109 protein-coding genes and 3 pseudogenes (1 of these 112 only partly in view) are annotated in these 112,537 nt (G+C 73.8%); 58 read left to right on the plus strand and 54 right to left on the minus strand.

All coding sequences use genetic code 11. The annotated features are described in order from the left end of the window. Positions 1 to 27, minus strand: partial view of a hypothetical protein gene (locus tag FB457_RS06915; protein ID WP_145781312.1) — the 5' end (the start) only. It extends 1,383 nt beyond the left edge of the window; 27 of the gene's 1,410 nt are visible here — the first part of the coding sequence; its start codon is at positions 25 to 27; its stop codon lies off the left edge, out of view. A gap of 565 nt (positions 28 to 592) precedes the next feature. Between FB457_RS06915 and FB457_RS06920 the strand changes: the two genes are divergently transcribed. Then, positions 593 to 2,539: a serine/threonine-protein kinase gene (locus FB457_RS06920; RefSeq protein WP_486588942.1), complete on the plus strand. Its 1,947-nt coding sequence runs from the start codon at positions 593 to 595 to the stop codon at positions 2,537 to 2,539. Positions 2,540 to 2,637: 98 nt separating this feature from the next. Here the strand turns inward: FB457_RS06920 and FB457_RS35925 are convergent, their stop codons facing one another. Next, complete coding sequence (locus FB457_RS35925; RefSeq protein WP_486588954.1) at positions 2,638 to 2,736, minus strand: hypothetical protein; 99 nt, start codon at positions 2,734 to 2,736, stop codon at positions 2,638 to 2,640. Between FB457_RS35925 and FB457_RS06925 the strand changes: the two genes are divergently transcribed. Further along, a complete protein-coding gene (locus FB457_RS06925; protein WP_145781181.1) occupies positions 2,713 to 3,171 on the plus strand; it encodes a hypothetical protein in 459 nt (152 codons plus the stop codon). The genes FB457_RS35925 and FB457_RS06925 overlap by 24 nt on opposite strands. Positions 3,172 to 3,283: 112 nt before the next feature. On the opposite strand, the gene FB457_RS06930 is transcribed toward FB457_RS06925, so the two are convergent. Further along, a complete protein-coding gene (locus FB457_RS06930) occupies positions 3,284 to 4,270 on the minus strand; it encodes an NADP-dependent oxidoreductase (RefSeq protein ID WP_486588943.1) in 987 nt (328 codons plus the stop codon). A gap of 47 nt (positions 4,271 to 4,317) precedes the next feature. Here FB457_RS06930 and FB457_RS06935 point away from each other — a divergent pair, with 47 nt between their 5' ends. The 9 genes from FB457_RS06935 (at position 4,318) to FB457_RS06975 (ending at position 13,773) form a co-directional block, all read left to right on the plus strand. Next, positions 4,318 to 4,890: a TetR/AcrR family transcriptional regulator gene (locus tag FB457_RS06935; protein WP_047014387.1), complete on the plus strand. Its 573-nt coding sequence runs from the start codon at positions 4,318 to 4,320 to the stop codon at positions 4,888 to 4,890. Between the two features lie 139 nt (positions 4,891 to 5,029). Beyond that, positions 5,030 to 5,482, plus strand: coding sequence for an FAD-dependent oxidoreductase (locus FB457_RS06940; RefSeq protein WP_145781183.1), 453 nt, complete (start codon positions 5,030 to 5,032; stop codon positions 5,480 to 5,482). Between the two features lie 377 nt (positions 5,483 to 5,859). After that, a complete protein-coding gene (locus FB457_RS06945; RefSeq protein ID WP_145781185.1) occupies positions 5,860 to 8,076 on the plus strand; it encodes a sulfatase family protein in 2,217 nt (738 codons plus the stop codon). Positions 8,077 to 8,349: 273 nt separating this feature from the next. Next, complete coding sequence (locus FB457_RS06950) at positions 8,350 to 9,174, plus strand: HipA family kinase (protein WP_173534912.1); 825 nt, start codon at positions 8,350 to 8,352, stop codon at positions 9,172 to 9,174. Continuing rightward, positions 9,171 to 9,563 carry a DUF3037 domain-containing protein gene (locus tag FB457_RS06955; RefSeq protein WP_047014384.1) on the plus strand — a complete coding sequence of 131 codons (393 nt, stop codon included), beginning with the start codon at positions 9,171 to 9,173 and terminating at the stop codon, positions 9,561 to 9,563. The genes FB457_RS06950 and FB457_RS06955 overlap by 4 nt, the downstream gene beginning before the upstream one ends. A gap of 167 nt (positions 9,564 to 9,730) precedes the next feature. Then, positions 9,731 to 10,489 (plus strand): 3-oxoacyl-ACP reductase FabG, encoded by a 759-nt coding sequence (fabG, locus tag FB457_RS06960; protein ID WP_145781187.1) that lies wholly within the window; start codon positions 9,731 to 9,733, stop codon positions 10,487 to 10,489. A gap of 17 nt (positions 10,490 to 10,506) precedes the next feature. Then, positions 10,507 to 11,289 carry an SDR family oxidoreductase gene (locus FB457_RS06965; RefSeq protein WP_145781189.1) on the plus strand — a complete coding sequence of 261 codons (783 nt, stop codon included), beginning with the start codon at positions 10,507 to 10,509 and terminating at the stop codon, positions 11,287 to 11,289. Positions 11,290 to 11,417: 128 nt separating this feature from the next. Continuing rightward, a complete protein-coding gene (locus tag FB457_RS06970) occupies positions 11,418 to 12,998 on the plus strand; it encodes an ABC transporter substrate-binding protein (protein ID WP_047014381.1) in 1,581 nt (526 codons plus the stop codon). A gap of 94 nt (positions 12,999 to 13,092) precedes the next feature. Next, entirely contained in the window at positions 13,093 to 13,773 is a 681-nt protein-coding gene (locus FB457_RS06975) for a uracil-DNA glycosylase (protein ID WP_047014380.1), read from the plus strand. Positions 13,774 to 14,068: 295 nt separating this feature from the next. On the opposite strand, the gene FB457_RS35930 is transcribed toward FB457_RS06975, so the two are convergent. After that, positions 14,069 to 14,944: a hypothetical protein gene (locus FB457_RS35930; RefSeq protein WP_164492503.1), complete on the minus strand. Its 876-nt coding sequence runs from the start codon at positions 14,942 to 14,944 to the stop codon at positions 14,069 to 14,071. Here FB457_RS35930 and FB457_RS06985 point away from each other — a divergent pair. The 3 genes and pseudogenes from FB457_RS06985 to FB457_RS06995 all read left to right on the plus strand — a co-directional run bounded on the left by FB457_RS06985 (position 14,919) and on the right by FB457_RS06995 (position 18,356). Beyond that, a pseudogene (locus FB457_RS06985) lies at positions 14,919 to 16,134 on the plus strand (FAD-dependent monooxygenase). The gene FB457_RS35930 and the pseudogene FB457_RS06985 sit on opposite strands and share 26 nt — an antisense overlap. Before the next feature lie 79 nt (positions 16,135 to 16,213). After that, entirely contained in the window at positions 16,214 to 17,116 is a 903-nt protein-coding gene (locus FB457_RS06990; protein ID WP_145781315.1) for a Gfo/Idh/MocA family protein, read from the plus strand. A 106-nt stretch (positions 17,117 to 17,222) separates the two neighbouring features. Continuing rightward, complete coding sequence (locus FB457_RS06995; RefSeq protein WP_047014378.1) at positions 17,223 to 18,356, plus strand: CapA family protein; 1,134 nt, start codon at positions 17,223 to 17,225, stop codon at positions 18,354 to 18,356. A gap of 30 nt (positions 18,357 to 18,386) precedes the next feature. Here FB457_RS06995 and FB457_RS07000 read toward each other — a convergent pair whose 3' ends face one another. Further along, positions 18,387 to 19,256: an undecaprenyl-diphosphate phosphatase gene (locus tag FB457_RS07000; RefSeq protein WP_145781191.1), complete on the minus strand. Its 870-nt coding sequence runs from the start codon at positions 19,254 to 19,256 to the stop codon at positions 18,387 to 18,389. A gap of 48 nt (positions 19,257 to 19,304) precedes the next feature. Beyond that, positions 19,305 to 20,120: a TVP38/TMEM64 family protein gene (locus FB457_RS07005; RefSeq protein ID WP_047014376.1), complete on the minus strand. Its 816-nt coding sequence runs from the start codon at positions 20,118 to 20,120 to the stop codon at positions 19,305 to 19,307. 73 nt (positions 20,121 to 20,193) lie between these two features. Between FB457_RS07005 and FB457_RS07010 the strand changes: the two genes are divergently transcribed. From FB457_RS07010 to FB457_RS07020, 3 genes are all read left to right on the plus strand, one after another. Then, positions 20,194 to 20,964 (plus strand): DNA alkylation repair protein, encoded by a 771-nt coding sequence (locus FB457_RS07010; RefSeq protein ID WP_047019698.1) that lies wholly within the window; start codon positions 20,194 to 20,196, stop codon positions 20,962 to 20,964. Between the two features lie 273 nt (positions 20,965 to 21,237). Further along, entirely contained in the window at positions 21,238 to 22,407 is a 1,170-nt protein-coding gene (tuf, locus tag FB457_RS07015) for an elongation factor Tu (protein ID WP_145781193.1), read from the plus strand. Between the two features lie 99 nt (positions 22,408 to 22,506). Next, complete coding sequence (locus FB457_RS07020) at positions 22,507 to 23,370, plus strand: spermidine synthase (RefSeq protein WP_047019697.1); 864 nt, start codon at positions 22,507 to 22,509, stop codon at positions 23,368 to 23,370. Here the strand turns inward: FB457_RS07020 and FB457_RS07025 are convergent. Together FB457_RS07025 and FB457_RS07030 are read right to left on the minus strand one after the other, a co-directional pair. After that, on the minus strand, positions 23,301 to 24,743 hold the full coding sequence (locus tag FB457_RS07025; protein ID WP_145781195.1) for an MFS transporter: 1,443 nt from the start codon (positions 24,741 to 24,743) through the stop codon (positions 23,301 to 23,303). The two genes, FB457_RS07020 and FB457_RS07025, sit on opposite strands and share 70 nt — an antisense overlap. 51 nt (positions 24,744 to 24,794) lie before the next feature. After that, the gene (locus tag FB457_RS07030; RefSeq protein WP_047019696.1) at positions 24,795 to 25,742 is read right to left on the minus strand and encodes a DUF8017 domain-containing protein; all 948 of its coding nucleotides are present in this window, start codon (positions 25,740 to 25,742) and stop codon (positions 24,795 to 24,797) included. 63 nt (positions 25,743 to 25,805) lie between these two features. On the opposite strand from FB457_RS07030, the gene FB457_RS07035 reads away from it, so the two are divergent. Further along, complete coding sequence (locus tag FB457_RS07035; RefSeq protein ID WP_047014373.1) at positions 25,806 to 26,258, plus strand: DUF4442 domain-containing protein; 453 nt, start codon at positions 25,806 to 25,808, stop codon at positions 26,256 to 26,258. Positions 26,259 to 26,347: 89 nt separating this feature from the next. Here FB457_RS07035 and FB457_RS07040 read toward each other — a convergent pair whose 3' ends face one another. Then, positions 26,348 to 26,884 (minus strand): gamma carbonic anhydrase family protein, encoded by a 537-nt coding sequence (locus tag FB457_RS07040; protein WP_145781197.1) that lies wholly within the window; start codon positions 26,882 to 26,884, stop codon positions 26,348 to 26,350. Between the two features lie 143 nt (positions 26,885 to 27,027). Between FB457_RS07040 and FB457_RS07045 the strand changes: the two genes are divergently transcribed. Then, complete coding sequence (locus tag FB457_RS07045) at positions 27,028 to 27,708, plus strand: DapH/DapD/GlmU-related protein (RefSeq protein ID WP_145781199.1); 681 nt, start codon at positions 27,028 to 27,030, stop codon at positions 27,706 to 27,708. A 155-nt stretch (positions 27,709 to 27,863) separates the two neighbouring features. On the opposite strand, the gene FB457_RS07050 is transcribed toward FB457_RS07045, so the two are convergent. Beyond that, a complete protein-coding gene (locus tag FB457_RS07050) occupies positions 27,864 to 28,727 on the minus strand; it encodes an EamA family transporter (protein ID WP_186461936.1) in 864 nt (287 codons plus the stop codon). A gap of 106 nt (positions 28,728 to 28,833) precedes the next feature. Here FB457_RS07050 and FB457_RS07055 point away from each other — a divergent pair, with 106 nt between their 5' ends. Both FB457_RS07055 and FB457_RS07060 read left to right on the plus strand, forming a co-directional pair. Continuing rightward, the gene (locus tag FB457_RS07055; RefSeq protein WP_047014370.1) at positions 28,834 to 29,406 is read left to right on the plus strand and encodes a helix-turn-helix domain-containing protein; all 573 of its coding nucleotides are present in this window, start codon (positions 28,834 to 28,836) and stop codon (positions 29,404 to 29,406) included. Positions 29,407 to 29,426: 20 nt separating this feature from the next. Then, positions 29,427 to 29,981, plus strand: coding sequence for a YbaK/EbsC family protein (locus FB457_RS07060; protein ID WP_047014369.1), 555 nt, complete (start codon positions 29,427 to 29,429; stop codon positions 29,979 to 29,981). A 19-nt stretch (positions 29,982 to 30,000) separates the two neighbouring features. Here FB457_RS07060 and FB457_RS07065 read toward each other — a convergent pair whose 3' ends face one another. Further along, positions 30,001 to 30,408 (minus strand): CoA-binding protein, encoded by a 408-nt coding sequence (locus FB457_RS07065; RefSeq protein ID WP_047014368.1) that lies wholly within the window; start codon positions 30,406 to 30,408, stop codon positions 30,001 to 30,003. Between the two features lie 85 nt (positions 30,409 to 30,493). Between FB457_RS07065 and FB457_RS07070 the strand changes: the two genes are divergently transcribed. The 3 genes from FB457_RS07070 to FB457_RS07080 are packed head-to-tail and all read left to right on the plus strand — an operon-like array spanning position 30,494 to position 35,352. Continuing rightward, a complete protein-coding gene (locus tag FB457_RS07070; RefSeq protein ID WP_047014367.1) occupies positions 30,494 to 31,120 on the plus strand; it encodes a YigZ family protein in 627 nt (208 codons plus the stop codon). A 51-nt stretch (positions 31,121 to 31,171) separates the two neighbouring features. After that, the gene (locus FB457_RS07075) at positions 31,172 to 32,341 is read left to right on the plus strand and encodes an exonuclease SbcCD subunit D (RefSeq protein ID WP_047014366.1); all 1,170 of its coding nucleotides are present in this window, start codon (positions 31,172 to 31,174) and stop codon (positions 32,339 to 32,341) included. Further along, positions 32,338 to 35,352, plus strand: coding sequence for an AAA family ATPase (locus tag FB457_RS07080; RefSeq protein ID WP_145781203.1), 3,015 nt, complete (start codon positions 32,338 to 32,340; stop codon positions 35,350 to 35,352). The genes FB457_RS07075 and FB457_RS07080 overlap by 4 nt, the downstream gene beginning before the upstream one ends. 93 nt (positions 35,353 to 35,445) lie before the next feature. Here FB457_RS07080 and FB457_RS07085 read toward each other — a convergent pair whose 3' ends face one another. Next, a complete protein-coding gene (locus FB457_RS07085) occupies positions 35,446 to 37,131 on the minus strand; it encodes a DUF885 domain-containing protein (protein ID WP_047014364.1) in 1,686 nt (561 codons plus the stop codon). Positions 37,132 to 37,188: 57 nt separating this feature from the next. Then, complete coding sequence (locus FB457_RS07090; RefSeq protein ID WP_026277028.1) at positions 37,189 to 37,659, minus strand: Lrp/AsnC family transcriptional regulator; 471 nt, start codon at positions 37,657 to 37,659, stop codon at positions 37,189 to 37,191. Between the two features lie 59 nt (positions 37,660 to 37,718). Here FB457_RS07090 and FB457_RS07095 point away from each other — a divergent pair, with 59 nt between their 5' ends. Then, on the plus strand, positions 37,719 to 38,921 hold the full coding sequence (locus FB457_RS07095; protein ID WP_047014363.1) for a trans-sulfuration enzyme family protein: 1,203 nt from the start codon (positions 37,719 to 37,721) through the stop codon (positions 38,919 to 38,921). Here FB457_RS07095 and FB457_RS07100 read toward each other — a convergent pair. Together FB457_RS07100 and FB457_RS07105 are read right to left on the minus strand one after the other, a co-directional pair. After that, a complete protein-coding gene (locus FB457_RS07100; protein WP_052770194.1) occupies positions 38,887 to 39,552 on the minus strand; it encodes a GNAT family N-acetyltransferase in 666 nt (221 codons plus the stop codon). The two genes, FB457_RS07095 and FB457_RS07100, sit on opposite strands and share 35 nt — an antisense overlap. 89 nt (positions 39,553 to 39,641) lie before the next feature. Next, complete coding sequence (locus FB457_RS07105; protein ID WP_145781205.1) at positions 39,642 to 40,151, minus strand: DUF1990 domain-containing protein; 510 nt, start codon at positions 40,149 to 40,151, stop codon at positions 39,642 to 39,644. A 143-nt stretch (positions 40,152 to 40,294) separates the two neighbouring features. Between FB457_RS07105 and FB457_RS07110 the strand changes: the two genes are divergently transcribed. Together FB457_RS07110 and FB457_RS07115 are read left to right on the plus strand one after the other, a co-directional pair. Then, positions 40,295 to 40,954 (plus strand): hypothetical protein, encoded by a 660-nt coding sequence (locus FB457_RS07110; protein WP_186461937.1) that lies wholly within the window; start codon positions 40,295 to 40,297, stop codon positions 40,952 to 40,954. Further along, positions 40,951 to 41,772, plus strand: coding sequence for a TatD family hydrolase (locus FB457_RS07115; protein ID WP_216725699.1), 822 nt, complete (start codon positions 40,951 to 40,953; stop codon positions 41,770 to 41,772). Before FB457_RS07110 ends, FB457_RS07115 begins: the two co-directional genes overlap by 4 nt. 215 nt (positions 41,773 to 41,987) lie before the next feature. Here FB457_RS07115 and FB457_RS07120 read toward each other — a convergent pair whose 3' ends face one another. After that, the gene (locus FB457_RS07120) at positions 41,988 to 42,551 is read right to left on the minus strand and encodes a CGNR zinc finger domain-containing protein (protein ID WP_047014362.1); all 564 of its coding nucleotides are present in this window, start codon (positions 42,549 to 42,551) and stop codon (positions 41,988 to 41,990) included. 76 nt (positions 42,552 to 42,627) lie between these two features. Here FB457_RS07120 and FB457_RS07125 point away from each other — a divergent pair, with 76 nt between their 5' ends. Next, a complete protein-coding gene (locus tag FB457_RS07125; RefSeq protein ID WP_486588944.1) occupies positions 42,628 to 43,857 on the plus strand; it encodes an MFS transporter in 1,230 nt (409 codons plus the stop codon). A 1,342-nt stretch (positions 43,858 to 45,199) separates the two neighbouring features. On the opposite strand, the gene FB457_RS35935 is transcribed toward FB457_RS07125, so the two are convergent. Both FB457_RS35935 and FB457_RS07135 read right to left on the minus strand, forming a co-directional pair. Further along, positions 45,200 to 45,775, minus strand: a complete 576-nt coding sequence (locus FB457_RS35935; RefSeq protein WP_486588945.1) for a hypothetical protein — start codon at positions 45,773 to 45,775, stop codon at positions 45,200 to 45,202. A gap of 41 nt (positions 45,776 to 45,816) precedes the next feature. Further along, entirely contained in the window at positions 45,817 to 46,488 is a 672-nt protein-coding gene (locus FB457_RS07135) for an SDR family NAD(P)-dependent oxidoreductase (protein WP_047014359.1), read from the minus strand. Positions 46,489 to 46,637: 149 nt separating this feature from the next. On the opposite strand from FB457_RS07135, the gene FB457_RS07140 reads away from it, so the two are divergent. Continuing rightward, a complete protein-coding gene (locus FB457_RS07140) occupies positions 46,638 to 47,330 on the plus strand; it encodes a TetR/AcrR family transcriptional regulator (RefSeq protein ID WP_047014358.1) in 693 nt (230 codons plus the stop codon). 136 nt (positions 47,331 to 47,466) lie between these two features. Beyond that, positions 47,467 to 47,631, plus strand: a complete 165-nt coding sequence (locus FB457_RS07145; RefSeq protein WP_253911112.1) for a hypothetical protein — start codon at positions 47,467 to 47,469, stop codon at positions 47,629 to 47,631. A gap of 394 nt (positions 47,632 to 48,025) precedes the next feature. Here the strand turns inward: FB457_RS07145 and FB457_RS07150 are convergent. Further along, positions 48,026 to 48,278: pseudogene (locus FB457_RS07150) on the minus strand (helix-turn-helix domain-containing protein); the annotation flags it as partial. Positions 48,279 to 48,416: 138 nt separating this feature from the next. Further along, on the minus strand, positions 48,417 to 49,991 hold the full coding sequence (locus FB457_RS07155) for a PucR family transcriptional regulator ligand-binding domain-containing protein (RefSeq protein ID WP_186461938.1): 1,575 nt from the start codon (positions 49,989 to 49,991) through the stop codon (positions 48,417 to 48,419). Positions 49,992 to 50,113: 122 nt separating this feature from the next. Here FB457_RS07155 and FB457_RS07160 point away from each other — a divergent pair, with 122 nt between their 5' ends. From FB457_RS07160 to FB457_RS07180, 5 genes are all read left to right on the plus strand, one after another. Then, entirely contained in the window at positions 50,114 to 51,550 is a 1,437-nt protein-coding gene (locus FB457_RS07160; RefSeq protein ID WP_145781210.1) for a cytosine permease, read from the plus strand. Next, positions 51,547 to 52,935 carry an amidase family protein gene (locus tag FB457_RS07165; RefSeq protein ID WP_186461939.1) on the plus strand — a complete coding sequence of 463 codons (1,389 nt, stop codon included), beginning with the start codon at positions 51,547 to 51,549 and terminating at the stop codon, positions 52,933 to 52,935. The genes FB457_RS07160 and FB457_RS07165 overlap by 4 nt, the downstream gene beginning before the upstream one ends. Before the next feature lie 54 nt (positions 52,936 to 52,989). Beyond that, a complete protein-coding gene (locus FB457_RS07170) occupies positions 52,990 to 53,616 on the plus strand; it encodes a DUF1989 domain-containing protein (RefSeq protein ID WP_047014354.1) in 627 nt (208 codons plus the stop codon). Positions 53,617 to 53,684: 68 nt separating this feature from the next. Continuing rightward, positions 53,685 to 54,803 (plus strand): oxidoreductase, encoded by a 1,119-nt coding sequence (locus FB457_RS07175; RefSeq protein ID WP_047014353.1) that lies wholly within the window; start codon positions 53,685 to 53,687, stop codon positions 54,801 to 54,803. Between the two features lie 67 nt (positions 54,804 to 54,870). After that, entirely contained in the window at positions 54,871 to 55,734 is an 864-nt protein-coding gene (locus tag FB457_RS07180) for a polysaccharide deacetylase family protein (RefSeq protein WP_047014352.1), read from the plus strand. Between the two features lie 45 nt (positions 55,735 to 55,779). Here the strand turns inward: FB457_RS07180 and FB457_RS07185 are convergent, their stop codons facing one another. Together FB457_RS07185 and FB457_RS07190 are read right to left on the minus strand one after the other, a co-directional pair. Next, positions 55,780 to 55,938 (minus strand): hypothetical protein, encoded by a 159-nt coding sequence (locus FB457_RS07185; RefSeq protein WP_486588946.1) that lies wholly within the window; start codon positions 55,936 to 55,938, stop codon positions 55,780 to 55,782. A 163-nt stretch (positions 55,939 to 56,101) separates the two neighbouring features. Next, positions 56,102 to 57,631 carry an alkaline phosphatase D family protein gene (locus tag FB457_RS07190; RefSeq protein WP_145781317.1) on the minus strand — a complete coding sequence of 510 codons (1,530 nt, stop codon included), beginning with the start codon at positions 57,629 to 57,631 and terminating at the stop codon, positions 56,102 to 56,104. Positions 57,632 to 57,906: 275 nt separating this feature from the next. On the opposite strand from FB457_RS07190, the gene sigJ reads away from it, so the two are divergent. After that, positions 57,907 to 58,746 carry an RNA polymerase sigma factor SigJ gene (gene sigJ / locus FB457_RS07195; protein WP_253911568.1) on the plus strand — a complete coding sequence of 280 codons (840 nt, stop codon included), beginning with the start codon at positions 57,907 to 57,909 and terminating at the stop codon, positions 58,744 to 58,746. Between the two features lie 288 nt (positions 58,747 to 59,034). On the opposite strand, the gene FB457_RS07205 is transcribed toward sigJ, so the two are convergent. Continuing rightward, positions 59,035 to 59,781 carry an SDR family oxidoreductase gene (locus tag FB457_RS07205; RefSeq protein WP_047014348.1) on the minus strand — a complete coding sequence of 249 codons (747 nt, stop codon included), beginning with the start codon at positions 59,779 to 59,781 and terminating at the stop codon, positions 59,035 to 59,037. Positions 59,782 to 59,948: 167 nt separating this feature from the next. On the opposite strand from FB457_RS07205, the gene FB457_RS07210 reads away from it, so the two are divergent. Next, positions 59,949 to 60,686 (plus strand): GntR family transcriptional regulator, encoded by a 738-nt coding sequence (locus tag FB457_RS07210; protein ID WP_047014347.1) that lies wholly within the window; start codon positions 59,949 to 59,951, stop codon positions 60,684 to 60,686. 111 nt (positions 60,687 to 60,797) lie between these two features. Here the strand turns inward: FB457_RS07210 and FB457_RS07215 are convergent, their stop codons facing one another. Genes FB457_RS07215 through FB457_RS07225 form a run of 3 tightly spaced genes read right to left on the minus strand, consistent with a single transcriptional unit; the run spans position 60,798 to position 63,893 of the window. Next, positions 60,798 to 61,955 (minus strand): ROK family transcriptional regulator, encoded by a 1,158-nt coding sequence (locus FB457_RS07215; RefSeq protein WP_047014346.1) that lies wholly within the window; start codon positions 61,953 to 61,955, stop codon positions 60,798 to 60,800. A 44-nt stretch (positions 61,956 to 61,999) separates the two neighbouring features. Then, positions 62,000 to 62,659, minus strand: a complete 660-nt coding sequence (locus tag FB457_RS07220; RefSeq protein ID WP_047014345.1) for a response regulator transcription factor — start codon at positions 62,657 to 62,659, stop codon at positions 62,000 to 62,002. Positions 62,660 to 62,663: 4 nt separating this feature from the next. Beyond that, the gene (locus tag FB457_RS07225) at positions 62,664 to 63,893 is read right to left on the minus strand and encodes a sensor histidine kinase (RefSeq protein WP_253911111.1); all 1,230 of its coding nucleotides are present in this window, start codon (positions 63,891 to 63,893) and stop codon (positions 62,664 to 62,666) included. A 109-nt stretch (positions 63,894 to 64,002) separates the two neighbouring features. On the opposite strand from FB457_RS07225, the gene FB457_RS07230 reads away from it, so the two are divergent. Both FB457_RS07230 and FB457_RS07235 read left to right on the plus strand, forming a co-directional pair. Further along, a complete protein-coding gene (locus tag FB457_RS07230) occupies positions 64,003 to 64,749 on the plus strand; it encodes an ATP-binding cassette domain-containing protein (protein WP_145781216.1) in 747 nt (248 codons plus the stop codon). Positions 64,750 to 64,752: 3 nt separating this feature from the next. Next, the gene (locus tag FB457_RS07235) at positions 64,753 to 65,493 is read left to right on the plus strand and encodes an ABC transporter permease (RefSeq protein WP_047014343.1); all 741 of its coding nucleotides are present in this window, start codon (positions 64,753 to 64,755) and stop codon (positions 65,491 to 65,493) included. A gap of 35 nt (positions 65,494 to 65,528) precedes the next feature. On the opposite strand, the gene purB is transcribed toward FB457_RS07235, so the two are convergent. From purB to bioB, 11 genes are all read right to left on the minus strand, one after another. Beyond that, positions 65,529 to 66,968 (minus strand): adenylosuccinate lyase, encoded by a 1,440-nt coding sequence (purB, locus tag FB457_RS07240; protein ID WP_145781218.1) that lies wholly within the window; start codon positions 66,966 to 66,968, stop codon positions 65,529 to 65,531. A gap of 68 nt (positions 66,969 to 67,036) precedes the next feature. Beyond that, entirely contained in the window at positions 67,037 to 67,804 is a 768-nt protein-coding gene (locus FB457_RS07245; protein ID WP_145781220.1) for a GDSL-type esterase/lipase family protein, read from the minus strand. A 55-nt stretch (positions 67,805 to 67,859) separates the two neighbouring features. Continuing rightward, a complete protein-coding gene (locus FB457_RS07250) occupies positions 67,860 to 68,873 on the minus strand; it encodes a CNNM domain-containing protein (protein ID WP_145781222.1) in 1,014 nt (337 codons plus the stop codon). After that, the gene (locus tag FB457_RS07255) at positions 68,870 to 70,258 is read right to left on the minus strand and encodes a hemolysin family protein (protein WP_145781224.1); all 1,389 of its coding nucleotides are present in this window, start codon (positions 70,256 to 70,258) and stop codon (positions 68,870 to 68,872) included. The genes FB457_RS07250 and FB457_RS07255 overlap by 4 nt, the downstream gene beginning before the upstream one ends. Positions 70,259 to 70,315: 57 nt before the next feature. Continuing rightward, positions 70,316 to 70,744 (minus strand): GNAT family N-acetyltransferase, encoded by a 429-nt coding sequence (locus FB457_RS07260; RefSeq protein ID WP_186461940.1) that lies wholly within the window; start codon positions 70,742 to 70,744, stop codon positions 70,316 to 70,318. A gap of 182 nt (positions 70,745 to 70,926) precedes the next feature. Next, positions 70,927 to 73,527 carry an ABC transporter permease gene (locus FB457_RS07265; protein WP_145781227.1) on the minus strand — a complete coding sequence of 867 codons (2,601 nt, stop codon included), beginning with the start codon at positions 73,525 to 73,527 and terminating at the stop codon, positions 70,927 to 70,929. Positions 73,528 to 73,534: 7 nt separating this feature from the next. Beyond that, complete coding sequence (locus FB457_RS07270; RefSeq protein WP_047014337.1) at positions 73,535 to 74,317, minus strand: ABC transporter ATP-binding protein; 783 nt, start codon at positions 74,315 to 74,317, stop codon at positions 73,535 to 73,537. A 239-nt stretch (positions 74,318 to 74,556) separates the two neighbouring features. Beyond that, on the minus strand, positions 74,557 to 75,219 hold the full coding sequence (locus FB457_RS07275; RefSeq protein ID WP_047014336.1) for a class I SAM-dependent methyltransferase: 663 nt from the start codon (positions 75,217 to 75,219) through the stop codon (positions 74,557 to 74,559). 21 nt (positions 75,220 to 75,240) lie between these two features. Further along, a complete protein-coding gene (bioD, locus tag FB457_RS07280) occupies positions 75,241 to 75,987 on the minus strand; it encodes a dethiobiotin synthase (protein WP_047014335.1) in 747 nt (248 codons plus the stop codon). A gap of 20 nt (positions 75,988 to 76,007) precedes the next feature. Next, entirely contained in the window at positions 76,008 to 77,312 is a 1,305-nt protein-coding gene (locus FB457_RS07285; protein ID WP_047014334.1) for an adenosylmethionine--8-amino-7-oxononanoate transaminase, read from the minus strand. Next, positions 77,305 to 78,444, minus strand: a complete 1,140-nt coding sequence (gene bioB / locus FB457_RS07290) for a biotin synthase BioB (protein ID WP_145781229.1) — start codon at positions 78,442 to 78,444, stop codon at positions 77,305 to 77,307. Before bioB ends, FB457_RS07285 begins: the two co-directional genes overlap by 8 nt. Positions 78,445 to 78,589: 145 nt before the next feature. On the opposite strand from bioB, the gene FB457_RS07295 reads away from it, so the two are divergent. Then, positions 78,590 to 79,732: an 8-amino-7-oxononanoate synthase gene (locus FB457_RS07295; RefSeq protein WP_047014332.1), complete on the plus strand. Its 1,143-nt coding sequence runs from the start codon at positions 78,590 to 78,592 to the stop codon at positions 79,730 to 79,732. Here FB457_RS07295 and FB457_RS07300 read toward each other — a convergent pair. Together FB457_RS07300 and FB457_RS07305 are read right to left on the minus strand one after the other, a co-directional pair. Continuing rightward, positions 79,729 to 79,992, minus strand: a complete 264-nt coding sequence (locus FB457_RS07300; RefSeq protein ID WP_145781231.1) for a DUF397 domain-containing protein — start codon at positions 79,990 to 79,992, stop codon at positions 79,729 to 79,731. The genes FB457_RS07295 and FB457_RS07300 overlap by 4 nt on opposite strands. After that, positions 79,989 to 80,861: a Scr1 family TA system antitoxin-like transcriptional regulator gene (locus tag FB457_RS07305; protein WP_145781233.1), complete on the minus strand. Its 873-nt coding sequence runs from the start codon at positions 80,859 to 80,861 to the stop codon at positions 79,989 to 79,991. The genes FB457_RS07300 and FB457_RS07305 overlap by 4 nt, the downstream gene beginning before the upstream one ends. Positions 80,862 to 81,102: 241 nt before the next feature. Here FB457_RS07305 and FB457_RS07310 point away from each other — a divergent pair, with 241 nt between their 5' ends. Both FB457_RS07310 and FB457_RS07315 read left to right on the plus strand, forming a co-directional pair. Then, positions 81,103 to 81,531, plus strand: a complete 429-nt coding sequence (locus FB457_RS07310) for an ATP-binding protein (RefSeq protein ID WP_047014329.1) — start codon at positions 81,103 to 81,105, stop codon at positions 81,529 to 81,531. Positions 81,532 to 81,583: 52 nt separating this feature from the next. Next, positions 81,584 to 82,534, plus strand: coding sequence for a serine/threonine dehydratase (locus FB457_RS07315; protein WP_047014328.1), 951 nt, complete (start codon positions 81,584 to 81,586; stop codon positions 82,532 to 82,534). Between the two features lie 3 nt (positions 82,535 to 82,537). Here FB457_RS07315 and FB457_RS07320 read toward each other — a convergent pair whose 3' ends face one another. From FB457_RS07320 to FB457_RS07335, 4 genes are all read right to left on the minus strand, one after another. Next, complete coding sequence (locus FB457_RS07320) at positions 82,538 to 83,110, minus strand: DUF6328 family protein (protein ID WP_145781235.1); 573 nt, start codon at positions 83,108 to 83,110, stop codon at positions 82,538 to 82,540. Positions 83,111 to 83,139: 29 nt separating this feature from the next. Next, the gene (locus FB457_RS07325; RefSeq protein ID WP_078898108.1) at positions 83,140 to 83,841 is read right to left on the minus strand and encodes a GNAT family N-acetyltransferase; all 702 of its coding nucleotides are present in this window, start codon (positions 83,839 to 83,841) and stop codon (positions 83,140 to 83,142) included. A 77-nt stretch (positions 83,842 to 83,918) separates the two neighbouring features. After that, positions 83,919 to 84,242, minus strand: a complete 324-nt coding sequence (locus FB457_RS07330) for a hypothetical protein (protein WP_047014326.1) — start codon at positions 84,240 to 84,242, stop codon at positions 83,919 to 83,921. A gap of 6 nt (positions 84,243 to 84,248) precedes the next feature. After that, positions 84,249 to 84,884 carry an ATP-dependent Clp protease proteolytic subunit gene (locus FB457_RS07335; RefSeq protein WP_047014325.1) on the minus strand — a complete coding sequence of 212 codons (636 nt, stop codon included), beginning with the start codon at positions 84,882 to 84,884 and terminating at the stop codon, positions 84,249 to 84,251. Between the two features lie 82 nt (positions 84,885 to 84,966). On the opposite strand from FB457_RS07335, the gene FB457_RS07340 reads away from it, so the two are divergent. Further along, positions 84,967 to 85,275, plus strand: a complete 309-nt coding sequence (locus tag FB457_RS07340) for a type II toxin-antitoxin system Phd/YefM family antitoxin (protein ID WP_047014324.1) — start codon at positions 84,967 to 84,969, stop codon at positions 85,273 to 85,275. 52 nt (positions 85,276 to 85,327) lie between these two features. Here the strand turns inward: FB457_RS07340 and FB457_RS07345 are convergent, their stop codons facing one another. Then, positions 85,328 to 85,906: an MFS transporter gene (locus FB457_RS07345; protein ID WP_486588947.1), complete on the minus strand. Its 579-nt coding sequence runs from the start codon at positions 85,904 to 85,906 to the stop codon at positions 85,328 to 85,330. 24 nt (positions 85,907 to 85,930) lie between these two features. Between FB457_RS07345 and FB457_RS07350 the strand changes: the two genes are divergently transcribed. The 5 genes from FB457_RS07350 (at position 85,931) to FB457_RS07370 (ending at position 91,556) form a co-directional block, all read left to right on the plus strand. Further along, a complete protein-coding gene (locus FB457_RS07350) occupies positions 85,931 to 86,488 on the plus strand; it encodes an RNA polymerase sigma factor (protein WP_486588948.1) in 558 nt (185 codons plus the stop codon). 129 nt (positions 86,489 to 86,617) lie between these two features. After that, positions 86,618 to 87,136: a cupin domain-containing protein gene (locus tag FB457_RS07355; RefSeq protein ID WP_145781237.1), complete on the plus strand. Its 519-nt coding sequence runs from the start codon at positions 86,618 to 86,620 to the stop codon at positions 87,134 to 87,136. A 192-nt stretch (positions 87,137 to 87,328) separates the two neighbouring features. Next, complete coding sequence (locus FB457_RS07360; RefSeq protein WP_145781238.1) at positions 87,329 to 89,563, plus strand: MMPL family transporter; 2,235 nt, start codon at positions 87,329 to 87,331, stop codon at positions 89,561 to 89,563. A gap of 5 nt (positions 89,564 to 89,568) precedes the next feature. Then, positions 89,569 to 90,867: a histidine kinase gene (locus tag FB457_RS07365; RefSeq protein ID WP_145781240.1), complete on the plus strand. Its 1,299-nt coding sequence runs from the start codon at positions 89,569 to 89,571 to the stop codon at positions 90,865 to 90,867. Beyond that, positions 90,864 to 91,556, plus strand: a complete 693-nt coding sequence (locus FB457_RS07370) for a response regulator transcription factor (protein WP_047014320.1) — start codon at positions 90,864 to 90,866, stop codon at positions 91,554 to 91,556. Before FB457_RS07365 ends, FB457_RS07370 begins: the two co-directional genes overlap by 4 nt. A gap of 3 nt (positions 91,557 to 91,559) precedes the next feature. Here the strand turns inward: FB457_RS07370 and FB457_RS07375 are convergent, their stop codons facing one another. The 5 genes from FB457_RS07375 to FB457_RS07395 all read right to left on the minus strand — a co-directional run bounded on the left by FB457_RS07375 (position 91,560) and on the right by FB457_RS07395 (position 97,290). Further along, positions 91,560 to 92,756 carry an FAD-dependent monooxygenase gene (locus FB457_RS07375; RefSeq protein ID WP_145781242.1) on the minus strand — a complete coding sequence of 399 codons (1,197 nt, stop codon included), beginning with the start codon at positions 92,754 to 92,756 and terminating at the stop codon, positions 91,560 to 91,562. Next, positions 92,753 to 94,135 (minus strand): MFS transporter, encoded by a 1,383-nt coding sequence (locus FB457_RS07380; RefSeq protein ID WP_486588949.1) that lies wholly within the window; start codon positions 94,133 to 94,135, stop codon positions 92,753 to 92,755. Before FB457_RS07380 ends, FB457_RS07375 begins: the two co-directional genes overlap by 4 nt. A gap of 170 nt (positions 94,136 to 94,305) precedes the next feature. After that, positions 94,306 to 95,247 (minus strand): TIGR02452 family protein, encoded by a 942-nt coding sequence (locus tag FB457_RS07385; RefSeq protein WP_145781243.1) that lies wholly within the window; start codon positions 95,245 to 95,247, stop codon positions 94,306 to 94,308. Positions 95,248 to 95,269: 22 nt separating this feature from the next. Further along, complete coding sequence (locus FB457_RS07390) at positions 95,270 to 95,977, minus strand: lysophospholipid acyltransferase family protein (protein ID WP_047014318.1); 708 nt, start codon at positions 95,975 to 95,977, stop codon at positions 95,270 to 95,272. A gap of 86 nt (positions 95,978 to 96,063) precedes the next feature. Further along, positions 96,064 to 97,290: an acyl-CoA dehydrogenase family protein gene (locus FB457_RS07395; RefSeq protein WP_047014317.1), complete on the minus strand. Its 1,227-nt coding sequence runs from the start codon at positions 97,288 to 97,290 to the stop codon at positions 96,064 to 96,066. Between the two features lie 157 nt (positions 97,291 to 97,447). Between FB457_RS07395 and FB457_RS07400 the strand changes: the two genes are divergently transcribed. From FB457_RS07400 to FB457_RS35135, 5 genes are all read left to right on the plus strand, one after another. Then, entirely contained in the window at positions 97,448 to 98,122 is a 675-nt protein-coding gene (locus FB457_RS07400) for a TetR/AcrR family transcriptional regulator (protein WP_047014316.1), read from the plus strand. Positions 98,123 to 98,302: 180 nt separating this feature from the next. After that, on the plus strand, positions 98,303 to 99,541 hold the full coding sequence (locus FB457_RS07405; protein WP_047014315.1) for a MurT ligase domain-containing protein: 1,239 nt from the start codon (positions 98,303 to 98,305) through the stop codon (positions 99,539 to 99,541). A gap of 28 nt (positions 99,542 to 99,569) precedes the next feature. Then, positions 99,570 to 100,298 carry a type 1 glutamine amidotransferase gene (locus FB457_RS07410; protein WP_047014314.1) on the plus strand — a complete coding sequence of 243 codons (729 nt, stop codon included), beginning with the start codon at positions 99,570 to 99,572 and terminating at the stop codon, positions 100,296 to 100,298. Positions 100,299 to 100,406: 108 nt separating this feature from the next. Continuing rightward, positions 100,407 to 101,342, plus strand: a complete 936-nt coding sequence (locus FB457_RS07415; protein WP_047014313.1) for a cytochrome c oxidase assembly protein — start codon at positions 100,407 to 100,409, stop codon at positions 101,340 to 101,342. Between the two features lie 119 nt (positions 101,343 to 101,461). After that, positions 101,462 to 101,632 carry a hypothetical protein gene (locus FB457_RS35135; protein WP_047014312.1) on the plus strand — a complete coding sequence of 57 codons (171 nt, stop codon included), beginning with the start codon at positions 101,462 to 101,464 and terminating at the stop codon, positions 101,630 to 101,632. Between the two features lie 21 nt (positions 101,633 to 101,653). On the opposite strand, the gene FB457_RS07420 is transcribed toward FB457_RS35135, so the two are convergent. Next, complete coding sequence (locus FB457_RS07420; protein WP_047014311.1) at positions 101,654 to 101,836, minus strand: hypothetical protein; 183 nt, start codon at positions 101,834 to 101,836, stop codon at positions 101,654 to 101,656. 257 nt (positions 101,837 to 102,093) lie between these two features. Here FB457_RS07420 and FB457_RS07425 point away from each other — a divergent pair, with 257 nt between their 5' ends. Further along, the gene (locus FB457_RS07425; RefSeq protein ID WP_145781245.1) at positions 102,094 to 102,969 is read left to right on the plus strand and encodes a hypothetical protein; all 876 of its coding nucleotides are present in this window, start codon (positions 102,094 to 102,096) and stop codon (positions 102,967 to 102,969) included. 46 nt (positions 102,970 to 103,015) lie between these two features. Here the strand turns inward: FB457_RS07425 and FB457_RS07430 are convergent, their stop codons facing one another. Continuing rightward, positions 103,016 to 104,077, minus strand: coding sequence for a LacI family DNA-binding transcriptional regulator (locus FB457_RS07430; RefSeq protein WP_145781246.1), 1,062 nt, complete (start codon positions 104,075 to 104,077; stop codon positions 103,016 to 103,018). Between the two features lie 142 nt (positions 104,078 to 104,219). Here FB457_RS07430 and FB457_RS07435 point away from each other — a divergent pair, with 142 nt between their 5' ends. Continuing rightward, the gene (locus FB457_RS07435) at positions 104,220 to 107,432 is read left to right on the plus strand and encodes a glycosyl hydrolase 115 family protein (protein WP_145781248.1); all 3,213 of its coding nucleotides are present in this window, start codon (positions 104,220 to 104,222) and stop codon (positions 107,430 to 107,432) included. A gap of 1 nt (position 107,433) precedes the next feature. Here FB457_RS07435 and FB457_RS07440 read toward each other — a convergent pair whose 3' ends face one another. Further along, a complete protein-coding gene (locus tag FB457_RS07440) occupies positions 107,434 to 108,189 on the minus strand; it encodes a response regulator (protein ID WP_047019685.1) in 756 nt (251 codons plus the stop codon). Positions 108,190 to 108,548: 359 nt separating this feature from the next. Between FB457_RS07440 and FB457_RS07445 the strand changes: the two genes are divergently transcribed. Both FB457_RS07445 and FB457_RS07450 read left to right on the plus strand, forming a co-directional pair. Beyond that, the gene (locus tag FB457_RS07445) at positions 108,549 to 109,121 is read left to right on the plus strand and encodes a snapalysin family zinc-dependent metalloprotease (RefSeq protein WP_047014307.1); all 573 of its coding nucleotides are present in this window, start codon (positions 108,549 to 108,551) and stop codon (positions 109,119 to 109,121) included. A 111-nt stretch (positions 109,122 to 109,232) separates the two neighbouring features. Then, positions 109,233 to 109,529, plus strand: a pseudogene (locus FB457_RS07450) (alpha/beta hydrolase); the annotation flags it as partial. Between the two features lie 35 nt (positions 109,530 to 109,564). Here FB457_RS07450 and FB457_RS07455 read toward each other — a convergent pair. Next, complete coding sequence (locus tag FB457_RS07455) at positions 109,565 to 110,566, minus strand: glycoside hydrolase family 64 protein (RefSeq protein WP_145781249.1); 1,002 nt, start codon at positions 110,564 to 110,566, stop codon at positions 109,565 to 109,567. Positions 110,567 to 110,829: 263 nt separating this feature from the next. Between FB457_RS07455 and FB457_RS07460 the strand changes: the two genes are divergently transcribed. Then, positions 110,830 to 112,113, plus strand: coding sequence for a ricin-type beta-trefoil lectin domain protein (locus tag FB457_RS07460; RefSeq protein ID WP_486588950.1), 1,284 nt, complete (start codon positions 110,830 to 110,832; stop codon positions 112,111 to 112,113). Positions 112,114 to 112,251: 138 nt separating this feature from the next. Here the strand turns inward: FB457_RS07460 and FB457_RS07465 are convergent, their stop codons facing one another. Continuing rightward, positions 112,252 to 112,518, minus strand: coding sequence for a hypothetical protein (locus FB457_RS07465; protein WP_486588951.1), 267 nt, complete (start codon positions 112,516 to 112,518; stop codon positions 112,252 to 112,254). Between the last annotated feature and the right edge of the window lie 19 nt (positions 112,519 to 112,537).

The raw sequence follows: 112,537 nt of genomic DNA on the forward strand, positions 1-112,537 counted from the left end.
CTGTGCCAGCGTGAACGTCACCGCCACCGTCGCCGGAAGGAGCCTGCTGCTCAGCGCAGGTCCTCGGGGGACCAGAATTGCGCGGATAGCGCTCGGCGTCACGGCAGTCATCCAGGTATCCCCTACAGGATGCAGTGTCAGTGGCGGGTTGAGAGCTCACATATACCGACAAAATGGTGCAATCTGCTCAGGAGTGTAGCGCGGAGGTGACCGGGGTCCTGCTCGGCGACGGGCCGATCCCGCTGCTTTCGTTCCCCGCCGCTCCGGGAGCGGCGAACGCCGTCCTGGTCCCTCACCGCACGCCGGCGAGTTCAGCGGGTGCCGGTCCGGCCGACAGGGCGACGACGGTGACGCGGGTGCCGGCGGGCGTGGCCGGGCGATGACGAACCCGGCGGAACGCTCCTGAAACGCGGCACCGTGTGGCTGGCGAAGCTGCCATCCAGTCAGTCGTCCGCCCACTTCCGGCCAGACTGCGGCCACCGAGAAGGGCGGCTGTTGAAAGCGCTGGTAGCTCTGCGCACAGTCTTCCTTACGCAGTAGATTCGATCCGGCGTGTGGCGCTGGTCGGGGTCCACGGTCGAGCGAGGGGGAGATGTTGCGTTCCGGAGAGGAATTCGCCGACCGCTACGTCCTCAAGGAGGTCATCGGCGCGGGGCGCGGCGGCGATGTGTGGCTGGCACACGACACCGTGGTGGGCCAGGACGTGGCACTGAAGCCGGAGCGGACGGACGGCGAGGGCGAGACAGCGGTGCGTCGGCTGTTGGGCGAGCCGCGGGCCATGGCCAAGTTCCGCGATCATCCCCACGTCGTGACCCTGTACGACGTCGTCACCGTGGCGCCGGAGGGTGACGGGGGAGACGCGGAGACGTACTGGTTCGTCATGGAGTATGTGCCCGGCGGCGGCCTGGACCGGCACCCACGGGTCTCCCCCGAACAGGCGGCCCGTATCGGGTCCCAACTCGCCGACGCGCTGGTCGCCCTCCACGAGGAGGGCATCGTTCACTGCGACGTCAAGCCCGCGAACATCGGCCTCACGCGGCGCGGTGACGCGAAGTTGCTGGACTTCGGGGCGGCCTACCGGGTCGGCGGCAGCGAGACCATCACGTTCAACGGCCCCTTCAGCTACACACCGGACTACGCGGCTCCCGAACTGGCCCGAGGCAGTGTCCCGCGGCCGGTATCGGACGTGTTCTGCCTGGCGGCCACCCTCTACGCCCTGGTCACCGGTACGCCGCCGCGTGGCAGCGAGCCGGGGGAGAGGGAGCGCACCGGCCGCCCGGAGGACGCGGACACCTGGGAGAACACCCGGAGTCTGAGGCACTTACAGGCCGAGCAGGGCTTCGTCGAGTTGGACCCCGACGCCGTGGGGCCGCTGTACCCCGCGCTCGCCGCCATGCTCCGACGCAACCCTCGGCAGCGCCCCGATGCCACCGAGGCCAAGCAACTGCTGGAGGACGTCGCCGCGGCCGGCCCTCGAGCCTCGAAGGACACGGCTACCGCACTCGGGGACGCCGCCGACTTCGACACCCTCACCAAGCGCCGCCGCCGGCCACTGCTCGCAGCCGCCCTCGGTGTCGGTGCTGTGATGGCCCTGGCGCTCGTCTTCATCCTCGGCGGCGACGGCGAGGACGGAAAGCCCGCGTCCGAGGACGGCCAGAGCGGGCAACCGGGGGCGCGGGCCCTGATCGGCAGCCCGCACACGGCGGACGTGTGTGCCCTCGCCGACACCTCCGTTCTCGATCAGTTCGCCGGCGAGGACGTCCGCAAGGATGTGGACTACGGGAACTTCGACCGCTGCGACGTGCTGGTAGGCGTCGACGAGGAGACCCGGATCGACGTGTCGATCCGCCTCCTGCAGAGCTCGCCGCCCCAGGGGGCCGAACCCTTCCGCACGATCGGGAGGATCAACATCGTCGAAGACGAGGCGGAGAGCGATGAGTGCAGCCGGCTGCTCACCACCGGCGGCAGCACCGAGGAAACGGTGGTCCAGGTCCGCGTCAACATGGGCGAAGGCTCAGTGAACGGCGGCAACGCGGCCCTGTGTACGGTCGCAGAAAGAGCCGCTGCGAGCGCGGCCGAGATCCTCGACGCCGGTCCGATCCCCCGCCGTGCATCGGCCTACCCGCAAACCTCGCTCGTCTGGGGGAATGCGTGCACACTCCTCGACGCCACCGCGCTGTCCGTCGTTCCCGGCCTCAGGGCCGACGTGCCGGACGCCGCAATCGCGAACTGGGGCTGCGAGTGGTCCAGCACCGTCGACGAGCTCGACGCAGAGGTGAGCTTCTTCCGGGACCAGCCCAGCTCCGCTCAGGACGGCACGGTCCTCACACTCAGCGGATATCGCACGGTCGTCAAGACGAACGACGAAGGCGACACCTGCAGCGCGCTTGTCGAGCACCACAGGTACAAGGGCCAGGATGCCGTGACCGCCGCCGAGATGGTGCGCCTCGACGTCCACGGCGAGCGCCCCACCGAGGATCTCTGCGGGATGGCGAAGGACCTCGCGGCATCCGCCGCTGCCCGACTCCGCGCACTATGACGCGGTAGAGCACCCGATACAGCAGAGAGACACCGGGACGCCGAGCGTCCGGGCCAGAAGCGGTAGCAGTCTGCGGATGGATCACCAGTGCACCGGGCTCACCTGACGGTGATGATCACGCGCTGGTACGACGTCAGCGCCGGTGACCCGTCGTCAGTGACCTCTGCAATGGCGTGGATCGTCTGCGTTCGGGTGATTCCTGGTTAGCCTTCACCGACGGTGACCGGGATGGCCCACGCGGCCCTCAGGATCCGCTCTGGCCACTGGATGCCCTGTTCGGTGCCGGTGAGGACATCATTGAGGCCGGTACGGACACCTTCCGTGACGCCGCCACCACTCACTATCGGCTCACCGTCGATATCGCGGCGGCGGACGCGCTCCTGTCCACGGGGATCAGAGTGCCGGGAGGACCCTTCCGTCGCCTGCGCGAACTGCCAACGGAGGTGTGGCTGGACGACGCGGGCCTAGCGCGCCGGATCGCGATCCAGAACGCCGCCGGCAATCGTCAGAGCTGGAAGGTCACCAAGTTCTGGGACTTCGGCGTCGCGGGGGCGATCACCCCTCCCGATGCCGACCAGATCACGACCGCAGACCCCGCCGACTTTCAGCGGATCTTCATGGGAGACAGCTAGCACTCCAGTGTGACTTCGCCATCTTGTAGGGACCTTGGCCGGGAACGGTGCGGTCACCGTGTGATCATCGGGTTGTGTGGGCCCCTTTCGGCTGACCAGGCCGGCAAGGTGATCACAGGACGAGCATGAGTTTGCCGCCGGGGCGGCGGGATTGGCTGAGCTTGGCCGCTTCCTGGATCTGGTCGAGGGTGTAGGTGCGGGCGACCGGTACGACCAGGATGCCTTCGCCGGCGAGCCTGGCGAACTCCTTCATCTGGTCGTAGCGGATCTCGGTGGTGATCCGGACGCCCAGTTCGGCCGCGGCGGCGAAGTCAGAGACGGTGAGGACGCGGTCGGGATCCCCGGTCAGCTCGATCAAGGTCGGTAGCGAGCCGCCGGCCGGGCTGGGCTGGTCGGCGCGGTCGATCCGGCCCCCGGTCGGCGTGGTGTCCAGGGCGCGGTCCACGGGGCCCGGGGTGAGTGCGCCGACGCGTTCGGCCATGCCCTCGCCGTAGGCGGTCACCTGGGCGCCGATCTCTTCCAGGGCGGCGGCCCGAGTCGGCCCGGCTGTGGCGATCACCCGGATACCCCGGTGCAGCGCGAAGCGCACCGCCGCCTCACCCACGGTGGTCCCCGCGCCGTGGACGAGCAGCAGCTCATCCGGCTGGACGCCGAGATCGTCGAGCGCGCGCCACGCCGTCTCGGCCGCCATCGGCAGCGCGGCGGCCTGCTCGGCGGTTACGCCCTCGGGAATGCGTGCCCAGGCCGGCATGAGCGCGTACTCGGCGGCGCCGGCCGTCGGGCCGTCGAAGGTGGCCGGGCCGAACACGCGGTCGCCGATCTGGACGCCGGTGACGCCCTCGCCGAGCGCGTCGACGGTGCCCGCGACCTCGAGGCCGAGCCCGCGCGGCAGCGGCGGCAGATGGTCGGCGAGGAGACCGTCGACGACGTGCCAGTCGGCCGGTGTCAGGCCGCACGCCCGCACGGCGATCCGGATCTGGCCGGGTCCCGGCTCCGGCTGTGGGACGTCGCGGAGCACGATCACGTCCGGGGGACCGAACCGGTCGAACTGCAGAGCCTTCACAGCGATCTCCCAGTCGATGACAGCATCTGTTGTCATTGACTGTATCAGCTGATAGCAGCTCCTGTTGTCGTATTCTGGTGGGTATGCCGCGATGGGAATCCGACGCACAGGGCCGGCTCGAACGCGCGGCGCTGGAGCTGTTCGAGACGCAGGGGTTCGAACGCACCTCGGTCGCGCAGATCGCAGGCGCCGCCGGCCTGAAGGAGCGCTCCTTCTATCGCTACTTCCCCGACAAGCGGGAAGTCCTCTTCGCCGGCAACGAACTCGAGGCCCACCTCGTCGCCCAGGTCGAGGCGGCCGACCCGGGCCTCACCCCGATCGAGGCGCTGCTGACCGCACTGGGTACCGCCGAGGAGGTCTTCCGCTCACGCGAGTTCCTGCTGCGCCGGGGAAGAGTGATCGCCGCCAACCCGGCACTGGCCGAGCGCGATCTGGTCAAGCTCGCCGACATCGCCGACGCGCTGGCGCCGGCGCTCGAGCGCCGCGGTGTCGAGCCCGGTAAAGCACGCTTCATCATCGACGTGGTGCTGGCGATCCACCGGCGCGCCATGCCCCGCTGGCTGGCCGAGCCGGACACCACCCTCGCTCAGCTCATGGCCCAGGCCGCCGCCGAGCTGCGCGAAGTGGTCGCGCCGCCAGCTCCGACGAACCGCTGAGTCGGCTGCAAACAGCCTCGCGGATACGTGTAGAACCGGCTGTCCGGGAAAGGTCCTTACCTCAGTGCGGTTTCCTGGACCATCTGACGGGGTCCCTGAGAGATCGTCGCCGGTAGTGACTGCGTCGAGCCGTTGACGGGTGCCCGGCGACTACCCGGACCTGTTCCGGAATGAGTTGCACCGCCAACTCGACGCCCTGGGCGTCCGCGTCATCCTCGGCGACCGGCTGCGCGAGGAGCCCCCCTCGGAACCCGGCGAGGCGACGACATTCACCGCGGCACTGGAATCGGGCGAACGTCTCACGGCCGACATCTGGTTCCGCTGCTACGGGGGCCCGCCCGCCACCGACTACCTCGGCGACGATCTGCTCACCGCACGCCGGCCGGACGGCCGGCTCACCGTCACCTCCGACCTGCGGCTGCCGGGACAGCCCCGCGTGTTCGCCCTCGGCGACATCATCGCGACTCCCGAGGCGAAGCAGGCCAGCGTTCCGCCGGCGGGGCGACCTACGCGCCCGGCTGGGAAGACCACGTGGGTCCGGAGATCGCAGCCCACATCAGGAAACGTGCGCTGGACAAGGGATACGACCTGATACACGCGGACATCCTTGACGCCGAGACGACCACCGAGCTCAAAGGCGCCGACCTGATGGTGCACGACATGTGAGAAAGGCCCCGGGTCCCCGGATCCAGGACCAGAGCCGGCATCCGACGCCACCCGGGCCACGTGATCAGATGGCCGGCGCCTCGGACACCGAGCAGCTCCTGGCGGTGCTCCGTACGTGCGGTTCCGGCGGTCCCGTAGCTGACGGTTCGTCACGCGGTTAGCGCCAAACGCGCCGCCCGGGCGGGGGATTTCACGGGTACTTCACAAGCCGTGTATGGCCTGGCACCCCTGTGACCACGCACGATCACGGAGATGCCGCCCACATGCCCGTGGGCGGCGTGTGTTCTGTGAAGGAGCTGCGCCGTGTCCAGCCGTCGTCACTTCCTTGCCGGGTCCGCCGCGCTCGGCCTCGCCGCGCTGCCCCCCGGAAGCGCCCGCGCCGAAGGCCGGAGTCCGGCGGCGCAGGGCGGCGGCGGGCGGCCCAACGTCGTCGTGATCCTCGCCGATGACCTCGGGTACGGCGGTGTCGGCGCGTACGGGCAGCGGCTCGTCCGCACGCCCCGGCTCGACCGGCTGGCGGCCGAGGGGCTGCGGTTCACCCAGGCGTACTCGGCGGCGGCCGTGTGCGCCCCGTCGCGCTGCGCAGCGCTGACCGGGGTGCACGCGGGGCACGCGCGGGTACGGGAGAACCCGTTCGGCGGCCCGCAGGGCTCCCTCACCGCGGACGACACGACCTTCGCCGAGGTGCTGCAGGGCCGCGGCTACCGCACGGCGTGCATCGGCAAGTGGGGTTTCGGGCCCGAGGAGGCGGACCAGCCGAGCCACCCGAACGCCCGCGGGTTCACGGACTTCTACGGCTACATCACGCACGGACACGCACACCAGTACTACCCGCAGTACCTCTGGCACAACGGCGCGCAGGAGCAGATCCCCGAGAACGCCGACGGCGCGCGCGGCGCCTTCGTCATCGACCTCCTCCAGGAACGGGCCGTCTCCTTCCTCGACGCCCACGCCGGCGAGCCCTTCCTCCTCATGCTCAATCCCAACGTGCCCCACGCCCCCAGCGACATCCCCGACCAGGGCGAGTACGCCGACCGCCCGTGGAGTGAGGCGGACAAGGGCCACGCGGCCCAGATCACCAGGCTGGACGCGCTGGTGGGCGCGGTCGTGGACGCCCTGGTCCGGCTCGGCGTGCACCGCGACACCCTGCTGCTGTTCTCCAGCGACAACGGCCCGCACGAGGAGGGCGGTGTCGACCCCGACCTCTTCGACGAGAACGGGCCGCTGCGGGGCTACAAGCGCAACCTCTACGAGGGCGGCGTACGCGTCCCCCTGATCGCCTGGCGCCCGGGGACCGTACGGCCCGGCGTCAGCGAGCGGCCCACGCCGCTGACCGACCTGCTGCCGACCCTCGCCGAGGTGGCCGGGGCCCCGGCGCCGCGCGACCTCGACGGGCTCTCCGCCGCGTCCCTGCTGGCCGCACGCCCGGCGCCGGCCCCGGTCCACCACCACCTGTACTGGTACCGCAACGACCCGGGGTCCACGAAGCGCGCCAACGCGGTGGACGGCGGACGGATCCTCCGGCTCGCCGAGTCCGTGCGCCGCCGCGACTGGAAGGCGGTGCGGTTCGCGCCCGGCCGGGACCGGGAGGTGCCGGACGCCGCGTGGGACTTCGAGCTGTACGACCTGGCCGCGGACCCGGGGGAGACCAGGGACGTCGCCGCCGAGTGCCCGGGCGTGGTGGCCGAGCTCACCGGCCTGCTGCGGTCGTCCTGGGCCGGGGAGTACGAGCGCGAGCGCTTCGGGACCCGTATCGAGTCCCCCGAAATCGCCTATCCCGGTGAGCCCTTCACCGTCACCGCAACCCTCGCCAACGGCTCCGACCGCGCCTGGACCGACGCCGGGATCCGGCTGTACGCGCCCGCGGGATGGCGGCTGCGCCCCGCCGGGCCGGCCCGCGCCGCCGTGCTCCCGCCGGGGGCCGTCCTGCGGACGGCGGTCGAGGTCACCCCGGCCCGCGGCGACGCCGCCGCGGGCCCGCGTCTGCTGCGCGCCGAGGGCACGGCGGCGTACGGCCGTGCCGCCCTGCGCTACCCCGAGTCCCGGACGGTGGCCGTGCCACCGCCCGCGCCGCGGCGGGACAGCTTCCTCAGCGACCTGGAGTGGGTGTCCGCCAGCAACGGCTGGGGGCCGGTGGAGCGGGACCGCAGCAACGGCCGCCAGGCTGCGGGCGACGGCACCCCGATCGGCTTCGGCGGGGTGACCTACGCCAAAGGGCTGGGCGTGCACGCCCCCTCCGAGATCGTCTACCACCTCGGCGCCGTCGCGACCCGGATGACCGCGGTCGTCGGCATCGACGACTTCTCCGCGTCCCAGAGCGCGAACGGCGCGACGGCCGCGCAGGTGTGGGGTGACGACCGCCTGCTGTACGAGAGCGGCACGCTCACCCCGGCCACCGGGCCGCGGGAGGTGGACGTGGACGTCACCGGTGTCCGCCTGCTCCGGCTGGTCGTCCGGGACGCCAACGGCTCCACCTCGTACGACCACACCTCCTGGGCGGCCGCGCATGTCCGGGTCTGACGGTCCGACTCCCCCTCGTTCGCGGACGGGGCCGTCATGGACTGCTTCCATACGCCGACGACGAACCTGCTGAGGGAGGGGTGGCCGACGCCCCCGACCGGCATGCCGAAATGTTCTCGCCGGTGAAGGGGAGCTTCCCTGGGAAATGCCGGGCGCCGGCTTCGACGTCACCCTCAGTTACTATGCTCACCTCATGCCGGAGGCCGGAGGCAATCGGCGCATCACGACCGCCTCCCTCGATTGCAAGGTGGAAACGTTGGATGGCTTTGGATGATGCTGCGAGAAGTCACCGCGACCCGCTACGTCACGCCACTGCGTGAGGGTGGGTCGCTCCCCGGTGTCGTCGAAGCCGATGACCTCGGTACGTACGTCATGAAGTTCACCGGCGCGGGGCAGGGCCGCAAGGCGCTCGTCGCCGAGGTGGTCAGCGGGGAGCTGGCGCGGCGACTGGGGCTGCGGGTGCCGGATCTGGTCGGGATGCAGCTCGATCCGGTCATCGGGCGTTCCGAGCCGGACGAGGAGGTGCAAGCGCTGCTCAAGGCCAGCGGGGGGCTCAACCTCGGGATGGACTTCCTGCCCGGGTCGCTCGGTTTCGATCCGCTGGCTTTCCCGGTCGATGCCGCGGAAGCCGGCCGCGTGGTGTGGTTCGATGCGCTCGTCGGCAACGTCGACAGGTCGTGGCGCAACCCCAACATGCTCGTCTGGCACGGCGACCTGTGGCTCATCGACCACGGCGCCACCCTGATCTGGCACCACAACTGGCCCTCCGCCGCGGCCGCCGCCGACAAGCCGTACGACGCCTCCGACCACGCACTCGCCCCCTTCGGCCCGGACGTGGCCGCCGCGGCGGCGGAGCTGGCGCCACGGGTGACCGCCGGGCTGCTGACCGAGGTGGTGGCCGCGGTGCCGGACGAGTGGCTGGCGGACGAGCCGGGGTTCGGGTCGCCTGCGGAGGTGCGGGCCGCGTACGTCGAGACGCTGGCCGCCCGCGCGCCGCGGGTGCTGGAACGCGTCGTCGTGGGCGAGCGCAGCGCGGACGGTCCTTCGAAGGCGCCGGCGTGGCTGACGGGCAAGCCACCGCGGAAGGGGGCGCGATGAGCGGGCGCGAGGTCTTCGAGTACGCGCTGCTGCGTGTCGTCCCGCGGGTCGAACGCGGCGAGCAGATCAACGCCGGGGTGCTGGTGTACTGCCGGGCCCACTCCTATCTGTGCGCGCGCACCGACCTCGACGAGCGCCGGCTGCTGGCCCTCGACCCCGAGGTGGACCTCGCGGGCGTACGGGCCGCGCTGCGCGCGGTGGAGGAGGTGGGCTGCGGCGGTGAGCGGGCCGGGCAGGCGGCCGGGGACGACGCCGGGCGGCGGTTCCGCTGGCTCGTCGCGCCGCGCAGCACGGTGGTGCAGCCGGGGCCGGTGCACTCCGGGCTGACCGAGGATCCGGAGGCGGAGGTGGAGCGGCTGCTGGGCCTGCTGGTGCGCGTACCCGTCTGACCTGGCGTACGGGCCGGGGCACACCCGTGTACGGGGACCCCGCCGCGGCGCCCCGTTGACACGGCGGGGCCGGACTCCTAGCGTCACGTGAGCCGTACCTACTAAGCGGTTGCTCACCGCTCGTCGGACGGCACCCCGGCCCCAGCCAGCGCGAGGAGAACACCAGCATGTCCACCACCGGAAGGGTCGCGATCGTCACCGGCGCCGCGCGCGGCATCGGTGCTGCCACCGCCGTCCGCCTGGCCCACGAGGGGCGCGCCGTCGCCGTGCTCGACCTCGACGAGGGCGCCTGCGCGGAGACCGTCGGGAAGATCACCGAAGCCGGCGGCACCGCGCTCGCCGTCGGCTGCGACGTCTCCGACGCCGCCGCCGTCGAGGCCGGCGTCGCCCGCGCCGCCGCCGAACTCGGCCCGCCCGTCATCCTCGTCAACAACGCCGGCGTGACCCGCGACAACCTGCTCTTCAAGATGGCCGAGGAGGACTGGGACACGGTCATGAACGTGCATCTGCGCGGCGCGTTCCTGATGTCCAGGGCCTGCCAGAAGCACATGGTCGACGCCGGCTTCGGCCGCATCGTCAACCTCTCCAGCAGCTCCGCGCTCGGCAACCGCGGCCAGGTCAACTACTCCGCCGCCAAGGCCGGGCTGCAGGGCTTCACCAAGACCCTCGCCAAGGAGCTGGGCAAGTTCGGCGTCACCGCCAACGCCGTCGCACCCGGCTTCATCGCCACCGAGATGACCGCGCAGACCGCCGCCCGCGTCGGCATGGACTTCGCCGACTTCCAGGCCGCGGCCGCCGCCCAGATCCCCGTCCAGCGCGTCGGCCAGCCCGACGACATCGCCGGCGCCATCGCCTTCTTCACGGGCGAGGACGCCGGCTTCGTCTCCGGCCAGGTGCTGTACGTGGCCGGCGGGCCGCTCGACTGAGGCCGGGGGACGAGGACATGACGCAGCAGGAGAGAGCCGGCGTGCCGCAGGCCGCGGAGAGCGGGCGGGTGGCCCTGGTCACCGGCGCCAGCCGCGGCATCGGCTACGGCATCGCGGAGGCCCTGGTCGCCCGCGGCCACCGCGTGTGCGTGACCGGCAGGGGCGAGGAGGCGCTGCAGGAGGCCGTGGCGCGGCTCGGCGCCGGCCGGGCCATCGGCGTACCCGGCAAGGCCCACGACGAGGCGCACCAGGCCGAGGCGGTGGCGCGCACCATGGAGGCGTTCGGCCGGGTGGACTACCTGGTCAACAACGCCGGCACCAATCCCGTGTTCGGTCCCATCGCGGATGTCGACCTGAACGCGGTGCGCAAGGTCTACGAGACGAACGTGCTGTCCGCCCTGGGCTTCGCCCAGCAGACGTACAAGGCGTGGCAGCGCGAGCACGGCGGCGCGATCGTCAACGTCTCCTCCGTCGCCGGGCTCTCGGCGTCGCCGTTCGTCGGCGCGTACGGCATGAGCAAGGCCGCGATGATCAACATGACCCTGCAGCTCGCGCACGAGTTCGCGCCCACCGTCCGGGTCAACGCCATCGCGCCCGGCGTGGTGAAGACGAAGTTCGCGGTCGCGCTCTACGAGGGCCGCGAGGAGGAGGCCGCCGCGGGCTACCCGCTGGGCCGGCTCGGCGTGCCCGAGGACATCGGCGGCGCCGCCGCGTTCCTCCTCTCCGACGAGGCCGGCTGGATCACCGGGCAGACGCTCGCCATCGAGGGCGGTATCTTCCTCAACGCCGGCTGGAGCTGAACCAGTAGTCACACACGCCTCACGCGTTCCCCCGGGCCACAGCGTTGTTCTGGGGGATCCGTGATCCACCGGCCGTGGGGTAGGGTCTGCGCACTCCATCGAACAGGTGCAAGGAGGGGGACAAGCACGTGTTCTTCCGGTCGGGCCCGCGGCGGGTCGCCGCGGCGCTGATACCCGTCTCGATGCTGGCCGGCTGCGGCACGCTGTCGGCGTCGGGCGACGACGAGCGGCACATCGACGTCGGTACGACGAGCGCGCCCAGCACGCTCGACCCCGCGGCCGCCTGGGACGGCAGTTGGGAGCTGTACCGGAACGTCTACCAGACGCTCATGCACTACGCCGGCACCAGCACCGTACCGCAGCCCGACGCGGCCAAGAGCTGCGGCTTCACCGGCGCCGACAGCCGCACGTACCGCTGCAAGCTCCGCGAGGACCTCACCTTCTCCAACGGCAACCCGCTCGACGCCGCGGCCGTCAAGCACTCCTTCGACCGGGTGCTCGCCATCAACGCCGAGACCGGCCCCGCAGGGCTGCTGGACAGCCTGGAGAAGGTCGAGACCGAAGGCGACCGGACCGTCACCTTCCACCTCAAGCGCCCCGACGCCACGTTCCCGTTCATCCTCGCCGCGCCCGCCACCTCGCTCGTCGACCCCGAGGAGTACCCGGCGGACAAACTCGCGGAACCCGGGACCCTGGTCGGCTCCGGGCCGTACACGCTCGCGTCGTACAAGAAGGGGTCGGTCGCCGAGCTGGAGCGCAACTCCAGCTATACGGGCGACGCGGAGCTGCGCAACGACTCCGTCAGCATCCGCTACTTCGACGACTCCGACGCGATGACCGACGCCCTCAAGAAGGGCGACATCGACGTCACGTACCGCGGACTGCCGCCGGACCGGGTGCCGGAGCTGGAGAAGACGGCGGACGAGAAGGGCTCGATCGCGCTCAGCCGGGTGGTCATGCCGGAGATCCACTACCTGGTCTTCAACCCCGAGCACGAGTACGCCGACAGCCTCGCCGTGCGGCAGGCGGTCGCCCAGGTGATCGACCGCGACGCGCTCGTACGCAAGGTCTACGGCCGCACCGCCGAGCCGCTGTACTCGATGATCCCGCGCGGTATCACCGGTCACACCACCCCCTTCTTCGACCGGTACGGCGAGCCGGACCCCGAGGCCGCGGCGGACACGCTGGAGACGGCGGGCGTCACCGAGCCCGTGCCGCTGACCTTCTGGTACACCACCGACCGGTACGGCTCGGTGACGGCCCGGGAGTTCGAGGAGCTGGAGCGGCAGCTGGAGGACAGCGGGCTGTTCGACGTCACGGTCAAGGGCCGCAAGTGGGAGAAGTTCGCCGCCGCGTACAACAAGGGCGAGTACCCCGTCTTCGGCCGCGGCTGGTCGCCCGACTTCCCCGACCCCGACAACTACATCGCCCCCTTCACGGGCGCGCGCAACGCCCTCGGAACGCCGTACGAGAACGCGGAGATCACCGAGGAACTGCTGCCCGAATCGCGCCGGAAGGCGGACCGGGCCGGGGTCAACGAGCAGTTCTCGCGCGCGCAGGACATCCTCGCCGAGGACGCGCGGCTGCTGCCGCTCTGGCAGGCCCGGCAGTACATCGCGGCGGACGACGACGTGGCCGGGGTGGAGTGGAGCCTGGACGCCTCGACGATCATGCGGATGTGGGAGCTGTACAAGAAGACCAGTTGGTAGGGGAGTTGTCAGTGCCCGGCGGTACTGTCGGCGGCGCAACGACCCGCTGAACCGATCTTCTGCACCGACCGGAGGTCCCTCACCCGTGTCCCCGATGCTGCCCCCGTCCTGGCAGGACGCCCTGGGCAAGGAGCTGGAAAAGCCCTACTTCACGCGCCTCGAGTCGTTCGTCGAGGAGGAGCGCGCCCGCGGCCCCGTGTACCCGCCGCGGGAGGAGGTCTTCGCCGCCCTCGATGCCACGCCGTACGAGAACGTGAAGGTGCTCGTCCTCGGCCAGGACCCGTACCACGGGGCGGGGCAGGGCCACGGGCTGTGCTTCTCGGTCCGTCCCGGGGTGCGCACCCCGCCCTCCCTGCGCAACATCTTCAAGGAGCTGCGCGACGACCTCGGCCACCCCGTCCCGGACAACGGGTATCTGATGCCGTGGGCCGAGCAGGGCGTGCTCCTGCTGAACGCGGTGCTGACGGTGCGCGAGAGCGAGGCGAACTCGCACAAGGGCCAGGGCTGGGAGGAGTTCACCGACGCGGTGATCCGCGCCGTGGCGGAGCGGCCCGATCCGGCGGTGTTCGTGCTGTGGGGGGCGTACGCGCGCAAGAAGCTGCCGCTCATCGACACCGCCAGGCACGTAGTGGTCCAGGGGGCGCACCCGTCGCCGCTGTCGGCGAAGAAGTTCTTCGGCTCGCGCCCGTTCTCGCAGATCGACGCGGCGGTGGCGGCGCACGGCCACGCGCCGATCGACTGGCGGATCCCGGACCTGGCCGCGGCCGGGGACTGAGGCCCGGCCGGGGACTCGTCCGTACGGACCGGGGCCTGGCGGGCGGCGGCTAGGTCCTGTCTGGCACATGGCGCCGTCCGCCCTCTGGGCGGGTTCCCCCACAGCGCGCAAGCGCGCGTGGGCGGTACCCCCAGGCGTCTGGTGCGTGCGGTCGCAAGGCGGAGGGTCGACCGCATAGTGGGTCTCCTCGGTCGATCCCGACAATGCGGCGAGCGTGCGTGCCAGGCTCCCCCACAGCGCGCTGCGCGCGCGTGGGCGGTACCCCCAGACGCAGGCGGGATTCGTCAGACAGGGTCTAGCGCTCGAGGTACTCCGCGCAGGCCGCGTCCTCCCGGCTGCCGGGGGCCCAGCGGCCGTAGTCCCCGGCGAGGCCGCACAGATCGACGGCCCCGCCGGAGGCGGCCGGCGTCCGGGGAGGCGGGGCCGGCTGTGCCGTACGGGCCGGGCGGCCCTGGCCCGTACGGGGAGCAGGTGTCTCCGGCGCCGGCGGGAGGCCGTCGCCGGGGGCGGATACGTCGGGCCGCGCGGCGCCCGCGGACGGTGCCGGTGCCGGTGCCGCGGAAGTGCGCCGCGGGCGCGGCACCGGGCCGATCGTCGCCAGCTCGTCGCGCCCCGGCAGCGGCGATGCTGCGGGTGCTGGCGCGGCGGTGGCGGGCGACCCGGCGCCCGGGCCGTGGCGGGCCCCCGTGCCGGAGCCGGTGGCGGGTACGGGGGAGACGGTGACGCAGCCGGCGACGGCGGCGAGCGTCGTGAGGCCGGTCAGCAGCGCGCCGGCGGCGTGAGTGGGGTGCACCCGGCCACACTGCTGTGCCCGGCGCCGCACCGGTACTCCCCGCAAGGGTGATGCCGGTGCCGCGGAGTTGCCGCTACGCCCGGTGGTCAGCCGCCGAGCATGCCGCGCAGCAGGTCCTCGTACCCGGCGCGCAGCCGCGCCCCTGGTCGGCGTGCGCGACCCGGTCACCCGGCCCGCGGCGTGCAGGAACATCATGCCGTCGGTCCAGGCGATGAGTTCCTGCGCGTGCCGTTCGGGGTCGGCCGATCCCCAGGCCGCGAGCAGCGCGTGGGCGGCGTCGGCGAACGTGGTGCCCGCGCGGTCGTAGATCGCCCGCAGTTCGGGGCGCCGGGTTGCCTCCAGGGAGGCTCCCTTGAAGCAGCCGCGCGCCCTCGTCATCGGCTCGGGACCGGGCGGGCTCACGGCCGCCGCCGCGCTGCACCGCCGCGGCTGGTCCGTCACCGTGCTGGACAAGGTCGCCTCGATCGAGCCCGTCGGCGCCGCCATCTCCCTCGCCGCCAACGCCCAGCGCGCCCTCGACGCCATCGGCGTCGGCGACGCCGTGCGGGACCTTGCCGCCTGGGAGGGGAGCGGCGGGCTGCGTACGCCCGAAGGCCGCTGGCTCTCCCGTACCGACGCGGCGGCCCTGGCCGAGCGCTTCGGCGGCGGCATCGCCCTCGTGCACCGCGCCGACCTCGTGGCGCTGCTCACCGCCAGTCTGCCGGCCGGCGCCGTCCGCACCGGAGCCGCCGCCGAGGTCGAGGACCCGGGCGGCCCCGGCAAGCCCGCGCGCGTCGCGGTGCCGGACGGAACGCCGGAGGCCGAACTCGTCGTCGCCGCCGACGGCATCGGCTCCGCCGCCCCCCGCGCCCTCTTTCCCGGCCACCCCGGCCCCGCCTACGCCGGGTTCACCACCTGGCGACTGGTCCTGCCCGCGCGGCCCTCGCGTTCGCGCCCCACGAGACCTGGGGCCGCGGGGAGCTGTGGGGCTCGCAGCCGCTCGCCGACGGCCGCGTGTACGCCTACGCCGCCGCCCTCGCGCCCGCGGGCCGCCGCTCCCCGGACGGTGAACTGGCCGAACTCCGCCGCCGCTTCGCCGGCTGGCACGACCCGGTGCCCGCCATCCTGGCCGCGGCCGAGCCGGGCCAGGTGCTCCACCACGACGTGCGCTGGCTGGCCGAGCCGCTGCCCGCCTTCCACCGCGGCCGGGTTGCCCTCCTCGGCGACGCCGCCCACGCCATGACCCCGAACCTCGGCCAGGGCGGCAACCAGGCCGTCGAGGACGGCGTCGTCCTCGCCCACCACACCGCCGCCGACCCCGCGGCCGTACCGGAGGCCCTGGAGCGCTACACCCGCGATCGCCTCCCGCGCACCCGCACCGTGGCGCTGCGCTCCGCCCGCGCCGGCCGCGTGATCAACCTGACGGGACCGCTCGCCGTTCGCGCCGCAACGCCCTCATCCGCGGAGTGGGGCTGCTCGGCCCCCGCGTCGTGCTGCGCGGGCTGGACGGCATCGCGGACTGGGAGCCGCCCGGCGGCGGTGCCGACCCGGGCGGCCCGTATGCTTCCCCCGCACAGGCGGCGCCCTGACGCAGGTTCTCCTGCGCCGCGGCGGTCCGCGGGCCGACGACCGGGGACGGGAGCGCACATGACCACGGGAGCCATGCCCCTGAAGGCCGGCGTGATCGGACTGGGCGACATCGCGCGCAAGGCGTACCTCCCGGTGCTCGCCTCGCTGCCCGGCGTCGAGCCGCACCTGCTCACCCGCACCCCCGCCACTCTCGACCGCGTCGGCGACGCCCACCGCATCCCGCACGCGCACCGCCACCGCGACCTCGGCTCGCTGCTCGCCGCCGGCCTCGACGCCGCGTTCGTGCACGCCCCCACCGAAGCGCACGTCGAGCTGGCCACCGCGCTGCTGGAGGTGGGCATACCCGTCTACGTCGACAAGCCGCTCGCGTACGACCTCGCGGGCGCCGAAGGGCTCACACGGCTCGCGGAGGAGCGCGGCGTCTCGCTGATGACCGGTTTCAACCGCCGCCACGCGCCCGGCTACGCGCAGTGCCTGGAGCACCCGCGCGAGCTGATCATCCTGCAGAAGCACCGCGTCGGGCTCCCCGAGGATCCCCGCACGATGGTCTTCGACGACTTCATCCACGTCGTGGACACGCTGCGCTTCCTCGCTCCCGGCCCCGTCGAGCAGGCCGACGTGCGCGCCCGCGTCCGCGACGGGCTCCTGCACCACGTCGTCCTGCAGTTGTCCGGCGACGGCTTCACCGCCATCGGCGCGATGAACAGGCTGTCGGGCTCCGCCGAGGAGATCCTGGAGGTGTCGGGACAGGACACCAAGCGCGAGGTCCGCAACCTCGCCGAGGTGGTGGACCACACGGGCCAGCCCAGCGTGCGGCGGCGCGGCGACTGGGTGCCGGTGGCCCGGCAGCGCGGCATCGAGCAGGTGGTGCTGGTGTTCCTGGACGCGGTACGGGCCGGGGAGGTGCTGAGCGCGCGGGACGCGCTCGCCACCCACGAGCTGTGCGAGCGCATCGTCCGCGAGGTGGGCCGGGCGGGTTGATGTCGCCACCCGTACGCCGGACACGGCCGGAGTGGTGAGCGGTTAATCATATGAAAAGGGGCAAGCTGCTTCCCGTTCGTGCTCCGACCGTACGAAGGGGGCGCCCATGCCCCGGCGCCGTATCCGGCTCACCGCAGCCGCAGGCACCGCCACCGCACTCGCCGCCGCGGCGCTCCTCGCCGCTGGCTGCGGGTCCGCCGGCCGATCCGCCGCGCCCGCGGCGGCCGGGCCCGGGTCCGGCGCCCGCCCGTTCACGCTGCTGGCGACCGGCGACATCATCCCGTACCCCTCGATCATGACGCAGGCGGCCACGGACGCCGGGGACAAGGACTACGACTTCCGCCCCATGTTCGCCGCCGTCGCGCCCACCGTCGCCAAGGCGGACCTCGCGCTGTGCCATCTGGAGACCCCGCTCGGGCCGCGCGAGGGACCGTTCACCGGCTACCCGTCGTTCCAGTCCCCGCCCGGCCTCGCCACGGCCCTGCACGACGTCGGCTACGACGGCTGCTCCACCGCCTCCAACCACGCGCTCGACTCCGGCGCCGACGGCGTACGCCGCACCCTGGACGCCCTCGACGGCGCCGGCCTGCACTACGCCGGCACCGCCCGCACCCGCGCCGAGTCCGGCCGCGCCGCCCTGCTGTCCGCGGGCGGCGCCAAGGTCGCCCACCTCTCGTACACCTACGGCAGCAACGCCGGCGTCCCCGCCGACGCACCCTGGTCCCTCGCGATGCTCGACCCGCACCGCGTCGTCGCCGACGCCCGCGCGGCCCGTCGCGCCGGGGCCGACGTGGTCGTCGTCAGCGCGCACTGGGGAACCGAGTGGCAGCAGGAACCGGATCTCGCCCAACGGCGGCTCGCCGACCGGCTGACGCGCTCGCGGAGCGGCGGCCGCAAGGACATCGACCTGATCGTCGGCACCCACAACCACGTCCCGCAGCCGTACGAGAAGGTGAACGGCACCTGGGTCGTCTACGGCCTCGGCGACCAGGTCGCCAGCTTCATCCCGTCGATGTACCGCGGCAACGAGGGCTCCGCCGCCCGCTTCACCTTCACCCCCGCCCGCGACGGCTGGCGGGTGACCCGCGCGGAGTTCCTGGCCCAGCACGCGGAGACCGGGCCCCCGTTCCGCGTGGTGCCGGCGACGCCCGAGACGTACCCGGACGTGCACGCGCGGGTACGGGCCGCCGTCCTCAGCCGCGGCGCGGCGGAAGACGGCCTGACGGAGGCGTCGTTCTGACCCCGCGGGACGGCCGCCGGCCCGCTCGGGTCAGTGGGCCGCGTCGCCGGCCTCCGGATCCAGGGCGCCGGTCGCGATCAGGGCGAAGATGAGGATGCCGAGCAGCACGCGGTAGATCACGAAGGGCGCGAAGCTGCGGGTGGTGATGAACTTCATGAACCATGCGATGACGGCGTATCCGACAAGGAACGCGATCACGGTCCCGGCCACGGTCGCGCCCCAGTTCATGTGCGTCGCCCCGGGCACCTTCCTCAGCTCGAAGAGCCCGGAGGCGAGCACCGCGGGAATGGCCAGCAGGAACGAATACCTGGCTGCCGCCTCGCGGTTGTAGTTCAGGAACAGGCCGCCGGTGATCGTCGCGCCCGACCGGGAGACGCCCGGCACCAGCGCCAGCGCCTGGGCGAAGCCGAAGAGCAGGCCGTCGCGGGTGTTGAGGTCCGTCAGTTCCTTGCGCTTCACGGCCGCGCGGTGCCGGCCGCCGCCGGTGGAGGCGCGCCAGTCGGCGAAGCCGAGCAGCAGGCCCATCACGATGAGCGTGGTGGCGATCAGCCGCAGATCCCGGAACGGGCCCTCGATCGACTCCTGGAACGTCAGTCCCAGCACCCCGATGGGGATCGAGCCGACGATGACCAGCCAGCCCATCTTGGCGTCGTGGTCGGAGCGCATCGCCTTGTTCGTGAGCGAACGGCACCAGGCGGAGACGATCCGCGCGATGTCCTTGCGGAAGTAGATCAGCACGGCGGTCTCGGTGCCGATCTGGGTGATCGCGGTGAAGGCCGCGCCCGGGTCCTCCCAGCCGGCGAAGGCCGCCGTGAGCCGGAGGTGGGCGCTGGAGGAGATCGGCAGGAATTCCGTCAGCCCTTGGACGAGTCCGAGGATGACTGCTTCGATCCAGCTCATACGGGGCTGCACATGTCCTTGAGTTCGGCCGACGGGTTGGAGGAGATGTTAAGGCCCCGACATGAGGCGCTTGGCCCCAGGGTCGGCTGCGGCCATGCCCGCGGGCCCCTCGGCGGGCTCTTCCGTGGCCGTGGTGGAAGAGATCACTCCGCCCGGGGCGGTCCGGCGGCCCGAGCGCCGGCGGCGGCGCATGGCGAGCGCGGCGCCGCCCGCCATGCTGGCGACGATGAAGCCGAGGGCCCCGAGGAAGACGGGGGAGAGCGGGTCGGAGGCCCGGCTGCCGGCGATCACGTACGCGGCGGTGTTCGGCACGCAGCCCACGGCGGTGGCCGCCAGGAACGGCGTCCAGTTCATCCGGGAGACCGCGGCGGCGTAGTTCACGCCCGCGAACGGCACGCCGGGGAAGGTGCGCAGCACCAGCATGGAGCGGAAGCTGTGCCGGCTGAGCTGCCGGTCCGCCGCCGTCAGCAGCCGCCCGCGCAGCAGCGGGCGCAGCGCGTCCTGGCCGAGGAGCCGGCCTATGCCGAACGCGACGCCCGCGCCCAGCACCGTGCCCGACACCGACCCGGCCAGGCCCGCCTGGGCGCCGAAGAGCGTGCCGGAGGCGAGGTTGAGCAGCGGCCGCGGTACGAGAGCCGCGGTGCACAGCCCGTACGCGACGGCGAAGAGGAGCACCGCGGACAGGCCGGTGAACTGGGGCGGCAGGCCGTCGGTCAGCAGCCGGTGCGGCCGCCACACGATCACCGCGACCGCCGCGCCGGCCAGCAGCACGAGGAGCAGGGCGAGCCGGGAGCGGGGGGACAACAGGGCCCGGCCGCAGCGGACGGCGCGGCCGGCGACGGGCGCCTCTGCGGTTTCGGGCACGGTGGGAGTCTACCGACGGGGCCGTCACCCCACCGTGACGTCCCCCTCAACTCCGGTCGCTATCGTGGGCGTCATGCCCCAGCAGCACCCCGGTGCCGCCGCAGCCCCCGACGTCCCGGCAGCCCCGGAGGCCACGGCGGGCGCAGGCGCCCCGGCGGTCCCCGGGAGTCCTCTCGCCGACACCGTCCTCGACCGCCTCACCGCCGCCTACCCCGGGGCCGCCGACCCCGAGCGCGCCGCGCGGTCGGCCGCGTACCTGCGCGGCGTCGCCCCGTTCCTCGGCATCCCCGCGCCCCGCCGCCGTGAGCTGTCCCGCGCCGTCCTCGCCGGCACGGCGCGTCCCGCCGAGGCGGACTGCGTGGCGATCGCGCTGCGCTGCTGGCGGTTGCCGGAGCGCGAGTACCACTACTTCGCCGTCGACTACCTCCGCCGCCACGTGCGCCGCTGCTCCTCCTGGTCGCTGCCCGCCGTACGCCACCTCATCGTCACGACCTCCTGGTGGGACACCGTCGACGCGCTCGCCGCACACGTCGTCGGCGGCCTCGTCGCCGCCGATCCCGCGCTTGCCTGTGCCATGGACGAGTGGATCGAGGACGGCGACCTGTGGGTCGCCCGCACCGCCCTGCTGCACCAACTGCGCTTCAAGAACGCCACCGACACCGGCCGGCTCTTCGGCTACTGTCTGCGCCGCGCCGGCCACCGCGACTTCTTCGTCCGCAAGGCCATCGGCTGGTGCCTGCGCGAGTACGCGAAGACCGACCCGCGGGCCGTCCGTGCCTTCGTCGACGCCCACCGCGCCGATCTCTCCCCGCTGTCCGTACGCGAGGCGCTCAGGCACTTCTGACCGGGCTCGCGGCGGGCGGCCGGAAAACCGGTCGACGTGCGGGGGAGCCGTACCCGATCATGTCGGGCATGGTCGGGTACGCCTTCCTCGCGCACACGTCCGCGGCAGCGGACGCGCTGAAGGCCGTGCCGGCCGCACTCGCGGCAGTGCCGGCAGCCGCAGCCGACGGCGCCCGAATCCGCCCCTTCCCGTGATCGCACCAGCGGACCCCAGCGGGGGAGGGCCGGCCAGGCCCGGGGTCCGCGCAGCCACTGCGATCCGCGAGGAAGAACCATGCCCAAGCAGGCGTACGTGCGCACGAAGCCGCACGTCAACATCGGCACGATGGGGCACGTCGACCACGGCAAGACCACGCTGACGGCCGCGATCACCAAGGTGCTCAGCGACCGCGGCACCGGCACCTTCGTCCCGTTCGAGCGCATCGACCGGGCGCCGGAGGAGTCCGTGCGCGGCATCACCATCAACATCGCGCACGTCGAGTACGAGACGGCGACCCGCCACTACGCCCACGTCGACATGCCCGGCCACGCCGACTACGTGAAGAACATGGTCACGGGCGCGGCCCAGCTCGACGGCGCGATCCTGGTGATCTCCGCGGCCGACGGCGTCATGCCGCAGACCGCGGAGCACGTGCTGCTCGCCCGCCAGGTGGGCGTACGGCACGTGGTCGTCGCGCTCAACAAGGCCGACGCCGGCGACCCGGAGCTGACCGACCTCGTCGAGCTGGAGGTCCGCGAGCTGCTGACCAAGCACGGCTACCCGGGCGAGGAGGTGCCCGTGGTCCGCGTCTCCGGGCTGCGCGCGCTCGAGGGCGACCCGGCGTGGACCCAGGCGATCGCGGACCTGCTCGACGCGGTGGACACCTACGTGCCGATGCCCGAGCGGCACCTGGACGCGCCGTTCCTGCTGCCGGTGGAGAACGTGCTCACCATCACCGGCCGCGGCACGGTCGTCACCGGCGCCGTCGAGCGCGGCACGGTGCGCGTCGGGGACCGGGTGCAGGTGCTCGGCGCCGACGCCGAGACGGTCGTCACCGGTCTGGAGACCTTCGGCAAGCCGAGGGACTCCGCGCAGGCCGGCGACAACGTCGCGCTGCTGCTGCGCGGCGTCGCGCGCGACGCTGTGCGCCGCGGGCACGTCGTCGCCGCGCCGGGCACCGTCGTGCCGCGGCGGCGGTTCACCGCCGAGGTGTACGTGCTGTCCGCGGCCGAGGGCGGCCGGCGTACGGCCGTCTCGACGGGGTACCGGCCGCAGTTCTACATCAGGACCGCGGACGTCGTCGGCGACGTCGACCTCGGCGCGGCGGGCGTCGCCAGGCCGGGCGACACCGTCGCGATGACGGTCGAGCTGGGCCGCGAGGTGCCGCTGGAAGTGGGGCTCGGCTTCGCGATCCGCGAGGGCGGGCGCACGGTCGGCGCGGGCACCGTCACCGGGCTGGACTGACCCGGTGCGGGCCGGGCCGGGCCCGCCGCCCGCCTTCCGTACCCGCGCATCCGCGCATCCGGGTACGGAAGGCGGGCCTCCTCCGCCACAATGGCCGGTGTGGAGGAGCCCGTCCCCGTCGTCGCCGCCGTGGACGGCGGCACCGCGAGGCTGCTGCCGGACGTCGACCGCCCCCGCGCGTACCTGCTCACGGTCGAGGGCGCCCCGCAGTCGTACGTCGACCTCGACGACGCCACGCACCTGGAGTTCGAGTACGCGCGCCGCCTCGCGCACGTCGTGGACCTTGGCTTCCCGCCCGGCCGCCCGCTGGACGCCGTGCACCTCGGCGGCGGCGCGCTGACCCTGCCCCGGTACGTGGCGGCGACGCGCCCCGGTTCCCGGCAGGAGGTCGCCGAGTCCGACCGCGGGGTGATCGCCCTGGTCGCCGAGCATCTGCCGCTGCCCGAGGACTGCGGCGTGACCGTACGGGCCCTCGACGCCCGCGCCGCGCTGGAACGGCGCCCGGCGGCGGCCTGCGACCTGGTCATCGCCGACGTCTACGGCGGCGCGCGGGTGCCCGCGCACGTCGCGTCGCTGGAGTTCGCCGGCGCCGCCGCCCGCGCGCTGCGCCCGGACGGGCTGTACGTCGCGAACCTCGCCGACAGCGCGCCGTTCCGCTTCCTCGGCTCCCAACTGGCCACCGCCGCGGCCGTCTTCCCCGAGCTGTGCCTGATCGCCGAGCCGTCGGTGCTGCGCGGCCGCCGCTTCGGCAACATCCTGGTGGTGGCGGCGAAGCACGGCGCGGAGGCCGGTCGCGGGCTGCCGCTCGCGGAGCTGGCCCGGCGCACCGCGGCCGACCCGTTCCCCGCCCGCGTCGAGTACGGGCCGGCGCTGCGGCGGCTGATGGCGGGCGCTCAGCCGGTGGGGGACGCCGACGCCGTGCCGTCGCCCGAGCCGCCGGACGGCGCCTTCACGATCGGCTGATCCACCGGCTGCTCCCCGTCTGCGGCGCCGCGCGTACCGTTCCCGGCGTCCGTACCCTCGCCGCGGTCCGTGCCCGCGGATCCGGCCGCCGCGTGCTCCGTACGCCGCCGCAACCGCCGTACGTCCGGCACCGACAGCACCGCCGCGGTCAGCGCGACGACCAGCGCCGCGCAGCCCCACAGCGCCGCCGACCGGCCCACGAGGTCCTGCATCGGCCCGGCGAGCGCGGTGGTGACCGGGATCAGCGCGATCGAGCCCAGCCAGTCGTACGACGAGACCCGCGACAGCTTGTCCTCGGGGATCTCCTGGTGCAGCGCCATCATCCACGCCACCGCGAAGACCTCGATGCACGCGCCGGAGACGAACATCACCGCCGCGAGCCACGCCACCGGCAGCGGCACCGCCAGCGCAGCGGGCGGCAGCGCGAGCGGGAAGACGCACAGCACCCCGGCGAGCAGCACCCGCCGCGGCTTCCAGCGGGTCATCACCAGCGCCCCGGCCAGCGTCCCGGCGGCGAAGGCGCCCATCGCCAGGCCCCACGGTGCCGCGCCGCCCAGGTGCTCGCGGGCCACCAGCGGCCCGTAGACCGCCTCCGCGGCGGCCACCACGGCGTTGACGACCGCGAACTGCAGCACGATCGACCACAGCCAGGGCCGCCCCGTCACCTCCCGCCAGCCGACCTTCAGATCGGCGACGATGCTGCCGCCGGGCTGGCGCTCGGGGATGCCGCTGACGTCGAGGAACGCCCGCAGCGCCGCGGCGACGGCGAACGCGCCCGCGTCCACGGCCAGCACCCACCCCGGCCCCACGGAGGCCACCATGGCGCCGCCGAGCGCGGCTCCGCCGATGCCGGCGCCGTTGATGCCGACGCGGAAGAGCGCGAAGGCGCGGCCCGCCTGCTCGCCGGTGACCGAGGAGAGCACCATGCCCTCGGCGGCGGGGGCGAAGAACGCGTGCCCCGTACCGCCGACCGCCGACAGCAGCACCATCTGCCACACCTGTGCCTGGTCGGTGATCACCAGCGCCGCGAAGACGCCCTGCGAGGTGCAGTTCACGGTGTTCGCGACGACCATGACGCGGTGCCGCGGGATCCGGTCGGCGACCGCGCCGCCGACGAGCACGAAGACGATCAGCGCGGTCGTCCGCGCCGCCGCCACCAGGCCGACGTCGGTGGCGGAGCCGCCGGCTTCGAGGACCGCGAACGCCGAGGCGATCAGCGCGCCGGAGGCGCCGAGGTTCGTGATCACCGCGGCGAGGGAGAGCAGCGTGTAGTTGCGCCCGGCCCAGCGGCGGCGGGGTGCAGGACCGGAGGCGGCGGGGGCCCGTACGGGATCCGGCGGGGAACCGGCGTCGGGCGCGGGGGGACGGGGCACCCGCGGACTATGCCGGGCCCGCCGCCCCGCCGCAACCGGAATTCGCCGCGCTCAGCCCTCCAGCGGGCGCAGGCTGTCCATGATCTTGGCGATGGTGTCCTCGGGCACCTCGTCGTCCACGCCCGTGTCGGTGTAGAGCACCCAGGTGGCGAACTCGCCGTTGACGTCGGTGTAGGTGAACGCGACGACCTTGCCGTCCGCCGAGCACTTGGTCTCGCGCGGCACGCCGGTGACGGTCGCGGTGGCCATGTGCCCCTTCAGGCCGTGCTTGCTGGAGAACGCCACCGGCTCGGTCTGCTTGACGGTTGCCTTCTTGCTGGTGTTGAAGGCGGCCTCGGCCCAGGCGCCGGCCTCGTTCTCGACGGCCTCCTTGGTGTTCTTCGCGCCGATGCCGCCCTTGGTGCCGGCGCCCGCACGGCTGGCGTACTTGCAGATGCCGTCCTTGTAGAGCGCGGCGCCCGTCATCGACACCAGCGGTCCCGAGTCGTCCTCGAAACCGATGGTCATGGTCGGGGACTGCACCTCCCACTCCGGCGGCACGTCGTAGACGTTGTGGCGCTTGGCGTTGTAGACGGCCTTCCAGCCGGAGACGACCGGTTCGATCTTCTGGTCGGCGGCGACGCCGCGCGGGTTGTCGGGGTCGTCCTGCAGTACGGGCTTCTCCGACGGGGACGGCGAGGCCGACGCGGAGGGCGAACCGCCGCCGCCACCGGGACTCGCCTTGCCTCCTCCGCCGTCGTCCTCGTTGAGGAGCACCACGCCCGTCACGGCCGCCGCGGCGATCACGGCCACGGCACCGATTATGGCGACGGCGACGCGGGGAGTCGTGCCGCTCTTGCCGGGCACCGGCGCACCGGGCGGCGTGCTCTGGCCCCACTGCTCCTGCTGCTGGTGCTGCTGCTGTCCGTCGTAGCCCTGCGGGCCGTGCGGGGCGGGCTGTTGCTGATACGGGTTCGGCTGCTGGTGCTGCTCGCCCCCGGGCTGCTGTCCTGGCCACATGCGGACCAACATAGCTGGCGACGGGGAGTGGCCACACTTATTACCCGTTGGTAACGTGGCCGCATGTCAGACACCATGCCGCCGCTGGGCGAGCTCCTTCAGGCATCGGTCCCCATGGTCCGCACGCTCGGCCTGATCTACGACGAGATCACGCCGGAGGCCGCCACCCTCCGCTTCCCCGACCGGCCCGAGTACCGCAACCACGTCGGCGGCCCGCACGCCGGCGCGATGTTCACCCTGGCCGAGTCGGCGACGGGCGCCGTCGTACTCGCCGCGTTCGGCGACCAGATGGAGCGGGCCGTGCCGCTGCCGGTGCGGGCCGAGATCGACTTCCTGAAGGTCGCCAGGGGCGACGTCACCGCCAAGGCGCGGCTGGGCCGGCCGATTGCCGAGGTCGTGGCCGAACTCGACGCCGGAAAGCGGCCGGAGTTCCCCGTCGGGGTCGACATCGTCCGCGGGGACGGCGCCGTCAGCGGGCGGATGACGGTGCTGTGGACGCTGCGCCCCAACGACTGAGGGCTGCGGTCGCGGCCCCGGCCGCCGCGGGTGCCGAACGCGCCGGCGGCCGGGGCCGTACCGGCGCCCGCGCCCGGGGATCCCGCGGCTCAGCCGCCCAGGGACTCACGGTGCACCTGCGTCAGGGCCACGTAACCCGCGCCGTTGAGGCGGATGTGCTCGCGCTCCTCGTCCGTCAGCGGCCGCTTCACCTTGGCCGGCACTCCGGCGACCAGCGAACCCGGCGGCACCTCCATGCCCTGCGGCACCAGCGCCTGCGCGGCCACCAGCGAACCGGAGCCGATCACGGCCCCGTTGAGCAGCGTCGCGCCCATGCCGACGAGCACGTCGTCGCCGACGGTGCAGCCGTGCACCACCGCGTTGTGGCCGACGGTCACGCGCTCGCCGATGATCACCGGAAAGCCCGGGTCGGCGTGGACCGTGCAGTTGTCCTGCACGTTGCTGCCCGCGCCCAGGGAGATCGACTCGCAGTCGCCGCGCAGCACGGCGTTGTACCAGACGCCGGCCTCCGCGCCGAGGGTCACGTCCCCGACCACCACCGCGGTCGCGGCCACGTACGCCTTCGGGTCCACCGCGGGCTCCCGCCCGCCCACCGCCGCGATCAGCGGCTCCGGCCGTCCTGACATGTCGTCCGCTCCCGGTGCTCGCGGCGGCCCGCGCCGCCCGCCGTCATACGTCCTGGTGAGCCGCCGGCGGCCCGTCGCCGTCCAGGGCCGCGGCCGCGCTCGCTCAGAGCGTAGGCGAGAGACGGGAGGGGTACGGTGACCGGGTGCCGAACCCGCAGCGCAACTCCGTGACGAGCAGGCTGCTCTCGCGCGCCGTGCACCGCGGCTGGCGGTGGGTGCGGAGCGCCGGCGCGGTGAGCGCGGCGCGCCCCGGCCCGTACCGCTTCCGGCGGCTCGGCGCCGGCACGGTCCTCGCCTTCCCGCAGGGCACGATCTTCGGCGAGCGGCGGATCGAACTGGGCGCGCACTGCATCATCGGCGAGCAGGTGACGCTCACCGTCGGCCTCGCGCCCGACGCCCCGCTCGGCCCGGACACCGCCGTGCGGCTCGGCGACGGCGTCGTGCTGGGCCGGGGCAGCCATGTGATCGCCGACCTGCCCGTCACCATCGGCGACGACGTCTTCTGCGGCCCGTACGTGTACGTCACCTCGACGAACCACAGCTATGACGACCCGCACGAGCCGGTCGGCAAGCAGTGGCCGCGTTCCGCGCCGGTGGAGATCGGCGCGGGCAGTTGGCTGGGCGCGGGTGCGCTGATCCTGCCCGGCGCGCGGCTCGGCCGCAACGTGGTCGTCGCCGCCGGGTCCGTGGTGCGCGGCGAGGTGCCGGACCACGCGGTCGTCGCCGGCGCGCCCGCCCGGATCGTACGCCGCTGGAACCCCGAGTCCGGGTGGCACCCGCCGCTGCGCCCGGCGCCACCGGGCACCCTGGAGACCGCGACATGACCGCGACCGGCCGACACCCGGGGAGGGGCGCCGCATGAGCACGGACCGCAAGCTGCGGATCATCCTGGCCGTCGTGCTGTCCCTGCACGCCTTCGGGCTGCTGCTCTACACGATCCGCAACCACTTCTGAGCCGCGCCCGGTGCCGCGAAGCGCCTCACCCCGACGCCAGCAGCACCGTCCCGGCCAGCGCCAGACCCGCACCCGCCGCCTGCACCGCGCGCAGCTTCTCCCGCAGCACGCCCCGCGCCGCCAGCGCCGTGACCACCGGATACAGCGACGACAGCACCGCCGCCAGGGTCACCGGGCCGTGCTGCGCGGCTATCGCATACGTCCCGTTGGCCGCCACGTCCGCCAGGCCCACGAACACCAGCCCCGGCGCCGCCGCCCGTATCGTGTCCCAGCCGCCCTCCGGCAGCGCCGCGCCGCCCCGGCGCACCGCCGCGTACAGCGCGGCCCCGCCCACCGCCACGTTCACCGCGCGCTGCACGAACAGCGCGAGGAAGAGCCCGGTGACCGTCGTGGACGCCTCGGCGATGAAGGCGAAGACCGCGCCGAAGCCCGCCGCGGCGCCCAGCGTCAGCAGCAGCGTCCGCCGCGCCACCGGGGCACCCCGCACCGGACCGGACGCCAGCACCACACCGGCCAGCGCGATGGCGCCGCCCGCGTACTGCACCGGGCCCGGCCGCTCCCCGTACGCCACGAGGCCCACGCCGAACGGCACCAGCACGGTCATCGAGGCGAGCGGCGAGACCACGCCCATCGGGCCGCGGGCCAGCGCGCTGTAGAAGCAGATCATCGCGACCGGCCCGGCGACACCGGCCGCGACCGCGAACCACAGCAGCGGACCGGCCTCGCTCCAGGCGCCGGTCGCCACCACCACGCCGCCCAGCACCACCGTCGCGGCGATCTGCGAGAGCACGACCACGGTGAGGGCGGGGCTGCGCCGGCTCAGCACCCCGCCGCCGAAGTCGGCCAGCCCGTAGAGGATGCTGGTGGCCAAGGCGAAGAGTGCGGTCACGACGAAGCCCTCCGAGTACACTGTGATGAACGCTGCGGTTCTCTGCAGTGTAGTTCAGTGCACTGGACGACTGCATCAAAAATATTGGACGGAGTTGGACGGAGCCTTGGCGGATTTCGACGTCCTCACCCACGCGCTCGCCAGGAACCTCAAGCACTGGCGCAACGAGCGCGGCTTCACCCTGGACTCGCTGGCCGGCCGCTCCGGCGTCAGCCGCGGGATGATCATCCAGATAGAGCAGGCGCGTACGAACCCCAGCGTCGGCACGACGGTCAAGCTCGCCGACGCCCTCGGCATCAGCATCACGACGCTGCTGGACTACGAGCACGGCCCCGAGGTGCAGCTCGTGCCGCCGCACCGGGCCGTGCGGATGTGGACGACGAAGGCCGGCAGCGCCAGCCGGCTGCTCGTCGGGACGCAGAGCCCCGGCCCGTTCGAGATGTGGTCCTGGCGGCTCATGCCCGGCGACGGCAGCGGCTCCGACCCGCACCCCGCGGGCACCACCGAGCTGCTGCACGTGACCGCGGGGGAGCTGACGCTCGTCGTCGCCGGCACCGCGCACCTGGTGCCCGCGGGCACGTCCGCGAGCTTCGAGGCGAGCGCCCCCCACGCGTACCGGAACGAGGGCCGGGACCCGGTGGAGCTGGTGATGGCGGTCTCGGTACCGCCCGCGCGCTGAGGCGGGTTAAGGTCACGGACATGCGCGCACCCATCGGAGCCTTCGACGACGCCGCCCCCGCCACCGAGCGCCTCGACCTGCTCGCCGACCCCGTCGCGGCCGCCCTGCGCGGCTGGCAGGGCGCCGTCCCCGCCGCCGAGCTGGTGCACGTCGACTCCGACCCCGAGCTCGCCGACACGGCCGTCTTCTGCGAGGCGTACGGGCAGGAGTTGCTGGAGCAGTCCGCGAACTGCGTCGTCGTAGCCGGGAAGCGCGGCGGGAACGTCACCCTCGCCGCCTGCGTCGTGCTGTCCACCACCCGCGTCGACGTCAACGGCACCGTGCGGCGCCATCTCGGCGTGCGCAAGGCGTCGTTCGCGCCCGCCGGCACCGCCACCGCGGAGACCGGCATGGAGTACGGCGGCATCACGCCGGTCGGGCTGCCGGAGAGCTGGCCGGTCCTCGTGGACGCCCGGGTCGCGGACACCCCGCACCTGGTCGTCGGCAGCGGCCGGCGGCGCGGCAAGCTCATCGTGCCCGGCAAGGCGCTGGCCGGGCTGCCGGGCGCCGTGGTCCTCGACGGACTCGGCGCCTGATCCGTCCTCCGGCCTCCGCTCAGCCGAGCAGGGGGATCTCGATGGCCGGGCAGCGGTTCATCACCATGTCCAGACCGGCCGCGCGCACCCGTTCGTACGCGCCCTCGTCGATCACGTCGAGCTGGAACCAGACCGCCTTCGCGCCGACCGCGACCGCCTCGTCGGCCACGCCGCCGGCCAGGTCGCTGTTGACGAAGACGTCGACCACGTCGACAGGGAAGGGGATGTCCGCGAGCGAGGCGTACCCCTGCTCGCCGTGTACCGTCTCCGCCTTCGGGTGCACCGGGACGATGCGCTTGCCGAAGCGCTGGAGGACCCGGGACACGCCATAGGCCGCACGTGAGGGGTTGTCGGACAGACCGACCACCGCCCAGGTGTCGCCGGTCGAGGTCAGAATCCTGCGGATGGTCTCCTGGTCTGCGTACATGATCCTCACAACGACGCGGGCCCGGCCCGGATTCCCGCGGGCGGCCGGGCGTGGGGGACGGTGGGAGCGCGGCTAGGGTGGCGGGATGCGCGAGGGGTACCTGACCGTCGCCCGGGCGGGCGTGCACGAGACCGAGGTGAACCGCTCCCGGTTCGTCTGCACCCTCGCCCCCGCGGCCACAGAGGCCGAGGCGCAGGCCGTCCTCGCCCAGGTGCGCGCCGCGTACCCCGACGCCACGCACCACTGCTTCGCGTACGTCATCGGCGCCGACGCCGGCGTGCAGAGGTCCGGCGACGACGGCGAACCCGGCGGCACCGCCGGGCTGCCCATGCTGCAACTGCTGCTCCGCCGCGAGCTGCGCTACGTCGTCGCCGTCATCGCCCGCTACTTCGGCGGCACCAAGCTCGGCGCCGGCGGCCTCATCCGCGCCTACGGCGGCGCGGTCGGCGCCGCCGTGGACGCGCTCGGCACCGTGACGAGGCTGCGGATGCGGCTGGTCACCGTCACCGTCGACCACGGGCGGGCCGGCAAGGTGCTCGGCCACCTGCACGCCGCGGGGCGCGACGTACGGGGCGTGGTGTACGGCGAGAGCGTCGGGATCGAGGTCGCCGTGCCCGCCGCGGAACTGGACGCCTTCCGCTCCTGGCTGGCCGACGCCACCGCGGGGAGCGCCGAACTCCGGCCCGGCGACGAGGTGTACGGCACCGGGTGAGACGCCTGTCGAGGACCGGGTTGTCGTACCCCGCCGCTACAGTCGGGCCACATGCGCTTCCTGCACACCTCGGACTGGCACCTGGGCCGCTCGTTCCACCGGGTGAGCCTGCTCGACGCCCAAGCCGCGTTCCTCGACCACCTCGTCGCGGTGGTGGCCGAGCGCGGGGTCGAGGCCGTCTTCGTCGCCGGGGACGTCTACGACCGCGCGGTACCGCCGCTGGCCGCCGTGGAGCTGTTCGACCGGGCGCTGCACCGGCTGGGGGCGCTCGGCGTGCCCGTCGTCATGATCTCCGGAAACCACGACTCGGCGCGCAGGCTCGGCGTCGGCGCCGGGCTGCTGGACCGCGCGGGCGTCCATCTGCGCACCGACCCCGCCGGCGTCGGTGAGCCCGTCCTGCTGCGGGACGCCGCGGGAGACGTCGCGTGCTACGGGCTGCCGTATCTCGAACCGGCGCTGGTACGGGAGGAGTTCGCCACCCCCCGCGGCGGCCACACCGCCGTTCTCTCCGCCGCCATGGACCGGGTGCGCGCCGACCTCGCAGCCCGCCCGGCCGGCACCCGCTCCGTCGTCCTCGCGCATGCCTTCGTCACCGGCGGCCAGGTCTCCGACAGCGAACGGGACATCACCGTCGGCGGCGTCGCCTCCGTGCCCGCCTCGGTCTTCGCCGGCGTCGACTACGTCGCGCTGGGCCACCTGCACGGCTGCCAGACCCTCGCCGAGCGCGTGCGCTACTCGGGCTCCCCGCTCGCGTACTCCTTCTCCGAAGCCGCCCACCGCAAGTCGACCTGGCTGGTGGACCTCGACGCCGCCGGCGCCGTCACCGCCGAGCGCATTGACGCGCCCGTGCCCCGGCCGCTGGCGCGGCTGCACGGCCGGCTGGCCGACCTGCTCGCCGACCCGGCCCTCACGCCGCTCGAACATGCCTGGGTCGAGGCCACGCTCACCGACACCGCCCGCCCGCACGAGCCGATGGCCCGCCTCGCGGAGCGCTTCCCGCACGTCGTCAGTCTCGCCTTCGCCCCCGAGTCCGCGGATGGCACGGCCGCCGCCGCGTCGTACGCCGACCGGCTCAAGGGCCGCGACGACCGCCAGATCGCGGAGGACTTCGTGGCCCACGTCAGACCCGGCGCGACCGCGACGGCCGGCGAACGGGCCGTGCTGCACGCCGCGTTCGACGCCGTGCGCGCCGCCGACGCACGCGAGGAGAGAGCCAGGTGAGGCTCCACCGGCTCGCCGTCGCCGCCTTCGGCCCCTTCGCCGGCACGCAGGAAGTCGACTTCGACGCCCTGTCGGGCGCCGGCATCTTCCTGCTCCAGGGCGCCACCGGCGCCGGCAAGACCTCCGTCCTCGACGCCGTCTGCTACGCGCTCTACGGCGGCGTGCCCGGCGTCCGCCAGGGCGGCACCCTGCGCAGCCACCACGCCGAGCCGCACACCCCGACCGAGGTCGCGCTCGACTTCACCCTCGCCGGCCGCCGCCTGGAGGTCACACGCAGGCCCGCCCAGCCCCGCCCCAAGCGCAACGGCACCGGCGTCACCACGGAGCGGGCCACCAGCCTGCTGCGCGAGCACGACCCGCGGGCCGGCGAGTGGCGCGGCCTCAGCCGCTCGCACCAGGAGATCGGCGAGGAGATCGGCCGCCTGCTGGGCATGACCCGCGAGCAGTTCTGCCAGGTCGTCCTCCTCCCGCAGGGCGACTTCGCGCGCTTTCTGCGCGCCGACGCGGAAGCCCGCGCGAAGCTGCTCGGCCGCCTCTTCGACACCGGCCGCTTCGCCGCCGTCGAGGACCACCTCGCCGAGTTGCGCCGCCGCTCCCAGGAGGCGGTACGCGACGGCGACGAGCGGCTGCTGCACCTCGCCCACCGCATCCGGCAGGCCGGCGGCCCGGCCACTGCCGGCGACCCGGAAGGCTGGTCGCCCGACGATGCCAAGCCGGGCGAGGCCGACCTCGCCGACGGCGTGCTCGGCTACGCCGCCGTCGCGCGCGCCACCGCCCGCGAGCTGGCGGACGCCGCGGAGCTGCGCCTGCGCACCGCCGAGTCCGCCCACGCGGCGGCCGCGAGCCACCTTCAGGATGTACGCGAACTCGCCCGGCTCCAGCGGCTGCACGCCGACGCACGGCAGCGGCAGCAGGCCCTCGCCGAACGGCGGCAGGAGCGCGCGGCGCTCGGCGAGAAGCTGCGCCGCGCCCGCGACGCCGCAGCCGTGGCGCCCGCCCTGGAGCTGCGCGACCGGACCGCCGCCGCGGCCCGCCAGGCCGCCGCGGCCGAGGAGGCGGCCCGCGCCGCGCTGCCCGGCACGGTCGCCGGCGGCGGCCCGGACCAGCTCGACGCGCACGAGGCGCGCACCCGGCAGGAGCTGGGCGCCCTCGACGCCGCCCGCGCCGCCGCGGCCCGCAGCGCCGCGATCGCCCGCGAACTCGCCGCGTTGGACGAGGAGTCCCGTGCCGACGAGGACGTGCTGCGCGAGGCCGCGGGCTGGCTCGACGACTGGGATACCCTGCGCGGCGGCCTCCAGCGCCGCGTCGACGAGGCCCAGGGCGCGGCCACCCGCGCGGAACAGCTCGCCGCGGAACACGAGGGCGCGCGCCGCCGCCTCGACGCCGCCGAACGCCGCGACGAGCTGGCCGGCAGGACCGACGAGGCCCGGCGTGCGCACCTCGACGCGGGCGAGCGCGCCGGGCGGGCGCACGAGACCTGGCTGGAGCTGAAGGAGCGGCGCCTCGACGGCATGGCGGCCGAGCTGGCCGCCCGGCTGGCCGACGGCGAGCCCTGCCCCGTCTGCGGCTCCGCCGCGCACCCCGCCCCCGCCACCGTGGACGGCGCCCACGTCGGCGAGCGCGAGGAGAACGAGGCGCTGGCCGCGTACCGGGCCGCCGAGCGCGTCCGCGAAGAGGCCGCCCTCAGGCTCGACTCGCTGCGCCAGGCCCGCGACGCCGCCGCCGAGGCGGCGGGCGAGGAGAGCAGGGAGGCGCTGGCCGCCGCCGTCGCGCGGGTGGCCGGCGAGCTGAGCCGGGCCCGCGAGCTGGCCGCCGGCGCGCTCGCCGTACGCGAGCAACTGGACCAGGCGCACGAGGAGCACGCCCGCCGGGTGCGCGGCCGGCAGCAGGCCGAGAGCCGCGCCGCCTCCCGCGCCTCCCGCGCCGACGCGCTCACTGCCGAACGGGCCGCGCGCGACGCCGAGGTGCGCGCCGCCCGCGGCGGTGCCGCCGGCGTCGAGGAGCGCGCGGAACAGCTCACCTCGCTGGCCGGCCGGCTCGCCGTCGCCGCCCGCGCCGCCCGCGAGGCCGCGGCCGCCGCCGAGCGCAGCAAGGACGCCGACGCGCGCGTCGCCGACGCCGCCTACCGCGCCCGCTTCGCAACCCCCGAGGAGGCCGCCGCGGCGCTCCTCGACCCGGCCGCGCTGCGGGAGGTGGAGGCGCGGCTGGAGGCGTGGCAGGCCGAGGAGGCGGCCGTCGCCGAGGCGCTGGCCGAGCCGCGCGCCGCCGCCGCTGCCGCCCGGCCGCCCGCCGCGGTCGGCGCCGCCGAGGAGGCGTTCGCGGCCGCCGCCGCCCGGCTGCGTAGCGCCGCCACCGCCGGGGACAACGCGCGCGAGCGGTGCGACGCCCTCGCCGGGCTCTCCGCCGAGGCGGCCGACCGGGTGCGCCGGCTGGCACCGTTGCGTAGGGAGCACCACCGGGTGGCCCGTCTGGCCGCGCTCGCGGCCGGCACGTCCGCGGAGAACGAGCGGAAGATGCGGCTGGAGTCGTACGTGCTGGCCGCCCGGCTCGAACAGGTCGCCGCCGCCGCGACGGCCCGGCTGGCGCGGATGTCCTCCGGCCGGTTCACGCTGGTGCACTCCGACGAGCGCGCCCACGGCCGGGGGCGCCACGGCCTCGGGCTGCACGTCGTGGACGCCTGGACCGGCACCGAGCGGGACACCGCCACGCTCTCCGGCGGCGAGTCGTTCTTCGCCTCCCTCGCCCTCGCCCTCGGTCTCTCCGACGTGGTGGCGGAGGAGGCGGGCGGCGTCCGGCTCGACACGCTCTTCATCGACGAGGGCTTCGGCAGCCTGGACGAACAGACCCTGGACGAGGTGCTGGACGTCCTCGACGCGCTGCGCGAGCGTGACCGCACGGTGGGCATCGTCAGCCACGTACCGGAGCTGCGGCGGCGCATCCCGACGCAGTTGGAGGTTGTCAAGGGCCGCTCGGGCTCGTACGTACGGCACCGCACGGCCGCGGACCGCTGACCGCCGCCGCCCCGCCCCACCCCGTGCACGCGCCCCGGCGCGCGTACGGCCGCGACCCCGAGGGCCGCGGCCGTACGCCGTCCTACCGCCGCGTCACAGCGCCGACAGCTCGGCCTCCAGGTCGTCGAGACCGAGTGAGCCCTGCGACAGCGCGGCCATGTGCCACGCCTTCGCGTCGAAGTCCGCGCCGCGCGCCTTGCGCGCCGCGTCCCGGCCGCGCAGCCAGGCGCGTTCGCCGATCTTGTAGCCGATCGCCTGCCCCGGCATCGACAGGTAGCGCGTCAGCTCGCTCTCCACGAAGTCCGCGGGCCGCCCGCTGTGCATCCCGAAGAACTCCTGCGCCAGGGCCGGCGTCCACCGCTCGCCCGGGTGGAAGGGGGAGTGGTCCGGGATCGGCAGCTCCAGGTGCATGCCGATGTCGACGATCACGCGCGTGGAGCGCATCATCTGCGCGTCCAGGTAACCGAGCCGCTGTTCCGCGTCGGTGAGGAAGCCCAGCTCGTCCATGAGCCGCTCCGCGTAGAGCGCCCAGCCCTCGCAGTTGGCGCTCACCCAGCCGAGTGTCGACTGGTAGCGGGAGAGCCGGTCCTTGACGTACACCCACTGCGCGAGCTGCAGATGGTGCCCGGGGACGCCCTCGTGGTACCAGGTGGAGACCAGGTCGTAGACCGGGAAGCGGGTCTCGCCCATCGTCGGCAGCCAGGTGCGCCCCGGGCGGGAGAAGTCCTCGGCGGGCGGCGTGTAGTACGGCGCGGCGGCGCCGCCGGGCGGGGCGATCCGCGACTCCACCCGCCGCACCGGACCGGCCAGGTCGAAGTGCGTGCCGTCGAGCGCCTCGATGGCCTCGTCCATGATCCCCTGCAGCCACTCGCGGACGGCGTCCTCGCCCTCGATGTGGGTGCCGTGCTCGTCCAGGTGCTTCAGCGCCTCCCAGGGGGTGGCGGCGCCGGGCAGGATCTTCGCTGCCTCGGTCTTCATCTCGCCGAGCAGCCGGTGGTATTCCGACCAGCCGTACGCGTACGACTCGTCCAGGTCGAGGTCCGCGCCGTTGAAGAAGCGCGACCAGCGGGCGTAGCGCTCGCGCCCGACGACGTCGGGCGAGCCGGCCGCGGCGGGCGCGTACACATCGCGCATCCAGTCGCGCAGCGCGCTCACCGCGGCGGTGGCCTCGCCCGCGGCCGCGTCCAGCTCCCCGCGCAGCGACTCGGGCCCGGCGGCGGTCAGGTCGCCGAACCAGCCGCGCTCCCCGCCCGACCACTCGGTGAGCTGGCCGACGAACGTCGCCGTCGCCCGCGGCCCGCCGAACAGGCCCTTGTCCACGCCCGCGGCCAGTGACCGCCGGTAGCCGTCGAGCGCCGCCGGGACCGCGCGCAGCCGGGCGGCGATGTCCGACCAGTCGTCCTCGCCCGCGGTCGGCATCAGCGTGAAGCACTCGCGCATCAGGTGCACGGGGGAGTGGATGTTGCTGACGGCGCGCAGGCCCTCGTCCGCGTCGTGCACGGCGAGTTCGGCGCTCAGCCGCTCCCGCAGCAGCCGCGCGCAGCGCCGCTCCGCGTCGCTGTCCGCGCCGGGCTGCCGCTCCGCCTCGTCCAGGGCCGCAAGGGTGGCGCGGCCCAGCTCGGCCACGGCCTGTTGGCCGTCGGGGGAGAAGTCGGGGAGAGTCCGGGAGCTCTCCGGCACGCCGAGCATCGTGCCGCTGATGGGGTCGAGGTCGATCAGGTCGTCGACGTAGGCGTCCGCCACCTGCCGGGGCATTCGCTGGTTCGTGGAGTCGGGCATGCGGGCCATCCTCGTACACGGGGGCGGGTGCCGTCATCACCAAAACGGCCTCGTGCCCTACGGCGGCAGCAACGGCCCGCACTCCCAGTGCTGGAAGACCAGCCGCGTCTCCACCCGGGCCACCTCCCGGTGCGAGGTGAACTCGTCCAGCACCAGCCGCTGCAGGTCCGCGGCGTCCCGTACGGCGACGTGCAGGAGGTAGTCGTCGGGCCCGGTGAGGTGGAAGAGCGCGCGGGACTCGGGCAGCGAGCGGACCCGCTCGACGAAGGGGCCGATCAGGTCGCGGCGGTGCGGGCGGACCTGCACCGAGAGCAGCGCCTCCAGGCCGCGCCCGAGGCGCGCGGGATCGATCGCGAGCCGGTGGCCGGTGATCACACCGGCGCGGCGCAGCCGGGCCACGCGGTCCAGGCAGGTGGAGGGCGCGACGCCGACGGCGGCGGCCAGATCGCGGTTGGTGGTCCGGGCGTCGTTCTGCAGCACCCGCAGAATCTCCAGGTCCACCGGATCGAGAGCGGGTGAATCGGGCATCGGCCGAACGTAGCACGGGCATCGCCCGCCCGCGCCCGTACGAGCTTCAGTATCGGGGCATGGAGACCCCGACGCGTTCACTCGCCACCGAGGCCGTGCACGCCGGGCGCGAAGACCTCGCCGCCCTCGGCCTGCACGCCGCCCCGCTCGATCTGTCCACGACCTACCCGTCCCCGGACAGCAGGGGCGAGGCCGCCCGTATCGACGAGTTCGCCGCCACCGGCGCCCCGCTCGAAGGACCGCAGGTCTACGGCCGGCTCGGCAACCCCACCGTCGCCCGCTTCGAAGAGGCCCTGGCCCGGCTGGAAGGCACCGAGTCGGCCGTCGCGTTCGCCAGCGGGATGGCCGCGCTCAGCGCCTGCCTGCTGGTACGCGCCGGCCTCGGGCTGCGGCACGTCGTCGCCGTCCGGCCGCTCTACGGATGCAGCGACCACCTGCTCGACAGCGGGCTGCTCGGCACCGAGGTGACCTGGACCGACCCGGCCGGCGTCGCCGACGCCCTCCGCCCGGACACCGGCCTGGTGCTCGTCGAGACCCCCGCCAACCCCACGCTCGCCGAGACGGACCTGCGGGCCGTCGCGTACTCCTGCGGCTCGGTCCCGCTGCTCGTCGACAACACCTTCGCCACCCCCGTCCTGCAGCGCCCCGCCGAGCACGGCGCCCGGCTCGTGCTGCACAGCGCCACCAAGTACCTCGGCGGCCACGGCGACGTGATGGGCGGCGTCATCGCCTGCGACGAGGAACTGGCCGGCGCCCTGCGCCGGATCCGCTTCGCCACCGGCGGTGTGCTGCACCCGCTCGCCGGCTACCTGCTGCTGCGCGGCCTGTCGACCCTTCCGGTACGGGTACGGGCCCAGTCCGCCACCGCCGCGGAACTCGCCCGCCGGCTCGCCGGCCACCCCGCGGTGACCCGGGTGCGCTACCCGCGGCTCGGCGGCGCGATGGTCGCCTTCGAGGTGCGCGGCGACCCGCACGCGGTCATCGGCGCCGTCCGGCTGATCACCCCGGCGGTGAGCCTCGGCAGCGTCGACACCCTCATCCAGCACCCGGGTTCGATCAGCCACCGCATCGTCGACCCGGCCGACCGCCGCTCGGGCGGCATCGGCGAGCGGCTGCTGCGGATGTCGGTCGGCCTCGAGGACGTGGACGACCTGTGGGCGGACCTCGGCGCGGCGCTCGACGCGGCCGGGGAGCCGGACCCGGCCGCGGAGGCGGGCCGGGCCGCCGTCAGCGCGGTCCGGCGGGACCCACCGCGGAGGTGAGCCGCTCGTCGAGGCGCGCGGTGACGACGAGCGTGGCGCCCTCCACCTGGTACTCCAGCGGGACGCCCGCCTTGCGCAGGGTGGCGTCCATGGCGGCGTCCAGCGACCGCGTCACCACGTACACGCTGCCGTAGCCCATGCCCGCGGCCGTCGTCAGCAGCCGGCGCAGCAGGTCGGTGCCGAGACCGCGGCGCTGCCAGGCGTCCTCCACGAGCACCGCCAACTCGGCCTCGTCGTCGTCCCACAGCAGGTGCCCGAGGGCGACCAGCAGGCCGCCGGCCGTCTGCACCGCCAGCGTCCGGCCGAAGTGCGGGCTCAGCAGGTGCCGCAGATAGCCGTCGGCCTCGTCGGGCGGGCCCTGGTAGCGCATGGCCAGGGTCCGCCGGGAGCAGCGCCGGTGCAGCGCCAGCGCGGCGTCGTGGTCCCCGGGCCCGGCCTCGCGGACCGTGAGGGGGCTGGCCGCCCGCGGCCCCGGCGCGTCCCGGCGGCGCGGCGGGCGCGCCCCCGGACGGCGGTCCGTCACGGGGTGGGCCCTGCCACCCGCCCGGAGGACGGCGGCGATCGTGTACGGACCGGGCGCCGCGGACGCGCGCCGCGGGCCGTGCCCCCTCGGTGCGGTGTGATCGGCCATGAACTCCAGCTTTCCGGACGGGTATTGCGTGATCAAGAACGAGCTGTGACCGGATGGTAAAGGGTGAATCGGACCTATGAGGGCAGTTTTCAGCCGACGTTCGCGAGCCGCCGCAGCACCCGGCCGCAGCGCCGCGCGTACCCGCGCTGGAAGACGCCGAGGAGCGGTCCCATGGTTGCCACCCACCGCGCGGCCGGACGGCTGTACGCCGTGACGGTGAGCCAGACGGCGCCGTCGTCCGCCCACTCCACGACGAACGCCTCCTCACCCGTCTCCGGGTGCCCGGGCAGCGTTCCGTACCCGAACCCGCCGCGCCGCTCGCCCCGTTCCGCCCACACCACGCGGCAGGGCGCGAGGATGCGCAGCGGCCGCCGGCCGAGGCCGACGACGAGCCGCACGCCGGGCGCGGCGCGCGGCCCCTCGGCGTCGATGGTGACCCCGACCGCCCGGTGCATCCGGAACGTCAGCACCGCCTCGGTCGCCGCCCGGTACGCCGCCGGTCCTGCGCCTATGCGGGTGCGTACGGCGAAGGAGTCGAAGCCCGCGGGACTGCGGCCCTCGCGGGTGGCGCCGACCGGGGCGTACGTGAGGTCGTCCACGCCCCGCAGCGTACGCGCCGGCCGGCGACGCAGCCCCGCGGGGCGTCCGCGGACGCTCCGGCTCAGCTCCCGCACAACCGCTTCAGGCCCGGTCGCTGCCGCAGGGCCGGGAGACCACCACACGCTCGCGGTCGCTGATGTTCTTGTGCACTGCCCTTGCGGTCGCCTCCTCGATCGGCCCGCATATCCCGGTCTATCTGCCCGAAAACGGCTACATCAGCCTCAACGTGCCCCTGACCCGGGCCCGGGCCGGGAGCTTCAGCACCCGCACCACCCATCCGCACTACCTGGGGCTGCTCGCCCAGGTCACACAGGCGATCGGCATGCCCAACCGCCTGGTCAACCCCTATCGCCTGAAGACGAAGGGCGAGATGCTCACCGGCAGCCGTAACCAGCCTCTTCTTCGCGAACTCGCACCGCACAGCATCTCCTGCTCGCGTCCGGAGGCCGCCCGGTACGCCGAGCGGCCCCGAGGAAACTGCGGCTACTGCTTCCCCTGCCTGATCCGCCGAGCAGCGATGGCCCGGGCCGGCTGGGATCGGGCCGAACACTACGCGTGGGACGCATTGACCGATCCTGCACTCCTCGATCAGGGCTCCGACCGCAGCGCCGGCCTGCGCGCCGTGCCGGCCGGCACCCGACCCGGCCGACCCGCGAACGGCATCCTGCGCAACGGCCCACTGCCGCGCGGCGAGCACCAGGCGTTCATCGATGTCTGGCGGCGCGGGGGCAGAGAGATCCGCACCTGGATCACGGCCGGCGCCCACGGGCAACTGGCCCGGCTGCTGGAGCGGCACTCGTGACCCCCCTGCTGGACAGCCACTGCCACCTGACCGGCTACAGCGATCCCGTCGCCGTCCTGCGCCAGGCCACTGACGCCTCAGTCGATGTCGTGGCCGTCACCGAGGATCCCGGTGAGTATCGGCTGCTACGCACCCGACTCGGCCGACGACCCGGCGTCCACGCCGCCCTGGGCATGCACCCGCTACGAGCCCGCGACTTCGCCCCCGCAGACCTGGCGCGCTTCCTGCGCATGCCGCCCGAGGCCACCTGGATCGGCGAAATCGGCCTCGACTACTCCCCCACCGGACGCAAAACCCGCCGCGCCCAGCTCAGGGTCTTCGAAACCGTGCTCGCCGATCCCCGCGCCCGCGCCCTGCCCATGACCGTCCACAGCCGCGGCGCCGAAGAGGACACCATCTCACGCCTAGCACAAGCCAGCGCCGCGGCGGCAATCCTGCATTGGTACACCGGCCCTCTAGCCCTGGTCGATGAAGCCCTGGCCGCAGGACTGTGGTTCTCCATCAATCCCGCGATGACCGCATCGGCCAAGGGCCGCACTCTGATCGACGCCGTTCCCGCCGACCGTATCCTTCTGGAGACCGACGGCCCCTTCGCCCGCCAGGGCAGACGACCAGCCCGCCCGGCAGATCTTCCCGCCTCGCCACCCAGTGGGCTCTCACTCCCGAACACGCCACCCGCCAGCTCCACGACAACCAGCTGCGCTTCCTGCAAATCCGCTGATGCAACCCGGCTAGCGGCACAAGCGGACGCTCCCGTATCGCCACATGCCAACGCTCACCGAACCCGATCTCTGCTCACGAAAGATGACCAGACCTGAGCAACACTCGCTGTACCTGATAAACCACCAGATCACAGTCCTCGACAGCCTCCCCCGAGGCACGGCATGCGGTAAGTCTGGGCGGCCGCTGATGGGGTCAAGCTCCACCACGGAAACCGATCAGCCCAGGCCAGCGGGTCTATCCCGGCGACGCCTGCGCCGGTCCTCGCGGCGGCATGTCGCCGCGGAGCCCCGGTCCGCCCGGCCGATGCGGGTCAGCGGCTGGGGGTGTGGCGGGCGCGGAAGGCGGCGGCTTTGACGCGGCTTTGGCAGGCGGTGGAGCAGAACCGGCGTGCCGCGTTGCGGGAGGTGTCGACGTACACGCGGTCGCAGCGGGGGGCTTGGCAGACGCCGAGGCGGCCGGCGAGGTCGCTGCCGACGGCGAGGGCGAGGGCGGTGGCGCAGCCGGCGCTCCAGCCGACGGCGAGGGTGTCGTCGGCGCCGTGGAAGTGGACCTGCCAGGGTTCGCCGGGTACGCGGTCCAGTTGGGGGCGGGCGCCGGTGGCGCGCAGGAGGGAGTTGAGATGGTCGGCGGCGGTGTCGATGCGCTGCTTCTCCACGGCTTCGAAGACGGTGCGTAGCTGTGCGGCGGTGCGGCCAAGGTAGGCCGCCGCCGCGGGGTCGACCCGGGCTTCGCCGGGAAGGGCGGTGGCGACCGCGATGGGCAGGTCACCGTCGCGCGGTGCGGTGTAGGGGCGGCCGCGGGCGGTGCCGTCCGTGAGCGTGTTCACGAGAGCGGCCGATACGTCGAGCAGCATCGCAACGTGACTGTCGAACATCACTTGACCGGTCACTCCTTCGAGGTCTAGCGTCATCACTGACGTTACCTGATTTGTCAGTGACGGGCGGTGGGTCGTGGGTGGTCTGTCCGGCGGGCACCGCTTGCCGCGTACCGTCTGGGTGCTCATCGCCGCCCGTGCGGTGAACCGGCTCGGGGCGTTCTCGCTGCCGTTCCTCGCCGTGCTGATCACAGCGCGGTACGACGCTGCTCCTGCGACCGCGGGGCTGGTGGTCGGCGTCTTCGGGCTCGCCACGATTCCTTCGCGCCTGGCCGGTGGCCGGCTGGCCGACCGGTTCGGGCGGCGCCCGACGATGGTCGCCGGCCTGGGCGGCTGCGCCGTGGCGCAGGCCGGGATCGCCGTCGCGCCGAGCCTGGCGGCCGTGGTGGGGTTCACGCTGCTGCTCGGGCTGGTCTTCGAGCTGTACGAGCCGCCGAGCCAGGCAATGATCGCCGACACCGTCGGGGAGGCTGCGCGGGTACGTGCGTACAGCCTGCTCAACGCTGCTCTCGCGGTGGCCGGGCTGGCCGCCGGAGGGATCGCGGCAGGGCTCGGCCGGTGGGATCTGCGGTGGCTGTTCGTCGCCGATGCCGTCACCTGCCTGCTGTGTGCACTGGTCGTCCGGATCGCCCTGCCCGCCGACCGGCCGCGAGCGCGCGGGCAAGGGGACGGCGCCGCGAACGTCGCGCCGTGGCGTGACCGCATGCTCCTCGCGATGCTCTTCACCGGCACGCTGTTCGCCGTGGTCTACCTGCAGATCGCGGTCACACTACCCCTCGCCCTGGCCGAACGGGGTCTGGAGCCGGCCGACGCCGGGATGCTGCTCGCGGTCTCGGCGCTCACCGTCGTCGCCGGCCAACCGTTGCTGCGCCTGGAGTGGTTGTCAGCCCGGTCCGCGCCCCCGGCCTTCGCAATCGGCGGTCTCCTGCTGGCGGCCGGCCTGACCGGGTACGCCGTGGCCGACAGCCTCAGTGCCCACGTCATCGCGACCGTCGTGTGGAGTCTGGGGGACCTGCTTCTGGTCGGCCGGGCCCTCGCCGTCGTCGCGGACCTGGCACCGCCCCGCGGCACCGGCCGCTACCTCGCCGTCTACGGCACCGGCTGGGGCATCGCCGGAGTCGCGGCACCGCTGCTCGGCACCCAGCTCCTTGAGCGCGCCGGGGTTGCCGCGATGTGGTCCGTCATGGCCGGTCTCTGCGTGGTCCTGGCGGTCGTCCAGCCTGCCGTCGCCCTGGCAGCCGGCCGCCGGGTGGCGGGCGGCGGGCCCCCGGTGCCCGCGGCGCCGTCTGAGCGAACTCTTTCGTGACTTCGTACATGTCGTCCGCACTTCGCCTCACGGATGCGGCGTGCCGCGGTCGCACGGGCCTCCACGGTGGTGATCGGGACGAGGACGTCGACGAAGGCGCCGGCGTCGACCTGGGCGAGTTGGTTGCTCCAGGCCCCGTGCGGGATGCGGATGTTCTCGTTGTCGGAGGCGACGGGCCAGTGTCGTGTCTCTGCGAGGACGGTCAGGGTCAGGTCGGCTCCCGCCCGGATCTTCTCCAGACCGCGCAGTTGTTGGTCCGTCACGCTGGTCTCGAGCGTCAGCGTCGTCGTGAACGGCTTCAGGCCGATGGGACCCGGAGCGTGCAGGACTCCAACCCAACTCGCGGGACCGGGCAGGCCGGACGTCCAGAGGTTGCCGGAGACGAGGAACGGCGCGTCTTCGGTGTATTTGTCGTGGGCTGTCACCTCGAAGCCCAGGACGAGGCGGTGTACCTCCCATCCCTGCAGGAGGCTGGCGTTGTGCTGCGTGCGGATGTTGACGGTGTAGTCGCTCGAGCCGAATCGGAACTTGGCCATCGTTCCTCGCCTGGTTCAGGTCTTGTCTGATGGTGGCAGGACCCTCCGCCCCAGCGGCAGCAGTTTTCAGGAGGTGAGCGGGTTCTCCCGGGCCGGGATCCTTCACGGGGCGTCGTCGGGCGTCACGTACGCGGCGTCTTTTCGGCGTCAGCGACGTATCCGCCAGGGCGGGCCATCGTGGTAGAGCCCCGTCGCCTCGGGTGGTGATGGCCCGTCGTAATGGAGGCGACAGCTTGCACGTGCTGGCGAGATCCCTGCCGTATGGCATGGGAAGTCAGGCAGATGATCAGCGATCAGGAGTACGTGGCGAGGATCCGTCGCCATCGACCAAGTGCACTCATGCCGCTCATCGCGCTGGTATGGGCGACGTACAGCCTGGGTGCGTGGCGGAAGAGCCGGAGTACCTTCAAGTACGTGCCCTGGGCGCTGGCCGACGTTGCCCGTGTGTCCCTGGCCTGCGGCAACGAGTTCCGAAACGACGCGTCTGGACAGGATCTGGAAAGGATCCTGGAGATGTACACACGGCTGGACGACCACTTTGTCCGGGAGACTGCCGATCTGGGCCAGACCGCACGGGCGCACGCCGTGTCCAGAGCTCAAGGCTCGCGAGGAAGAAGGCGTCACCGTGCGGCAGCTCGTCCGTCGAGGATCTCGAACCCGGCGGGGCCGTGAGAGCAGAACGTGCGAGGACCGGCCGGCACTCAGCGCCACCGGTCTTTTCAAAGACCTCGCATGGTCGGAGGTGTCGTAGGGGTCACCACGGCACCGACCGGACCACACACGTCCTGCCCCAGCCCCGGGGCCCATCAGAGATCCAGACCTCTAACTACTGTCGAATGAGAGGTGTCGGCGACGCGGGACCGCTTGCATAGCCGGTCTGACCTGCGGTGCAACCGGCCCTCCCCGCGGGCCGTCTGCACCCGTCGGCGCACCGGGTCCGCGCACCGGGTCCGCGCACCGGGTCCGCGCACCCCTCGGTGCGCCGGTCCGCGCCCCCCTCCACGCACCCGCCGCCGGCGGCGGGACCCGAGCATCAGCCCCTTGGCGGCCTTGAGCCCTTTGCGCCGGCCGAACTCACCCAGCAGGGCGGCGACTTTCTCAGGGTCCTCGACGACCGTCGGGACGGCGCCGTGGTCCTGGCCCCGGATGCGCAGCCGGACGGCGGACCCTTGGCGCATGCTGGGGATCCAGCCGAGCTGGGAGGACATGGCGAGCACCGTGCCGGGATCCCAGTCGAAGTAGCCGATGGGGTCCGTGAATTCGCGGCCCGTCCTGTGGCCCTTGTACGTGAGCAGCATCAGGCGCTCGCTCAGCGGCTTGTGGAAGCGGGAGGCGAGCAGCGGCCGTACGACCTTGTTGGCGGCTCGGAAGAACTTCACCATGGGTGGCCTGGCCGTGTTTGCCGCGGGCGTGCCGGAGGTGCTCACCAGATGCCGCCGGGGACGGTGTGGACGATCTCGGCCTGGTCGCGCTTGGTGTAGGCGTCCCAGTAGTGCTCGGCGATGGTCTCGGGCTCGGTGCCGGGACCGCTGCCGATGAACACCCCGATCGCCACGTGCGCGGCGTGCACCCCGCTCTCGGCGAGGTCGACGCCCAGGGCCATGGCGTAGTTGCGCAGGGCCGCCGCCGCGACGCCGACGCTGCCGAACGCGCCGCCCAGCGGCCGGACCGAGGAGGCGCCCGTGGTGAACAGCAGCGTGCCACTGCCGCGTTCGAGCATGGCGGGCAGCACCTGACGGACCGCGGCAACCGCTCCGTACAGGTAGTAGTCGAGCTGCTTGTGGAGGTCCTGCGCCGTGGCGTCGACGGCGGCGGCGCCGGCGAACGTGGGGTCGGCGGGTGAGTACTCCAGTAGGTCGACGGCCCCGAACCGGTCGGCGACCGCGGCGAGCGCGGACTGCAGCGAGTCGGGACGCGTCACGTCCGCGGCGAAGCCCGCGGCCTCGATGCCCTCATCGGCGAGCTGTGCGGCGAGCGCGTCGAGCTTGTCCTGGGTCCGGGAGACCAGGGCGACCTGGAAACCCTCCCTTCCGAAGCGGCGGGCGATGGACAGGCCCAGGCCGGGGCCTGCCCCGATGACGGCGAGGACGGGCATGGCTGGTGCTCCTGTGGTCGGACGGGCTGAATGGATGAGGCGCACCTCCCGCCACGACAGCGGTCAGGGCTGAAAGTCGAGGGCAGCCTCATGTTTTTGGATCGTAGCAGAGAATATGAGGCATGCCTCCGGTTGGTAGCCTGAGTGACATGGCCATCGACCGTCCGTCCGCCTCCGCCGGGAACCCGGCCCCTGTCCGCCCCCTGCGGCGCGACGCGCAGCGCAATCGCGAGGCCCTGCTCACCGCGGCCCGCTCCTGCTTCGCCGAGCAGGGCATGGAGGCACCCCTGGAGCAGGTGGCCAAGCGGGCCGGGGTGGCCATCGGCACGCTGTACCGGCACTTCCCCACCCGACTGGACCTGGTGCAGGCGACCTTCGCCGAGAAGCTGGCCGTCTGGCGGGAGGCCGCCGAGAAGGCCGTCACCATGGATGACGCCTGGGCGGGGCTGTGCCACTTCCTGGAAACCATGTGCGAACTCCAGTCACAGGACCGGGGGTTCAACGACCTGGCCTCCATACGGTTGCCGGAGAGCGCCTGCCTGGCGGGCGCCCAGACCCGCATCCGCGAACTCGGTGTACACATCGTCGAGCGTGCGCAGGAGCAGGGCAGCCTGCGCCCCGACCTCACCCCCGAGGACCTTGCCTTCGTCATCTGGTCGCACAGCCGCGTCACCGAGGCCACCCACGCCATCGCCCCGGACGCCTGGCGCCGCCACCTTTACCTTCTGCTCGACGGCTTCCGAACCGACCGCGCCCACCCGCTACCGGCGCCGCCGCTCACCGAGGAGCAGCTGTACCGCGCCATGATCAGCCTCGGCGGAAACGGGGCCTGCGGCGCCTGACCGTCGGGACGCGCGTTGCCTCAAGGCGCCGCGGGGAGCCCCTTCCCGGCGACCAGGCCGAGCCGGTACGCCTCCGTCCCCGCGAGCAGAGTTCGCGGAGGCGTTCGGTGACCTCCGCGTGCACCGGCGACACAGCGTGCGTCTCGAAGGCCGCGTGCTGGTCTCCCTGCCGACCCTGCTGGTGGCCTTCGCCCGCTACAGCCGCGACGGCAGTCTGGGGATGTTCCCGAACCTGGTGCTGATTCCGCTGCTGGCCGTGATCCTGCTCGTCTCCGCGATCAAGCTCGCCCGTCACGACTGACATCGGGCGGTAGCACAGCACCGCATTGCGCAACTTCTGATAGCCGGAACTACCAGCATCGGCGCCGCACGGCGCGACGGTGCGGGTTACAGCATCTGCTGGATCCACCAGAAGATCAGGCCGGTGAGTCCGGTGCCGAGGCCGTAGCAGAGGCCGTGGAGCACTGAGCAGGTATAAGCAGCCCCGCCGGAAGACCCCCGGCCCTGGCGGCTGTCGAGCTACGCATGTGCAAACCCCTGCGAGGAACTGCCCACTCTGCGAACGGTCCCCTCCGCTTTACGCCCACCTGGCCGCGCTGCAGCGGGTGTTCCGGACCGTGGTATCGCCGCGCGGACCCGGGCGACGCGTGCACGTACCCCTCCGTCCGGCGTCGGGACCCGGCGGTCTCAACGCTGAGCAGGTGAATGCATAGGCCGCGTCGCTCGGTGCGGGTGGGAGTGCGGCGCGGGCTGGTGCGGGGGCGGCTGGGGCGGTCGGCCATGCCCGCCTCGCCACACAGTTGGTATCGGCTGGCCCAGCGCTGGGCGGTGGTCGGCGAGACCTGGAAGCGTTCGGCAGCCCGGCGCAGGGTCCAGCCGTCCTCGATCACGCAGCGGGCCAGACGCAGCCGGCCGGTCTCTCTCAAGGGGTGCATTACGGTGTGGCACGAGGGCCTTTCTGTTGGTGTCGACGTCGCAATCCACACCGAACCGGAAGGCCCTTACCTCATCAAGATCCCTCAGCCGAGACCTGGCTCACCGTCCACAACCTCCCGAGACAGAACAGCTAGCCGGCCATTCGGGCGGTCACGGGGCGGTGAGGGCATCGGCTTCGAGGGCCAGCAGGAGATCCAGGCGTCCGGTAAGGGTGGCGGTGTCGCGGCCGGTCAGCTCGGTGATGCGGGCAAGCCGTTTGTAGAGGGAGTTGATGTGCAGGTGCATCACCCGGGCCGCGGCAGAAGGGCTGGCCTGATGCTCCAGGAACGTGCGCAGGGTGTTTTCGAGCCGGCCTTCGTGTGCGGCGTCGTAGTCGCGGAGGGCGCCGAGGACGGCGGTGAGCTGGTGGAGGGTCTGGGGGTCGGCCCGGCTGAGAAGCGTGTGGTACGTCGGGAGGTCGGTCAGGCGGGCGACGGTGAGATGGCGGCTGGTCTGCGCGAGGACGGCGCTCGCGCGGCGGGCTTCGAGCACGGCGGTGCGCAGGTGACCGGGGCTGGTGACCGGCCCACCGACGCCGACGACGCTGCCGTCGGGGAGGAGGGGCGGCCGGCGCTCCCGGGCGAGGTCGGCGCCGGTGACCTGGCGGCACCAGGCAGGCAGGGCCTCTGCGGGTCGGCGCCAGGTGCAGACGGCGACGACATCGGCATGACCGGCGGCGACCACGGCGGGGATTCCCTGGTCCTGGAGTGTGGTGCGGGTGGCGGCGGCGAGGTCCGTCACGGGGACGCCGGCCCGGCTCGTGACGGCCAGCGCGGCCAGAGGCTGGGCGGGGTCGATGCCGAACGCGACGAGGCGACGGGTGAGGGTGACGGGGGACTCCACGCCGGAGACGACCATGTCGACCAGTTCGCTGGCGAAGCGCTCCTCGCTGGCCCGGACGGCCTGTCGGCGGGCGATCTCCATGGCCAGGTAATGGGCCGCCTGGCTGAGGGCCTGCTGCTGGGGCTCGGTGAGGCCGGCGGCGGGGCGCAGGCAGAGCAGCGCGGCCTCCGGGTGGCCGAGGGCGCCGACGGGCAGCAGGGTGGCGGTGGCACCGTCCGCGATGGCCAGCTCCATGGGCGGCGGAGTGCGCGTGAGGGCGGTGGCGGCGATGTGCGCGTCGTCGGCGCCCGGGGCCGCGTCCGCGCTGTGGGCGAGGACGGCGCCGGTGCGGTCGACGACGGCTAGCGGCAGCTCGAACTCGCGGCGCAGAACGCGCAGGACGCCCTCGGCCCCCGCGCCGGCGGAGAGGGCGTCGGTGAACGCGGTGCCGCGGCGGAGGGTCACGGCGAGGGGCGTCTGCTGCTCCGTGGCGCGGATGTCGGAGGCGGCCTGGGTGACGGCGGTGAACGGGACGTCGATGGGCAGTTGAAGCAGGGGCAGGCCAGCCGCACGGCAGGCGTCGGTCAGCGCGGCCGGGGTGTGGGGGGTGGCGTCGCGCAGGCCGAAGACGATGCCGGCGGCGCCGGCGGCGAGGCAGTGGTCCACGAACTCGTCCGGTGGGGTCGTCGGCAGCCACAGCCCGTTGGTGAGGACGAGCTCGGTGCGCCCGACGTAGCCGGACGGGTCGGGCAGTTCCGTGTTGTGGAGCCAGGCGATCTCGGCGTCGAGGACGCCGGGCGGGCCGGGAACGAGGACGGCCAGCCCCAGTCGAGGCAGAGCGGCGAGGGCGCTGATGGTGAGCACGGTGGGTATTCTCCCACCCCCAAGCCACCCAAAGGGGATGTCTCGCCACTGGGGACCACAGGGGCGCCGGGTGTTGGGTGTGGGCCTGGTCACTGCACATGAGCCACGCCCCGGAGGTCAGCATGACAGCGCAGAGCCCGCCGCACGCCACCGTCCAGGCGGAGCCGCCGCCCGCGTTCGACGTACACGGGGTGGAGCCGATCCCGGAGCACGGACGTGACTCCTCGGCACGCGACCAGTGGTGGATCTGGGTGGGCGCCAACGTGGCACCCATAAACTGGGTCCTCGGCGCACTGGGGATATCCCTGGGCCTGAGCCTGCTGGAGACCCTGGTGGTCATCGCAGCCGGGAACGCCCTCGGGTGCGCAGTGTTCGGCGCGTTCAACCTCATGGGGCACCGCACCGGAGTCAACCAGATGGTGCTGGGTCGGGCGGCCTTCGGACAGCGCGGGGCGATCATCCCCGGGGTGGTCCAGGGGGTGCTGACGATGGGCTGGGTCGGGGTCAACACCTGGGTGATCCTGGACCTGGCGATCACGCTCCTCGCCAAGCTGGGCGTCCACGGCGGCGACGGGCTGAAGTACCTGGTGGCCGGGGTGATCATGGCCCTGCAGCTCGGGCTGGCCGTCTTCGGGTTCTACGCCATCCGAACGTTCGAGAAATGGACGGTGCCGGCGACGGTGGCGGTGATGGCCGTGATGACGGTGCTGTCGCTGACGCAGGTGGACGTGCGCTGGGGCGGCGGCAGCGCCGAAGGGGGCGGGGAGACGTTCACCGCGGTCACCCAGCTCCTGACCGCGATCGGGGTTGGCTGGGGTGTGAGCTGGGTGCCCTACTCGGCCGACTACTCCCGGTTCGTCGCCCCCGGCGTGCCCGGGCGGCGGGTGTTCTGGGCCACCGCACTGGGCATGTACGTGCCCACGGTCTGGCTGGCCGCCCTGGGAGCCTGCCTGGCCAGCGCGGGCAAGGGCGGGGACCCCTCCCACCTGGTGGTCGCCGCCTTCGGCGCGATGGCCCTGCCCGTACTGCTGCTGATCATGCACGGCCCGGTCGCGACCAACATCCTGAACCTGTACTCGTGCGCGCTGGCGGCGCTCAGCATCGGGGTGCGCTTGGCGCGGTGGAAAGTGACGCTGCTGGCGGGCGTGGTGGCCACCGGCGTGCTCCTGGTCTTCATGCAGTCCGATTCCTTCGCCCAGTCCTTCGACCACTGGATGGTGTCGATCCTGGTGTGGATCAGCCCCTGGGCCGGGGTGATGATGACCGAGTTCTTCGTCCTGCGCGAGGGCCGGATAGACGTGGCGTCCCTGTACACGGCAGACGGGCCGCGGTGGCGCGGGCGGGCGCTGGTCGCGCTGGGCACCGGGATCGCGGCGGGCTGGTGCTGGCAGTACGGACTGGTGTCCGCGATGCAGGGGCCGCTCGCCCGTGCGCTGGGCAACACCGACTTCTCCTGGCTGGCCGGCGGGCTGGTCGCCGGCGGCCTGCACTTTCTTCTGGCCCGCCGCGAGGAACGCGCGGCGGGCCGCGCGTCGGCGGTGGCCGGGACCACGCGGTGAGCACGGTCCCGGCCACCGCCGACGGCCCACCGACGGCCGCGGCCGAGGAGGCGCTGCGAAGGGCGCAGGCTCCGGGTGCGCGGGAGACCGTCATCACGCTCACCGCGGACCGCGCCCGGCGGGAGGCGAGACTCGGAGCCGACCGGCACCGCAGCGGGTGCCCGGCCGGGCCGGTGGACGGGCTGACGGTCGTCTACAAGGACAACATCGACGTGGCCGGCACCGTCACCACCGCCGGGTCCCGCACCCGGGCCGACCTGCCTGCAGCCGTCCGGGACGCCGCGGTGGCCCGCCGCCTGTCGGCCGCCGGGGCAGTCACCGTCGCCAAGGTGAACCTGGCCGAGTTCGCCCTCGGCGGGCTGGGCACCAACGCGCACTACGGAACGCCCCGCAACCCGCGTCTGCCCGGCGCGGCGCCGGGGGGATCCTCCTCCGGCGCGGCCGTGGCGGTGGCCGCGGGCATCGCGGAGATCGGCGTCGGCACCGACACCTCCGGCTCCGTACGCGTGCCCGCCGCCCTGTGCGGTCTGGTGGGCTGGCGGCCGTCGCGAGGCCGCTACCCCCGCGCGGGAGTCCTGCCCCTGGCGCCCTCCCTGGACACCGTCGGGCTGATCACCCGAACCGTGCCCCGGCTGCTGGCCGCCGACGCCGCCCTGCGGCCGGACCGGGCCCGTCCGGCGCCGGTCCGGCCGTCGGAGGTGACGCTGGTGGTGCCCGACGACGCCGACGTGCCGGAGATGCCGGACCCGCCGGTCAGGGCCCGGTTCGAGCTTGCGCTGACCGCCCTGGAGCAGGCCGGGGTGCGGATCGTCCGCCGCGCAGTGGGCGCGCTCACCTCCGTACGGCTCCTGCAGGAGCGGTACGGGCCGCTGGTGGCGCACGAGGCGGCCACCACGCTGCCGGGGCAGTTGACCCGCGGCGGGGAGGCGCTGCTCGACCCGCGGGTGCGCGAGCGCCTGGAGCAGTCCCTGGCCATCGCCGATCCCGCCGCCCGCCGTGCCCTGCTGGCGCTGCGGGCTCCGTCGCAGAAGCGCCTCGACCGGGACCTGGAGGGCGCGTTGCTGGCCGTCCCCACCACCCCCTGCACGGCTCCCGCGCTGGCGGACGTCGCCCGCGCCGAAGCCTGGCACCGCTTCAGCGCCCGGCTGCTCGCCACCACCATGCTCGCCAGCTTCCTGGACCTGCCGGGCGTCTCCCTGCCCATGGGACCGGCCGGCGGGCCGCCCACCGGGCTGCTGCTGTCCGGCCCGCCCGGCGCGGACGAACGGGTGCTGGCGGTCGCCGCGTGCCTGGCTCCCCACCTCACCCCGAACAGGCGGCCCCTCGTCGGCACGCCTCCACCGGAGCACCGCTCGGGTGTCCGATCCTCCCCCGAAAGCCGCTGAAGAGTGGTCTTTCCTCCCTCGATACCGACTCACTCGCCTGCTGGAGTTACCTCCATGACATCGACCATCGTCGCGTCCCTGACCGTCCCCGCGCGCGGAGCTGAGGCGTTCCACATCGCCACCGGTCAGCGCATGCGCATCACGGACCCGGAGGGCGGCCAGGTCGGCGACCTGTTCGCCTACTCCGCCGACGACCCGACGGAGCACCTCAGCGCTTCCCACACACGGGCGGCGACCGCCCGCCTGTTCCCAGCACCCGGCGAGCAGTTCTTCACCACCCGGCGCCGTCCGATCCTCACCCTGGTCGAGGACACCTCCCCAGGCCGGCACGACATGCTCATCCCGGCCTGCGACCCCGAGCGGTACCGCGCACTGGGCGCCTCCGGGCACGCGTCCTGCGCGGAGAACCTCTCCACCGCGCTGGCCCGGCACGGAATGTACGCCGACACCGTGCCGCAGCCGGTCAACGTCTTCATGGACGTACGGCCGACCGCGCGCGAGTTGACCTGGCACGCCGCCTCCACCCGGCCGGGCGACGCGATCACGTTCGAGGCGGCCATGGCCTGCCTGGTCGTGCTCTCCGCCTGCCCGCAGGATCTCGCCCCCGTCAACTCCGGCCCCACCACCGCGCTGTCGGTGACGGTGCTCGCCGCCGACAGTCCCACCCCGGTCGGCGGCTGACGTCCGGACCACAGCCCACCGCGGCGGATCCACACCGCCGCAGACCACCGTTCACAGGAGCGTTCACCATGCGGGACCACCCTGCCCTGACCCCCGTCCAGGTGGCCGGCGCCACCCTGCCCAACCGGCTGGCCGTCGCCCCCATGACCCGCGTGTCCGCCGCCCCCGACGGCACACCGACCGCGCAGATGGCCGACTACTACACCGAGTACGCCCGCGGCGGCTTCGCGGTCGTCCTCACCGAGGGCGTCTACACCGACTCCCACTACAGCCAGGGCTACCTCAACCAGCCCGGCATCATCTGCGCCGAGCACGAGGAGGGGTGGCGGATCGTCGCCCGGGCGGTACGCGACGCCGGAGCGCTGCCCCTGATGCAGCTCATGCACGCCGGAGCACTCTCCCAGGGCAACCGGCACAGCACGCGCACTGCCGGCCCCTCACCCGTCCTGCCGCGGGGGGAGATGATGCCGGCATACGGCGGCTCGGGCCCCTGGCCCGTACCGCACCCCATGACCGCCGGCGACATCGACACCGCCGTCGAGGGCTTCGTCACCGCCGCCGACCGTGCCCGCCGCGCCGGGTTCGCCGGCATCGAGGTGCACTCCGCCAACGGCTACCTGCTGGACCAGTTCCTCACCGACTACACCAACACCCGCACCGACGAGTACGGCGGGAGCACCGCCGACCGGGCCCGGCTGACCGCCCGGGTCGTCCGCGAGATCCGCCGTCGGATCACCGACCAGGACTTCTGGGTGGGCGTGCGCCTATCCGAGGGGAAGGTCAACGACCACCACTACCGGTGGCCCGGCGGTGCCGCCGACGCCGTCGCCGTCTTCACCGCCGTCGCCGACGCCGGTGCCACCTACGTCCACATCGCCGGCGAGGGGCAGGGCTGGGCCGAGGGCGCCACCCTGGACTCCGGCGAGACCCTCACCGCCCTGGCCCGGCGCATCACCGGGCTGCCCGTCATCGCCAACGGCGGCCTCGGCGACCCCGTGCTGGCGGCCGGTGTGCTCGACGACGGCCACGCCGATCTGGTCTCCCTGGGCCGTGCCGCTCTCGCCGGCCCCGACTACCCGCTCATACTGGCCAAGGGCGCCGACCCGGCCGCGTTCGACCCCGCCATGCTCAGCCCGACCGTCACCCTCGACAACGCCGCCCGCCGTCGGCGGCAGCACCGCCGCTGAGGCTCCGATCCCGCCCCGGGCCGGTTCTCCCCGGCCGGCACGGGGCGCTCCACCCGAGGAATCCGCCATGACCACCACCGGCTCCCCCCGGCCCGGCGGGGACACCGTCGCCGCGCTGACCATCGACGTCGACGCCCACTCCCCCGTCCTGGCCCGCTCACGTCGCTACGCCGCCCACACCGGCACCATGTCGCACCAGCAGTACGGCGTGGACGTCGGCGTACCCAGGCTCCTGCGGCTGCTGGACGAAGAAGCCGTCCCCGCCACGTTCTTCGTCCCCGGCTGGGTCGCCGAACACCACCCCGGTCTGACCGCCGCCATCCTCGAACAGGGCCACGAAGTCGCCCACCACACCTACGCCCACCGCCCGCCCGTCGAGATGACCGACGACGAGCAACGCGCCGACTTCACCCGCGCGCTGGAGGTCTTCGCGGCGCAGGACGTCCCCGTCGAGGGGTTCCGGGCCGCGAACTGGCAGTCCAACGAGACCACCTGCCGGCTCGTCGCAGAACACGGCCTGTACGACTCCTCCCTCATGGGGCACGACCGGCCCTACCGCGTCACCACCACGGACGGCGGCCGGTTCGTCGAACTCCCGCCGCACTGGTCGCTCGACGACTGGGAGCAGTACGCTTTCCTGCCCGACCCCCACGTCGGCTCCGTCATCCAGGCGCCGCACACCGTCCTGGCCATGTGGCGCGACGAGCTCGACGCCCACGCCCGACACCAGGCGCTGTTCATGCTCACCCTCCACCCCGAACTCACGGGGCGCCCGGCCCGGGCCGAGGCCCTGAGATCCCTGCTCGCCTACGCCCGCGGCCGGGGCATCCGCTTCGCCCACTGCGCGGACATCGCCCGCGCCGCCGCAGCCGACCCGCACCTGACCACCCACTCCACTGCCCCGCCCACCGCCGACGCGTATCCGGCATAGCGCCCCGGGAGCCCGATGCGGCAGCAACACCCGGGCTCTGCCTGCTCAGCCAACCGAGGCCGTCTGCGTGAACCAGCCCGCCGCCGCTGCGCCGACCTCCGCCAGCGCACCCTGCTGCGGGAACAGGTGCGTCGCGCCCGGGAGCACGCGCAGCTCGTGCGGCACGGTGAGCCGCTGCGCGGCCCTCTCCGTGAGCCTGACCACGCCGTCGTCCTGGCCGCCACGAACAGCAGCACCCGCTCCCGTACCGGGCGTGTACAACAGACGGTGGAACTGGATCATGGAGTGAAACCGAATGACTGATGTTGTACCCGAGGTTGAGAACATGGTGCTCTCGCTGTCCGCCAAGGGCCTCACGCACGGCGAGCTACTGCCCGACGAGCCCCGGCTGCAGCACCTTCGTGAACAGCACCGCGCCGCCCTCCTCGCGAAGCCGCACCGTCAGCTCGCGGCTGCCGCCGTCGATCAGCACCTCGCCGTAGAACTGGAAGCCCTGGCTGGGCGCCACGTTGCCCGTCTGCGGCGCCTTGAGGAACACCCGCTCGGGCCCGAACGTGCCGTCCAGTGCGCTGCCCGGGAAGGCGCCCGCGTGCAGCGGCCCGGTGACGAACTCCCAGAAGGGGGCGAAGTCCTTGAACCCCGCCCGCGCCGGGTCGTAGTGCTGCGCGGAGGTGTGGTGCACGTCCGCGGTCAGCCACACGGTGCCGGTGATCCGCCGCTGCTTGACGTGCCGCAGCAACTCGGCGATCTGCAGCTCACGCCCCAGCGGCGCGCCCGGGTCGCCCTGCGCGACGGCCTCGACGTTCGTGCCGTCCGGTACGACCAGGCCCAGCGGCATGTCGGAGGCGATGACCTTCCACTCCGCGCGGGAGCGCTGCAGCTCCCTCTTGAGCCAGGCCAGCTGCTCGCGCCCGAGGATGCCGTGGACGTCGTCGGGGGCGAGCCCGTCGGAGTTGGCGTTGCGGTACGTGCGCATGTCCAGCACGAAGACGTCGAGGAGCGGCCCGTACGAGACCGTGCGGTAGACCCGCCCGGCGCCGTCGGCGCCCAGTGCGGGCACCGGGAAGTACTCGGCGAACGCGCGCCGGGCGCGGGCCGCGAGCACGTCGGCGCGGCGCTCCGTGTAGCGCGCGTCGGTGAGGATCTCGCCCGGATACCAGTTGTTGACCACCTCGTGGTCGTCCCACTGCACCACGATCGGCACCTGCGCGTTGAAGCGGCGCACGTTCTCGTCGAGCAGGTTGTAGCGGAAGTTGCCGCGGTACTCGGCGAGCGTCTCGGCGACCTTCGACTTCTCCTCGGTGACCAGATTCCGCCACACCGTGCCGTCGGGCAGCGGAACCTCGGCGCTCAGCGGCCCGTCGGCGTATACGGTGTCGCCGCTGTGCAGGAAGAAGTCGGGGTCGAGGCCCTGCATCTCGGCGTACACCCGGTAGCCGCCGCGGTCGGGGTTGATGCCCCAGCCCTGTCCCGCGACGTCGCCCGACCAGACGAAACGCACGTCCCGGCGGCGCCCCGGGGCCGTACGGAACGTGCCCGCGACCGGCTCGCCGGAGCGGCGAGGGTCGTCCGCGTCCTCCAGCACCACGCGGTAGTGCACCTGCTCGCCGGGCGGCAGCCCGTGCAGCCGTACGGTGCCGGTGTAGTCGGTGCCGGGACCGAGCAGCGGGCCGCGGCGGCGCTGCACCGTGCGGAAGGAGTCCGTCGCGGAGGTCTCCACGACCATCCGCGCCGGGCGGTCGGCGCGCACCCACACGGTGCCGCCCTGGGCCGTCACATCGCCCACCTGTACGCCCCACGCCGCCCCCGGCCGGCCGGCGAGCGCCTGCGCGGGCGCGCCGCCGGACAGCGTGGGCACCGCCAGCGCGGCGGAGGCCGCGAGGCCGCCGCGCAGCACCGACCGGCGCGCGGGGCCGCCGCTCGTTCTCTCTCCCGTGTTCACCTGGTCTCCCGTCGACGTGCGGATCTCGTGCGCCGTCAGACCTACCGGCGTGTGTTGCCCGTAGCACGAACGACAAGTGAACAACTGCCCCTGCGATGCGGGAAGTGCGCCGCGCGGGGGAGGGCGTCCGGGAGCGGCCGGATTGGACAGGGGGGTGTCTCGTCAGGTGATATGGAGGGGTGGCTTACGGCACCGAGCTAGACGTCTTCGAGGAGCACCGATCCGTCCTGATGGGCGTGGCGTACCGCATGCTCGGCGCCTTCGCCGACGCCGAGGACGTGGTGCAGGACACCTGGCTGCGCTGGTCGGCCGTGGACCGCGACCAGGTCCGCGACGCGCGGGGCTACCTCGTGCGCATCACCACCCGCCTCTCCCTCGACCGGCTGCGCCAGACGCAGGCGCGGCGCGAGGCGTACGTCGGCTCCTGGCTCCCGGAGCCGCTGGCCACCGACCTGCTCGGGGACACGCCGCCGGACAGCTCGGAACGGGCGCTGCTCGCCGAGTCGGTGACGCTGGCGATGCTCGTGGTGATGGAGTCGCTGTCGCCGCTGGAGCGGGCCGTCTTCGTGCTCCGGGAGGCGTTCGGCTTCCCGCACGCGGAGATCGGCGCGATGCTCGACCGCTCCGAGGAAGCCGTGCGCCAGCTCGCCGGCCGCGCCCGCCGGCACGTCACGCAGCGCAAGCCGCGCTACGACGTGGACACCGCCGCGCAGCGCGACATCACGGAACGGTTCCTCGAAGCCGCCGCCGGCGGCGACCTGGAGGGGCTGATGGCGCTGCTGGCCCCGGACGTGGACGTGATCTCCGACGCCGGGGGCAAGGCGAAGGCGCCGCGCCGCGTCATCGAGGGCGCCGACAAGACGGCCCGCATCTTCATCGGCAGGGCGGGCGGCATCCAGGAAGTGCCGGAGCCGGAGCTGGTGTTCCGCGAGATCAACGGCCAGCCCGGGCTGCTGCTCCTGTCGAAGGGCGAGCCGGACACGGTCATGGTGCCGCAGCTCCGGGACGGCCTGATCGCCCGCGTCTACGTCGTCCGCAACCCGGACAAGCTCCGCGGCGTCCGCGCCTAGCCGCCTCCGCCACGGCGGCGGAGGCGGCCGGACGAGGGTCTAGGGTCTCTCTTCGATCTCGCGTCGTTCGCCCGCAGGGCGGGCGGGGCAGGGGGCACCGCCCACGCCCCCGGGGCGCAGGGGGAGTCTGGTGCGTGCGATCGCAAGGCGGACGGCCGACCGCATAGCGGGCCCCTTCGGCCGATCCCGACAACGCAGCGAGCGTGCGTGCCAGGCTCCCCCACAGCGCGCTGCGCGCACGTGGGCGGTACCCCCAGCCGCAGACGGGAGATTGAAGAGAGGCCCTAGCTAGAGCCCGCCGGAGACCCGCAGCACCGCGCCCGTGGTGTACGACGCCTCCGCGGACAGCAGCCACGCCACCGCGCCGGCGATCTCCTCGGGCTCACCGGGGCGGCGCATCGGCACCCGCTCCGGGTTGCGCCACGGCCGCTCGGGGTCGCCCATCGCCGCGTGCATGTCGGTGACGGTCATCCCGGGCTGCACGGAGTTGACGCGTACCCCCTCGGGCCCCAGCTCCTTGGCCAGACCGACCGTCATGGTGTCCACGGCGGCCTTGCTCGCCGCGTAGTGGACGTACTCCCCGGGGCTGCCGAGGGTGGCCGCGCCGGAGGAGATGGTGACGATCGCGCCGCCGCCGCCACCGTGCCGGGTGGACATCTCGCGCACCGCGCGCCGGGTGCAGATGAACGTGCCCATGACGTTGACGTCGAACACCCGGCGCATCACGTCGAGGGACGTCTCGTCGAACCGGCCCAGCGGCCCGGTGATCGCGGCGTTGTTCACCAGCGCGGTCACCGGCCCCAGGCGCTCGCGCGCGGTGTCGAACAGGGCGTCGACCTGCTCGGGGTCGCTGACGTCCGCCCGTACGGCCACGCACGCCACCCCTTCGGCCCGCGCCTCCGCCGCCACCCCCTCCGCGGCGGCCTCCGCCCGCTCGTACGCGAGCGCCACGCCGTGACCGGCGCGGGCCAGTCTCCGCACGATCGCCGCGCCGATGCCGCGGCTTCCCCCCGTGACCACCGTGACCTGGTCCATCGCTGCCTTTCCGCCGTCCGTCGGATCGCCGGACGGACCGTACCCCAGGGGCATTGGTCTTGACCAAGTCCGGGTGGCGTCCTACTGTCGGCGAGAGATACTGCAACAACCTTTCATAAACAACCGCGCAAAAAGGCGGCCAGGCCGACGGGGATTGCGAGGATCAGGTGGGGACCACGCAGCCGGACACCGTGACCGAGCTGAAGTACTGGCATCTCAAAGGTGTGATCAGCGAGGCGCTGGAATCGGAGTTCTCGGTAGGGGAGATTTTGCCCAACGAGCGCGAGCTGGCGGCCCGCTTCGGCGTCGCCCGCGCGACCCTGCGGCAGGCGCTCGACCAGTTGGAGCTGGAGGGCCGGCTGCAGCGCAGGCGGGGCGTCGGGACGACCGTCGCGCCGCCGCGCGTCGGCGTGCCGGTGGGCTCCCCGCGCGAGATGTGGCCGGGCGAGGCCGACGACGGCTGGGAGGCCGTCGACGCCTCCGCGGTCGCGGCCCCCGCGGCCGTCGCGCGCATGCTCGGCACCGACGCGACGGAGCCGGTGCACCGGGTGCACCGCTCCCGCAGCCGCAACGGGCAGCCGGTCGCGGCCGAGCTGATCTACGTGCCCGGCGACTCCGCGCCCGGCTTCAGCCGCGGCGACTCCTCCGCCGGCGCCGCCCGCGCCCGCGCCGTGCTCCACGAGCTGCACCGGCTGCCGCTGGAGGGCCAGGACCGCACCGTCGAGCTGGGCTCGGCGCGCGCGGAGGACGCCCGCGAGCTGGACCGGCTGCCGGGCGCCCCGGTGCTGGTGGTCACCACGCGCTACGTCTCCCGGGGGCGTACCGCCGCCGTCGCGGTCTCGACGTACCGCGCGGACACCTGCCGGCTCACCCTCGACGCGGACGCGGCGGTGCTGGCGAGCTGAGCCGCCACCCGGAGCGTACGGACCGGACGGGACGCCCCGCGCGGACCGGGAAGCGGCGGCCGGACGGCCGGGCCGGGAGCGCATACCCCGTCCGGCCGGCGGCCCGCCGGCTCACCGCCGCGCCGTGACCGTGCTCTCCACGGCGAACAGCTCCTCGTCCAGGTGGTCGAGGGCCAGCCGCAGCGCGCCCGTGGCCACCGCCGCCTCGCCGAGCAGCGACAGCACGACCTCCGGGGGCCTCAGGCAGTAGCGGGCCAGCTCGGCGTGGAGCGGCTCCAGCACGTCGTCCACGCCCGCCGCCCAGCCGCCGATCACCACCAGCTCCGGGTCCAGCGCCAGCACCAGCGCGGCCACGTCGTGCACCAGCCGCTGCATGAACCGGTCCACGGCCCGGCGCGCCCGCTTGTCGCCGCCCTGCGCCAGCGAGAAGACCTCCGCCACCGCCGGCTCGTCCAGCGGGTGCAGCGGCTCCCCGGTGACGCTGAGCAGCTTCTCCGGCGTCGCCTCCCGGCCCAGCAGGTGCAGCGCCCCGATCTCGCCCGCCGCCCCGCCGAAGCCGCGGTGCAGCCGCCCGCCGATCAGTGACCCCGCGCCGGGGCTCAGTCCGGCGCGGACGAAGACCACGTCCGCCGAGTGCCGCGCGGCGCCCTTCCAGTGCTCGGCGACCGCGGCGGTGTTCGCGTCGTTCTCCACCAGCACCGGGCAGCGGAACGAACGCCCCAGCCGCTCGGCGAGGTTGAGGCCCGTCCAGCCGGGCAGCGCCGTACTCAGCCGCACCGTGCCGTCCGCCTCCACGATGCCGGGGCTGCCGACGCCCACCGCGCGCAGCGTGCTGCGCGCCACGCCGTTCCTGCGCAGCACCTCCTGCACCACGGTCCGTACGTTCGCCAGCCGGTCGCCGGCCTCCGCGGCCTCGTCCACGGTGCGCAGCGCCGAGCCGCGCAGCCGGCCGTCGAGGTCGGAGAGGAGGACGGAGACCCGGTGCGGGCCGATCTCGATGCCCAGCAGATGGCCGGACTCGGCGTGGAAGCGGAACTTGCGGGCGGGCCGGCCCTGGCGCCGGGTCGTGCCCTCCTCGGCCGGGGCCTCCACCACCAGGCCGCTGGCGGCCAGGCCCTCCAGCACGCCGTCCAGGGTGGGCCGCGAGAGTCCGGTGGTCCGCACCAGTTCGGTCAGCGTCGCCGAGCCCGCGTCGCGCAGCGCACGCAGGACGACGGCGGAGTTGATCCGCCGCAGCAGGGACGGATCCCCGCCGGTGAGCTGCGCCAACGTCAGCCTCCCTGAGCGTGCTTCCGGATAGCGGATCGTATCCGCTATCCGGCCGCACCGGGAGCGACGAACCCCGACTCGTAGGCCGTGATCACCGCCTGCGTCCGGTCCCGGGCTCCCAGCTTCGCCAGGAGCGCACTGACGTGCGATTTGACCGTCTCGGTGCCCAGCACCAGCTCCGCGGCGATCTCGGCGTTCGTCAGCCCGCGGGCGATCAGCCGCAGCACCTCGCCCTCCCGTTCGGTGAGCCGCGCCGCCGCCAGCGCCGCGCGCGCCTCCTCGTTGCCGTGCCCGGCGGCCAGCGACCGCAGCGCGGCCGGGAAGAGCAGTGACTCGCCCTCGGCGACCAGCCGCACCGCGTGCACGATCTCCGCCGGCCGGGCCCGCTTGAGCAGGAACCCGTCGGCGCCGGCGCGCAGCGCCCCGTACACGTACCGGTCCTCCTCGAAGGTGGTCACGACCAGGATCTTCGGCGGCTCGGGGAAGGCGCGGAGCACGGCGCGGGTGGCCTCGATGCCGTCCATGAGCGGCATCCGTACGTCCATCGCGATCACGTCCGGCGCCAGTCGCCGCACGAGGGGGATCACGGCCGCACCGTCGGCGGCCTCGCCGGCCACCTCGATGTCCGGCTGCGCTTCGAGGATCGCCCGCAGCCCGGCGCGGACCAGGGCGTCATCGTCGACGAGGAGGACGGAGACGGGCACGGCGTCAGCGTATCGGCAGGGTGACCCGCACCCGCCACTCGCCGTCGGACGGGCCCGCGACCGCCTCGCCGCCGAGCAGCGCGGCCCGCTCGCGGATCCCGCGCAGACCGCTGCCGCCCGGCCCGGGAGGCGCCGCCGCGGCGGGCAGCCGGTTGCGTACGTGCAGTTCGAGACCGCCCGCCGAGGCCGCGATACGGACCCTGACCGGCACCGGGCCCGCATGCCGCAGCACGTTCGTCAGGCACTCCTGCACGATGCGGTAGCCCTCCCGCGACACCGGCCCCGGCACCGACTCCAGCGGCCCCTCGATCTCCGCGCTGATGTCCGCCCCCGCGCCGCGCGCGGAGGCCACCAGCCGCTCCGCCTCGGCCAGCCCGGGCCGCCGGGACGGCGGCGCGCCCTCCTGGCGCAGCAGCCGCAGCACCCGCTCCAGATCCTCCAGCGCCTCCCGGCCGGTGTCCTCGATCGCGGCCAGCGCCCGCTCCGTGAACTCCGGCGACCCCGCCGCCCGCGCGGCCCCGGCCTGCACCACGGCGACCGTCAGCGCGTGCCCGATGGTGTCGTGCAACTCGCGGGCGAGCCTGTTGTGCTCCAGCAGCCGTTCGGTGCGCTCCTCCAGCGCGGCCAGCCGCTCGGCGGCCGAGGGCCCGAGCAGCCGGGGCGCCAGCGCGGCGATCAGCACGCCCAGCGCGCAGCCGGTCGCCAGCAGCACCGCCACCGCGACCGGGACGAGCAGCGGGTACGACCCGTGCCACTCGCCCGGCAGCGCCAGGACCTCCTCTTCGAACGACCGCCAGTGGTGCGCGGAGGTCAGCGCCACGGTCAGGAAGATGCCCTGGATGCCGACCACGGCGGCCAGCAGCCCCACCCACATTCGCAGCGCCAGCCAGACGAAGACCCGGCCGCGGTCGGCCCACGAGACGGCCGGCGTGCGTGCGAGCCCCGGATCCGGCTGCGCCTCCGTGCCGTGCGGACCCGGGAAGAGCAGGAGCCGGGCCTGCATCGTCTCCAGGAGCCGGGTGCCGGGGATGGCCGCCGCGACGGCGAGCAGCGGCACCGGGCCGAGGGCGAGGACGGCATAGCTGACCACCGGGTGCACGTCCTCCACGCCCCAGACGAAGGCGCCCAGCAGGGCCAGCGTCGCGGCGATGAACAGGTGCAGCCAGCGCGTGTACGTCACCGCCCGCAGCACCGGCCGCAGCGGGCGGAGGAGGTGTCGGGGAGAGGGTGGCACGCCGACCATCGTGCCAGCGGCCTCCGGCCCGCGGCTCCCCCGCGCGGGGGAGGGGCGACCCGCGCGCGGGGGAGGCCCCGGCGCCGCCCCGACCGGCAGCGTGGCCCGTATGACAGCAGCAACCGCCATCGACGTCCGCGAACTGACCAAGGACTACGGGGATGTCCGGGCGCTCGACGCCGTGACCTTCACCGTCCGTCCCGGCCGGGTCACCGGCTTCCTCGGCCCCAACGGAGCCGGCAAGTCCACCGCCATGCGCCTCGTCCTCGGCCTGGACCGGGCCACCTCGGGCACCGCCGCCGTCGGCGGGCGGCCGTATCCGGAGCTGGCCGAACCACTCCGGCACGTCGGCGCCCTGCTCGACGCGCAGGCCGCCCACGGCTCCCGCACCGGCCGCGCCCATCTGCGCGCGCTGGCCGCGAGCAACGGCCTGCCGGACGTCCGCGTCGACGAGGTGCTGCGGCTGACCGGGATCGAGTCCGCCGCGGGCCGCCGGGTACGGACGTACTCGCTCGGCATGCGCCAGCGGCTCGGCATCGCCGCCGCGCTCCTCGGCGACCCGCCCGTGCTGCTGCTGGACGAGCCGTCCAACGGGCTCGACCCCGAGGGCATCGTGTGGATCCGGCGGCTGCTGCGCGGGCTCGCCGACGAGGGCCGCACCGTGCTCGTCTCCAGCCATCTGATGGGGGAGACCGCCGCGTTCGCCGACCACCTCGTGGTGCTCGGCCGCGGCCGGCTCCTCGCCGACGCGCCGCTCGCGGAGTTCGTCGAGGGCAACTCCGGCGGCCTGGAGCAGGCGTACCTCCGGCTGACCGCCGGCGCGGCGGAGTTCACCAGCGAGACCCGGGAGGTCTGAACGATGACTGCCACCGCCGTGCTCCGCGCCGAGTGGATCAAGATCACGACCCTGCGCGGCACCGTGTGGTCGCTGGCGTGCGTGCTGCTCGTCACCGCCGGCTTCGGCGTCCTCGCCAGCGCCGCACTCGGCGGCGCGGAGACCGTCGACGGCGACTTCGACCCGCTGTTCTCCGTCCTCACCGGGGTGGGCCCGGGGCAGATCGCCGCGATCGTCTTCGGCACGCTCGCCGTGTCATCGGAGTACCAGAGCGGGCTGATCCGCGCCACGCTGGCCGCCGTGCCGCGGCGCGGGCTGCTCTACGCGGCCAAGCTGACCCACGTCGGGGGGCTCACGTTCGCCGTCGCGCTGCCCACGACGCTGCTGTCGTTCCTGATCGGCGGCGCCGCGCTCGGCGACCGGGCCCTGGGCCTCGGCGACGACGGCGCGCTGCTCGGCGTCGTGGGCGGCGCCGCCTACCTCACGCTCATGGCGCTGCTCGCCGCGGGGCTCGCCGCCGTACTGCGGAGCGGCATCGCGGTGCTGGGCATCCTGATCCCGTTCGTGCTGGTGGTGTCGATGGTGCTCGGCGTCGGCTCGTCGGCCGGAGTCGCGGACTACCTGCCGGACCGGGCCGGGCAGCAGGTGCTCTTCGCCGACCCGCCGGGCGGCCTCCAGCCGCTCGCCGGGCTGGCCGTCACGGCGCTCTGGACGGCGGCGGCGGTGCTGGCCGGCTGGTGGACGCTGCGGCGGCGGGACGCGTAGCGCTGCGGTCGGCTACGGGGCCGGGGCGGATGGCGTCACAGAATCGCCCCGGGCGCGTACCCCGCCGCCTCCGGATGCCGCTTGACGACCTCCTCGACCCGCGCCGCCACCGCCGCCACCTGCTCCCCGGCGGCGCCCGTGAACGACAGCCGGTCGGCCATCAGCGCCTCCAGCCGGTCCCGGTCCAGCGGGATGCGGGCGTCGGCGGCGAGCCGGTCGAGGAGTTCGTTGCGCTCGGCGCCGCGCTCGCGCATCGCCAGGGCCGCGGCGACCGCGTGCTCCTTGACGACCTCGTGCGCCTCCTCCCGGCCGACCCCGGCCCGTACCGCCGCCATCAGCACCTTGGTGGTGGCCAGGAACGGCAGATAGCGGTCCAGCTCGCGGGCGATCACCGCGGGGAAGGCGCCGAACTCGTCCAGCACCGTCAGGAACGTCTCCAGCAGTCCGTCGAGCGCGAAGAACGCGTCCGGCAGCGCCACGCGGCGCACCACCGAGCAGGACACGTCGCCCTCGTTCCAGGTGTCGCCGGCCAGCTCCGCGGTCATCGAGGCGTACCCGCGCAGGATGACCATGAGGCCGTTCACGCGCTCGCAGGAGCGGGTGTTCATCTTGTGCGGCATCGCGGACGAGCCGACCTGGCCCGGCTTGAAGCCCTCGGTGACCAGCTCGTGCCCGGCCATCAGCCGGATCGTCTTCGCCAGCGACGACGGCGCGGCGGCGACCTGCACCAGCGCCGCGACCACGTCGTAGTCCAGCGAGCGCGGGTAGACCTGGCCGACAGAGGTGAAGGCGCGGGCGAAGCCCAGGTGGCCGGCGACCCGGCGCTCCAGCTCCGCCAGCTTCGCGGCCCCCTCGTTGCCGCCGCCGAGCAGGTCGAGCATGTCCTGCGCGGTGCCGACGGGGCCCTTGACGCCGCGCAGCGGATAGCGCGCGAGCAGGTCCTCGACCCGGCCGTAGGCGGTCAGCAGTTCGTCGGCGGCGGTGGCGAACCGCTTGCCCAGCGTGGTGGCCTGCGCGGCGACGTTGTGCGAGCGGCCGGCCATGACCAGCCCGGCGTGCTCGCCGGCCAGCCTGCCCAGCCGCGCCAGCACGGCGACCGCGCGGTCGCGTACCAGTTCCAGGGACTGCCGCACCTGGAGCTGCTCCACGTTCTCCGTGAGGTCGCGGGAGGTCATGCCCTTGTGGATCTGTTCGTGCCCGGCGAGGGCGTTGAACTCCTCGATACGGGCCTTCACATCGTGCCGCGTGACCTTCTCGCGCTCGGCGATCGAGGCGAGGTCGACGTCCTCCAGCACCCGCTCGTAGTCGGCGACCGCGCCCTCCGGCACCTCGATCCCCAGCTCCCGCTGGGCGCGCAGCACGGCGAGCCAGAGCTGCCGCTCCAGGACGACCTTGTGCTCGGGGGACCAGAGGGCGGCCAGCTCCGCGGAGGCGTAGCGGGCGGCCAGGACGTTGGGGATGCGCGGCTTGTTCACGTGGGGAGATTCTACGGGCCTGCCGGGCGGGGTGCGGACGGCGGCCGGCGCCGGTGCCGGTGCCGGTGTCAGGCGTCGTACGGCAGCAGCTCCGGGCGCTTCGGCGCGCGGCCGTCGCCGGAGGAGCGGCCGGTGAGCCGGCGGTGCACCCACGGCAGCAGGTGCGTACGGGCGAAGCGGGCGTCCGCGGTGCGGCGGGTGAACCACGGCGGCCGCGGCGCCGGGGGCGGCAGCGGGCCCGTCCAGTCGTACGCGGGGGTGCCGCCGAGCGTCTGCCAGACGGCCTCGCCGACCCGGCGGTGGCCCTCGGGCGTCAGGTGCAGCCGGTCCTCGTCCCACAGCCGTACGTCGCGCAGCACGCCGGCGCCGTACAGGTCGACGACCAGCGCGCCGTGCCGTGCGGCGAGGTCGTCGACGTGCGCGAAAAGCTGCTCCATCCGCGGCCTCACCCGCTCCAGCACCCGTCCGTCGCGCCCCGGGCTGCGCATGAGCACGAGTTGCTTGCAGCTCGGTGCCAGCTTCGCCACCGCCTCTTCCAGCACGCCGCACACCCGGTCCATGTCGCAGCGCGGCCGGATGGCGTCGTTGAGGCCGCCGACGAGGGTGATGACGTCGGCCTCCATGGCGGCGGCCCGGTCGACCTGCTCGTCGAGGATCTGCCGGATGAGCTTGCCGCGGACGGCCAGGTTCGCGTACCGGAAGCCGGGCTGCGCCGCCGCGAAGCGGGCCGCGAGGAGGTCCGCCCAGCCGCGGTAGGAGCCGTCAGGCCGCAGGTCGGACATGCCCTCGGTGAAGGAGTCGCCGACCGCGACGAAACTGGTGTAGCGCGCGTTCACGTCCGCCGATCCTACTCGCCGCCGCGGGCGTCGCCGCCGGCGCCCGTACCGCGGGTCACGACTCCCGGCCGACCAGCTCGCGGAGCACGTCCTCCATGGTCACCAGCCCCGTCACCCGGCCTTCCTCCCCGGTCACCGCGGCCAGGTGGGTGCGGCTGCGGCGCATGGCGGTGAGCACGTCGTCCAGCGGCGCGCTCGCGCGCACCCGGGCGATGCGGCGCATCGCCGTACGCGGGAACGGCTCCTCGCGGTCGGCGGTGCCGAGGGCGTCCTTGACGTGCAGGTAGCCGAGGATCCGGCCGCTGTCGTCCACCACCGGGAAGCGGGAGAAGCCGGAGGCGACGGAGAGTGCCTCCAGCGCCTCCGGGGTGACGCCGACGGGCGCGGTGACCACGTGCCCGGTGGGCACCACCACGTCGCCCACGGGGCGGCGGCCCAGCTCCAGGGTGTCGCGCAGCCGCTCGGCGGAGCGGTCGTCGAGCAGCGCGGCCTCCGCCGAGTCCGCCACCATGCGGGCCAGGTCGGCGTCGGAGAACGACGCGGCGACCTCGTCGCGGGTCTGCACGCGCAGCAGCCGGAGCAGCGCGTTGGCGAAGGCGTTGACGGTGAAGACGACGGGGCGCAGCGCGCGGGTGAGCGCGACCAGCGGCGGGCCGAGCAGCAGCGCGGAGCGCACCGGGTCGGCCAGCGCCACGTTCTTCGGCACCATCTCGCCGAGCAGCATGTGCAGGTACGTCGCCACGGCCAGCGCGATCGCGAAGGAGATCGGGTGCACCAGCCCGTGCGGCACCCCCATCGCGTTGAAGACCGGCTCCAGCAGATGGGCGATGGCCGGCTCGGCGACGACGCCGAGGACCAGCGTGCACAGGGTGATGCCGAGCTGGGCCGCCGCCATCAGCGTGGAGACGTGCTCGAGCCCCCAGATCACGCGGCGCGCACGGCGGTCGCCCTCCTGGGCGTACGGCTCGATCTGGCTGCGCCGCACGGAGATGAGCGCGAACTCCGCGCCGACGAAGAAGGCGTTGAACACCAGCGTCAGCAGGCCGATGATCAACTGGACGACGGTCATCCGGGCTCCCCCCTGCCGGCGGCCGTACGGCCGCCGCTGCCGCCGGTGCCCTCGTCTTCGCCGTCGTCCGGCTCGGCGCCCGGCGGCGGGGCGTGGAGCAGCACGCGCGCGGCGCGGCGCCCGGCCGCGTCCACGACGTCCAGCCGCCATCCCTCCACCTCCAGCGCGTCCCCGTCGACGGGGATGCGCCCCAGCTCGGTCGCGACCAGCCCGGCCAGCGTCTCGTACGGGCCCTCGGGCACCCGCAGTCCGATCTCCGCGAGCTGGTCGGGGCGCACCCCGCCGTCGGCGTCGAAGAGCATCCGGCCGTCCGGACCCGCGCCGCTGGGCAGCAGGTCGGGCGTCTCCAGCGGGTCGTGCTCGTCCCGCACCTGGCCGATGACCTCCTCCACGACGTCCTCCATGGTGACCACGCCGGCGGTGCCGCCGTACTCGTCGATGACCACCGCCATGGTGCGCTTCTCCGTCAGCCGGTCCATCAGATGGTCGACGGGCAGCGTCTCGGGCACCAGCACCGGCTCGCGCAGCAGCCGGGTCAGCGGGTGGCGGGCGCGGCGGTCGGCGGGGACGCCGAGGACGTCCTTGACGTGCACGTAGCCCAGGACGGTGTCCAGGTTGCCGCGGTAGACCGGGAAGCGGGACAGGCCGGTGGCGCGGGAGGCGTCGACGACGTCCCCGACGGTGGCGTCGTCCTCCAGCGCGACGACCTGCATCCGGGGCGTCATCACGTTCTCCGCCGTCAGCTCCGCGAGCCCCAGGGTACGGACGAACAGCTCGGCGGTGTCGGCCTCCAGCGAGCCCTTCTTCGCGGAGTGCCGGGCCAGCGCCGCGAGTTCCTGCGGGCTGCGGGCAGAGGCCAGCTCCTCGGCCGGCTCCAGGCCCATCAGCCGCAGCACCCGGTTGGCGGTGTTGTTCAGATGGCGGATGAAGGGGCGGAAGACGCCGCTGAACGTGCGCTGGAAGGGCGCGACGCGCTTGGCCATGGCCAGCGGGCGGGAGATGGCCCAGTTCTTGGGCACGAGTTCGCCGACGACCATCAGCACGACGGTCGAGAGCGCCGTGCCCAGCACGATCGCGACGCTGGAGGTGGCCGAGTCCGGTACGCCCGCCGCGCGCAGCGGGCTGTGGAGGAGCGCGGCGACGGACGGCTCGGCGAGCATGCCGACGACGAGGTTGGTGACGGTGATGCCGAGTTGTGCGCCCGAGAGCTGGAAGGTCAGGCCGCGTACGGCCTGGAGCGCACCGGCCGCGCCGCGCTCGCCGCGGTCCACGGCCCGCTCCAGCTCGGCTCGCTCCACGGTCGTCAGCGAGAACTCGGCGGCCACGAACAGGCCGCAGGCCAGGCAGAGCGCCAGAGCCAGGACCAGCAGCAGCACCTCGGTCATCGGGTCACCTCCGTCTCATGATCACGCAGGGTCGCGGGGGCCGCGCGGCGACCGCGGTCAGCCGGCGGCCAGCGGCTTCACCCAGCGGCTCCACTGCTCCTGGCGGACATAGCCCCCGGCGTGCCAGGCGTGGTGCGCCCGCTCGTTGCGGTTCAGCACCATCGCGTCCGCGCGCCGGCCGCCGAAGGCGGCGAACCGCTGCTCCGCCGCGGCCAGCAGCGCCGTGCCGACGCCGCGGCGCCGGTGGCCGGGGTGCACGGCGAGCCGGTACAGGTGGCAGCGCCAGCCGTCGAACCCGGCGATGACGGTGCCCGCCAGCTCTCCGCCGCGCTCTGCCAGCAGCAGCGCGCCCGGGTCGCGCTCCAGCAGCCCGGCGACGCCCGCCTCGTCGTCGCTGACGGACGTGCCCTCCGCCGCCGTCTTCCAGAACGCGAGCACCGCCGGCACGTCCGCGGGCTCCGCGGCCCGGGTGTGGAGATCGTCCATGCCCGGCATCCCATCACCGGGTGCCCGTCCGCGTCGACCCGTATTCGGCGCCCGGCCGGACCGCGGCCGCCGGTGGGCCGGCCCCTGACGGGCCGTCCGGCCGGGCGGCGCGCGGCCACCCGCCCCGCCCGGTCCGCACGAGCGCGCCCGGTCCGCACGAGCGCGCCCGGACCGGACGGCGGTCATTCGTGGGCGATGGCCGCCAGCACGTTGAGCCGGGAGGCGCGCAGCGCCGGCAGCAGCGCGGCCAGCAGACCGACCAGCACCGAGCCGATCACCACGGCGAGCTGCACCGTCCAGTCGATCGCGAAGGCACGCATGCCCTCCAGCGCCAGCACCTCGTGCACCCCGGCGCCCCACGCCAGCCCCAGCACCAGGCCGAGCAGCGCGCCGAACACGGCGATCACGACGGACTCCAGCCGGATCATCCGGCGCGTCTGGCGTCTGGACAGCCCGATGGCCCGCAGCATGCCTATCTCCCGGGTCCGCTCCACCACCGACAGCGCCAGTGTGTTCACCACGCCCAGCACGGCGATGACGATCGCCAGCCCCAGCAGCGCGAAGACCAGATAGAGCAGCACGATGATCTGCTCCCGGATCAGCTCCTTGAAGTCCGCCTGGTCGCGCACCTTCACCTGCGGGAAGGCTTCGAGCCCGCTCTCCAGCGACGCGCGCAGTTTGTCGACGTCGGTGCCGCTCGCGGCGTTGACGAAGACGACGGCCTCCTGCCCGCCGGGCAGGTACTTCTCCAGGGTCTCCATGCCGAGGAAGAAGCCGCCCGCCGCGCCGAACCCGCCGCTCGTCTCCTGCTTGGTGAGCGCCCCGACCGTCAGCTCTGCCTCCTTGCCGTTGGGGAACTCGACCCGGAGCGTGCTGCCCATGCGTATGCCGTGGTCGCGGGCGAACTGCCGCTGCAGGCCCACGTGCCCCGGCGCGAGCGCACCGCCGGTGCTCCCCTGCGCGTACTCCAGCCGGCTGACCTGGTCCAGCTCCTTGTCGAAGGCGCCGGCGCTGGTGCTGGTCTTCTCGCCGTCCGGGAGCGTCACCCGCAGTGGCGCGAACCGCTGGCGCACGACGAGGCCCACGCCGTCGGCCTCCTCGACCCGCTCGGTGACCTCGCGGGGGAACGGGCCGAAGCTGTCGCTCTGCACGAGGAAGTCCGCGCCCAGGGTCCGGTCGATCTCCTCGTCGAAGGACTTCGTCATCGACGCGGCGGCCACGGACATGCCGCCGACCAGGGCCAGGCCCACCATCAGCGCCACGGCCGTCGCGCCGGTGCGCCGCGGGTTGCGCAGCGCGTTGCGCTGGCTGAGCGCACCGACGGAGCCGAAGATCCGCGGGAACCAGCCGCCCACCACCCGGATCACCGGCCGCACCAGCAGCGGCCCGGCCGCGACCACGGCGAGCATCGTCAGCACCACGCCGCCCACCAGCCACACCGCGGAGTCCCGGGTCCGGTCCGCCGTGGCGCAGAGGGAGAACGACAGCGCCCCGGCGACCCCGAGCACGGAGCCGAGCGCCGCCCGCACCCGCATCGGCCGGCCGACCTCGGCGATCTCCAGGTCGGCGAGCGCCGCCATGGGGGAGACCCGCGCCGCACGCCGCGCCGGCAGATACGCCGCGACGAACGTGACGCCCACGCCCACCGCGTACGCGAAGACCGGCGTGACCCAGCTCACGACCATCTCGGCCGCGTCCAGGTTCATCCCCAGCAGGCCCATCGTCTCGATGAGCCCGACGGCCAGGCCGATGCCGCTGAGCAGCCCGAGCGTGGAGCCCGCAAGACCGAGCAGCAGCGCCTCGGTGAGCACCGAGCGGCGGACCTGCCGCCGGTCGGCGCCCAGCGCGCGCATGAGGCCCAGCTCCCGGGTGCGCTGCGCGATGAGCATCGAGAACGTGTTGACGATCAGGAAGATGCCGACCAGCACGGCGATCCCGGCGAAGCCGAGCATCACGTACTTGATGATGTCGAGGAACGTGCCCAGCTCCTCCGCCGCCGACTTCGCCTGCTCGTCGGCGGTCTGCACGGCGTAGTTCCCGTCGAGCGCCGCCTTGACGCGTTTCTTCAGCGCGCCGTCCGACACCCCCGGCGCCGCGTCCACGGAGACCGACGTGGCCAGCGCCGGGCCCGCGGCCTCCCCGTCCCGCAGTTCCGGGTTGTCGAGCAACTGGCGCTGGGCGGCCGCCGTGTCGAGATAGACCACCGTGGCGCCCGGGTTGGTGGTGGTGAACTTCGCGATGCCGACGACCTCGACCTCGAACCTGCCGGGCTGCGCGAGCACGTTGAGCGTGTCGCCGATCCCGATGTTCTTGCGGTCGGCGGTGTCCTTGTCGAGCAGCGCCTCGCCGGCTCCGGCCGGCTCGCGGCCGTCGGACAGCTCCACCGGGCTGCGATCGCTCACGTACCAGTTGGTGGCGATCGTCGGAGGGCCCGTGGTCCGGCCGATCGGCTCGTTCTCCGCGTCGGTGACGGTGAGGTTCTCCACCTCGACGTCGAGGTGGACGGCCTGCACCCCCGGCACCTTCGCCACCTCGTCGGCGACCGACGCGGGCAGCGTCGGCACCAGCCCGGAGCCGAACCCGCGGTTCTGCTCGAACGCCTCCTTCGGCGAGACCGCGACGTCGGCGGCCGTGGAGGCGAAGAGCCGGTCGAACGTGCGGCTGACGGTGTCGGAGAAGATGAGGCTGCCGGAGACGAACGCCACCGACAGCAGCACGGCCAGCGCCGACAGCAGCAGCCGCCCCTTGTGCGCGAAGAAGCTGCGCAGAGTCGCCTTGAGCACGCCCGCCTCAGCTCTTCCTGGTGCCGTCGAAGCGTTTCATGCGCTCCAGCACCGCCTCGGACGTCGGCTGCGGCATCTGGTCCACGATCCGGCCGTCGGCCAGGAAGAGCACCAGGTCGGAGTGGGCGGCGGCGCCCGGGTCGTGGGTCACCATCACCACGGTCTGCGCCAACTGGTCCACCGCCTCCCGCAGGAAGCCCAGCACTTCGAAGCCGGAGCGCGAGTCGAGGTTGCCGGTCGGCTCGTCGGCGAAGATCAGCTCGGGCCGGGAGGCCAGCGCCCGCGCGCACGCCACCCGCTGCTGCTGGCCGCCGGAGAGCTGCGAGGGCCGGTGGTCGAGCCGGTCGCGCAGGCCGAGGGTGTCGATCACCCGGTCCAGCCATCCGGGGTCGGGCTTGCGGCCCGCGATGTCCATCGGCAGCGTGATGTTCTCCAGGGCGTTCAGCGTGGGCAGCAGGTTGAACGACTGGAACATGAAGCCGATCCGGTCGCGGCGCAGCCGCGTCAGCTCCCGCTCGCCCAGGCCCGTGATCTCCTCGTCGCCCAGCCAGATCCGCCCGGAGGTCACCGTGTCGAGCCCGGCGAGGCAGTGCATCAGCGTGGACTTGCCGGAGCCGGACGGGCCCATGACCGCGGTGAAGCGGGCACGGTGGATCTCCACGTCCACCGCGTCCAGCGCCACGACCGCCGTCTCGCCGCTGCCGTACGTCTTCGTCAGCCCGCCGGCGCGGGCCGCGACCCCGGCGGGCCGTTCCGCTTCGCGTCTGTCGAGTGCCGCCGGTGTGGACAATGCCGTTCCCCCATCGGGCTGTGAGCCGGGCGCCGGGTGCGCGTTCCTGTCTCCCCGCCGTACGCCGTGGGTGCGCGGCGGGGACGTGCTGCGAGGCTGCGCGATCGATCGGATCCGCGCCGCCTGCCAGCGAGACTAGGCCGCCGCGGAATCCTGCGCATCCCTCCCGGGTGGCACCTGTGGACAACCCACTACTCCCGCGGGAGGACCGCCTTCTCCTGTGTCCGGCGCAGCCGCCGTCAGCCGCGGAGCGCAGTGCCCAGGACGTGGTACGAGGCCGGGGTCGGCGGCCCTTTCTCCGGCATCCGCACCCGCCGGTACGGGCCCAGCGTGAACCCGGCGGCGGTCAGCTCGCCGAGCACGTCGCGGCCGGAGTGGCAGCCGCCGAGCAGCAGCGGCCACACGGTGCGGTCCGCCGCCCGCTGCACCGCCCGCATCACCCGTCCGCCGGCCCGCCCGTGCTCGTAGAACCGCAGCTCGCCGCCGGGACGCAGCACCCGGCGCAGCTCGCCGAGCGACCGCGGCACGTCCGCGACCGAGCAGAGCACCAGCGACGCGACGGCGGCGTCGCACGACCCGCTCTCGACCGGCAGCTCCTCCGCCGTCCCCGGCAGCACGTCCACCCGTACGTCCGCGCGCAGCGCCGCCTCAGCGGCGAGCCGGCGCAGGTGCCGCTCCGGCTCGATCGCGACCACCTCGGAGACGGCGGGCGGGTAGTGCGCGAAGTTCAGCCCGTTGCCCGCGCCGATCTCGACGACCCGGCCCGACAGGCCGGTCAGCAGTTCCTTGCGCACCTCGGCGACCCCGCCATGCTGCTCGGCGGCCACGCTGAGGCGGGCGTAGAAGCGCGCGAAGTACGGGTGGTACACGGCGTCCTGCGCCGCGCGCGTCGGTGAGGGCATGCCGGCCTCCTGACGGGGGGGTCAGTGCGATTGTCCCCTCCCGGACCCGCCCGGGGCCTGCCGGGCGCGGAAGCCGTCCGCGTCCCAGTGCCCGCCGAGCGCGGGGGCCAGCCACCCCGGGGCGGCGGCGCAGAAGGTCTCCGGGCCGTACGCGCCGGCGCCCTCGGGGACCGCGCCCAGCAGCGGCACCCGCGCCGTGGCCGGCAGGTCCGCCAGGTTGCACCGGGCCGCCAGGTCCGGCGCCGCCGGCCAACTGCCGACCACCGCGCCCGGGCACGCGAGACCGCGGCGGCGCAGCGCCTCCGTGGTCAGCTCGGTGGCGTTCAGCGTGCCGAGCCCGGCGGCGGCCACGACCAGCACCGGCGCCGCCACCAGGCGCGCCACCTCGGCCAGCGTGCCGCCCGCGTCGTCCAGCCGCACCAGCAGCCCGCCCGCACCCTCCACCAGCACCAGGTCGTGGTCGTGCCCCAGCTTCTCCACCATCCCCGCCGCGTCCGCCGCCGTCAGCGGCGGCAGCCCCGCGCGCCGGGCGGCCGTCGCCGGGGCCAGCGGCTCGGGGAAGCGGGCCAGCTCCACGGCCCGTATGCCCGGGACGAGACGCGCCGCCTCGTCGGCGTCCCCGGGCTCGCCTTCCGCCACGCCGGTCTGGGCCGGCTTGAGCACGGCCACCGAGCGGCCCCGTGCCAGCGCCGCGGCGGCCACGGCGGCGGTGACGATCGTCTTGCCGACGCCGGTCGAGGTGCCGGTGACCACGAGCACGCTGCCCATCGCGCCGCCCCCCCGGCCCGTCAGCCGGCCGCCGCCGCGGCGCGCACGGCGGCGCAGATCCGGGCGAGGTCGGCGTCCCCTGTCACGTACGGCGGCATGGTGTAGATCAGATCCCGGAACGGGCGCAGCCACACCCCCGCCCCGACCGCGGCCCGGGTGGCGGCGGCCATGTCCACGTCGTGGTCCAGTTGGACGACGCCGATGGCGCCCACCACCCGTACGTCCCGTACCCCCGGCAGTTCCGCCGCCTCTGCCAGGCCCTCCCGCAGCCCGCTCTCGATGCGCTTGACGTCCTGCCGCCAGCCGCCGTCGGCGAGCAGGTCGAGCGAGGCCAGGGCGACGGCGGAGGCCAGCGGGTTGCCCATGAACGTCGGCCCGTGGGCGAGCACCGGAACCTCGCCCCGCGAGATGCCCTCGGCGATCGCCGGGGTGCAGAGCGTGGCGGCCATCGACAGGTAGCCGCCGGTCAGCGCCTTGCCGACGCACATCACGTCCGGGGTGACGCCCGCGTGGTCGGCGGCGAAGAAGGCGCCGGTGCGGCCGAAGCCGGTGGCGATCTCGTCGAACACCAGCAGCACCCCGTGTTCGTCGCACGCCTCGCGCAGCACCCGCAGATAGCCGGGCGCGGTGAAGCGCATCCCGCCCGCGCCCTGCACGACCGGCTCCACGATCACCGCGGCCAGCTCGTCCGCGTGCCGCGCGACGAGGTCCCGCAGCTCGCGCTCGTACGCACCGTCCACCGGAGCGTCGAAGCCCGCGGGCGGCACTCCGGCGAACAACTGCCGCGGCAGCACGCCGGACCACAGCTCGTGCATGCCGCCGTCCGGGTCGCAGACCGACATCGGCTGCCAGGTGTCACCGTGGTAGCCGCCGCGCCAGGTCATCAGCCTGCGCTTGTCCGGCAGCCCGCGCGAACGCCAGTACTGCAGGCACATCTTCACCGCGACCTCGACCGACACCGAGCCCGAGTCGCTGAGGAACACGTGCTCCAGCGGCTCCGGCGTCACCTCCACCAGCCGCGCCGCGAGCCGCACCGCAGGCTCGTGGGTGAGCCCGCCGAACATCACGTGGCTCATCCGCTCCAACTGCCCGCGGGCGGCGGCGTCGAGCGCCGGGTGGCGGTAGCCGTGGATCGCGGACCACCACGACGACATCCCGTCGACCAGCTCGTCCACGCCCCAGGCGGGCTGTGCCAGACGCAGGCGTACGCCCTCGGCGGAGTCGACGACCAGCGGCTCCTGCCGCCCCGGCATGGGCCCGTAGGGGTGCCAGACGTGCTCGCGGTCCAGGTCGAGCAGCCGCCGCGGCGGCAACGGCTCAGGCATTGGGCGGCAGTTCCGTGCCGGCCCCGCGGCGGCGTACGGCCACGAGGTCCGTACGCGCCTCCCGCGGCGGCTCGTCCGCGGCCGCGGGGCCGCCGGCGGGCCCGTCCTCCGGAGCCGGCCCGTCCGCCGCCCGGTGCGGCGGCAGCGTGGTGGTCCCCGCGTCCTCCACCTCGAAGCCGGCGTCCGCGATCATCTCCAGGTCCGCCTTGCCCGCCTGCCCCTCGCTGGTCAGGTAGTCGCCCAGGAACACCGAGTTGGCCAGGTGCAGCGCCAGTGGCTGGAGCGTCCGCAGATGGATCTCCCGGCCTGCCGCCAGCCGCACCTCCACGTCCGGGCAGACGAACCGCACCATGGCGAGGATCTTCAGACAGCGCTGCGGCGTGAGATCCCACTCCCCGGCCAGCGGCGTGCCCTCGAACGGGATCAGGAAGTTCACCGGCACCGAGTCCGGGTCCAGCGCGCGCAGCGCGAAGACCACGTCCACCAGGTCCTCGTCGCTCTCGCCCATCCCCGCGATCAGCCCCGAGCAGGCCGACATCCCGGCCGCCTGCGCCTGCTGCACGGTCCGCACCCGGTCCTCGTAGCCGTGCGTGGTGCAGATGTCCGCGTACGTCGCCTCTGAGGTGTTGAGGTTGTGGTTGTACGCGTCTGCCCCCGCCGCCTTCAGCCGCTCCGCCTGGCCGTCGGAGAGCAGCCCGAGGCAGGCGCAGACCTCCACGTCCCCGTTCTGCTCCTTGATGGCGGCGATGGTCTCCGAGACCCGGTCGACGTCCCGGTCCGTGGGACCGCGCCCGCTGGCGACCAGGCAGACCCGCTTGGCCCCGCCCGCCACCCCCGCGGCAGCGGCCTCGGCCGCCTGGTCGGCCTTCAGCCACGTGTACTTGAGGATCCCCGCCTCGGAACCCAGCCGCTGCGAGCAGTACGAGCAGTCCTCGGGGCACAGCCCCGACTTGAGGTTGACCAGGTAGTTGAGCTTCACCCGGCGGCCGAAGAACGCCCGGCGCACCTTCCCGGCCGCCGCGACGACGTCGAGCACGGACTCGTCCGGGGTGCGCAGCACGGCCAGGGCCTCGTCACGGGTGGGCGCCTCGCGCCGCAGCCCCTTGTCCACCAGCGTCGAAAGCAGGTCCATGGCGCAGATCCTCGCCCACCGCACCGGCCCGGGCCAATGGGGCACCGCACAACGGCCGCCCGAGTCTTCTGTGCTCATCGCCACACCACCGCCTGCCCCCGCGCGCACTACGGTGCAGAAACAGCCCGCCGAGCCGAGGAACCGCATGCCCCGTCACGCCTTCGACTGGATCGATGCGCAGGCCGAAGAGCGGCGGCGCGCCGGTCTCGTACGCACCCTGCGCCCCCGCGCGCACGATGCCCCGCTGCTCGACCTGTGCGGCAACGACTACCTCGGCCTCGTCCGCCACCCCGAGGTCACCGCCGCTGCGGCGGCCTCGGCGCGCCGCTGGGGCGCGGGCTCCACCGGCTCCCGGCTCGTCAGCGGCAGCACCGCGCTGCACGCCGAGTTGGAGGCCGACCTCGCCGACTTCTGCGGTTTCGAGGCCGCGCTCGTCTTCTCCTCCGGGTACGGGGCAAACCTTGCGGCCGTCACCGCTCTGAGTGACCGCGGCACCCTTGTGGTCTCGGACGCGGGCAACCACGCCTCGCTCATCGACGGCTGCCGGCTCTCCCGGGCCGACGTCGCCGTCGTGCCGCATGCCGACGCCGAAGCGGTGGCCAAGGCGCTCGACGGCTTCGCCGGGCGCACGCTGGCGGTCTCCGACGGGGTCTTCTCCGTCGACGGTGACGCCGCGGACCTGCCCGCGCTCGCGGCGACCTGCCGCGCGTACGGGGCGGGGCTGCTGGTGGACGACGCCCACGGGTTCGGCGTGCTCGGGGCCGGCGGGCGCGGCTCGCTGCACGCGGCGGGGCTGGCGGGCGCGGCCGACGTCGTCGCCACCGTCACGCTGTCCAAGGCGCTGGGCAGCCAGGGCGGCGCGGTGCTGGGTCCCACGCGGGTGATCGAGCACCTGGTCAACACCGCCCGCACGTTCATCTTCGACACCGGCCTCGCCCCCGCCGCCGCGGGCGCCGCCCAAGCATCGCTGCGCCTGTTGCGCCGCGAGCCGGAGCGGGCCGCGGCGGCCCGGCGGGTGGCGGCGGCGCTGCACGGCGGGCTGACGGCCGCCGGGCTGACGGCCGTACGCCCGGACGCGGCGGTGGTGTCGGTACGGGCCCCGGCGCCGGAGGCGGCCGTGGCGTGGGCGGCGGCGTGCCGCGAGGCGGGGGTGGCGGTCGGCTGCTTCCGCCCCCCGTCGGTCCCCGACGGCATCTCGCGGCTGCGCCTGACCGCCCGCGCGGACCTCACGGAAGAGCAGGTGGACACCGCGATCGAGACGGTGGTGCGCACGGCGCCCGCGTCCTAGGCGTACGCGGTCCGCGCGCCCCCGCTGAACTCGCCGTCCTTGACCGCCGCGACGAACGCCCGCCACGCCTCGGCCCGGAACAGCAGCGCAGGACCCTCCACACGGGTAAAGTCCCGCACGGCGAGCAGCCCGGCGGATTCTGGCCCCACGGGATAGGCGGCCTCGACGCAGTTGTTCGCCCCCGTACTGTGCGAACTGCGCCGCCAGCGGAAGCCGTCGAGTGCCGTACTGCAGGAGACGTACCGAGGCATTGAGGTCATGGTGCCTCCTTTGCGCCCGCGCCGAGCGCGGCTATGAACGACAGGGACTCCTCGTGCGAAAGGGCGCTTGCCTGCAGCGAAGCAAAGGTGGTCTCATACGCCCGTAAGTCTTCTTTCCTTTCGAGGTGAAGGCTACTCATCAAATGGTCGACAACGACCACGTCGAGATCAGAACTGCGCGAATAAGAGAAGATAACGAAAGGTCCGGTGAGGCCCACGTGCTCGCCGGCAGAAAAGGGCAGGATCTGGACGTGTACGTACGGAAGCGCCCCCATCCGCCCCAAGTGGTGCAACTGCTCCGCCATCACCCCCGGACCGCCCACGTGCCGCCGCAGCACCGCCTCGTCGAGCACCGCGTGCAGATGCGGCGGGTGCGTCGCGCGCAGCACCGCCTGCCGGGCTATCCGCACGTCCACCAGCGACTCCACCTCCCGCGGCGCCGCGTTCGCGACGGCCGCCCGGGTCACCGCCAGCGCGTACCGCCGCGTCTGGAGCAGCCCCGGGACCACCGACGTCTCCAGCGTGCGCACCGTGGTCGCCTCCGCCTCCAGGCTGATGAAGTCCCGGTACGCGGCCGGCAGCAGCTCGCGGTACTCGCTCCACCAGCGGTCCTCCCGGCACTCGTGCGGCGCCGTGGCCGGGGTCTCCAGCAGCGTGCGCAGCTCGGGCTCGGTGACGCCGTAGGCGTCGAGCAGCCGGGCGACGTCCGCGGCCTTGGCCGCCGACCTGCCCGTCTCTATCCGGCTGATCTTCGACTGGTGCCAGCCGACCAGCTCCGCCGCCTTCCCGCTGGTCAATCCCGCGTTGCCGCGCAGCCTGCGCAGCTCCGCGCCCAGCTTGGCCCGGCGTACCGCCGGCTCATCGCGCACGACGCCCCTCCCGGCTGCTCGGCCGAACGCGTGACAACTGGCCAGTCGGCCGCCCAAATACTGTCTCTCGCGGCAGAGTTCACCGCTTCGAGCGACTGATATATGCATAACCTGGTGGCGGTCTCGCGCTCCGGGCACGATCGATGGCACCGTGGCGCGAACAACAACCTGAAGCGGTCCTCGACTTCACCGGGCACGCGTCGGAGTCCGGCACACGCGTGCGAAAGGGACGGGCGTCGCAATGGCAGACCAGCAGGAAGCATCCGTCACGCTGCCGAGTGAGGCTGCTTCTGTCACGCAGGCGCGTAAATATGTCACTGACATTCTCGGGAAATGGGGTCTCCCGGAAGGCACGGACGCGACCGACACCGTCCGGCTCGTCGTCTCCGAACTGGCCACCAATGCCGTCCAGCACACCCGCGGGCAGTCGCCGACGTTCACCGTGCGGATGGTGCTCGTACGCCGGCAGTTGCGCGTCGGCGTCAGCGACAGCCACCCGCGCCGGCCACGCCGGCTGCCGGCCGCCGTGCAGCAGGACAACGGGCGCGGCATGGTCATCGTCCGCTGCCTCGTCGCCGAGTCCGGTGGCCGGCTGTCCGTGACGCCGACGGACGACGGCGGCAAGACGGTGTGGATCGCCCTGCCCTGGCGGCCGGCCTCTGTGGCCTGACACACACGGCCCCGGGCCGCCGCCGCGCACGCCGCTGGTCCACCCTGGAGGCATGACCGACCAGCCCATCAGCCACGAGGACGTCCACGCCGCCGCGCAGCGCATCGCGGGAGGGGTCCGCCCGGTCGCCGTCGCGCCCGCGGGCGCCGGGGTGGTACCGGACGCCGAGGTGTGGTTCGCCCTCGAGTTCCTCCAGCACACCGGCTCTTTCAAGGCGCGCGGCGCGCTGAACTTCACCGCCGCCCACGCCGCCGCCGGCACCATGCCGGACGCCGGCGTGCTCATCGCCTCCGGCGGCAACGCCGGCCTGGCCTGTGCCTGGGCCGCCGCCCGGCACGGCGTCCCCGCACACGTCTTCCTGCCCGCCACCGCACCGGAGTTCAAGGTCGAGCGGCTGCGCGGCCTCGGCGCCGACGTACGGCTGACGGGCCGCACGTACGGCGAGGCGCTGGCCGCGTCGCGCGCGATGGCCGCCGAGACCGGCGCGCTCGTCTCGCACGCCTACGACCACCCGCTGATCTCCGCCGGAGCCGGGACGCTGCTGCCGGAGATCGCCGCGGCGGTGCCCGGCGGGGTCGACACCGTCGTCGTCGCGGTCGGCGGCGGCGGGCTGTACGCGGGCGTGGCGGCGGCCGCCGCGCGGCAGGGGATCGGCGTCGTCGCCGTCGAGCCGGAGAACTGCCGCGCGCTCAACGCGGCGCTCGCGGCCGGGGAGGTGGTGGACGTCCCGGTCGACTCGATCGCCGCGGACTCCCTGGGCGCCTCCCGCGTGTCGGGCGAGGCGCTGGCCTGGGCGCGGCGTCCTGGCAGCACCTCGGTGCTCGTCGCGGACGCCGACATCGCGGCGGCCCGGCGGCGGCTGTGGGACGAGCACCGGCTCGTCGTCGAGCACGCCGCGGGTACGGCGCTCGCGGCGCTGACCACGGGCGCGTACAAACCGCGCGCGGGGGAGCGGGTGGCCGTCGTGCTCTGCGGCGCCAACACCGACCCCGGCGCGCTCTGACGCTCAGCGCCCCCTACCGTCCCGCCTCGCCCTACGTGCGGCGATGCTCCTGCTCAGGCCCCACGGCAGCGCCGCCCACAGGCCCGCGATGAACACCAGCACCGACGCGCCCGCCGCGACCCCGGCCGGGCGCCCCAGGACGACGTCCACCACGAGCAGGACGGCCCCGGACAGCGCGAACGCCAGCACGCCGAGACCCGCGGCCGCCAGCCGCGAGGAGACGTCGACGATCCGGCGCTTCACGTTCCGCCGGAACAGCCCCCGGTGCACGGCCGCGGGCGCGGTGAGCAGCACCGCCGCGGCCACGGAGAGCAGCAGGGTCGTCACGTACGTGCCGCGCTGCAGCGAGTCCAGCTCGGTGAAGCGCTGGGTGAAGGCGAGGGTCAGCAGGAAAGCGAAGAGGATCTGTACGCCCGTCTGCGTCACCCGCAGCTCCTGGAGCAACTCCACGAAGTTGCGGTCGTCCCGCTCCAGCGCGGTCTCATGGCGCGCGTACGCCGCATCCGCAGCCGTATCCGGCGCCCGCGCGGCAGGCGCCGCCGTGCCGTGCTCGTCGTCGTTCCGGTCTCGGTCCATGCCCTTCCCGGTTGCCCGCTCCGCCCGTTCTACTCCTCGTCTACCATCAGCAGCGCCTCCGCGCCCGCCGGCCGGAACCCGGCGGCCAGGAACGCCCGTACGCTCGCCGCGTTGCCCGGGGCCACCTGCGCCCACAGCGGCTCGCCCGGCGGGACCAGGTGCCGGGCCGCCGCCGCCAGCCGCCGCCCCAGCCCGCGCCCCTGTGCCTCCGGCCCGACCTCCACGGCGGCCTCCCAGCGCCCGGCGACGCCGCGGCCCAGCAGCACGGTGGCGCCGGGGACGGTCCAGGCGCGTACGCCGTCGCGGTGACGCAGGGCGCGGCGCAGCCGGGGGTGGGTGCCGTCGGCGTCGGGCGCGAGGGGCAGCGGCGGCGGGCCCGGCAGGGGGTCGGCGACCAGCAGGGCGTCGATGTTGTTCACGGTCCGGCCCAGGCGGGCGCTGAGGGCGCTGAGGAACGGCGGGTTGAGCGGCGCGGACAGGTCGCCCGCGGGCAGCAGGCCGCGTATCCACGCCGGATCGGCGTCGGCGAAGACGACGTGGCTGCCGGTGAGGGCGAGGACGCCCGCGTCCCGCGGCGACGGCTGCGGGAGGACGGTGACCGCGCCGTCCGGCGGCGGGAAGTCGCCGCGGGCGGCCGCGGCCAGCAGCGCGGCGAGCCGGCCGCCGTCGGGGCCGCCGGTTCCGTACCCGGGCGTCGTCAGCGGTGCGGGATCGACGGGCTGTGGAGGCATGGCGGCTCGCTCTCGATGGGCGGCGGGCGGAACGCGGCCAACCTATCCGGCCGTACGCCGCCCGCCCCGCCCGCCCGTCACGGCGCCCCGCCGGGGCCCTGCGGCCCGGGCGGCACCGCCACCAGCCGGGTGCGCCGCTCCCCGTCGAGCACCCGCAGCGCACGCGCCATGGTCGCCGCGTGGATCTGCGTCTCGCGCCGCTCGTGCATGAGCGCCAGCGCGTCCCGCAGCCCGACCGCGGTGCTCACCAGCGCCTGCGCGGCGCGCAGGCCGGTATACGTGTCCGTGCCGCGCGCCGGGTTGATCCTGCCCAACTGGTCGACGGCGTCCAGATAGCGGTCGATCACCTCCGACTCCGCGCGCGTGAGCGCGGGCAGCGGCGGCAGTTCTGGCGGCAGCACGGTCGCTCACCTCCCGTAGTGTGCGGTGCGCGTGCCCTTGCGGCTCTCGGTCATCCGGTCGGCCAGCCCGTAGGCGATGGCCTGCTCGGCGTCGAGGATCTTGTCGCGCTCGATGTCCTCGCGGATCTGCTCGATCGGCGTCCCGGAATGCCTGGCGAGCAGCTCCTCCAGCAGCGCGCGGTGCCGCAGCAGCTCCCGGGCGTGGATCTCCAGGTCGCTCGCCTGCCCCTCCACCGGTTCGGCGAACGACGGCTGGTGGATGAGCACGCGCGCGCCGGGCAGCACGTACCGCTTGCCGGGGGTGCCGGCGGCCAGCAGCACGGCGGCGGCGGAGGCGGCCTGCCCGAGGCAGACGGTCTCGATGTCGCTGGTGACGAACTGCATGGTGTCGTAGATGGCCGTCATCGCCGTGAACGAGCCGCCGGGCGAGTTGATGTACAGCGAGATGTCCTGGTCGGGGGCGGCGTGCTCCAGATGCATGAGCTGGGCCATCACGTCGTTCGCCGACGTGTCGTCGACCTGTGTGCCGAGGAAGACGATCCGCTCCTCCAGCAGCTTCGAGTACGGATCCTGCGTGCGCACCCCGCTGCTCGTCCGCTCGGTGAACTCCGGCAGCACGTAGCGCGCCGTGGGGCTGTCCATGGCCGTGGGCACCTCTCCCTCTCTGGGTTTCATGATCCTCGGTGCAAAATGTACAGGACGTACATCCGGTTATGCTGGGAGCATGGCGTACGAAATTCCGGTGACGCAAGCCCGCGCAGAACTGGCCGACTTGATCAACCGCGTGGTATACGGCGGCGAGCGGGTCGTGGTCACGCGTCACGGCCGGCCCCTCGTAGCCCTCGTTTCCGCCGCCGACCTGGAAAAACTGGACGAGTTGGAGAACCCGCCCGCCGAGGAGCAGGTCATCACCACCGTCTCCGGCGTCCACACCGCCCACCCCGCCGGATCTGCCACGGGCGAACGCCGCTTCGGCATCGCCGCCGAACACCGCGCCCCCGGCACTCGTGCGAGCGGGGAGGGCCCCGCCTAGCCGCAGGAGGACCGCACGTCCACGTGCCCCCGTGCCTGGGGGAGCAGACGCGTCAACTCTCGTGCTGCGAGGCCAGGGTGGACCCGTTGGGCTCCGCGGCCGGCGACGGGGCGAGGCGGCGGGTGGCCGCGGCGACCGCGAAGGCCGCCGCCGCGATGCCCAGCGCGGTGTGGAACGCGGCCTGGACCGAGAAGCGGTCGATCGCCGCGCCGTCCGCGAACGACCCGAAGGCGATGCCGGTGTTGATCGCGGAGGCCGGCAGCGACTGCGCGAGACCGCCGCCGGGTCCTGCCAGGCTGACGACGCGGTACTGCAGTGATGGTGCCATGCCGAAGACGGAGAGGCCCCATGCCAGCATCGCCACGGCCACGACGACCGGGTGCGCGCCGAGGACGCAGAGGGCCAGCAGGGTGAGGGCGCAGCCCGCGGTTCCCGCCACCAGCGTTCCCGCGGCGTTCCGGTCGGCGAACCGGCTGCCGCCGAAGGAGCCGACGGCCGTGGCGGCGCCGTATGCCAGCAGGAATGTCCCCGCCGCCGCCCCGGAGACGCCGGTGGCGTCCGCGAGGAACGGCACGATGTAGGTGAGCGCGGCGTACGTGGACGCGAAGACCAGGAAGCACAGGCCCAGCACGGCCAGGACCCGCGGCGCGAACGCGTGCCGGGCCTGGTCGGACGCGGTTTCCTCCGCCGCCGGTACGCCCGCCGCCCGGTGCGGCTCGACGGCGACGGCAGGCTGGTGCCCCTGGAGGCGCAGGACCGCGGGCTGTGGCGGCGGGAGCTGATCGACGAGGGCATCGCGATCCTCACCGAGGTCCTGCCGCGCCCGCCGACCGGGCCGTACCAGCTCCAGGCGGCGATCGCCGCCGTCCACGACGAGGCGGAGCTCGCGCAGGACACCGACTGGCCGCAGATCCTCGGGCTCTACGACCTCCTGGAGCGGCTCGACCCCAGTCCGATGGCGCGGCTCGGCCGCGTCGTCGCCCTGGCCATGGTCGCGGGCCCCCGGGCCGGCCTGACCGCCTGCGAGGAACTGGCCGGCGAACTGGGCGACCACCACCGGTGGTTCGCCGTACGCGCCCACCTGCTTCAGGACGCGGGCGAGGCGCGGGCCGCCGTCCGGGCCTTCCGCGAGGCGGCGCGGCGCACCGCGAGCCTGCCCGAGCGCGACTACCTGACCCGCCGCGCCGACCGGCTCAGCGCGGAGCAGAAGTGACGTGCCACGTCCGCGGCGTAGGTCCGCGGGCCTCGGCCGGGGGCCCGGCGAAGACCGTCCGGTTGCCCGATGCCGCCCGGGCGGCGCCAGGGAAACGATGCCGGAGAAGCCGCCGGAAGGAGCGCACCCATGTCGTACCCCGAAGACCTCGTCTACCCCGAGCCCCGCTACCACGGTGAGCGGGGCGAGGTGAACGCCACGTTCCGGCCGGCCGGCAGCCCGCCGGACCTCACCTCGCCCGGCGGCTTCACCCGCTATCTCGCCACCGAGGAGTCGACGGGCGGCGAGTTCGGGCTGTACGACGTGCAGCTCGGCCCGCGCTCGCCCGGGGCGAAGACGCACTTCCACAAGGCCATGTCGGAGTCCTTCTACGTGGTCTCCGGCGAGCTGGAGCTGTACGACGGCGACAGGTGGGTGACGGGGCGCGGCGGGGACTTCCTGTACGTGCCCGTCGGCGGGCTGCACGCCTTCAGGAACGCCACCGACGACCCCGTTCGCGTGCTCATGCTCTTCTCTCCGGGAGCCCCGCGCGAGGAGTACTTCGAGCGGGTCGCGGAGATGTCGCGGCGCGGCGGCGAGGAGCTGAAGCGGTTCCGTATCCGGCACGACAGCTTCTTCGTGGAGGACTTCGAGCACGACGCGGAGTAACCGCGGGGTGACCCCGGCCCGGGCACGGTCCGTGGTGCGCAGGCACCAGGCGACGCCGCCGTCTGGTCCCGGCGCACCAGACGAGAACGGCCACGGCGGACGATGTCCCGGCAGCCGCCGGACGGGAGTGTGGGTAAGGCGCGGGATCCCCGCGGTTTCCCCCTTCCTACGGGTGTCTGGAGTGATCGAGAAGTGGCCACTTTTCTGTACCGGATCGGGCGGTGGGCCTTCCGGCGGCGCCGGCTGGTCGGCGGCACCTGGCTGGTCGCCCTGGTGCTGGCCGGGGTCGCCGCCGCGGCGGCGCCGGCCGGGGAGGAAGAGGACCTCTCCATGCCCGGCACCGAGTCGCAGGAGGCGTTCGACCTGCTCGACGAGCGCTTCCCCGAGAGCAACGCGCAGGGCGCCGAGGCCCGCCTGGTGTTCCGGGCGCCGGACGGGCAGCGGGTGACGGCCCAGGAGCACAAGGCGGCCGTCGCGGACGCGCTCGGCTCGCTGGCGGGCGGTGGCCAGGTCGCGTCCGCCACCGACCCGTACGAGGCGGGTGACGTCAGCAAGGACGGCACCATCGCCTACTCCACGATCACCTACACCGCGGACGCCGTGGACCTGACCGGGTCGGCGAAGAGCGCCCTGGAGGACGCCGCGGACCAGGCCAGGGACGCCGGGCTGACCGTGGAGACCGGCGGTTCCGCGCTGGACGCGGAGGAGGAGCCGGGCGGGACGACGGAGATCATCGGCGTGGCGGTGGCCGCGGTGGTGCTGGTCCTCGCCCTCGGCTCGCTGGTCGCCGCCGGGCTGTCCCTGCTGACCGCGTTCGCGGGTGTGGCCATCGCCTTCGGGCTGGTCTCCGCGCTTGCCGTGCCGCTGGGCCTCACCTCCACCGTCGCCATCCTGGCGCTGATGCTGGGGCTGGCGGTCGGCATCGACTACGCGCTCTTCATCACCTCCCGGTTCCGCGACGAACTCGCCCGCGGCAGCGAGCCGGAGGAGGCCGCCGGCCGGGCGGTGGGCACGGCCGGGTCCGCCGTGGTCTTCGCCGGCGCGACGGTCTTCATCGCCCTGGTCGGCCTGGGCGTCGTCGGCATCCCCGAACTCACCAAGATGGGCATGGGGGGCGCGGGCGCCGTGGCGCTCGCCGTGCTCGTCGCGCTCACCCTGGTGCCCGCGATGCTCGGCTTCGCCGGCCGGCGGGTGCTGTCCCGGGCCGCCCGCAAGGCCGCCCGGCGGGCCGGCGAGCGCCCGCACGCGGTGCCTCCCGCATCGGGCCGGCCCGGTCTCGGCGTCCGCTGGGCGCGCTTCGTCCTGCGGCGCCCCGTGGCCGTGCTGCTGGTCGCGGGACTCGGCCTCGGCGCCGTCGCCGTACCGGCGCTGGGCCTCGAACTCGGGCTGCCGGGGGACGAGTCCAAGTCGGTCGAGACCACCCAGCGGCGCGCCTACGACCTGCTGTCGGAGGGCTTCGGCCCCGGCTTCAACGGCCCGTTGACCGTGGTCGTCGACACGTCGGAGGCCGTGGACACCGAGGCCGCCACCGGGCGGGTCGCGGAGACCGTACGGGAGCTGGACGGCGTCGCGTCGGTCGGCGACCCGGTACTCGACGAGGCCGGGGAGACGGCCCTCTTCACCGCCGTCCCGGAGACCGCGCCGAACAGCGGCGAGACCAAGGACCTGGTGAACTCGATCCGGGACGAGGCCGCCGGCGTCGAGGCCGACACGGGTGTGGACGTCCTGGTCACCGGCACCACCGCGATGAACATCGACATCTCGGCAGCCATGTCGGACGCGCTGCTGCCGTATCTGACGGTGGTCATCGGCCTGGCGGTGCTGCTGCTGACGGTGGTCTTCCGCTCGATCCTGGTCCCGCTCAAGGCCGCCCTCGGCTTCCTGCTGTCGGTCGGCGCCGCCTTCGGCGTCCTCGTCGCCGTCTTCCAGTGGGGCTGGGGGGCGGACCTGCTCGGCATCGAGCAGACGGGCCCCGTCATGTCGCTGATGCCGATCCTCATCATCGGCATCGTCTTCGGCCTCGCCATGGACTACGAGGTCTTCCTCCTCACCCGGATGCGGGAGACCTACGTCCACGGCGCGTCCCCCGCTGAGGCGATCGTCCACGGGTTCCGGCACAGCGGCCGGGTGGTGGCCGCCGCGGCGATCATCATGATCAGCGTGTTCGCGGGATTCGTCGGGATGAGCAGCCCTACCATCCAGACGATGGGCGTGGGCCTGGCCGCCGCCGTCGCCTTCGACGCCTTCGTGGTCCGGATGGCGATCGTGCCCGCGGTCCTGGCGCTGCTCGGCCACCGGGCCTGGTGGCTGCCTCGTATCCTGAACCGCGTGCTGCCGAACGTGGACATCGAGGGCGAGGCGCTGAGCGGGCGGGCCCCCGCTCCGGTGAGCGGGTCGGTGCCGCGGCTCCCCGCCGGCCGGTACTGACCGGCATGACGAACCCGGGCGACGGCGGCCGGCGACCTCGCCGTACGTGGTGGCGGGACGCGGCGGTCACGGCGACGGCGTTCACGCTCTGCCTGCTCGGCGGCGTGGTGCAGGTCGATGACACGCTGACCGCGCCGCCCGCCGCCGCCTACCTCATCGCCGTGGCGTCCTGTGCCGTGCTGCCCGTACGGCACAGGGCGCCAATGGCTGCCCTGGCGGCCACCACCGCGGCCGGGTTGCTGGTCCCGCCGCTGGGCCTCCTGCTGAGCCCGCCGATCACGGCCCCCGCCGTGATCGCCGCCTACGCGTACGCGCTCCACGCCCGTACCGAACGGCGCGCCGCGATCGTGGTGTCGCTCGCGTCCGCGGCGCTGCTGCTCGCCACCACCCCCTGGTTCGAGGAGCTGTCCTGGCAGGACGCGAGCCGGATGGGCTCGGTGGCGGCGTTCCCGATGGTGGCGGGCGTACTCGGGCACTCGGCGCGCAACCGGCGGGCCTACCTGGCGGCCGTGGAGGAGCGGGCCAGGCGGGCGGAGAAGAGCCGGGAGAGCGAGGCGCGCCGCCGCGTGGCCGAGGAGCGGCTGCGGATCGCCCGCGAGCTGCACGACCTCGTGGCCCACCAGATCACCCTGGCCCATGCGCAGGCCACGGTCGCGGCCCACCTCTTCGACTCCCGCCCCGAGCAGACCCGCAAGAGCCTCACGGAGCTGGTGAGGACCACCAGCGACGCGCTCGACGACCTGCGTGCCACGGTCGGGCTGCTGCGCCAGGCCGGGGACGCGGCCGAGCCCGCGGAACCGGCGCCCGGGCTGTCCCGGCTGCCGACGCTCCTCGACTCCTTCGGCCGCGCGGGTCTGGAGGTGTCACTGGAGCAGGAGGGCACGGCCAGGCCGCTGCCGCCGGGGGTGGACCTCACCGCGTACCGCATCGTCCAGGAGGCCCTGACCAACGTGACCAAGCACGCCGGCACCGGCAGTGCGCGGGTGCACCTCGTCTGGAACCGCGACCGCCTGAACCTCACCGTCGCCGACGACGGCCACGGCGCCCGTACGGCGCCGGACGCCGCCGCGCCCGAACGCCAGCCCGGCTACGGTCTGATCGGGATGCGCGAACGCGCCACCGCGGTCGGGGGGCACCTCTCCGCGGGCAGCCGTCCCGAGGGCGGCTTCCTCGTCTCCACCGAACTGCCCCTCCCGGCGGTCAGGGACACGGCGGGCGGAACGGGCGCCGACGAGGAAGGCGACGAGACCGACGACGCGGCAGTCGACGCAGAAGAGACCGAAGAGACGGGAGAGGCGCAGTGACGCTACGGGTGCTGCTCGCCGACGACCAGGCGCTGCTGCGCGGTGCGTTCCGGATGCTCCTCGACACCGCCGACGACATCACCGTGGTCGGCGAGGCCGCCGACGGAAGGGAGGCCGTGCACCTCACCCGCGAACTGCGCCCGGACGTGGTGGTGATGGACATCCGCATGCCCGACGTCGACGGCCTCACCGCCACGTCGGAGATCGCTGCGGACCCGGAGCTGCGCGGTAGCCGCATCCTGATCCTCACCACGTACGAGACGGACGAGTACGTGGCGCAGGCGCTGCGCGCGGGGGCCGGCGGCTTCATCGGCAAGGGCATCGGGGCCGAGGAACTGGTGGACGCCGTCCGTACGATCGCCGCGGGCGACACCCTGCTGTCGCCCGCCGCGACCCGCTCGCTGGTCGCCCGCTTCCTCGCCACCCCGGACGACGCCCCGCGGCACCACCCGGAACGGCTCGCCGTGCTCACCCCGCGGGAACGCGAGATGGTGGCGCTGGTCGCCACCGGCCTGTCCAACCAGGAGATCGCCGAGCGGATGTTCCTCAGCCCCTTCACCGTCCGCGCCCACGTGCAGCGCGCGATGACGAAGCTGGAGGCCCGCGACCGGGCCCAGCTCGTCGTCATCGCGTACCGCACGGGCCTGGTGCGGGCCACGCCCGGTGGCGACGGCGACCGCCCGGCGTGAGCGTCACGGCCGCACCGCGAACTCCGGCAGCGTCAGGGCCGCATGGGCGGGACGCGGGGGCGCGGCCGGCATCGTGCCGAGGCCGCGCAGCGCGGCGTTGCGGCGTTCCAGGGCGCGGGCCGTGGTGGGGAAGAGCGTGGCGCCGCCGACGTCGACCAGCGCCTGGTTCGCGGCGACGAAGTCGCGCAGGCCGCGCTCGTAGGCGGCGAACGCCCGCACGTGATCGGGGTGCGCGGCCAGCGCGTGGGCGAGCACGTACGCGCCGGCCAGCGCCAGGCTGGTGCCCTGTCCCGTCAGGAACGAGGGCGCGTACGCCGCGTCGCCGACGAGCGCGACCCGGCCGCGGGACCAGCGCGGCATCCGGATCTGCCCGGCGGTGTCGAAGAACGGGTCGTCCGCGGCGCGCAGGGCCCCGACGATCGCCGGGACCTCCCAGCCCGCGCCCGCGAAGGCTTCGGCGACCAGCTCCCGCTGGGCGTCCGGGTGCCGGAGACCGTCGGGCGGCGGGTGCGGCCGGTGGAAGGTGAGCAAGGCGTGCAGGTCGTCGTGCGCGCCGACCGCGTAGAGGGCGGCGGCCCTCCCCGGGGCGTTCCACATCACCACCTCGCGGGCGAGCCCGAAGGCGTTCGGCATGGTGAAGAGGGCGAACCAGTAGCCGAGATAGCGGTGGAACCGCTTCTCGGGGCCGAACAGCGCCTCCCGGGTGCGCGAGTGCATGCCGTCCGCGCCGATCACCAGGTCGTACGTCCGCCGCAGCCCGCTGCGGAACGTCACGTCGGCGCCGCCGCCGGACTGGTCCAGGCGCTCGGCGGAGTCGCCGAAGCGGAACTCCACGTCGTCCCGGACGAGCGCGTACAGGCGTGCGGCCAGATCCCCGCGGCGTACCTCCAGGTCCCTGCCCTCCGCATCGCCGGTGACGGCCCGTGCGCGGACCGCGGCCACCTCGCCGCCGTCGGCGTCGAGGAAGGTGAAGCGGCGCGCGTCGATGTGCGCCTCCCGCAGGTGCGGGAGGATGCCCATCCGCCGCACCACCTCGACCGCCGTACCGCGGACGTCGACCGGATAGCCGCCGGCCCGCAGCGCGGCGGCCCTCTCCACCACCGTGACGGCGAATCCGGCCCGGTGCAGCCAGTAGGCCAGCGCGGGTCCTGACACACTCGCGCCGGAGATCAGCACCGTGCGCTTCCCGTTCGTGCTCATATGCGGGCTCCCTTCTTCGTGATACGGACAGCGAGCAGCGACAGCGCGGCGACGACCCCGGCGACGGCGAATCCCGTGGTGAACGCCGACTCGGCCGGCAGACCCGCGGGGTCGGCGCCGGCGTCGAGAATCGCGCCGGCGATCTGGGCGCCCAGCGCGACGCCGATCACCCGCGTCACCACGAGCAGACCGGTGGCGATGCCGGTGTCCCGTGGGTCGACGGCCGCCGCGGTGTGGGCGACCAGCGCCGTGGTGCCGACCCCCGCGGCGAAGGCCGTCAGCACCTTCGCGAGGACGAGGTGCCACGCCGACGAATGCAGCGCGGCGAGTGCGGTCATCGTCGCCGCGGTGACGACGGCGCCCGCGAGGACCACGGCTCGCGGCCCGAACCGCCGCGCCGCGAGCCCGCCGACGGAGTCGCTCACCGCCCCGGCGACAGCGCCGGGCAGCAGGTACCAGCCGATGCCGGTGGTGTCGGCCCCGAAGCCGTACCCGCTTGCCGGCAGCGCGAACAACTGCGGCAGCAGGAAGACCACCATCCCGAGGCTGCTGGTGATGACGAAAGTGAGCAGGCACGCCTGCCACATGACGGGCCTCGCCAGCATGCGCAGGTCGACCATCGGCGAGACCGCCCGGCGCTCCACGGCGACCCACCCGGTGGCGAGGACGACCACGAGCACGGCGAGGGCGCCGATCGCGTACGGCGGCAGGCTGTGCCGCGCCACCGACACGAGCCCGATCATGAAGGCGAGCAACGTGCCGCTCAGCAGCGTGACTCCGGGCCAGTCGATCCGTTCGCCCGAGGCGGTCGGCGGATCGTGCGGCAGCAGCCGGGCCACGGCCGGCGTCGTCGCGACGACCGCGATCGTCGGCAGCAGGAACATCCACTGCCACGACAGGGCGTCCGCGACCGGCCCGGCGAGCATCGTGCCGGCGATGCCGCCGCCGGTGAAGAGCGCGATGACGAAGCCGATGGCGGCCTGCGACTGCGCCGCCGGGAGGTGGGTGCGTACGAGGATGAACGAGAGCGGCAGCGCGCCGACCATGACGCCCTGGAGCACCTGGCCCAGCAGCAGCACCGGCAGGTTCGGCGCCAGACCCGCCAGCAGACCGCCGGCCGACACCAGGGCCATCAGGCCGAGCAGCACCCGCTTCCCGCCGTAGCGGTCGCCGAGCTTGCCCGCGACGGGGGTGACGACCGCGCCGGTGACGAGCAACGTGTTGGCGACCAGCGCCCCTTCGGAGGGGCCGACCCCCAACTCCCGTTGCAGCAGCGGGAGCGCGGGCTCCACCACCGACTGCAGGGTGCCGAGGGCCAGGGCCAGTAAGCCGAGGGCGCCGATCGGCAGCCACCCGATACGGGCAGGGGGAACCGCCACCTGTGGATCACTCCAGAGACCGTGGGGAAGGGAGGAAGCGCGGTTTGGGCGCGCTTTCCACACTTCCTTCCGGCGCCCCGCGGGGCATCGTCAGGCGTCACCGGTTTCCCCTGGTGCCCCCGGACCAGCCCGCTGCGCGTCCTGGTCCCCACGCACCACGGCCCGGGCGCTCAGCCGGCGCCGAACGCCGCCTCGAACGCGGCCCTGTTGGCCGACCGCGGCTGCCGGTCCCAGACGGCGAACACCAGCCGCGGGAACCGCCCCGCGAAGCGTCCGCCGGGTTCCAGGTGCGTACGGAACGCCGCCGCCACCTGCGCCGGATCGTTGCGGAACACCCCGCAGCCCCACGCGCCCAGCACCAGCGCCGTCACCCCCGCGACGGCCGCCACCTCCAGCACCCGCTCCGCGCGCCCCGCCAGCGCGGCGGGGATCCGGTCCGTCTCCTCCGGCGTGCGCTGGGCGATGACGCCCGCGTTGGGGGCGGGGGAGGTGAGGAAGTCCACGGCGTACGGCTCGGGGAGGAGCGCGCCGGCGTCGTCGCGGAAGACCGGGACGGCGGGGGAGTGGATGACGCGGTGGGTGTAGAAGGGGCTGCGGTCGGCGCGGTGGGCGGCGTAGAACTCCGGGGCCCGCAGCAGCGCCGGGTAGAGCGCGGAGGCCCGGCACAGCTCCTCCTCCTGCGCGCGGGCGCCGTTGACGTAGCCGCCGCCGGGGTTGCGGGCGGAGGAGAAGTTGAGCACGCCGACGCGGTCGGCCCCTTCACCGGCCAGCCGCCGCGCGGCGGCCAGCGAGGTCTCGGCGGTGACCTCGGCGGGCGTGTCCCGCGGCCCGCCAGCGGGGGCGCCGCCGGCGCCCTCGACCGGCCCGGGACCGTGCATCCGGGTGCCGTCCGCGGCCCTCGCGGCGGCCTCGCCCAGCGGCACCCACCGGCCCGCGGCCTCGTATCCGCCGGCGGCGAGGATCCGTTCGTTGTCGCGCGCCACTTCGCGCAGCCGTGCGCTCACCGGGCACCGCCGCGGCCGGTCCGTACCGTGCCGCAGGCCGCCGGGGCGGCGCGGTCCGCTGTCCTCGTCATGCCAGGACGGTACGCACCGGGGCCGGGCCGCGACCACCGGGTTTCCGCGGGGGCGTCCCTCAGGCCGCGGCCGGCGGCTTCTTCTTCGCGGCCTCCTGCTCGGCCTTGACCTCTTGGGCGTAGCGGTCGACGTACTCCTGGTCCGACATGCTGAGGATCGCGTACATGATCTCGTCGGTGACGGCCCGCAGCACGGCCTTGTGGTCCTCCATCCCCTCGTACCGGGAGAACTCCAGCGGCTCGCCGAAGCGGATCGTGACCCGGCCGAGGCTGGGGAGTTTCTGCCCGGGCGGTTGGACTTCGCGGGTGCCGATCATCGCGCACGGGATGACCGGCACGCCCGCCCGCAGCGCCATCGCCGCCACCCCGACCCGGCCCTTGTACAGCCGGCCGTCGTGCGAGCGCGTGCCCTCCGGGTAGATGCCCAGCAGCTCGCCCTTGGCGAGCACGGCCAGGCCCTCTTCGATGGCGGCCTGCGCCGCCTTGCGGCCCCGGCGGTCGACCGGGATCTGGCCGATGCTGTGGAAGAACCCGGCCGTCAGCCGCCCCTTGAGGCCGGGGCCGTTGAAGTACTCGGCCTTGGCGAGGAAGGTGATGCGCCGTTTCAGCATCACGGGCATGAGGAAGTGGTCCGCGAACGACAGGTGGTTGCCCGCGACGATCGCCGCCCCCTCCTCCGGAATGTGCTCCAGGCCCTCGATCCGCGGCCGGAACAGCGGCCGCAGCAGCGGCCCGAAGAACAGGTACTTCAGCAGGTGGTAGAACACCGCGGCCTCGCCTTTCCCCCGGTCGGTCGTCGTGCGCTCGCAGAGTAGCCGCGCGCCGCCCGCCGGGGGGAGAGGGGCGGCCGAAGTCAGCGGATCGGGACACCCGCCAGGGTCCGGGCGATCACCAGCCGCTGGATCTCGCTCGTGCCCTCGAAGATCGTGTAGATGGCGGCGTCGCGGTGCATCCGCTCCACCGGGTACTCGCGGGTGAAGCCGTTGCCGCCGAGGATCTGCATCGCCCGCGCGGTGACGTCCTTGGCCACCTCGCCCGCGTACAGCTTCGACATCGAGCCCTCGGCCGAGGTGAAACCCTTGCCCGCGCTGGCCATCCAGGACGCCCGCCAGACCAGCAGCCGGGCGGCGTCGATCTGGGTGCGCATGTCGGCGAGCTGGAAGGCGACGCCCTGGTTGTCGATGATCGGGCGGCCGAACTGGACCCGCGTCTTGGCGTACTCCAGCGCCGTCTCGTACGCCGCGCGCGCGATGCCCACCGCCTGCGCGCCCACCGCGGGGCGGGACGCCTCGAAGGTGGCCATCGCGGCGTTCTTGACCCGCTCGCCGCCGGACTTCGCCCGCTCGCGCGCCCTGGCCAGCCGCTCCTGGAGCCTGTCCCGGCCGCCGAGCAGGCACGAGCCGGGCACGCGCACGTCCTCCAGCACCACCTCGGCGGTGTGCGAGGCGCGGATGCCGTGCTTCTTGAACTTCTGGCCCTGCGACAGACCCGGCGTGCCCGGCGGGACGATGAACGAAGCGTGCCCCTTGGTGCCCAGCTCCGGGTCGACGACGGCGACGACGACGTGCACGGCGGCGATGCCGCCGTTGGTGGCCCAGGTCTTGGTGCCGTTGAGCACCCACTCGTCCTTGGCCTCGTCGTAGACGGCGCGGGTGCGCATCGCGGAGACGTCGGAGCCTGCGTCCGGCTCGGAGGAGCAGAAGGCGGCGAGTTGGACGTTGTCGACGTCGCCGTACATCTGCGGGATCCAGGTGCCGATCTGCTCCTCGGTGCCGTTGGCCAGCACGCCGACGGCGGCGAGGCCCGTGCCGACGATCGACAGGGCGATGCCCGCGTCGCCCCAGAACAGCTCCTCCATGACCATCGGGATGCTCAGCCCGGTGGGGTCGAAGTACTGCTGGGCGTAGAAGTCCAGGGAGTACAGGCCGATCTTGGCCGCCTCCTGGATCACCGGCCAGGGGGTCTCCTCGCGCTCATCCCACTCGGCGGCGGCGGGGCGGATGACGTCGGCGGCGAAGCCGTGCACCCACTCCTGGACGGACCTCTGGTCCTCGTTGAGCTCGAACGTGAACTCAGACATGGCGCCTCCGCAGCCTTGGCAATTCGTTACCGTCGGTAACGTAAGTGTGTTACCCACGAGTAGACCATGTCAACTCCCGTACGCCCGCGGGGGCCCCGTCACGGGGGTGCTAGGTTGCGCAGGCATTCGGGCATCGACCAGCAGGGGAGCGGTCTCCATGGACAACCGGCGCGGCGAGAAGGAGCAGGCGGCCGAGGACCGGCGCCGCGAACTGCTCGAAGCCGCGGACCGGGTGGTCCTGCGCGAGGGACCCGGCGCCTCGATGAACGCGATCGCCGCCGAGGCCGGCATCACCAAGCCCATCCTCTACCGCCACTTCGGCGACAAGGGCGGCCTCTACCGCGCGCTCGCCGTACGCCACACCGACGCCCTCCTCGCCGCCCTGCGCGCCGCTCTCGACGCCCCCACCGGCCGGCGCGAGCGCGTCGAGGCCACCCTCGACACGTACCTCTCCGCCATCGAGGCGCGCCCGCAGGTCTACCGCTTCCTCATGCACCCCGCCGACGGCGGCGCCGCCGAGATCCCCGAGCCGGCCGCCTCCCCCGAGGCCGGCGAGCGCGGCTTCGAGGTCGGCCGCCACTCCGCGCCGCTGCTCCGCCGGCTGGGCGAGGAGCTGGCCCAGGTCATAGCCGACCGCATCGACTTCGGCCCCGGCGGCGCGGTGATCGCCCGCGCCTGGGGCCACGGCATCGTCGGCATGATGCACGCCGCCGGCGACTGGTGGCTGCATGAACGGCCGTGCACCCGCGCGGAATTGGTGCAGAGCCTCGCCGATCTGCTCTGGGGCCGGCTCGCCGCCGCCGCGGACAAGGCCGGCGGCCCCGGCCTGTAGGGGCCTCCAGGGCCGCTGCGGCACCGGCCCCCGACCGCCGCGACGTGCCGCGATTCGGGGCCGGGCGCGGATCTCGGTAGGCTGGCCGCTACCGCGCCGCGCCGCAGGCCGGGCAGCGGACGAAGCACACCGGAGCACCGCGGCGTACCACGCACGGGCACGCGAGGAGGAGCTACGACGATGGCAGGCAACACGGAACCGCTGTCGCCACGGTCCAAGCTGGCCGTCACGGCGGGCAGGGCGGCAGCAGCGGTGTCCCGCGCCGCGGGCAAGGGCAGCGGCTCCGTGATCGGCGGCAAGGTCGCGCTCAGGCTGGACCCCGACCTGCTCGGCCGGCTCGCCGGCCACCTCGACGTCGTCCTCGTCTCCGCCACCAACGGCAAGACGACCACCACCAGGCTGATCGCCGAGGCCCTGCGCGCCTCCGGTCCCGTCGTCTCCAACGCCCTCGGCGCCAACATGCCCGCCGGCATCACCTCGGCGCTCGCCGGCGGCTCCGACGCCCGCTACGGCGTCATCGAGGTCGACGAGAAGTACCTGGCCGGCGTCGCCCGCGACGTCACGCCAAAGGCCATCGCGCTGCTCAACCTCTCCCGCGACCAGCTCGACCGCGCCGCCGAGACCCGCATGCTCGCCGAGCGCTGGCGCGAGGGCCTCGCCGGCAACAAGGCCCTCGTCGTCGCCAACGCCGACGACCCCCTCGTGGTCTGGGCCGCCTCCTCCAGCCCGAACGTCGTCTGGGTCGCCGTCGGTCAGGAGTGGAAGGACGACGCCTGGTCCTGCCCCTCCTGCGGCGGCGTCCTCCAGCGCCCCGGCGAGGACTGGCTGTGCGCCGAGTGCGGCTTCCGCCGCCCCGTACCCAGTTGGGCGCTCTCCGGCGAGCACGTGCTCGACCCGCACGGCGCCGCCTGGCCGATCCGCCTCCAGCTCCCCGGCCGGGCCAACCGGGCCAACGCCACCACGGCCGCCGCCGTGGCCGCCGCCTTCGGCGTGCACCCGCAGACGGCGCTGGAGCGGATGTGGGAGGTCACCGCCGTCGCCGGGCGGTACGACACGGTGCAGTTCGGCGGCCGCGACCTGCGGCTGCTGCTGGCGAAGAACCCGGCCGGCTGGCTGGAGACCTTCTCCCTCATCGACCCCCCGCCCACCCCCGTGGTCCTCTCCGTCAACGCCCGCGGCGCCGACGGCACGGACACCTCCTGGCTGTGGGACGTCGACTACACCCGGCTGACCGGGCACCCGCTGTACGTCATCGGCGACCGCAAGCTCGACCTCGCCGTCCGTCTCGAGGTGGCGAACCAGAGCTTCCGGGTGTGCGAGCACGTCGACGAGGCCGTGGCCGCCGCGCCGCCCGGCCGGATCGAGGTCATCGCCAACTACACCGCGTTCCAGGACCTGCGCCGCCGCGTCGGCAACTGACCCGTACGAGACGCCAAGGAGCCACCGCATGAACGACACCAGCCTGCGCCTCGTCTGGGTCTACCCCGACCTGCTGTCCACCTACGGAGACCAGGGCAACGCCCTCGTCGTCGAGCGCCGCGCGCGGCAGCGCGGCTACGACGTCACGCGCGTCGACGTCCGCTCCGACCAGCCCGTGCCCGCCTCCGCCGACATCTACCTCATCGGCGGCGGCGAGGACCGCCCGCAGCGGCTCGCCGCCGAGCGGCTGCGCCGTGACGGCGGCCTCAACCGGGCCGCGGGCAACGGCGCGATCATCTTCTCCGTCTGCGCCGGTTACCAGATCCTCGGCCACGAGTTCATCAACGACCTCGACCGGCAGGAGCCGGGCCTCGGCCTGCTCGACGTCACCAGCGGCCGCGGCCAGGCCGGCCGCTGCGTCGGCGACGTGCTCGCCGACATCGACCCGCAGCTCGGCCTCCCCCAGCTCACCGGCTTCGAGAACCACCAGGGCGTCACGCACCTCGGCCCGACCGCCAAGCCGCTCGCCCGGGTCCGCTTCGGCCACGGCAACGGCACCGGCGACGGCACCGAGGGCGCGTGGAACGGCAACGTCTTCGGCACGTACATGCACGGCCCTGTGCTCGCCCGCAACCCGCAGATCGCCGACCTGCTGATCCGGCTGGCGCTGGAGTCCCCGGGCCTGCCGCCGGTCGACGACCGCTGGTACGAGGCCCTGCGCAACGAGCGCATCGCCGCCGCCAGCGCCTCCCGCTGACCCCGCCGGGGTACCCCGGCCCACCCGCCGGGATACCCCGGCGCAGAGGCGGAACGGGCCGGGTCTAGCCTGAGTGAGGGCATCACCGGCACAAGGAGCAGCACCGACATGGACCACGGCGGGCACGGCGGCCACCTGGACCTTCCGCCGTTCACCCTGGGGCGCGGGCTGGAGTGGACCGGCGAGCCGGTCTTCCTCATCGGCTCCCTCGCGGCCCTCGCCCTCTACGGGTACGGGGTCTTCCGGCTGCGCCGCCGCGGCGACGACTGGCCGATCGGGCGGACCGTCGCGTTCGCCGTCGGCGTGCTGACCATCGTCCTCGTCATGTGCACGGGCCTGAACGACTACGGCATGGTCATGTTCAGCGTGCACATGGTGCAGCACATGGTGATCAGCATGCTCTCGCCGATCCTGCTGCTCCTCGGCGCCCCCGTGACGCTGCTGCTGCGCGCCCTGCCGACGGGCCGCCCGCGCTCCGCGGTGGTCTCGGTGCTGCACAGCCGCTATCTGATGGTGATCACGCACCCCGTGTTCACGATCCCGCTCTTCATCGCGAGCCTGTACGCGCTGTACTTCACCCCGCTCTTCGACACGCTCATGGAGAGCAGGGCCGGGCATGTCGGGATGATGATCCACTTCCTGGCCGTGGGGCTGGTCTTCTTCTGGCCGATCATGGGCGTCGACCCGGGGCCGAACCGGCCCACGCACGTGATGCGGATGCTGACGCTCTTCGCGGGGATGCCGTTCCACGCCTTCTTCGGCATCGCGCTGATGATGGGCAGCGAGCCCATGGTGGACGTCTACAGCAACCCGCCCGCGTCCCTCGGCATCGACGCCCTGGACGACCAGCAGGCCGCCGGCGGCATCGCCTGGGCCTTCAGCGAGATCCCGTCGGTGCTCGTCCTCATCGCGCTGGTCTACCAGTGGTACAACTCCGAGCAGCGCCGCGCCAAGCGCAGCGACCGCACCGCGGACCGCGACGGGGACCAGGAGCTGGCCGCGTACAACGCCTATCTGGCCTCGCTCCAGGCTCGCGAACAGTAGCCGCGCGGATACCCGCCGCTCTTCCGACTACCGCACCGCCCCCCGGCGAGGGACCATGGGGAGAAGGTTGCATGCGGTCGCGCGGGGACGGCCGTCGGCTGACGGCTGGTGGAGGCGGCATGGCCAAGCCCGGTTCTGCGAAGACCATGGTCGTGAGTACCGTGGCCGGTCTCGTGGTGATCACGGCGTACACGGTGTCGGTGGGCAGCAGCGGATGGCTCTGGTTCGGCTGGGTCATCCTCGGGCTGGCCGCCCTCGGCGTGGTGCTGACCGGCGGCTCCTGGAGATAGGCGGCAGCACCGCGGCCCGCGTCAGCCGGTGAGCAGGGTGCCGCAGCGGGTGCAGCGGACCGGGGGTGCGGTGTCGGCGAGCCGCCCGCACTCCGGGCAGACGCGTTCCAGCCAGCAGACGGACTCCCCGCCCTCGGGTCCGGCCGCGCCGGTGGCGGCGGGCCCGGCCGTCGTCGCGGGCTCCTGCTCGTCCTCGTCGCCCATCGGCACCCTTCCGTTCCGTACGCGATCACCTGGCGGATCCCGCCTACAGCCATTCACACCCTTCCCGACGGAAGCGGCTGGAATTCGAGGCCAGTTCGACGTCAATTCGTTACGGTACCGTAATCTGAGGACGTGTCTGCGACTGCATGCAACGACTCAGGTTGCCGAACCCCGCCGCGCGGCGGCGGGGTTCGGCTGTGGTCCGGTCCGCGGCGGCGCGCAGAGCCCAGTGCGTCGGTGTGAGACAGGGGTGACGGATGGCGGCCGGCACAGCGACTCTGGAGCGACCCACCTCCCTGCCGGTCCCGGCCGACCGGCGGGTTCCGCCGCGGCCGGTCGAGCGCAGAGCGGTGTGGTGGGCGGCCTGCCTGATCTGCGGCGGGCTCGCGGGGCTGCTCCTCGCGGTCGTCGGCACGCTGCGCGGTGCGCGTCCGTCGCGTCGGCGGGTGCTGATCGTCGTGTGGGGCACGGTGGTGCAGGCGGTGCTCGCGTGCGCCTTCGCCGTGCTCGGGTCCGGCGGCCAGATACGGCCGTGCGCGGCGCCGGGAGAGGGCGGCGGGGTGTGGCAGACGGCCCGTACGGTCCTCAACGCCCCCGTCTCCGGCGCGGCGTTGCTGTACGCGGCAGGGGAGGGCGGCGAGATCTACCACTGCGCGGCGAACGGCACCACCGCGGTCATCCTCGACGACGGGTTCGCCCGCGCGGGCACGATGTACGGGACCGTCTTCCTCACCGACCAGAGGGCCGAGACGCAGTCGCCGCGGATGCGGAAGCTGTCGGAGCACGAGGCGCGCCACTCCGACCAGTGGGCGCTGGGGTCGCTGCTCGCGGGACCGGCCGCGTTTCCCGCGCTGTACGCGGCGGACGAGGTGTTCTTCCCCGGCGCGTACAACCACTTCGAGCAGGCGGCGGGGCTGGAGGACGGGGGCTACGACCCGCCGCCCGACAGCCCGCCGGCCGCGGGTCGGCTCGCAGTCCTGTCGGTCGGCGTGCTCGTCGGCTACACGCTCGCGGCCAGCCCGGGGCGCCGCAGGCCGGCGCCCGTCGTACGCCCCGGCCCGGTGCCTGCCGCCCTGCACGACCCCGGCGCCGACCGCGGGCGGGAGACCGCGAAGCCCGCCGGGCGGCGGTGAGAGCCGGGCTCGCTCGTTCGAAAGTTTCGGTGCCCTGGGGGTTCCGTCAGCGCCCGGGCGGCGGGGCCGTGCTGTTGCGGGTGACGAGGCTCGTCGCCAGCTCGACGCGGCGCGTCACCGGCTCGTGGCCGCGGCCGATGTCGAGCACCAGCCGGGCCGCCGCCTCGGCCATCTCCGTCAGCGGCTGCCGTACGGTCGTCAGCGGCGGGCCGATCCAGCGGGCTATGGGAAGGTCGTCGAAGCCGACGACGCTGAGGTCGTCGGGGATGCGCAGGCCCAGCTCGCGGGCGGCCTCGTACAGGCCGAGGGCCTGGAGGTCGTTGCCGGTGAAGACCGCGGTGGGGCGGTCGCGCAGGGCGAGCAGCTCGCGCCCGGCAGCGTAGCCCGCCTCGTGGTGGAAGTCGCCCTCCCGGATCAGTTCGGGGTCCACCGGCAGCCCGGCGACGCCCAGCGCCGCGCGGTAGCCGTCGATACGGGCCCGGCTGCACATCATCTCCGGCGGCCCGCCGACGACGCCGATCCTGCGGTGGCCCAGGCCCACCAGGTGGCGGGTGGCGGCCAGGCCGCCCTGCCAGTTGGTGGCCCCGATGGACGGCACATCCTCGGCGAGGTCGCCCGCCGGGTCCAGCACCGCGAACGGGATGCCGCGGCCGGTGAACTGCGCGCGCTGGTCCGAGGAGAGGTCCGACAGCACCAGGACGACGCCCGCGGGCCGGCGCGCGAGCACGTCCTCCACCCACGTCTGCCCCGGCGTCAGCCGCCCCGCGCTCTCCGAGAGCACCACGCCGAGCCGCTCCGCCCTGGCGACGTTCTCCACGCCCCTGATGACCTCCATCGCCCACGCGCTCTCCAGCTCGTGGAAGACCAGGTCGAGCAGCGGGGCCTGGCGGGCGCCGCCGCCGCGGCGCCGGTAGCCGTGCTCGCGCAGCAGGTCCTGGACCCGGGCGCGGGTGCCGGGGGAGACGTCGGAGCGGCCGTTGAGGACCTTCGAAACTGTCGACGCCGACACGCCGGCGGCCTCCGCGATCGCGGCCAGCGTAGCGGTGGCCTGCGGCTCCTCGGCGGCCGCGGGGGCCTCTCCGTCGAACTGGACTCCAGCACCACTCATGGCGGGATGGTAGCCCCGCCACCCGCCGCCGCGCGATGTCTTGACCTTCCCATGGCCTCACCCTAGGTTGCGCAGAAACATTCGAGGCTCTTTACGAAATGTTGCCGCCTGCTTCTGGAGGCTCGGCGAAGGAAGGCCCGGCATGGACAGCAGCGACTCCCGGCACGACCCGTCTCCCGCGTCCGACTTTCCGCCTGGCGACGGCGTCAGCAGGCGCCGCGTCCTCGGCGCCGGTCTCGGCCTGGGCGCGCTCTCCGCGTCCGCCGGCGGGGTCCTCGGGCTGCCGGGCCCGGCCGCCGCCGCGCCGCCGCAGGACCCGCCGCGGCCGACCGACCCCGGCGCGTACATCGCTCACGGCCCCGGCGCCGACCGGTTCCCGCTCGTCGCGGGCGGCCGGGCCGCGCCGCTGGTCGCCGACGGCGGCGACTTCCCCGGCGTGCTGCGCGCGCTGGGCGACCTGCGCGCGGACCTGGAGCGGGTCACGGGCGTCTGTCCCGCGCTCACCCGCGGCCGTGCGCCTTCCGGGCGTACCGCCGTGCTCGTCGGCACCATCGGCCGCAGCCCGCTGATCGACGGCCTGATCGCCGCGGGCAAGCTCGACGTCAGCGGTATCGAGGGCCGGTGGGAGACCTCGCTGCACCAGGTCTTGGCCGACCCGCTGCCCGGCCTGGACAGCGCCTTCGTCATCGCGGGCAGCGACCAGCGCGGCACCATCTTCGGCATCTACGACGTCTCCCGCGGCATCGGCGTCTCCCCCTGGCACTTCTGGGCCGACGTCCCGCCCCGCCGCCACGACGCGCTCTACGTGCTGCCCGGCCGGTTCTCGCAGGGCACGCCCGCGGTCCGATACCGCGGGATCTTCATCAACGACGAGAACCCCGCCCTCGGCCGCTGGGCGCCCGGCTTCTTCGGCCCCGGCCACGCCGAGGGCCACCCCGGCGGCTTCAACAGCGCCTTCTTCGCCAAGGTCTTCGAGGCCATGCTGCGGCTCAAGGCCAACTACCTGTGGCCGGCCGTCTGGGGCCGCGCCTTCGCCGAGGACGACCCCGTCAACCACGCCACCGCCACCGAGTACGGCATCGTCATGGGCACGTCGCACGAGGCGCCCATGATGCGCGGCATCGAGGAGTGGAACCGGCACGCCGTCCCCGCCGTACGCGACGCGAACGGGAACATCGTCACCGAGGGCCACGACCCGTACGGCGGCACAGGGGAGTGGAGCTTCGTGCGCAACGAGGCCGCCATCCGGGCGTACTGGCGCGACGGCATCCGCCGGATGGCGGCCGAGGGCTTCGAGGGCGTGGTGACCCTCGGGATGCGCGGCAACGGCGACACCTCGCTCCCCGACGGCGACGGCATCGAGCTGATGGAGCGCATCATCGCCACCGAGCGCGGCATCCTCGCCGAGGAACTGGGCGATGCGGCCGCCGTGCCGCAGGTGTGGACCATGTACAAGGAGGTCCAGCACTACTGGGACAGCGGCATGCAGGCGCCCGACGACGTCACCGTCGTCTTCACCGACGACAACTGGGGCAACCTGCGCCGCGTACCGGACCCCTCGCTGCCGCCCCGGTCCGGCGGCTACGGGCTGTACTACCACTTCGACTACGTCGGCGGCGGCCGCAACTACAAGTGGGTCGACACCGCCAACCTCGCCAGCACGTGGGAGCAGTTGCACCAGACGTACGCGTACGGCATCCGCAACCTGTGGGTCGCCAACGTCGGCGACCTGAAGTCCAACGAGCTGCCCACCCAGTTCTTCCTGGACTACGCCTGGAACCCCGACCGCTGGCCGGCCGACGCCCTGCCCGAGTGGGAACGCCGCTACGCGGCCGAGAACTTCGGCCCCCGGCATGCCGCCGAGATCGCCGAAATCCTGCACGAGTACGGCCGCCTCCAGGCCCGGCGCAAGCCCGAACTGCTCAACCGGCGCATCACCCTCGACCCGGCCAGGGACCCCGCCACCGACCCCGCCGCCGTCGTCTACGACGACCAGGCCACCCCCTTCAGCCGCGTCAATTACGGCGAGCTGGACCGGGTCACCGACGAGTGGCAGGAGCTGGCCCGCAGGGCGGACCGCGTCGAGGCCCGCCTCGACCGCGCGGACCGGGCGGCCTACTTCCAGCTCGTCCGCTACGCCGTGCGCGGCACCGCCGTCGTCTACGCGCTGCGCCGCGCCGAGTTCACCAACCTCCTCTACGCCGCGCAGGGCCGGGCCGCCGCCAACCAGCTCGCCGCCGAGACCGACGCCCTGTTCGCCGAGGACCAGGCGCTCGCCGACTACTACAACCACACGCTCTCCGGCGGGAAGTGGCAGGGCTTCCAGACCCAGCCGAAGATCGGCTACGGCGACGTCGAGCGCTACGGCCCCAACGCCCCCTGGCAGCAGCCGGAGAAGGACGACGAGGCGCTGCCCGACGAGGTCTTCCCCGCGGTCAGGCGCATCGACCCCGTCGCCGGCGCGTTGCTGGGCGTGGCGGTGGAGGGCTCCGAGCAGTGGTGGCCGGACGCCGCAGGGCCCGCGGTGCTGCCGGAGGTCAGCCCGTACGACAGCGGCACCGCCCCGTACATCGAGGTCTTCAACCGGGGCCGCAGCCCCTTCGGTTACGAGATCGAGCCCGCCGTGCCGTGGCTGCGCGTCGACCGCCCGCGCGGCCGGGTCACCTCCCAGATCCGCGCCACGCTGCGCGTCGACTTCGCCCGCGCGCCGCGGGGCACCACCACCGTGCCCATCGTCGTCAGCGGCGCCGGCCGCACCGTGGAGGTGCACGCCCGGGTGCACCGCCCGTCCGTGCGCCACTCCGCGCTCGCCGGCTCCGTCGAGGCGGGCGGCTGCGTCTCGGTGGAGGCCGACCGCCACACCCGCGCGGTCCCCGCCGCCGGGGTGGCCTGGCGCCGCATCCCCGGCATCGGGCGCACCGGCAACGGCATGGCTCCGTTCCCGGTGACCGCCTCCCCGCGGCCGGCCGGCCAGGGGCCGCGGCTGGAGTACACGATGACGCTCTTCACCACCGGCACCCTGCGCGTGGCCGCGTACCTCTCGCCGCGCAACAGCGTCCTCACCCCGGACGGGCTGCGCTACGCCGCCGCCTTCGACGACGACGCCCCGCAGACGGTGAACGTCACCCGGGTCACGGGCGCCGACGACGGCCGGATGAACCGTCAGTGGGAGCGCAACACCTCGGACAACGCCACCGTCACGGTGACGGAGCACCGCGTGACCCGTCCGGGCGTGCACGTGCTGAAGCTGTGGATGGTGGACCCGACGGTGGTGGTGCAGAAGCTGGTGGTCGACACCGGCGGCGTACGCCACAGCTACCTCGGCCCGCCGCCGAGCACGTTCGTCCAGCGGTGAGTCACGGCCCGGGCGGGGGCTGCGCGGAGCCGGGGGTGATCAGGCCCGTTTCGTAGGCGGCGATGACCGCCTGGGCGCGGTCGCGGAGCTGGAGCTTGGCGAGGATGCGGGCCACGTGCGTCTTCACGGTCGCCTCGCTGAGCCGGAATCTGGCGGCCAGCTCCGCGTTGCTGTGGCCGCGCGCCAGGGACTCCAGCACCTCCAACTCGCGCCGGGTCAGCGCGGACAGGTCGCGGTGCAGCGCCACCGCGCGGTCGTCGCGGGTGGCGAAGCGCTCCACCAGGCGGCGGGTGATGGACGGCGCGAGGAGCGCGTCGCCGGAGCGGACGAGGCGGACGGCGGCGGCCAGATGCTCGGGGGTGACGTCCTTGAGCAGGAAGCCGCTGGCGCCGGCGGCCAGCGCCGCGTACACGTACTGGTCGAGGTCGTACGTGGTGAGGATGATGACCCGCGGCGCGCCCGGCCCGGAACCCGGCCCAGGAGCAGGCCCCGCCGCTGTCCTGCCGTCCGCGCCGAGGAGGCGGCGGGTGGCCTCCAGGCCGTCCATCCCCGGCATGCGGATGTCCATCAGCACCACGTCGGGCAGGCTGCGGCGGACGGCGGCCACCGCCTCCTCGCCGTCGGCCGCCTCGCCGACGACGTCGATGCCGTCCGCGGCGAGGATCATCCGGAAGCCGGTGCGGACGAGCGCCTGGTCGTCGGCGATCAGCACCCGCGGCGCCCGGTCCGCCCCGCCGGGCTCTGCCTGCCTGCCCACGTCCCCCTCCACCGCCGTCCTCGCGGGACCGCGAGCCCCGCCGCCCGCGGTCAGCGTACCCGTGCAGTCTGACAAGACGTCCGGCGCGGCGGATCGGCCCTGAGGCGCAATCCGTCTCGACTTCCCGACTACTCCGGAAGAATGACCCGCGGCGGGCGACCGGATTCCGCCCGTACGAAATCGGCCGTGTGCGCCGCTCAGGGAATACAGAGGACCGCGCCGAGATGGCGCAAGAAGGTGAAATCTGCTGCCATTGCCGCCTCTTGTGGGCCGCGGAGCGCCACTCCTACACTCGGGCCGACCCTTATCGGGGTCGCGCAGTAGTGCTCGATTCTCACACCAAGAGGAGGGCTCCCCGCATGCTGCGAAAGTTGGGTATCGGCGTTATGGCCGCTGCCGCAATCGTCACTCTGTCCTCGGCCCCCGGGGCCACCGCCGCCCCCGCTCCCGCACCGGAGCGTACGGCCGTCGCCACCACGCTGTACTACGACGACAGCCAGGCCGGTGAATTCAAGGGCGCCGTCGCCGCGGGCGCAGAACAGTGGAATTCCACGGTGCAGAACGTCAAGCTGGCGAAGGCCCCGGCGGGCACCCGCGCCGAGATCACGGTCATCGCCGACGACGGCTGGCCGCGGGCCACCCTCGGCCCGGTCCGCCCCGGCGGACGCGCTACGGTCTGGTTCGGCCGCCAGGCGGTCAACGAGGGGTACAACACGACGCGCATCGCCGCGCACGAACTGGGCCACAGCCTCGGGCTGCCCGACCGGAAGCCCGGCCCGTGCTCGTCGCTGATGTCTGGCTCGACGGCCGGCGTGAGCTGCACCAACCCGGTCCCGAACGCGACCGAGCGGGCGCAGGTCGAAGCCAACTACGGCGGCGGCTTCGCGAGCCTCGTGCCGATGGACGGACGCATCGTCGTCGACGCGCCCTGACCGCCGGACCGCACGTACGACACCTCCCGTGGCCGGGGCGGAGACTCCCCGGCCACGGGCCACGGCCGGGCCCGTACGTGCGCATTCCCGTCCGGAATGCCAGGGGAATTCACCCTGGAAGAGTTCCGGACCTTCCTCAACACCTTCCAGCCGGACGAGAACCTGGACGCCGGTTCGTCCGCGGACCGCGCGCAGGCGGCTACCTGGGGCCGGATCCCGCGCAGTTGCGTGCGGCTTGCGGACGACGCCAGCATGCCGCCCGCCATGCAGGACCGGCTGATCCGGGAGGCGGACGCCCTCACCCCCGGCAACCCGTTCGACGTGCACACCGTGCCGGGCGGCCACCTGCGCTGGCTGGTGCACCCGGAACCGGCCGCCGACGTCCTGGCCGGGCTCGCGGCGGGCTGACCGGCCGGGGCGGCCGGGGGTGCGGCGCCCGGCCGTCACCAGCCGACGGCGACCACCATCCACTGCGGGTCCTGGACCGAGACGAACGACGACTGCTCGGCGACGTCGTCGTACGGGAAGCCGTACGCCAGGCCGCCGATCGCGTGCTGGTGCCAGAACTGGGCGTAGTAGTTGGCCGGACCCTGCCGGTAGAAGCGGCTCGGGTCGCCCCACTGGTTCTGCGGCAGTTCGGCGACGTGCCGGTTGAGCGCCGCGCAGCCGGGGGCGTCGCCCGCGAGCGGGCCGGAGCAGCCGAAGACCTCCTGCGTCGTGACGTTCCTGCCGACCGACCTGGCGTAGTCGCTCATGTAGGCGGCGTGCTTCCCGCCGGGCTGGAAGTCCGGCACGTTGCCGGGGGAGGGGATGCGGTACGGCGCCTGCACCTGGCTCAGCGACGCGAACTCCGGCGGCATGGCGGCCGCGAACTTCTGCCACGTGGCCTCGCGGGACTCCTGGAACGTCGCGTAGTCCTCGCCGACCTGCCGGTCCGTGCCGTCGTGGCCGTGCACCCGCATGGCGAGCTTGAGTGCGAAGGCGTCGACGCGGGTGGTGTTGCCGTGGAAGGCGTCGGGGCCGACGGTGAACTCGATGAAGTCGGAGTACCGGCTGTCGGGCGAGCCGAGGTGGAAGTACATCCGGCCGGCGGAGTTGGCGGGCATGTCGACGTACCGCTGCTGGGCGATCGAGCGGGTCTGGCCGCCGAAGGACCAGAAGACCTGGTCGTCGGGGTACTGGCCGTTCGTCCTGTTGAGGATCTGCACGGTCAGTACGTTCCGCGCGGGCGGGATGGCACCCGTGTCGCCCCAGAAGGAGGCGGGTGGCGGGTCACCCGGGGCCGCGGATGCCGTGGATGCCGGGCCGGCCGCGGGCGGTACGGCGGCGTGCGCGGCCGTACCGGCGCGGTCGGCGACCGCGTAGCAGGCGAATAACAGCAGGGCGACGACGGCCGTCAGCAGGCCGCGGTGGCGTCTGGGCCACGTCGGGTGCGCGGGGAACATGCGGGGGCTCCTTCGCTGTGGGGGGCGTACACGGCCCGCGGCGGGAGCTGCCCGGCGGGCCGGGCGTACAGAGAGCGCTCTCAGAGCGTCGTGAGGTGCGGGTGCGTTGTCAAGGGTCGCGGTCGTACGACCTCCGGGGGTTGAACACCGAGCGTGCCCGCCGGACCCATTGACTGCATGACATGAAGGGAGTTCACTCACCTCGCGCAAAGGTATGGACCATGCTCCACGCTCGACCCCACGACGCATCGAGGTGAGCTTCCATGTTCGTACGACGACGCAGACATCCGCTCCGCAAGACCGTGCTCGTCGCCACGGCCCTCGCCGCCGTGCTGGCCGTGCCGCTGCCCGGCGCCGCCGGCTCGGCACCGGCCCCCGGACCCGGCGGAAAGGCGGAAGCCGCGCCCTACGCCGTCACGTTCGAAGACAACTTCGACGGCCCCGCGGGCTCGGCCGTCAACGGCGGCAAGTGGCTGATCGAGACCGGCGACAACGTCAACAACCATGAGCGGCAGTACTACACCGCCGGCAACGCCAACGCCGCGCTCGACGGCCAGGGGAACCTGGTCATCACCGCCCGGCGCGAGAACCCGGGCAACTACCGCTGCTGGTACGGCCGGTGCGAGTACACCTCCGCCCGGCTCAACACCTCCGGCCGCTTCACCACCACGTACGGCCACGTCGAGACCCGGATGAAGCTGCCGCGCGGCCAGGGCATGTGGCCCGCGTTCTGGATGCTCGGCGACGACATCGGCCAGGTCGGCTGGCCGGCCAGCGGCGAGATCGACGTGATGGAGAACGTCGGCTTCGAGCCCGGCACCGTCCACGGCACCCTGCACGGCCCCGGGTACTCCGGGTCCGGCGGCATCGGCGGCGGGTACACGCTGCCCGGCGGGCAGCAGTTCGCGAACGGGTTCCACACCTTCGCCGTCGACTGGTCGCCGGACGAGATCACCTGGTCCGTCGACGGCAACGTCTACCAGCGGCGCACGCCCGCCGACCTCGGCGGCCGGCAGTGGGTGTTCAACAAGCCGTTCTTCCTGATCCTCAACCTCGCGGTCGGCGGCTACTGGCCCGGCGACCCCGACGGCAGCACCTCCTTCCCGCAGCAACTCGTCGTGGACTACGTCCGCGTCAGCACCTCCGACGGCGGCGGCGGTAACTCCGGCACGTTCACGGGCGTGGGCGGCAAGTGTCTCGACGTGGCGGGAGCCAACCCCGCCAACGGCACCGCGGTCCAGCTCTACGACTGCAACGGCACTTCCGCTCAGCGCTGGACCGTGGGCACCGACGGCACCATCCGCGCCCTCGGCAAGTGCCTCGACGCGGCGGCGGCCGGCACCGCCAACGGCACCAGGGTGCAGCTCTACGACTGCAACGGAACGGGCGCCCAGCGCTGGTCGTACAACTCGGCCACCCGCGACATCGTCAACCTGCCGGCGGACAAGTGCCTGGACGCGGTGGGCGGCTCGACGGCCAACGGGACGCCGACGCAGCTCTGGACCTGCACCGGAGCCGCGAACCAGAAGTGGACGCTGAACTCCTAGCACACCCGGCGCTTCAGGGGTGCCGGGAACGCGCTCGCGCAGGCAGGGACCCCGAGATTCGGCACCGCTTCCCGGCGCCCCCTCACCTTCAACACGTGAAGTGAGGGCTGATGCCCCCACCTCCACCGGGGCGTGCGCTCAACGCCCCGTCGCCAGGCTGCCGCCGCGCTCGACGCGGCCGGTCACCCGGGCCCGTACGCCGTTCGCGGCCCGTTCGGCCAGCGTCGGGCCTTCGGCGGTGGCCGTCACGTCCCCGGTCGCCTCCAGGTCGCGTACGTCCCGGCTCCCGGCCGCCAGCAGGTACCAGTCGCCCGAGGGCGCGCGCCAGTCGGTGGCCGCGAGGACGTGCTGCCCGAAGCGGCTGCACGCGGCGGAGTCCTCCCCGCTGCTCTGCGCGGCGACCACGCGACCCGGCGTCGCGGAG

Source organism: Streptomyces sp. CNZ287 (assembly GCF_007827615.1).

Bases quoted from the DNA above. Each gene is read 5' to 3' on its own strand.
- FB457_RS06920 (WP_486588942.1), top strand. From the start codon at position 593: ATGTTGCGTTCCGGAGAGGAATTCGCCGACCGCTACGTCCTCAAGGAG.
- FB457_RS06930 (WP_486588943.1), bottom strand. From the start codon at position 4,270: ATGACAACAGATGCTGTCATCGACTGGGAGATCGCTGTGAAGGCTCTG.
- FB457_RS06935 (WP_047014387.1), top strand. From the start codon at position 4,318: ATGCCGCGATGGGAATCCGACGCACAGGGCCGGCTCGAACGCGCGGCG.
- FB457_RS06950 (WP_173534912.1), top strand. From the start codon at position 8,350: ATGCTGCGAGAAGTCACCGCGACCCGCTACGTCACGCCACTGCGTGAG.
- FB457_RS06955 (WP_047014384.1), top strand. From the start codon at position 9,171: ATGAGCGGGCGCGAGGTCTTCGAGTACGCGCTGCTGCGTGTCGTCCCG.
- fabG (WP_145781187.1), top strand. From the start codon at position 9,731: ATGTCCACCACCGGAAGGGTCGCGATCGTCACCGGCGCCGCGCGCGGC.
- FB457_RS06965 (WP_145781189.1), top strand. From the start codon at position 10,507: ATGACGCAGCAGGAGAGAGCCGGCGTGCCGCAGGCCGCGGAGAGCGGG.
- FB457_RS06975 (WP_047014380.1), top strand. From the start codon at position 13,093: ATGCTGCCCCCGTCCTGGCAGGACGCCCTGGGCAAGGAGCTGGAAAAG.
- FB457_RS35930 (WP_164492503.1), bottom strand. From the start codon at position 14,944: ATGACGAGGGCGCGCGGCTGCTTCAAGGGAGCCTCCCTGGAGGCAACC.
- FB457_RS06995 (WP_047014378.1), top strand. From the start codon at position 17,223: ATGCCCCGGCGCCGTATCCGGCTCACCGCAGCCGCAGGCACCGCCACC.
- FB457_RS07000 (WP_145781191.1), bottom strand. From the start codon at position 19,256: ATGAGCTGGATCGAAGCAGTCATCCTCGGACTCGTCCAAGGGCTGACG.
- FB457_RS07010 (WP_047019698.1), top strand. From the start codon at position 20,194: ATGCCCCAGCAGCACCCCGGTGCCGCCGCAGCCCCCGACGTCCCGGCA.
- tuf (WP_145781193.1), top strand. From the start codon at position 21,238: ATGCCCAAGCAGGCGTACGTGCGCACGAAGCCGCACGTCAACATCGGC.
- FB457_RS07030 (WP_047019696.1), bottom strand. From the start codon at position 25,742: ATGTGGCCAGGACAGCAGCCCGGGGGCGAGCAGCACCAGCAGCCGAAC.
- FB457_RS07035 (WP_047014373.1), top strand. From the start codon at position 25,806: ATGTCAGACACCATGCCGCCGCTGGGCGAGCTCCTTCAGGCATCGGTC.
- FB457_RS07040 (WP_145781197.1), bottom strand. From the start codon at position 26,884: ATGTCAGGACGGCCGGAGCCGCTGATCGCGGCGGTGGGCGGGCGGGAG.
- FB457_RS07060 (WP_047014369.1), top strand. From the start codon at position 29,427: ATGCGCGCACCCATCGGAGCCTTCGACGACGCCGCCCCCGCCACCGAG.
- FB457_RS07065 (WP_047014368.1), bottom strand. From the start codon at position 30,408: ATGTACGCAGACCAGGAGACCATCCGCAGGATTCTGACCTCGACCGGC.
- FB457_RS07070 (WP_047014367.1), top strand. From the start codon at position 30,494: ATGCGCGAGGGGTACCTGACCGTCGCCCGGGCGGGCGTGCACGAGACC.
- FB457_RS07075 (WP_047014366.1), top strand. From the start codon at position 31,172: ATGCGCTTCCTGCACACCTCGGACTGGCACCTGGGCCGCTCGTTCCAC.
- FB457_RS07085 (WP_047014364.1), bottom strand. From the start codon at position 37,131: ATGCCCGACTCCACGAACCAGCGAATGCCCCGGCAGGTGGCGGACGCC.
- FB457_RS07090 (WP_026277028.1), bottom strand. From the start codon at position 37,659: ATGCCCGATTCACCCGCTCTCGATCCGGTGGACCTGGAGATTCTGCGG.
- FB457_RS07095 (WP_047014363.1), top strand. From the start codon at position 37,719: ATGGAGACCCCGACGCGTTCACTCGCCACCGAGGCCGTGCACGCCGGG.
- FB457_RS07100 (WP_052770194.1), bottom strand. From the start codon at position 39,552: ATGGCCGATCACACCGCACCGAGGGGGCACGGCCCGCGGCGCGCGTCC.
- FB457_RS07120 (WP_047014362.1), bottom strand. From the start codon at position 42,551: ATGTTCGACAGTCACGTTGCGATGCTGCTCGACGTATCGGCCGCTCTC.
- FB457_RS35935 (WP_486588945.1), bottom strand. From the start codon at position 45,775: ATGGTGAAGTTCTTCCGAGCCGCCAACAAGGTCGTACGGCCGCTGCTC.
- FB457_RS07135 (WP_047014359.1), bottom strand. From the start codon at position 46,488: ATGCCCGTCCTCGCCGTCATCGGGGCAGGCCCCGGCCTGGGCCTGTCC.
- FB457_RS07140 (WP_047014358.1), top strand. From the start codon at position 46,638: ATGGCCATCGACCGTCCGTCCGCCTCCGCCGGGAACCCGGCCCCTGTC.
- FB457_RS07160 (WP_145781210.1), top strand. From the start codon at position 50,114: ATGACAGCGCAGAGCCCGCCGCACGCCACCGTCCAGGCGGAGCCGCCG.
- FB457_RS07170 (WP_047014354.1), top strand. From the start codon at position 52,990: ATGACATCGACCATCGTCGCGTCCCTGACCGTCCCCGCGCGCGGAGCT.
- FB457_RS07175 (WP_047014353.1), top strand. From the start codon at position 53,685: ATGCGGGACCACCCTGCCCTGACCCCCGTCCAGGTGGCCGGCGCCACC.
- FB457_RS07180 (WP_047014352.1), top strand. From the start codon at position 54,871: ATGACCACCACCGGCTCCCCCCGGCCCGGCGGGGACACCGTCGCCGCG.
- sigJ (WP_253911568.1), top strand. From the start codon at position 57,907: ATGGGCGTGGCGTACCGCATGCTCGGCGCCTTCGCCGACGCCGAGGAC.
- FB457_RS07205 (WP_047014348.1), bottom strand. From the start codon at position 59,781: ATGGACCAGGTCACGGTGGTCACGGGGGGAAGCCGCGGCATCGGCGCG.
- FB457_RS07230 (WP_145781216.1), top strand. From the start codon at position 64,003: ATGACAGCAGCAACCGCCATCGACGTCCGCGAACTGACCAAGGACTAC.
- FB457_RS07235 (WP_047014343.1), top strand. From the start codon at position 64,753: ATGACTGCCACCGCCGTGCTCCGCGCCGAGTGGATCAAGATCACGACC.
- FB457_RS07250 (WP_145781222.1), bottom strand. From the start codon at position 68,873: ATGACCGTCGTCCAGTTGATCATCGGCCTGCTGACGCTGGTGTTCAAC.
- FB457_RS07255 (WP_145781224.1), bottom strand. From the start codon at position 70,258: ATGACCGAGGTGCTGCTGCTGGTCCTGGCTCTGGCGCTCTGCCTGGCC.
- FB457_RS07260 (WP_186461940.1), bottom strand. From the start codon at position 70,744: ATGGACGATCTCCACACCCGGGCCGCGGAGCCCGCGGACGTGCCGGCG.
- FB457_RS07275 (WP_047014336.1), bottom strand. From the start codon at position 75,219: ATGCCCTCACCGACGCGCGCGGCGCAGGACGCCGTGTACCACCCGTAC.
- bioD (WP_047014335.1), bottom strand. From the start codon at position 75,987: ATGGGCAGCGTGCTCGTGGTCACCGGCACCTCGACCGGCGTCGGCAAG.
- FB457_RS07285 (WP_047014334.1), bottom strand. From the start codon at position 77,312: ATGCCTGAGCCGTTGCCGCCGCGGCGGCTGCTCGACCTGGACCGCGAG.
- bioB (WP_145781229.1), bottom strand. From the start codon at position 78,444: ATGGACCTGCTTTCGACGCTGGTGGACAAGGGGCTGCGGCGCGAGGCG.
- FB457_RS07295 (WP_047014332.1), top strand. From the start codon at position 78,590: ATGCCCCGTCACGCCTTCGACTGGATCGATGCGCAGGCCGAAGAGCGG.
- FB457_RS07300 (WP_145781231.1), bottom strand. From the start codon at position 79,992: ATGACCTCAATGCCTCGGTACGTCTCCTGCAGTACGGCACTCGACGGC.
- FB457_RS07310 (WP_047014329.1), top strand. From the start codon at position 81,103: ATGGCAGACCAGCAGGAAGCATCCGTCACGCTGCCGAGTGAGGCTGCT.
- FB457_RS07315 (WP_047014328.1), top strand. From the start codon at position 81,584: ATGACCGACCAGCCCATCAGCCACGAGGACGTCCACGCCGCCGCGCAG.
- FB457_RS07320 (WP_145781235.1), bottom strand. From the start codon at position 83,110: ATGGACCGAGACCGGAACGACGACGAGCACGGCACGGCGGCGCCTGCC.
- FB457_RS07325 (WP_078898108.1), bottom strand. From the start codon at position 83,841: ATGCCTCCACAGCCCGTCGATCCCGCACCGCTGACGACGCCCGGGTAC.
- FB457_RS07335 (WP_047014325.1), bottom strand. From the start codon at position 84,884: ATGGACAGCCCCACGGCGCGCTACGTGCTGCCGGAGTTCACCGAGCGG.
- FB457_RS07340 (WP_047014324.1), top strand. From the start codon at position 84,967: ATGGCGTACGAAATTCCGGTGACGCAAGCCCGCGCAGAACTGGCCGAC.
- FB457_RS07355 (WP_145781237.1), top strand. From the start codon at position 86,618: ATGTCGTACCCCGAAGACCTCGTCTACCCCGAGCCCCGCTACCACGGT.
- FB457_RS07365 (WP_145781240.1), top strand. From the start codon at position 89,569: ATGACGAACCCGGGCGACGGCGGCCGGCGACCTCGCCGTACGTGGTGG.
- FB457_RS07375 (WP_145781242.1), bottom strand. From the start codon at position 92,756: ATGAGCACGAACGGGAAGCGCACGGTGCTGATCTCCGGCGCGAGTGTG.
- FB457_RS07395 (WP_047014317.1), bottom strand. From the start codon at position 97,290: ATGTCTGAGTTCACGTTCGAGCTCAACGAGGACCAGAGGTCCGTCCAG.
- FB457_RS07400 (WP_047014316.1), top strand. From the start codon at position 97,448: ATGGACAACCGGCGCGGCGAGAAGGAGCAGGCGGCCGAGGACCGGCGC.
- FB457_RS07405 (WP_047014315.1), top strand. From the start codon at position 98,303: ATGGCAGGCAACACGGAACCGCTGTCGCCACGGTCCAAGCTGGCCGTC.
- FB457_RS07410 (WP_047014314.1), top strand. From the start codon at position 99,570: ATGAACGACACCAGCCTGCGCCTCGTCTGGGTCTACCCCGACCTGCTG.
- FB457_RS07415 (WP_047014313.1), top strand. From the start codon at position 100,407: ATGGACCACGGCGGGCACGGCGGCCACCTGGACCTTCCGCCGTTCACC.
- FB457_RS35135 (WP_047014312.1), top strand. From the start codon at position 101,462: ATGGCCAAGCCCGGTTCTGCGAAGACCATGGTCGTGAGTACCGTGGCC.
- FB457_RS07420 (WP_047014311.1), bottom strand. From the start codon at position 101,836: ATGGGCGACGAGGACGAGCAGGAGCCCGCGACGACGGCCGGGCCCGCC.
- FB457_RS07425 (WP_145781245.1), top strand. From the start codon at position 102,094: ATGGCGGCCGGCACAGCGACTCTGGAGCGACCCACCTCCCTGCCGGTC.
- FB457_RS07430 (WP_145781246.1), bottom strand. From the start codon at position 104,077: ATGAGTGGTGCTGGAGTCCAGTTCGACGGAGAGGCCCCCGCGGCCGCC.
- FB457_RS07435 (WP_145781248.1), top strand. From the start codon at position 104,220: ATGGACAGCAGCGACTCCCGGCACGACCCGTCTCCCGCGTCCGACTTT.
- FB457_RS07445 (WP_047014307.1), top strand. From the start codon at position 108,549: ATGCTGCGAAAGTTGGGTATCGGCGTTATGGCCGCTGCCGCAATCGTC.
- FB457_RS07455 (WP_145781249.1), bottom strand. From the start codon at position 110,566: ATGTTCCCCGCGCACCCGACGTGGCCCAGACGCCACCGCGGCCTGCTG.
- FB457_RS07460 (WP_486588950.1), top strand. From the start codon at position 110,830: ATGTTCGTACGACGACGCAGACATCCGCTCCGCAAGACCGTGCTCGTC.